This window comes from Frondihabitans sp. GW821-FHT04F02 (assembly GCF_059420045.1).
Genome location: NZ_JBWKSZ010000008.1, coordinates 1 through 110,126, shown reverse-complemented (window position 1 = coordinate 110,126; position 110,126 = coordinate 1). Strand labels below are relative to the sequence as shown.

Sequence of the window (110,126 nt, the reverse complement as noted above, 5' to 3'; positions counted from 1 at the left end):
TTCCGCAGGCGTAGAGTCGGGGCATGACGACGACGGAGCAGTACGCTGCTGCGCATGGCATCAGTGCCCGACGCGTGCGAACGCTCGCCAGCCAGGGTGCGATCCCAGCCCACCGGCGCGGCAAGACCTGGGTCATCGACTCAGAAGACCGACCCGCCCGCCCAGCCGCCCCGCGGTCGATGGGAACGGCGATGCGTGCTCACATGATCCGCGCGCTCAGAGCGCAGAGCCTCGACGGACTCACCGGACCCGATCGCGTTCGCGTGGCGAAGCACCTCGGCCAGCTCCGCCGGGCGGACAACCCCGCCGATCTGCTCCGCGCCTGGTTTCGCGGTCAGGTGCCCGCCGGGTTCACTCCCGGAGAAGTCATCGTCCGCCAGGCTCACGAACGGCGAGATGACCGGGTGGTCGCCCTCGTCCGCAAACCCCGCCGGAAGTTCGTCATCACCGGCGACCGGCTCGCGCGCGTTATCGCTGACGAACGAGCGATCCACCAGTGGACCGTCGGAGACCTGGCCGCGCTCGCCGATGTGGAAGCCCGCGACATCATCGATTTGGAGAAGGGAAAGCCCGGCGTCCGCATCGGCTCGACCCGTGCCGCCCTCCGCGCCCTCGGCGTGCAGCCGCTCGCGCTGCCGCCGGTGACCGTTCGGCCGACACCGTGACCCGCCGCCTGTCTGCGTGGCTGGAGGGCGTCTACGCCGGAGAGTTCATCGAGGACGAGCGGGCCGGGAGCATCACGTTCCTCTACGACGACAATGCACCGCAGACTCCCATATCGCTGTCGCTGCCTCGTGACGGGGCCGCGACCAGGAAGGCGGCAGGAAGGTTCCTCGGCAACCTTCTCCCGGACCGCCAAGCCGCCCGCGAATGGATGAAGAGCGTCACCCACGCCGCGTCCACCGGCACGTTCGATCTGCTCGCCGCAGTCGGAGGCGACCTCGCCGGCGGCCTCGTGCTTCTGCCGGGCGACGAGACGCCGGAGGCCGCGATCGGCGACCTCGACCCGGCCGAAGACGATGCGATCGCCTTTCGCATCCGTACCCTCCACCTCGATACCGACCGCTGGTACGACAGCGCAGAGCCGGCCCGGTTCTCCCTCGCCGGCTCGCAGCCGAAGTTCGCCCTCGCCGACATCGACGGCGACTGGTATTGGTCGAACGCCGCGATCCCGTCAACGCACATCGTCAAGCCCGCTGCGAACGTCAACGTCGGTGCGGAAGAGGCCGAAGTCGCAGCGATCGCTCTCGCAGCCCTCGTCGGCATCGCCGCCCCGAGGGCGTCCATCCTCACCATCGCGGGGGAGCAGGCGTACATCGTCGAGCGCTTCGATCGGGTGACCGGCGCTGACTCCATCGCGCGTCGCGTCCACGTCGAAGACATGGCACAGGCCCTCGGCAAGGACACCTCCGAAAAGTACGACGTGACGGCGAGACAGGTCATCGAACTGCTCGCCGCCCATGACGCCGACCTGCGCTCCGGGTACGACTTCGTCCGCCAGATGGCGTTCAACTCCGCCATCGGCAACGCCGACGCGCACGCCAAGAACTACTCGGTGCTGCTGCGCCCCGAGAGCATCAGCCTCGCCCCGATCTACGACTCCCTGCCGACACGGCTGTGGCCCTCCTACGACCAGACCCTCGCCATGAGGGTCAGCGGCGCCGACTTCCCGCAGGAGGTCGGCATCGACCACTGGGCGAAACTCGCCCGCACGAGCGGCCTCGATCAGGATCGCGTCGTCGAAGAGGTACGGGTCATCTACCAGGCGGTCGCCGACCGGGCCGACACCGCGTGGGCAGACCTGCCCGACGATCAGCCGGCTCGGATGCGCGACCTCATCCGGGAGCAGACCGGCAAGATCGCCCGCTGAGGGCGGGCCGCTCGCCCCCGACCCGCATCCACCGATCGGTTGACGCCGGGTCTGGCCGATCGGCTGGTCCGGCAGGCGACGGCGTCGGCCAGTGTGGTCTCATGAGCGAAACCGAGCACGTCAGCGTGCGAGACCTGCGCAAGACCTACGGCGCTTTCGACGCTGTCGACGGCATCTCCTTCGACATCGGGCGGGGCGAGACGTTCGCCCTGCTCGGGCCCAACGGCGCCGGCAAGAGCACCACCATCGAGATCCTCGAGGGGTATCGCGACCGCACCTCCGGCGACGTGTCCGTGCTCGGACAGGACCCGGGCCGGGCGGGCCGCGACTGGCGGGCGCGCATCGGCATGGTGCTGCAGTCGAGCGGCGAGAGCGGCAACGTCGGCGTGCGCGAGCTGATCGCGCACTTCGCCACCTTCTACCCGAACCCGCGCGACGTCGACGAGACGATCGCCGCGGTCGGCCTCACCGAGAAGGCGGGAACGCGGATCAAGGCCCTCTCGGGCGGCCAGCGCCGCAGGGTCGACGTGGCCCTCGGCGTGATCGGCCGGCCCGAGCTGCTCTTCCTCGACGAGCCGACGACGGGGTTCGACCCCGAGGCGCGGCACGAGTTCTGGAGCCTCATCCGCCTCCTCAAGCGCGAGGGCACGACCATCCTGCTCACGACGCACTACCTCGACGAGGCGGCGCAGCTCGGCGACCGGGCCGGGGTGGTCGTCGGCGGCAGGCTGGTGGCCCTCGGGCCCGTCGACGAGATCGGGGGGCAGGATTCGCGGATCCCCGTCGTCCGATGGGTCGACGCCGCGGGCCCGCGTGAGCAGCGCACGACCGAGCCGACGGCCCTGGTCGCCGAGCTGCACCGGTCGACGGGCGGCGAGGTCCGGTCGCTCGAGGTCATCCGCCCGAGCCTCGAAGACGTCTACCTCGACCTCGTCGCGAAGCACGACAGCACGGCGACGTCGACGGGAGTGCTCGCGTGAACGCCCTCGCTCTCGGCCTCCGCCGCGCCCGCTTCGAGACGGCCGTCTACTTCCGGCAGGGCGACACCGTCTTCTTCACCTTCCTCTTCCCGGTCGTCATGCTCACGATCTTCTCGGTCGCGTTCAGCTCGGCCGGCAACTTCGGCACGAAGCCGGACGGCTCCGGCGGGATCACCGCGGCGGCGTTCTACCTGCCGGGGATGATCGCCGCGGGGATCCTGCTGTCGGGGGTCCAGAACCTCGCAGTCGACATCGCGGTCGAGCGCGGCGACGGGACGCTCAAGCGCCTGGCCGGGACCCCGCTCCCGGTGCTGTCGTACTTCGTGGGGAAGTTCCTGCAGGTGCTTGCGACCTCGGCCCTGCAGATCGTGCTGCTGCTCCTGGTCGCGCGGATCGCCTTCCAGGTGGCTCTGCCTGCGGACGCCTCGAAGTGGCTCACGTTCGTCTGGGTCTACCTGCTCGGCATCACCACGTCGGCGGTGCTCGGCATCGCGCTCTCGCGGGTGCCGCGGACCGGCAAGAGCGCCACCGCGGTGATCGTGCCCATGGTGCTCGTGCTGCAGTTCATCAGCGGCGTCTACCTCTCGTTCAGCCAGCTGCCCTCGTGGCTCCAGAGCTTCGCATCGGTGTTCCCGCTCAAGTGGCTGGCGCAGGGGATGCGGAGCGTGTTCCTCCCCTCCACGTTCGAGACGCTCGAGCCCGGGGGATCCTGGGATGCCGCAGGAACTGCCGCCGTGCTCGGCGTCTGGCTCGTGGTCGGCGTCGTGGCCGCCCGCCTCACGTTCCGGTGGATCCGCAAGGACTCGTGACCGCGTCGCGTGAGAGGCTGAGCACCATGACCGGAGCACGGTGGTGGGACCTCTTCTTCGGGGCGACGATGGCCCTGATCGCCTCCATCTGCGTCATCAACCTCGTCGCGGGGGACGCCGACCGGATCGTCGCCGTGATCGTCATCGCGCTGCTGTCGCTCGCCTGGTGCGCGTTCGGCCGCCGCGGCTTTACCCGGCCGACAGCGGCGGCGGCCTTCCTGGCGATCCTCGTCGTGGCATCCGGCGTCATGGTGTTCGTCGACCCGAGCACGGCGTTCGTCCAGGCCATCGCCTGCCCTCTGATCTGGGTGACGGTCGATCGGGTCCGCGTCGCTGTCGCGGTGAACGCGCTGCTGACCGTCGTCATCGCGGTGGCCATGGCGACGGGCCTCGGGTCCGCGCCCGACGACTGGACCCAGGCCGTGCTCATCGAGGGCATCAGCCTCGTCGGCAGCATCGCGCTCGGGGTCTGGATCACCCGGCTCGCCGAGCTCAGCGAGGAGCGCCAGAAGCTGCTCGACGAGCTGACGCTCGCGCAGGTGCGGCTGGCCACGCTCAGCCGCGAGTCGGGTGCCTCCGGCGAGCGGGAGCGCCTCGCCCGGGAGATCCACGACACGATCGCGCAGAGCCTGACGGGCGTCGTGCTCCTGACGCAGCGGCTCAAGCGGGAGCTGGCCGCCGACACGCTCGACGTGGCCGGCGACACCGCGGCCCTCCTCGAGGAGAACGCGCGGGAGGCCCTCACGGAGGCCCGGTCGCTCGTCGCCTCGACCTCGGCGGTCGACCTCGGGGGAGGCGTCGAGCCGGCGCTGCGGCGTCTGGCCGGCCGCTTCGAGCGGGAGACCGGGATCCACGTCGACCTCGACGTCGATCGGGTCGACGGTCTCGACCGCGACGTCGAGGTGGTGCTGCTCCGCTGTGCTCAGGAGGGGCTCGCCAACGTCAGGAAGCACTCGGGGGCGGTGTCGGCCCGTCTCGGGCTGATCCGGGCGGGCGCCGAAGTGCGCCTGACGGTCGGGGACGACGGGGCGGGGTTCGATCCTGCGCGCCCCTCCGACGGCTACGGCCTGGCCGGGATGCGCGCGCGCCTAGACCTCGCCGACGGCCGGCTCGAGGTGCGGAGCGCGCCGGGGAGCGGATCGACTCTCGTGGCCTCGCTGCCGCTCGGGAGCGCCTCGTGATCCGTGTCATCGTCGCCGACGACCATCCGATCGTGCGAAGCGGCATCGTCGCGCTGCTCGCCGCGACCGACGACGTGGATGTCGTCGGAGTGGCGGGTGACGGGCGGGAGGCGGTGGACCTCGCAGCCGCGCTCCAGCCGGACCTGGTGCTGATGGACCTCCGCATGCCGGTGCTCTCGGGCGACCGGGCGACGGCGGAGATCATCGCCCGCGACCCCGCCGTGCGCGTCGTCGTGCTCACGACCTACGAGACCGACGAGCAGATCCTGACCGCCATCGAGGCAGGCGCCGTCGGCTACCTGCTCAAGGCGTCTCCGGAAGACGAGCTGCTGGCCGGCGTCCGCTCGGCCGCGCGGGGAGAGGTCGCGCTGGCGCCCTCGATCGCTGCCATGCTCGTGCGTCGCGTCGCCGCGCCGGCCGGAGCGCAGGCCGCGACGCCGGCGCTCACCGCGCGCGAGCGGCAGGTGCTCGCGCTGGTCGCCTCGGGCCACAGCAACCGGTCCATCGCCGGCGAGCTGTTCGTCAGCGAGGCCACCGTGGAGACGCACCTGATCCACGTCTTCGAGAAGCTCGGGGTGAGCGACCGGACCCGTGCTGTGACGCTGGCGATGGAGCTCGGGCTGCTCTGACGCTCTCTCGAGCAGGTGCGTGACGCGCCGGATCTTGATAGCGTGTGCGTGGCCGTGAACGTTCACGGTCGCTCACTTCACCGAGGAAGAAGACCGATGACCTCTCCTACGACGGCCCGCTGGGCAGTGCTCGGCGCCGGATCCATCGCGCGCCGCTTCGTCTTGCAGCTTCCCTCGTCGGGCGGCGTGCTGGCCGCGGTCGGCAGCACGGACGAGGGGCGCGCGGCCGGCCTCGCGGCGTTCGCCGTCGAGCAGGGCGCCGGGCCCGGCGGCTCCGGTGGCCCTGACGGCTCCGGCGGCGACGCCGTGCGGACAGGGACCTACGCCGAGATCCTCGCCGACCCGAGCATCGACGCCGTCTACGTGGCCACGGTCCACACCGGTCACGCGCGCCTGGTGCTCGACGCGATCGCGGCCGGCAAGGCGGTGCTCTGCGAGAAGCCCCTCACGCCCAACGCGGGAACGACGATGGTCGTCGCCGACGAGGCCAGGCAGGCCGGGGCGACCCTCGTCGAGGCGTACATGTACCGCTTCCACCCGCAGACCCGCGCCCTCCTCGACCTCGTGCGCGAGGGGGCGATCGGCGAGCTCGTGCACGTCGACGCCGCGTTCTCGTTCGCAGTGGCCGTGCGCGAGGGCCGCCTGTTCGACGTCGAGACCGCCGGCGGCGGGATCCTCGACGTGGGCGGGTATCCCGTCTCCATGGCCCGCGCGGTCGTGGGCGCCGCGCGGGGCCGTGCGTTCGCCGAGCCGCTCGCCGTCACAGCCAAGGGCACGCTCGGGCCGACCGGCGTCGACGAGTGGACGGTCGCTCAGCTCGACTTCGGCGACGGCGTCACGGCGACGGTGCGCTGCGGCGTCCGCGTCGACGACGCCAACGCGGTCACGATCACCGGGTCGCTCGGAAGCATCGTGCTCACCGACCCGTGGACGCTCGGCGAGCAGCCCGAGATGACCGTGCGCACGGTCGACGGCGAGACCCGGTCGCTCTCGTTCTCCGGCGCGCAGCCGTACGGGCTGGAAGCCGCCGCCACCATCGCCGCGCTGCGGGACGGCAGCGGCGAGACCCTCGAGAGCGGCCTCGACGACAGCGTCGGCACGGCCCGCGTCCTCGACCAGTGGCGGGAGGCGATCTCACTCCGCTACCCGTTCGAGCGGGAAGACGTGTCCATCCCTCCCGTCACCGGGGCGCCGCTCGCGGTGTCGCCCCACGCGCCGATGGTATACGGCGAGATCGACGGCGTCGGCAAGAGGGTGTCGCGGCTGATCATGGGCGTCGACAACCAGGAGAACCTGGCGCACGCGTCGGCGATCTTCGACCACTTCGTCAGCCAGGGCGGCAACACCTTCGACACCGGCTGGCTCTACGGCCACGGCGAGATGGAGGAGCGGCTCGGACGGTGGATCGCGAACCGCGGGATCCGCGAGGACCTCGTGGTCATCACCAAGGGCGCCCACACCCCCTACTGCGATCCGGAGTCGCTGAGCCGGCAGCTGCTCGAAAGCCTGGATCGCCAGGGCACCGGGTACGCCGACATCTACATGATGCACAGGGACAACACCGACGTGCCGGTGGGCGAGTTCGTCGACGTGCTCGACGAGCACCGCGCTGCCGGGCGGATCCACGTGTACGGCGGCTCCAACTGGACGCCGGCTCGCGTGGACGAGGCCAACGCCTACGCCCGGGCCAACGGCCGCGCCGAGTTCTCGGTGCTCTCGAACCACTTCGGACTCGCCGAGGCATACGACGTCCCGTGGGCCGGGTGCGAGCACGTCACCGATCCGGAGTCGAAGCGGTGGCTCGAAGAGCGCCAGATTCCGCTGCTGCCCTGGTCGTCGCAGGCCCGCGGCTTCTTCACCGGCCGCGCGCGCCCCGACGACCTCACCGACGCCGAGCTCGTCCGCTGCTACTACAGCGACGACAACTTCGAGCGCCTGCGCCGGGCCGAGCAGCTCGGCGCCGAGCACGGCGTGGCGGCGACCGCGATCGCCCTCGCCTTCGTGCTGCACCAGCCGTTCCCGACCTTCCCGCTCTTCGGGCCGCGCACCATCGCCGAGGCGCGCTCGTCGATGCGCGGTCTCGGCGTCGAGCTGACCCCGGAGCAGGTCGCCTGGCTGGACCTCCGGTGACGGGGAAGTAGCGGCCCGCGCATGAGCTCCGTGCCCCCACGGGCCACGATCATCGACGTGGCCGAGCTCGCCGGGGTGTCCCGGCAGACGGTCACCCGCGCCCTCAACGGTCTCGCCGACATCTCGCCGGCGACCCGCGAGCGCGTCGTCGCGGCGGCGCGCAGCCTCAACTACCGTCCCAATCGGGCGGCCCAGGGGCTGGTCCAGGGGCGCCTGACGACGGTCGGCTTCGTGGTCGACGACCTCAGCAACCCGTACTTCGCCGAGCTGGCCTCGGCCCTGTCGAGGCAGGCTGCCGAGCGCGACTGGAGCCTGCTCCTGTGCGACGTGGGGAGCGACCCGCTCAAGGGACGCGCGCAACTGGCGTCGATGACCCAGAGCGTCGACGCGGTCGTCCTGACCGGATGCCGGAACGACACGATGTCGCTGCTGCCCGACGACGTCCTCAGCGGCACCGGGCTCCGGATGCCGCTGGTCATGCTCGACGGGCCGGCGCACCCGCGCCTGGACGCGCGGGTCGTGCTGGACCTCGCGACGGCCGTGGGTCAGGCCATCGACCACCTCGTGTCGTCGGGGCGCACGCGCATCGCGTTCGTCGACTCGACCGAGGGCTCCGGCGACCGACTCGAGCTGTACCGTCGGCACGTCGCTTCGAGGGGGCTCGAGGGGGAGAGCCGGCCCTCCTACGCCGGCGTCGAGTCGATGGACGGCGGGCTGCGGGCGGCGCGCGAGATCCTGGCCGCCTGGCCCGACGTCGACGCGCTCGTGGCGTACAACGACATCATGGCGATCGGCGCGTTGAAGGCGCTCGCCGAAGCCGGGCGTGCCGTTCCCGGCGACGTCGCCGTCATGGGCATCGACGGCCTCGCCGTGGGCCGAGCGGTCACGCCCGAGCTCACGACGCTGGCGATCGACACGACCCGCCTGGCGCGCGAGGCTCTGGGCCTCCTGCACGACGCGCTCGGCGACCACACCCATCGCGACGACCCGTCGCACGACATCAGCGTGCCGCTGACGCTCACGCTCCGGGAGTCCGCATGACGAACCGCTCAGCCCGTCTCGCCCCGGCGTCGACCACGACGTCGTGGCGCAACGCCGTCATGGTGCTCTTCGCCCTGGGCGGGATCGCGCTGTCGACCTGGGGTCCCCGACTGCCGAGCATCCGCGACTCTCTCGGCATCGGCGACGGCCTGATCGGGATCGCCCTGGCCGGCGTCACCGTCGGCTCCGTCACGGGGCTGTCGCTCGCGGCGCACGCACTCGCCCGCTTCGGTCCGCGCCGCGCCATCGGCGGGGCCGCGGTGCTCATCGGCGTCGGCATCGCCCTCGTGGGGCTGGGCGCAGGGGTCGCCGCGTCCGTGCCGGCCACGGTGGTCGGCTTCGTGGTCGTCGGGCTGGCGGTCGGCTCCTTCGACGTGCTGATCAACGTTCAGGGTGCCGCCGTCGAGAAGGCCGCCGGCCGGACGCTGATGCCCCTGCTCCACGCCGCCTGGTCGGCGGGGGCCGTGATCGGGTCCGGGATCGGCGCCGGGGCAGCCGCGCTCGGCGTCGGGTTCGCGTGGCAGTTCCTGGCCGAAGCCGCCCTGATCGCCGTCGTCGGCCTGGGGGCGACGGCGTACCTGCGGCTGTCGCCCGCCGAGGAGGGCGAGGCAGCCGAGGTCGGGGGAGTGGACGGCGTGCCGTGGCGGGTGCGTCTGGGGCAGTCTGCCCGTCGGCTGCTCGACCCGCGACTCCTGCTGATCGGCGTCGTCATGCTCGGTGCGGAGCTCGGAGAGGGCACGGCGAACAGCTGGCTGTCGCTCTCCGCCCGCGACGGACACGGGCAGACCGAGACCGTCGCCGCACTGTTCTTCACCGTGTTCGCGATCTCCGAGACGGCGGCGCGCGTGGCGGGAGGGCCCGTCGTGGATCGGATCGGCCGCGTCCGCACGATCCGCCTGACGACGGCGATCGGCGTCGTCGGGCTGGCGGTCTTCATCCTCGGCGGGCCGGTCTGGGTCGTGCTCGTCGGGGTGGTGCTGTGGGGCTTCGGCGTGTCGATGGGCTTCCCGCTCGGCATGTCGGCCGCGGCCGAGAGCGGGCCCAACGCCGCCGCGCGGGTCAGCGCCGTCGCCTCGGTCGGCTACCTCGCCAACCTCGCGGGGCCGCCCGTCATCGGCGGGCTGTCCGAGGCCATCGGCCTGCTCGACTCGTTCTGGCTCGTCGCCGTGCTGCTGGCTGTGGCCTTCGCCGCCGCGGGATCGCTCCGCAGCCGCCGCTGAACCGGATGAAACCTTTTGCCCGCCGCGGACATCACTGACTAGGACCACACTCGACGAAGGGGGATTCCATGAACGACACCACTCATCACAGCAGGCGCAGGATCGCGGCGGCCATGGTCGCGGCAGCCGTCGCGGCCGCGCTCCTCACCGCCTGCTCCACCGGCCCCAGCGCCGCCGGGCCGAGCACCGAGACGCCGACCGCCGAGGCGCCGAGCGCCACCGAGGCTCCGGCCCCGACAGCCGCCCCGACCGAGGCGAGCACGCCGACGCCGACGAGCTCGTTCACCGCCGACGACACGTCCACATGGCCCATCACGTTCACCCGCGTCGGACCACTCACGATCGGCGGAAACCAGAAGGCCGAAGCGACGGTCATGACGGGCCTCGGGTACACCGGGTCCGAGAATCAGGAGCTCGGGCAGGGCGGCATGTGTCCCGCCGACTTCTTCTACGGCAAGGGCACCCCCCAGTTCGCCACCACGTTCCTGCCGGCGAATCCCGACGTCACGACCCTGGTGGCGGTCTCGGGCGACAACTCGCAGCCAATCAGCTCGACGGTCATCGCCGCATCGCCGAAGACGGAGGCCGGCATCGGCATCGGGTCGACGGTCGCGGCACTGAAGGCGGCCTATCCGGGCATCCCGAAGACGGGCGCCTACGGCGACATCACCACGTACTACGGGCTCAGCGGAGAGAACGGCCGCTGGATCGACTTCAGCGTCGGCGAGCGCGACGAGGTGGTCGGGATCACCCTCGCCGACAGCGGCATCCCGCCGTCCGAGTACTGCGGCTGATCGAGTACTGCGGCTGATCGAAGGCGGGGTTGATGGGGTGCCACGACCCGAAGCGTGTCACCCCCATCACGATGCGGCACTCCGACCCGAATCGTGTGCCCTGCACCTCATGTCGCAGGTCTTACCCCGACCCAGCCAGGCGGCCCCACCCAGAGGCTGCCTGCCGACATGCGCCAAGTACACGCCTCTTTGAGCGGTTCTCCCCGGAGCCGGGCGAATTGCCAGGTTGATTGAAATCGTGAGACACCGGAAGGCCGGTTTGCGACGTCTTAATTGAATCTGTGAACTAGAAGGCCTGTTTCGACCAATCTTCAGGTATAACTCGGGTACCGGGGATCACGGGGGCGTCGTCGACGCTTACACATGTGCCTCTCCCACTCAGGCAGGGGCCACCATGGCCAGCACGCCCATCTTCCGTCCGCTTCTCGTCGTGGCCACCGGCATCGGTCTCGCTGCGGCCCTCACTCTCGGGGCCGCGTCGACGGCCTCCGCGGCGACCGTCCTCGACGGCCCCGTGAACCTCGGCACCGCGAAGACCTTCGGGGTCCTCGGTGCCAGCACCGTCACCAATACCGGCACGACCCTCGTCGACGGCGACCTGGGCGTCTCGCCCGGCACCGCCATCACCGGATTCGACGGCGGCCCCGGCATCGTCAACGGCACCATCCACACGACCGACGCCGAGGCGACGCAGGCGCAGGCGGACACCACCACGGCCTACAACGTCGCCGCATCCCTGACCCCCACCCGCAAGGGGATCAGCGAGCTGAGCGGCCTGAGCCTCACCCCGGGCGTGTACACGGGCGATGACCTCATCCTCTCCAACAACGGCGCACTCACCCTGGCCGGCAGTGCGAAGTCGGTCTGGGTGTTCCAGGCCGCCTCGACGCTCACGATCGGATCGGCGACCCGCATCACGATCACGGGCGGTGCGACCGCCTGCAACGTGTTCTGGCAGGTCGGGAGCTCGGCGACGATCGGCTCGGCGGCTCAGTTCCAAGGCACGGTCCTGGCCCAGGAGTCGGTGACCGCGACCACGAGAGCCACCATCGTCGGCCGTCTCCTCGCCCGCACCGGTGCGGTGACCCTGGACACGAACACCATCACGGCGCCGACCGGCTGCCCGAACCCGGGTACCACGTCCGAGACCACCGCGCCCACGATCACGTCGGGCGCTCCGACGACCGCGACGGCGGGAACGCCGTACACGTACACGGTGACAGCAACAGGCTCGCCGAAGCCGACGTTCACCTCGACCACGCTGCCCGCCGGCCTCGTCCTCAACGGCACGACGGGCGTCATCTCGGGCACTCCGACGACTCCGGGCAAGACGACCTTTACCATCACCGCGAGCAACGGCACCACCCCGACCGATTCCGCGACCTACACCGTGACCGTCCGGACCCCCGCGGGTACCGGTGCTGGCACTGGCACTGGCACAGGCACAGGCACAGGCACAGGCACAGGCACAGGCACTGGGACGGGCACTGGGACTGGGACAGGCACGGGCACCGGCGCTGGCACAGGCTCCGGTGCCGAGCTCGCGTACACCGGCACCGACACGATCGGCGCGGGTGCGGCCGCCGGCCTGCTCCTCGTCGGCGGGGCGGTCCTGGTCACGGCCAGCCGTCGCCGTCGCCGCGCCGCTGCCGCACACCGGGCCTAGGGGCGTGTCGAACGACACGGCTTCCGCCCGGTGCCTCGCCGCCCGCGCAGGCCGCACGACGGAGGCGGATGCGAGGGCGTCGACGGGAGTGTGCTTCGATGGCCTCCCGCGGATGTTCATCGGACGATGGCGCATGCTTGCGGACCCCCTACGGAAGGTCCATCGTGAGCAGCATCGTGACATCCCTCGACAGCGAGGGTGACGGCGACAGCCGGCGCGAAGAAGAGGTCCCCATGCCCGTGACGCCGATCGCGCTCCTCGAGGCGATGTCCGCCCTCCAGACGGCCGACGCTCACCTCCGCTGGCGCCTCCGTGACCGCCTCCAGCTTCGAGCGAACGAGATCTCGGCGCTCGAGTTCGTGGCTCGGCTCGGGCGTCTCGGCCAACCCGTCCGGGCGCTCGACATCGCCCGGGCTCTCGGCGTCACCAGCGGGGCCAGCACGATCATCGTGTCTCGCATGATGGATCGCGGACTCCTGAGCCGCACCGACAATCCTCGAGACGGGAGAGGGCATCTCCTGTACCTCACACCGGCCGCGAAGGCCGAGTTCTCCGCGGCGCTCGGCGACTCGCGTGACGACGTCCGCGCGCTTCTGGCCGGCCTGTCTCCCCGCGAGTCGAAGCGCATCATCACCCTCCTCTCCGCCATGACGGCCTCGCTCGACCTCGGCGGCATCCTGCCCGCCGCGTGACGACGGTCACCCGACCGAGTGCCCGGTCGTACGCGCGGGTGACGGTGGGGCACAGCACTGAGGAGCCACCCGGTACGGTGAGCGCATGACGACCCCTCCCTCCGCCCCTGCCCGTCAGGCCGCGGTCGTGTACAACCCGATCAAGATCGACGTCGAGGCCGTTCGGCAGGCCGTCGCCGTCGCCGAGAAGGAAGCCGGCTGGCCGAGCACGCTCTGGTTCGAGACCTCCGAGGAGGACGCCGGCCAGGGCCCTGCAGCCGAGGCGCTCGCCGCAGGAGCCACGATGATCATCGCGGCCGGGGGAGACGGGACGGTGCGCGCCGTGGCCGAGGGCATGCACGACTCGTCGGCCTCGCTGGCGCTTCTGCCGTCCGGTACCGGCAACCTCCTGGCCCGCAACCTCAAGCTGACCCTCGAAGATCTCGACAACGCCCTCCACACGGCATTCGCCGGCGACGACCGCGCCATCGACCTGGGCCTGATCGACATCCGGCGCGACGACGACAGCGTCACCAAGCACGTCTACGTGGTGATGGCGGGTCTCGGCGTCGACGCGCGGATGCTCGCCAACACCGACGCCGACCTCAAGAAGAGGGTGGGGTGGCTCGCTTACGCCAAGGCCCTCGTCACCACTCTGCGAGAGAAGAACCACCTCGAGTTCCGCTACAGCTTCGACGGCAAGCCCGCCCGCACCATGCGCGCGAACACGATCATCATCGGCAACTGCGGAGCCCTCCCCGCGAACATCCTCCTGCTGCCGGACGCCGCCATCGACGACGGGGTGTTCGACATCCTGCTCTTGCGGCCGGAGAGCTTCCTCGGGTGGCTGCAGATCCTGTACAAGGTGTTCTGGGAGAACGGCGTAGTCCGGCGACTGCCGTTCGCCGACAAGCTCAAGGGCCGGGAAGACGACGCGCTCCGCTACGTCAAGGCCAAGTCGGTCACGGTGAAGCTCCGCGGGCCCGAAGACATCGAGATCGACGGCGACGAGTTCGGCAAGGCGGTCGGCTTCCGGACGACGGTCAAGCCGGGCGGCCTGACGGTGCGCGTGCCGCGCGACTGAAAGCGGCCTCGCGCGGGCGCCAGCGGTGCTCTGCCGCTACGCTTCACAAGCCACACACACGGACGACGAAAGGACTGACCATGAGTATCGGCGGAGGCATCTTCCTGCTCGTCATCGGCGCCATCCTGGCGTTCGCCCTCAACTTCCAGGTCGCGGGCATCGACATCCACCTGATCGGCTACATCCTCATGGCCGCCGGTGCGTTCGGAGTGATCCTCGGCATCGTCCTGGCGACCCGCCGCCGTCGCGTCGTCTCGACCTCGCGAACGGGCGTCGACTCCGTCTCGGGCGAGCGGGTCACGCGGCGCAGCACGGAGGACGACGGCCCGCTCGTCTGAGCTCCCGCCAGCGTGGCCGGTACGTCTCAGCTCGAAGTCCGGTTGAGCCGCGCCGACTGAACGGACAGCCAGACGGCGAGCCCGTAGACCACGAAGGCCAGAGCGACATGGAAGGGCGTCATCCAGTCCATGCCCAGCCCAGAGATGGCATGACCAGAGAGCCACTGTGCGACGGTGGCGGCGAACAGCACGACGGCGGCGATCCTGAGTCGACCCGCCGACGCGAGGCGCACTGTCGCGACGATGGCTGCGATGAGCGCGGACACCATTATCGGGTAGGCCATGACGCCGTGGACGTCGACCCAGGTCTGCTTGGTCGACTCGGGGAGTCCGTCCTCGATGAAACTGCCTGCGGTCACCGACTGCGCGAAGATGAACAGCACGGCGACGCCCGTGGCAATGGCGTAGGCGCGGCGAGCTGACGGAGTGGCGGGCGGGCGGGCGGGGACTGGGCGGCTCGAAGAGGTCGACATGCCTTGACCGTAGGTGTGGCCGGACCGTGCAGGGGCCGGTAAAGCACGACCGAATGTTCGAATGCTCACATGGTGGGCTCACGTTGCCCGGGTTCACGGGGGTAGGAAAGCCTACCCAGGCTGGAAGTCCGGCGTGGAGAGGGTCACTCTGAGCGCATGACCGGACTGGATGCGACACAGGGCCCGCCACCTCACGACGGCGAGCAGCACACGGGCAACCTCGCGCAACGGCTGAACTGGCTGCGCGCGGGCGTCCTCGGGGCCAACGACGGCATCGTCTCGGTCGCGGCGATCGTCGTGGGCGTCGCAGGCGCCTCGACCTCGACGGGCGCCATCGCCACGGCCGGAGTCGCGGGACTCGTCGGCGGGGCGATCTCGATGGCGGTTGGGGAGTACGTCTCGGTCAGCAGTCAGCGTGACAGCCAGCAGACTCTCATCGCCAAGGAGCGGGAAGAGCTCCACTCCGACCCGGACGCTGAGCTCGAGGAGCTCACAGCGCTCTACGAAGTCCGCGGGCTGTCACGGGAGACCGCCGAGACGGTCGCGAAGGAGCTCACGGCTAAGGACGCCCTCGCGGCCCACCTCGCCATGGAGCTGAACATCGACGAGGACGACGTCGTCAGCGCCTGGCATGCGGCAGCCGCCTCCGCGCTCGCGTTCACGATCGGGGCCATCCTGCCGCTCGCGGCGATCCTGCTGCCTCCGTCGTCGATCCGCGTGCCCGTGACGTTCGGGGCGGTGCTGATCGCACTCGCGCTCACCGGAGCGGTGGGGGCCCACATCGGTGCAAGCTCGAAGGCCCGTGCCACGATCCGAGTCGTCGTGGGCGGCGCCGTCGCCCTCGCGGCCACATTCGTCATCGGTATGCTCCTGCACACCGGTGGGATCGCCTAGCGGCGTCGAGCGGAGGAGCGGCCGTGGCACGGATCCTGGTCGTCGAGGACGACGTCGAGATGCGCGGGCTGGTGAGCGAGAGCCTCGCGGGGGAGGGGCACGAGGTCACGGCCGTCGGCGACGGAGTGGCAGCCCTGATCGCAGCGAGCACCGCCGAGTTCGATGCGGCGGCCATCGACGTGATGCTGCCCGAGATGACCGGGTTCGAGATCTGCCGACGGCTCCGCGAGGCCGGTCGACGGTTTCCCGTCATCCTCGTCACCGCACGGGATGCCGTGGACGACCGCATCTTCGGGCTCGACGCCGGCGCGGACGACTATCTGACGAAGCCGTTCGCGCTGGCGGAGCTGAACGCTCGGCTGCGCGCTCAGCTGCGAGGGCGGGCAGATGCCCAGATGCTCCGGGAGGCGCCGCTACGGGCAGCACCGCTGCTGAGCGCGGGCACCCTGGAGCTCGATCCGATGGCGCTCCGGGCCCGCATCGGCGGCCGCGTCGTGCCCTTCAGCGTCAAGGAGTTCTCGCTCCTGCGGGTCCTGGTGCAGTCGACCCCCGAGGCCTGCTCGCGGGCTGCGATCCTCGACGAGGTCTGGGGGTCGTCGGAGCACTTCGATCCCACCATCGTCGACCAGTACGTGAGCTACGTGCGCAAGAAGCTGGCGGCGGCGGGAGCGGACGTGTCGATCTCGACGGTCCGCGGCGTCGGCTACCGCCTCGACGCACCGGCCGAGCCGTGAGACGACTCGGCTCGCTGCCGATCCGGGTTCGGATCACCCTCGGCAGCTTCCTCGCCGCCGCCGTTGTCCTGGCGGCGGTGGCCGGGCTGATGGCACACGAGGTCCGAGCGACGACCGCATCCAGCGAGGCGACCCTCGCCAGGAGCGACATCGCCCCCTATGTCGCGGATCTCCAGGCCAATCCGGACGAGACGCCCGACACGCCCTCGACGGGAGTCCTCGTCGCGATCCGCGCCGAGTCCGGCGCCTTCCTGGTCGACTCCCTGCCCGCGGGCCTCAAGCGGAACCTCGACGACCGCGACCTCCACGACTCCCGGTTCGCGCGGGCGCCCCACGGGGAGGAGGACGCTGAGGCTCCCGTCCGGCGCGTGACGAGCGGGACGACGACCTATGTCGTCGTCGAGCGCCATCTCACGACGAGCGAGGGCCGGTTCACCTTGTGGGGCGCTCGGAGCACGTCGTCAGGAGACCTGACCATCGCCGCGCTCGATCGCTCCCTCCTCGCGGGCCTGGTCGTCGCGCTCCTGGCGTTCGCAGCGGCATCGTGGCTGCTGAGCAGCCTGTCGCTGCGGCCGATCCGCCGCCTCATCGAATCCGCCGAGCAGCTGAGCCACGCCGACACCGGTGAGGCGCTCCCCGTCTCACCCGCCGGCGACGAGCTGACCCGGCTCGCCGCCACCCTCAACGTCTTCGTCGCGAGGCTCCGCGCCAGCGCCGACCACGAGCGCCAGATGGTCTCCGACGCCAGCCACGAGCTCCGAACCCCGCTCGCGTCGCTCACGGCGCGGCTGGAGCTCGCGCACCGGTCGAGCGGCGACGCCGAGGCCCTCGAGGCCGAGATCACCGCGGCCCAGGCGAGCGTCGATCGACTGACCACCCTCACCACCACCCTGCTCGAGCTCTCCCGACTCGATCAGTCCGCGGAGCCTGGGCGATCCCAGCCGTCGACGGGGGCGCAGGAACTGGTCGCCGAGCTCCTCGCCTCCGTCGACCGCGCCCGGGTGGCCCCGTCGGCTTCGACCATAACGATCGACTACGACGTCGACGGGGTCGCCGCCCTGGCCGCGGACTACGCCCTCTCGCCGGAGGCTTTCGGCCGCGTCGCCGACAACCTCGTCGCCAACGCCGTCACGTTCAGCCCCGACGGCGGCGTCGTCACGATCGTCCTGAGTCAGCGAAATGTGCTCGGGAAGGAGGTCCTGCACCTTGCCGTCTCCGACGACGGGCCGGGGGTGCCGGACGACTTCCTCGACGCCGCATTCGACCGCTTCACTCGTGCCGACGACTCCCGCCGTCGCATCCGCGGGGGTACCGGCCTCGGCCTCGCGCTCGTCCGGGGCCTCGTCGAACGAGCCGGGGGTCGCGCCGAGCTCCTGAATCGACCTCACGGGGGAGCCTCGGCCGTCGTGCAGCTGCCGGCCGTCTGAGCTCGCTGCCGGCACGAGCCCAGATGTGAGATCTCGAAGAAAACCGGCCCGACTTCCGGGGTCTGCGCATAGGTCGCGATCCGACTATGGATTCACCGACGGCATCCAGACCGTCCCAAGGAGATCCCATGACGTCGACCGCCACCCGCCAGGCGCCGCCCTCCGCGTTCGCTCGGCCGCCCGCCCAGTCGTTCGTCGCCGACGCCCGCCGACGTCGCCGTGACCGCCGACGTCGCAGCGTCGTCGTCGACCTGCTCACCATCCTCGTCTGGGCGTCCGCGGCGATCGCCGTCGCCCTGTACCTCGCCTCGCCCGGCGCCCATGACATCGCCGGCCCGGCGGGCGTCGTGACCGCCGCGGGGATCGCCGCGGGCCTCGTCGCGACTGACCTGGTCCTCGTGATGATCCTGCTGGCAGCTCGCGTACCCGTCGTCGACCGCTTCTTCGGTCACGACCGTGCCATCGCGGTCCACGGCTCGCTCGGCAAGCCCGTCCTCTACCTCCTCCTCGCGCACGGCCTGCTCCTGACCGTCGGCTACGGCCTGTCGGATCGCATGAACCCGGTCGGCGAGACCCTCTCGCTGTTCACGACGGTGGAGGACATGCCCCTGGCCTACCTGTCGCTCGGCCTGTTCGTCACGGTGGTCGTGACGTCGCTCGTCGCCGTGCGTCGAAAGCTGCCGTACGAGGTCTGGCACGGCATCCACCTGCTCACCTACGCCGCCGTCGCCGTGGCGCTTCCGCACCAGCTGAGCGTCGGCAGCGTCCTGGTCTCGGGCACCTGGCAGCGCGTCTACTGGATCACCCTCTACGTCGTCGTGCTCGCAGCCGTGGTCGTCTACCGGTTCGCGATGCCCTTGATCGCGACCTTCCGACACCGCATCCGCGTCACCGGGGTCGAGCCGATCGCGCCGGGCGTCTACTCCATCCACCTCGCCGGACGCGACCTCGACCGGCTCGGTGTCGAGGGCGGCCAGTTCGGCATCTGGCGGTTCTGGACCGCCCGCACCTGGTTTCACGCCCACCCCGTCTCGTTCTCGGCGCTGCCCGGTCGCGACACCGCCCGGATCACTGTCCGCGACCTGGGCGCAGGATCGCGGCGACTCGGCCGGATCCGCCCCGGCGCGTTCGTCTCGCTCGAGGGTCCCTACGGCCTCTTCACCTCCCGTGCGCGCACCGCCCCGTATCTGTCCCTGGTGGCGTCGGGCATCGGCATCACGCCGGTGCGGGCCCTGCTCGAAGACTCCGACCTCCGCCCAGGAGAGGCCACGATCCTGCTTCGAGGCTCCGACGCCGATCAGCGCTACCTCTGGGACGAGGTCGCAGACCTGGCCGCACGCACCCGCAGCGAGCTGTTCGCGATGATGGGGGCCCGGCCGGCCGGTGCCGCTGCGTGGCAGTCCGCCGACGACTTCCGTCGCGGGGTCACCCTCGTCTCGACCTTCCCGCACCTGCTGGAGTCGGACGTCTACATCTGCGGCCCACAGGCCTGGGCCGACCTCGTCGCCCGCGACGCACGTCTCGCCGGAGTCCCCGAGCACCAGATCCACCAGGAGAGGTTCGCATCATGAGAGCACGCGCACTCGCCGGCGGCGTCATCGCCTCGGCCGCCATCGTCAGCGTCGGCTGGCAGATCGGTGCCCAGCAGCTCGCGGCCACGTCGGCGTCGTCGGCCGGCTCGGCTGCTCCTGGCGCAGGATCCGGCTCGTCGACGCCGTCGACGCCGTCATCGAGCCCGTCGGCGTCGTCCGGCAGCTCGGCCTCCGGGAGCAGCACGTCCGGCGGCACGAGCTCCTCGAAGACGTCGGTCTCGGGCACGTTCGCCGGCACGACGGTCCAGACGCAGTTCGGGCCGATGCAGGTCGAGATCGTCATCGCGGCGGGAAGGATCACCGACGTCAGGGCGCTGCAGCTGACGGACCAAGGGGGGCGCTCCGTGCAGATCAGCAACTACGCCGCCCCGATCCTGCGGACCGAGGCGCTGAGCGCCCAGTCGGCGAGCATCCAGTCGGTCAGCGGCGCGACGTACACCAGCCAGGGCTACATCACGTCGCTCCAGGCCGCGATCGACAAGGCGGGGCTGTGACCGTCCACGTCTTCGGCACCATGGGCACGGTGGTCAGCCTCCGCGACCCCGACTCTGCGCTCGCGCCGACCGACTACGACGCCGTGGAGGGCGTCTTCCGTCGGTACGACGAGAGATTCAGCCTCTACGACGAGGCGTCCCCCCTGAGCCGGATCGCTCGGGGCGAGCTGGCCCTGGTGGCCGCCGGGCCCGCGGTCCTCGACGCCTACGCCCTCGCGATCGACTGGCGCAACCGGACCGGCGGCGCTTTCACGCCGCATCGTCCAGACGGCGTCATCGACCTGTCGGGCGTCGTCAAGGCGCTGGCGATGGACGAGGCCGGGCTCCTGCTGGACGAGCGCGCCGACGACTGGATGCTCGCCGTGGGCGGCGACGTGCTCGCGCGGGGAGAGCACGAGCAGATGGCCTGGAGCGTGGGAGTGGTCGATCCTGCGGCTCGAGACCGCCTCGCGGGCCTCGTCGACCTGACAGGCACCCGACGGGCGGTCGCGACCTCGGGGACCGCCGAGCGGGGCGAGCACATCTGGCGGCGCGGCGCCGAGGAGTTCACGCAGGTCACCGTCGCCGCGGACGACATCGTGACCGCCGATGTCCTGGCCACGGCGATCGCGGCGGGCTCGGCGGCCGACCTCGACGCGCTGACGGCCGCGCACCCGGTCGACGTCATCGCGTTCGATCGCACCGGGTCGGCACGCGCCACTCCCCGGGCTCGGGCCTGGGTGGTGTGAAGCGCGCCCGCGCGTGCCTGGCCGCTTCTGGCGCGGGGAACTAGGCGAAGTCGCCCGCCGCGATCATCTCGGCGAACTTGCGCACGTCGGGGCCCGGCTCGTAGTCGATGAAGCGTGTCTTGAGACGCTCGTTGAGCGACTGGAATGCGGCCTCCCAGCCGTCTCCGGCATAGTCGCGCGCGACGTCGGCTACGGCATCGCGAAGAACGCCATCGGCATCCGCGAGGATCTTGCCGCGAGCTTCGTCGTTCCAGCGGACGGAGTCCAGGTCGGCCATCGCCTACTCCGCCCCGAGCGCCGGATCGTCGGTGCTCTCGGGGTCGACCTTCGTCTCGTCCATCCGGTCGCGCAGGTGGTCTGCCATGGCCCCGGCGCCCTCGTCGCCGTGGTCGTTGTCGACCTGCTCGATCAGCCCGGCGAGCTTCTCGTCGTTCGTCGCGTCGTCGCTGCCGTCCATGAGGGGCGTGGTCTGGTCGTCGGTGCTCATAGACGAGACGCTACGCGCCGCCCGGCCGTCGCGCCGGAACTCCCAGCCGCTCGGCCGCGAGCTCCGGCGCCCCGCAGACCACCTGCGGTCCCTCTCGCCGGCCCGGTGACTTCGGCCCGTCGATCAGCTCCCGCCGCGGAGGTTCTACGCAGGGGAGGCACCCGTGGCAAGCCCCCGCCCTCAGCCGACCCGGCCGCGTAGGCAGGGCAGAGAGCGGCGGCACCTCGCCTCCGGTCGAGAAGGGGTCGACCATGTACTTCCACGCCCAGACCTGGATCAACGAGATCGCCGACGGCGAGCCGGATCCTGCCGCCGCCAATGCACTTCAAGAGGGGCTCGGCGGCCAGTTCGGCGAGATGCGCACGATGATGCAGTACCTCTTCCAGGCCATGAACTTCCGGGGTGCGGCGGCCAAGCCGTATCGCGACCTGATCCAGGGTGTCGGCACGGAGGAGATCAGCCACGTCGAGCTGATCGGCACCACGATCTCTCACCTGCTCGACGGATCGCCCGAGTACACGGGCAAGATCACCGACCCGCTCGACAAGCCGGGTGCCGGCGGCGCGACGCCGCTGAGCATGGCTCTCGACACCGGCAACATCCACCACTACCTCGTCGGCGCGCAGGGCGCCCTGCCGGTGGACTCGGCGGGCAACCCCTGGTCGGGCAGCTACGTCTACAACTCCGGCAACCTCCCCCTCGACCTCCTCTACAACGTGATGCTCGAGTCGACCGGCCGTCTGCAGAAGTGCCGCATCTACGAGATGACCGACAACCCGACGGCCAGAGGGACGCTCGCCTACCTGATCGTCCGCGACCAGGCGCACGAGAACGCCTACGCCAAGGCCCTCGAGACCCTCGGGGTCGACTGGAAGACCCTGCTGCCGATTCCGAAGACGAACGCGGAGCGGTTCCCGGAGGTCAAGAAGCTCGTCGATCTAGGTCTTCAGAGCAAGCAGTACAGCTTCGATCTCGACGGGAAGTCGGAGGCCGGACGCATCTTCCAGGGCACCTCGCCGTCGAAGGACGGCACGGACCTGACGGCCACGGAGCAGGCCCCGACCGGCGTGCCGTCCGTCATCTCGCCGGAGCGCCTCGAGGAGTTTTCGCCGGGCCTCGACAAGGACCTCCTCGCGCTCATTCAGGAGACCGCCGAGCGCGAGCTCGCCGAGGTCGAGGCGTTCTACGGTCCGGTGAAGTAATCGCCCGTCCTCTCGGGAGGATCGGCGTGCTCGGGGTCGGAGCGATGGGGCTTCCCCTCGCCCGATCCCTGGCGGCCGGCGGTGCCGACGTGCGTGTGCTCGACATCGACGAAGCGCGACGCCACGCGGCCAGGGAGCAGGGACTGGCAGTCGCGACCTCGCGCGAGGGCCTCGTCCATCACAGCGACACGCTCCTGACCGTCCTGCCCGGATCAGCGGAGGCAGTCGCTCTGCTCGACGAGGGCGCGTTCGCAGCGCTCCTCCGTCCCGGCATGCTCTGGATCGAGCTCACGACCGCTGCGCCGGATGTCGTGAGCCGCGAGGCCGAGACATCCCGCAGGCGGGGCGTGGAGTTCGCGGCGGCAGCCCTGCGCGGATCGCCCGCCGACGCGCGCTCGGGCCGTATCGCTTTCTGGGCGGCAGGATCCGCAACCGCCATCGCCCTCGCCACGCCGGTTCTCACGGCGCTCGGCGGATCCTGCGCCGTGACCGTCGTGGGTCACGACCCCGCGCATGCGCTCGTCGTGAAGCTGCTCGCCAACCTGCTGTGGTTCGGGCAGGTCGTGGCCACCACCGAGGTGCTGCTGCTGGGCAGGTCGCTCGGGCTGGAGCCGCAGCGTCTCGTCCCGATCCTCCGCGACGTCCCGGGGGCGAGTGCGTATTTGGCGGAGCACGTCGACGCGCTCCTCGAAGGCGACTACCTCGACTCGTTCCGTGTCGACCGGGCCGTCGAGGAGCTCGAGATCCTCCGCGACAGTGCGTCGGCGGCCGCCACGCCGTTCGAGTTGTCCGCGCTCGTGCTCGCGATCCACGAAGAGGCACGCCGGCGGCTCGGCGCGGGGTTCGGCGAGCTGGCCGCCGCTCGACTCCTCGAAGACGAGTCGGGAGCGACGCTGGCGTCCGGCGGGCGTGCTACTAGCCGATCTCCCGGCGCAGCTCCGTCAGGCGGTCGGCCGCCGTCGACGACGTGATGTCGCCTCGGTCGAGAGCCTCGACGATCCCGAAGACGCGGAGTCGGAACCGCGCGCGCTCCATGAACGAGACCTCGGGGGAGGAGTCGAGCTTCGCGAGGATGTCGAGTCGCGCCGAGATGACATCGGCCTTGAGCGTGGTCTGCACGGGGTAGCCTCCTTGAACGTCAGGACGCTTGCGAGGCTGCCGGGCCGCCTGCAACGGTGCAGTCGGGGCGATCGTTCGTCAGAGAACGAGGCTGACTCGGCAAGGTCAGGGCCGAATACCTGGAGGATACGCCGCCTTCCTGGGGAGGGATCGGGGCAGGGCAGAAGTGCCCCCAGTGCCCGAGCTGGCGGGCTCGGAGGCCGGCCAGGTGACGGACCCAGCAGGATCGGTCATGCGGCGATCAGCAGCAGCACGGCGTCGGCGAGAACGAGAACGGCCGTCGACACGTGAATGCCGAAGGCGGTGGCTCGCGTGCCGCCGTTCCGCAGGACGATCACGGCGTCGGCGACGGGGATCAGCGTGAAGACGAGCATGAAGAGGCCGAGAGCGTGCGTCTGGCCGGTGAGCACGAGCACGAGGCCGAGGATCCCGATGCACGTGTCGCGAACGCCCTTGACGCTGAAGTACGCGGGCGGCCATCCCCTGGTGAGGCGCGGCTACTGTGGGCGCATGACGAACCCCGGCGCGCCCAGCCCCGTGAACACCGCCGCCGTCGCGGTCCGCCTTCTTCTCGCGGCCGCGTCGGTCGCCGGCGTCATCACGCAGCTGGTGATCGCGGTGAGGAGCGACTTCGGCCTCGTCAACTTCTTCAGCTACTTCACCACGCTCGGCAATCTGTTCGCGAGCGTCGTCTTCGTCGTCGGGGCCGTGCGGATCCTGCGCCGGATTCCGAGCACCCCGACGTGGGAGACCGTGCGCGGAGCCTCGGTCGTCTACATGGCCTTCGTCGGAATCGTCTTCAACACGCTGCTCCGCGACGCCGACCTCGGCGACCTGACGCCGTGGGTCAACGTGGTGCACCACATGCTCATGCCGCTGGTCGTCGTGCTCGACTGGCTGCTGCTGCCGCCGCGGCACCGCGTCGCGCTCCGCACGGCCCTGTCGTGGGTCGCCGTGCCGGTCGTCTACACGGCCTACTCGGTCGTGCGCGGCGCCATCGTCGGCTTCTACTGCTACCCGTTCTTCAACCCGGGCGCGGTCGGCGGCTACGGCGGCGTCGCCCTCTACTGCGTCGTGCTGCTGATCGCGTTCGTCGTGCTCGCCCTCGTGGTGCGGGCGATCGGCAATGCCCTCCACAGGCGCGCGTCGGCGGCGACCGCCACGGCCTAGGGCGAACCGGGCGCAGGAACTGCCCCACCCCCGTCGACAGCGCCTCGCCGGGGCAGTATGTTGGCGTCGGCAACATACCCCGCCGACCGATGCCGACTGACGCAGGACCCCATGCACGAACTCGAGCCCACGCTCCCCGACCTCCGCGAAGGCGGCCCGCGTCGCTTCGCCGCGCTCCGCAACCGCGACTCGCGCCCGTACCTCTTCACGTCGGGCCTGTCGATGATGGCCGACAACACCGAGCACGTCATCACGTACTGGGTGCTGTGGCAGACGTTCCACTCGCCGGCGCTGGTGGGGTTCCAGATCATCAGCCACTGGCTGCCGTTCCTGCTGCTGTCGGTGTGGTCGGGCTCGCTCGCCGAGAAGTACGACTGCCGCAGGATCATCCAGGCCGGGCAGGTGCTGTTCATGCTGGTGTCGATCGGCTGGGGCACGCTCTTCGTGACTCACAGCCTGACGGTGTGGGCCGCCTGCATCCTGCTCGTGCTGCACGGCGTCGCCGGAACCCTCTGGGCCCCCGCCGAGCAGCTCCTGCTGCACGACTTCGTCGAGCGGCGTGACCTCCCGAGCGCCGTCCGCATGAACGCGACCTTCCAGAGCGTCGGGCTCCTGCTCGGCCCGGTGGTCGGCTCGGCGCTCCTGCTCTGGCTGGGGCCGATCGGCGGCATCTACGCCAACGTCCTGATCTACCTGCCGATGACGATCCTGATGATCCGGACGAAGTTCACCGGGCATATCCGCGACGCGGCCGACCTCGAGAAGGCCCCGCGGGTCACGCTGCGCGACACTCTGCTCGTGCTGGGGCGGATCCGCTCGAACCACCTGATCATCGCGATGATCGTCATCTCCGGGCTGATGGCCATCACCATCGGCAACGCGCTGCCCTCGTCGATGCCGGTCTTCGCCGAGCGGCTCGGCGCCGGATCGTCGGGCGACCTCACCTACGGCTCGCTGCTGTTCGCGATGGGCATCGGCGGCGTGGTGGGCGGGTTCCTGCTCGAGGCCACCGGCGTCGCCAAGCCGAACCTCCGCACCGCGGTCGTGGCGACGATCGTCTTCGGCGGGGCCATCGCGGCGTTCGCGCTCACCGGCAGCTTCGTGCTGGCTCTGATCGCCCTCGTCGTGGCCGGCGTCGGCGAGATCGCGTCGATGTCGACGGCGCAGAGCGTCGTGCAGCTGGAGGCCCCGGCCGCCGAGCGCGGCCGCACCCTCGGCGTCTACGGGATGTTCGCGTCGGGCCTCCGCACCGGCGGCGGGGTCACTCTCGGCGTGGCCGGAGCCACCGTCGGGGTCGTGCCCGCGATCGGGATCCTCGCCGGCATCCTGGTCGTCGGCGCCGTCGTGGCCGCCGTCTACGCGGCGCGCCAGCGCCAGCGCCCCGTCCTCCCCACCTGACGCGCCGTCCCCGCCCCCTCCTCCCGCCCGCCCCCCTCCCGCGTCCCCCGTAAAGGCCGGTGAGGAGTCGCTGGTTGCTCGGCGCGGGCGTCAGCGCCAGCAACGAGCGACCCCTCAGCGGCTGATTGCGGCTTAAGAGTCAGCGGCCGGCGAGGGCGCGTGCCACCGAGTCCCACCACGCGACGGAGGCGGCGCGGACGGACTCGATCCGCGCGGCCCAGGCGGCGCGAATGGAGTCGCGGGCCTGCCAGACCTCGACGGCCCGAGCGGCGGCGCTGCCGTCGATGACATCGGACGCCCGGACGACGCCGGTCTGGCCGAAGTTGCCGAGGGCCCCGGTGAGCTTGACGGTCGTGTAGTCGTCGACGGCGATGCCGATCGTGGGGACGCCGGCGGCGACCGCGAAGACGGCCGGGTGGTACCGGCTGGAGACGCTGAGGGAGGCTCCGCGGGCGAAGCGGGCGGCGGCTGCGCTGTCGGTGGTCCGCTCGATCCTGCTGGGGCGGGTCATCCGGTCGATGACCCGCCGGTGCGCGAGCGAGTCTCCCCGCTCGTCGCCGCCGCCGAGGGCGCTGAAGTGCGCGAAGAACACGATCTCGAGCCCGGTCTCGTCGGCGATGCGGTCGAGCAGGCGGGCCATCCCGGCGGCGAAGGCGTCCCGGTCGGAGTCGCCGACGTGCGCTGCGAGGGTGACCGAGCAGTACGGAGGTGCCGCGACGGCGTCGTCGCCGTCGGCGGCGTCGGCGGCGACGGCGAGGAAGCTGGCGTCGTCGATGGTCGCCACGACGCCCGGGCCGCTCACGCCCAGGTCGTGGACGAGTGCGAGAGAGGCCCGCTCGCGCAGCCCGACGAGTCGCGCAGAGCCGAGCAGCTCGACGACGAGCCGCCGGTCGTCTCCGACCAGCTCCGGGCCGATCGTCTGCCCGCTGACGACGAAGGGCTTGGCGAAGACGCGGGCCAGAGCGGCCAGCGTGGCCCGCTCGAAGATGTGCATCGGCCAGATCGACGCCATGTTGCCGCCACCCGAGACGGCGACGGCATCGGCGGAGCGCACGGCGTCGATGACCTCCCACGCCGGGTCGCCGTCCGAAAGCGCCGCGGCGTCGCCGGAGGCCGCCTCGATCACCCGCCGCATCCGCTCCTCCTGCAGGGGGCGGACGTCCGCGCCGCTCGCCGCGAACGACGCCGGGTGGAAGCCGATCGACGGCACCGCCGAGACGCCGTAGCGGCTAGCGGTCTCAGTGGGGTTCGACGAGAGGGAGACGATGTCGGTCGCGCCGCGGCGCCGGAGCTGGCTCGCGAACTCCTCGAACATGGCCTCGTCGCCGATGTGGATCATGTCGTCGAGGATTCCGACGTCGCCGAGAAGGACAATGTGCACGAGCGTCTCCGGAAGGGTTGAGCGAAGGGGGCCGTCCGATGCTACTGACTCGACGAGAGGCGGAATGCATCTCGACGGCCTAGAGTTCCGTCGCAGGCTTCGTCATGAGGCGTGTACCCCTGTACCCCGATCCCTTCGAAAGCCGACGCACCATGGGAATCCAGACCTCGCTCGACGCCGTCCGAGAAGCCGACCGCCTGATCGATGCGATGCGGCTCGCCGACGACCTCGCCTTCGAGGCCGGACGCACCGGCGGCGTCCGCACGATCCGCCTCCTGGCCGACGCGATCGGGGGCGACGACCAGCTCACCGCGATCGCCGCGACCCATGCTCTGGCCGAGGTCGTCGACGAGCAGGCCGACGCCCTCCTGTCCGCCCTCCTGTCGAGCGAGCGGGGATTCCTGCGCGAGCACGCCGCGGGTGCCCTGGGCTCGCGTCTCCCGCGGGCGGACACCATCGGGCGCCTCGTCGGGCTCGTGGTCGGCGGCGGATTCGGCGGCATGGTCGCGCAGCGCACCCTCGAGCAGTGGTCGCCGCAGGTGCCCGACCTCGTGGCCGTCGGCCTCGAAGGGGCGCTCCTGGGCGTCCGCGACGTCGCAGCCCGCTACCGGGTGGTCGAGACGCTCGGACTCGTCCGCGGGGCGGTCGCCACCCGGCCTCTCCTCTCCCTTGCCGAAGACGCCCGCGAGGACGAGCGGGTCCGCGTCGCCGCCGTCGCCGCCCTCGGCCAGCGGCGCGGCGACCGTCGCGCGGCGAGGGCCGTCGAGGGACTCTGCGCCGGCGACGGGTTCCTGGCCCAGGTCGCTCGCATGGCGCTGGTCGACCTCGCTGCCGGCGGAGACGACACCGAGCGGAGCGCCGACGGCACGGGTTCTCCGGCATCGGGCCTCACCGTGGCCCAGCTCTTCCTGCACGCCGACATCGACGCCGACCTCACCCAGGCGGGCAGCGGCGACAACGGCGGCATCGCGACCCTGCTCGTCCGCCTGGGCGACGAGCTGGCGCGGACCGAGTCGGTCGACCGCGTGCTCACCCTCTCCCGCGGATCGGTGGCGGGAGCGATCGAGAGCGTCTCCGAGATCGCGGCCTCCGAGTCGGGCCACCACTACGGCCGGATCCCGCTCCTCAGCGAGCCCGTGGCGTCGGCCGACGCGTGGCCCCTGCGCGTCGCGGCCCGACGGGGGATCCGCCGGATCCTGCGCGCCAGCGGCGGGGTCGACGTGCTGCACCTTCGGATGGCCGACGTGGGCAGCCTGGCGGCGGCTGACGTGGCCCGCGAGCTCGACGTGCCCGTCGTCTTCACGGTCGCGCCCGATCCGCACGCGGTCATCCAGTCGCTCGACCTGTCGGGCTCGGTGACGAGAGAGAACTTCGGCGAGGTCGACGAGCGCGAGCACTACTGGTTCCGAAGCCGGCTGGTGCAGGAACTCGCGGCCGACGCCGCCCACACCGTGCTCTTTCCCCGCCCCTCGCTCGAGTGCGACATGCGGGAGCTCGTCGGCATCGACATCACGGCGCACCCCGAGCGTCACACCGTCGTGCCCGAGGGCATCGACCTGGTCGTCGTCGACCGGGCCGTGGCCGAGGCCCGGGCTCACGCCGACGGCGCCGAGGCCAGCGTGCCCCTGGCCGAGCTCCGCGAGCTCGTCGGGGAGCTCCCCGAGGCGCGCCGCTCGCTGCCGCTGATCGTGAGCGTCGGACGTCTGCACCGGGTCAAGGGGATGGCCACCATCGTGTCGGCCTGGGCCGAGAGCGACCTGCGTGATCGCGCCAACCTCCTCGTGATCGGCGGCAACCTCGAGGCGCCGAGCGGCGACGAGCGCGAGCAGCTCGCGCTGATGGACGCCGTCGTGCCCGTCGACCGACGCCGTGACGCCGGCCTGATCCTGCCCGGGCACCGCCCCAACGACACCGTCGCCCGCTGGGTCGCCGCCGCGCGCTTCGGCCTGCCCGGTCTCAGCTCCGGTCGCGGTGTCTACGTGTGCGGAAGCCTGAAGGAGGAGTTCGGCATCGCGCTGCTCGAGGCGATGGGGTCGGGCCTGCTCGTCGTGGCTCCCGACGGCGGCGGCCCCGCGACCTACGTCGAGCGCGGCGTCACCGGCTTCCTCACCCAGACGTGGGACCAGGCGCAGCTCGGCGCGGCCGTCGACGGCGCACTGCGCGCCAGCGGCTCCGAGCCCTCGGAGGATCGTGCCGCCCGGTCGCGCCGCACCGTCGAGAAGGACTTCACCATCCAGGCGATGGCGGCGGCACTCGGCTCGGTCTACGGGGGCGTCCACGACGACGAGGCCGCCCTGCGCGACTGGAGCTTCGCGGCACGATGACACTGCTGATCATCAGTCCCGACTACGCGTCGCACCTGCTCCCGCTGGCCACCCTCGGCACGGCCTGGCTCGAGCGGGGCGAGCGCGTCGTCGTCGCCACCGGCAGCGCCACCGCGTCGATCGTCGAGTCGTTCGGGTTCGAGCGGGTCGACCTCGCCCTGGCGCGCGGGTCGAACCCCGGGATCATCCGCGCCGAGGACCAGCCCGAGGGCGAGGACGACTCGCTCCGCGGCTTCTTCGACGCCACCCGCGAGGGGATGGTCGAGACGCTCGCCTACCAGGCGGCCGAGCGGCTGACCGACCTCATGTGGCAGCCGGTCGAGACCGCGCGCGCGGTGCTGCGCGTCATCGACGAGGTGCAGCCCGACCACATCGTCGTCGATCACCTCGCATACAGCGCCCGACTCGCACTGACCGCGGGCAGGATCCCGTACGCCGACGTCGTTCTCGGCCATCCGAGTGCGCTGCCCGTCGCCGGCGAGGTCTACGGCTACCCGCCGTCGTGGCCGCGGGCTTTCAGCCCGGACGCCGACGCCCTCCGCGAGCTGCGCGACCTGTGCGAGCGGGTCAGCGAGTCGTTCACGGCCGAGTGGAATACGGCGCTCGCCGAGCTCGACCCGCAGGCCCCGCCCAGCGAGTCGGCGTTCTCCGAGCACGGGGAGCTGCTCCTGCTCAACTACCCCGCTGAGCTGCACGACCCGGCGCGCCCGCTTCCGCCCCACGCGTTCCTCGGGTCGTCCGTGCGCGTCGAGCCGCCCGACGCCGAGGTCGAGGAGTGGCTGGCGTCGTCAGACGAGCCGTTCGTCTACGTGAGCTTCGGATCATTCCTGTCGGTGCGGGCCGACGTGGTCGCGCGCGTCGTCACGGCGTTGAGCTCGCTGGGGCTGCGGGCGGCGGTGGCGCTCGGATCGGCTGACCGGGGCGAGCTCGGGGCAGTTCCTGCGACCTGGCTCGTGAGGGAGTTCTTACCGCAGGTGACCCTGCTCGGAAAGGCGGCCGCGGCCGTGACCCACGGTGGCAACAACAGCGTGACCGAAGCGATGACGGCGGGCGTGCCGCTGCTCGTGCTGCCGTTCTCGACCGACCAGTTCGCCGGTGCAGAGGCCATCGAGCGGGCCGGGTTCGGGGTCGCGCTCGCTCCCAACACGGCGACGGCGGGCGAGCTGGAAGACGCGCTGCGCACAGTGTTCGCACTGCCCGCGGACGGGCTGGTGCGGTTGGCGCAGGACCTGCGTCAGAGCCCGGGGCGGACCCGCGCGTTCGACGCGGTCACGTCGAACACGAAGCGGGCCATGGCCTCGGGGTCGCCCGACACGTTGCGGTAGCGCTGCATCAGCGCGGCGTTCGCGTCGTAGTCGGGACCCTCGCGGACCTCGGCGGTGTGATGCAGGGCGAAGACGCGGCCGGCATGGCGCCGTGGGGGCTCGCCGAGGAGCGTCTCGTGCGCGACGTACCAGGCGGCGTCCTCGAAGCCCCAGCCGCGGAATCGCTCGTCCTGGCCGCCGTGGCTCCGCCACGTCTCCGGGGTCGTCACGTAGACGCCCGAGCAGGCCCCGCGGACGAGCTCGAAGTCGCAGTCGGCGAGGGGCGTGCCATCACGGAACGCGGCGGTGCCCTCGCGCCCCAGCCAGCGGTACTCGTCGTAGGGGAGATGGACCACACCCGAGGCCGGGGCGGCCGCGATCGCCTCGCGCAGAGGTGCGAGCTCCGGGATCGTGTCGGCGTCGCCGATCACGACCACGTCGCCGTCTGCAACGCCCGCGACGCCCAGGTTGCGGCAGCGGGCGAGCACGAAGACGTCGTCGTCGCTGTCGACCGTGACGACCTCGGCGTCGGGCAGGTTCGCCGCGTACCAGGCCCGGACATCGTCGAACGCGGGGAGACGGGAGGGCTGAGGGCGCCAGGGGAGCACGACGGTGACCATCCGCCGAGCCTACCTGCGCGCAGGCGCGCGCCTGCGCCTGCGCCTGCGCGCCTGCGCCTGTGCCTGCGCGCGCGCCCACCCGCCGGCCGGTGAGGAGTCGCTGCTTGCTCGGCGCGAGCCTCGCCGCCAGCAACCAGCGACCCCTCACCGGCCGGGAAGGGGGGGAGGAGGGGCGGGGGAGGAGGGGCGAGGGAGGAGGGGCGGGGGAGGGAGGGGCGCGGGTGCGACGCCGCGTGACGCGCGGGTCGCTATTGCGGCGGTGAGGGAGGACGATTGTTTCATGGCCGACCGCATCGACGAGCTGGACCCGACGCACGACATCCGTGCCGCCCGCACCAGCATCAAGTGGACCCGCTTCGCCCCCGACGTGCTCCCGCTGTTCGTCGCCGAGATGGACTACGGAATCGCTCCGGCCATCGAGGAGGCGCTGATCGCGCGCGTCCGGTCGTCCGACCTCGGCTACCTCGACGGCCCCGGCCCTCTCGCGCCCGCCTTCGCCCGCTTCGCCGCCGACCGCTGGGGCTGGGACGTCGCCCCCGAGCGCGTCCACATCGCCACCGACGTCAGCGTCGGCATCGTCGAGACCCTCCGCGTCGCGTTCCCGGACGGCGGCCGCGTCGCGATCGCGCCTCCCGTCTACCCGCCCTTCTTCGAGCTCGTCGAGGAGGCCCGATGTCAGGTCGAGACCATCCCGCTGCTCGAGAAGTGGGGCGTGTGGAGCCTCGACCTCGCCGGGCTCGAGCAGGCCTTCGCGCAGGGGGTGCGCGTCTTCCTGCTCTGCAACCCGCACAACCCGGTCGGCCTCGTGCACGAGCCCGCGACCCTGCGGGCGCTCGCCGACCTCGCTGCGAAGTACGACGTGCTCGTGATCAGCGACGAGATCCACGGCCCCCTGACCCACCCCGGCGTCGTCTTCTCGCCGTTCGCGCCGATCGCGGCCTCGGCCGGCGCCCGCTCGGTCGTCGTGACGTCGGCCAGCAAGGGCTGGAACCTCGCCGGCGTGAAGTGCTCCGTCGTCGTCGCTGGTGACGACCGCTCGGCCGCCCTGCTCGACACGTTCAACGACGAGGTGGCCTGCCGCACGAGCATCCTCGGGCTGCACGCCAACATCGCCGCCTTCTCGACGGCGGTCGACTGGCTCGACGAGGCGATCGCCCGCGTCGTAGCCAACGACCGGCTCCTGAACGCCCTGCTCGCCGAGCAGCTGCCGGGCGTCGTCTACCACCGCCCGCGGGCCGGTTACCTGGCGTGGCTCGACTTCCGCGGCCTCGGCCTGGGCGACGACCCCGCCGTGCCCCTCCGTGAGAACGCCTACGTCGCGCTCAACTCGGGTCTCGGATTCGGCGCCGAGGGCCGGGGCTTCGCCCGCCTCAACCTGGCCTGCTCGCCCGACACCCTGCGCGAGGCCGTGGCGCGCATCGCGTCGGCCTACCCGTCGAGCACGCAGGCGGGGCCGGTCTGGCACGTCGCCTGATCGGGCGGCTGCTGCCGCCTGCCCCGCTGTCGGCACGCACTGCTTCGGCGGGGGTTGGTCGGATTCGGCGTGTCTCCGGAGACCCGCCCGATCCGACCCGGACCCGCCCACACCGCCGCCTTGACCCACGCCTGCGGCCGCTTCTCACGTCTGGCGCCTGCGGCCGGTTCTAACGACGGGCGCCTGCGGCCGCTTCTAACGACGCAGCGCCCGACGCGCCAACGCGTTGCCCCCGAACTGGCCGAGCTGCACCAGCACGATGATCGTCGCGACGGTGATGTAGACGACCGGCCAGTTGTAGCGCTGACTGCCGTAGGTGACCGCGAAGTCGCCGAGGCCGCCGCCGCCGATGAGGCCGGCCTGGGCCGACATGTCGACGATGCCGACGAAGATGAAGGTGTAGCCGAGGATGAGCGGTCCGAGCCCCTCGGGGATCAACACGGTGAAGATGATGCGGATCGGGCCGGCGCCCACGGCCCGGGCCGCCTCGATCACGCCGGGCTCGATGCCGACGAGGCTCTGCTCGACGATGCGCGACACCGCGAAGGCGGCCGCGAGCGACAGCGCGAAGGTGGCCGCGTTCGGGCCGATCGTCGTGCCGACGACCGCCGACGTGAGGGGCGATACGGCGGCGATGAAGATGACGAACGGGATCGGGCGCACGATGTTGACGACGACGTTGAGCACCGTGAAGGTGACCCGGTTGCCGAGCAGGTTGCCCGGCCGCGTCACGTAGAGGCCGATCCCGAGCGCAAGGCCCAGGATCCCGGCGATCAGGATCGAGATGACCACCATGTAGAGCGTCTGCCCGATGGCCGTCACGAACACGTCGATGTTGCTGAGGAAGAAGTCCATCAGCGCTCCTCGTTCCAGTCGATACCGCGGGCGGAAAGCCCGTCGAGGGCGGCGTCGATCGCCGCGTCGTCGCCGGCGAGCTCGTACGTCAGGGCGCCGACGGGCCGCTGCTGCAGCTCGCTGATGCCGCCGAAGATGAGGTCGGCCGTGACGCCGTGCTCCGCGAACGCGGAGGTCACCACCCCGATGAAGCCGGGGATCTCGGCGACCTGCACGGTGGCGATCCGCCCGGGGTGGCTCTGCCGCAGGCGCTCGAGCGTCTCGGGAGAGGGGCGATCCTGCAGGACCGACCGGACGAAGCGCGCCGCGGCCGGCGTGGTCGGCTTCGCGAAGACGTCGTAGACCGGGCCGCTCTCGACGATCCGGCCGCCGTCCATGACCGCCACGCGGTCGGCGATGGCGCGGATGGCGTCCATCTCGTGCGTGATGACGATGATCGTGACGCCGAGGTCGCGGTTGACCCGCTTGAGGAGCGCCAGGACGTCGGCGGTGGTCTCGGGGTCGAGCGCGCTCGTCGCCTCGTCGGCCAGGAGCAGCCGCGGGTTCGTCGCGAGCGCCCGGGCGATGCCGACACGCTGCTTCTGGCCGCCCGAGAGCTGCTCCGGGTAGCTGTGCGCGCGGTCGAGCAGCCCGACGAAGTCGAGAAGCTCGGCGGTGCGGGCGTCGCGCTCCGCCTTGCCGAGGCCGGCGACGCGCAGCGGGTAGGCGACGTTTCCGGCGACGGTGCGCGAGCGGAACAGGTTGAACTGCTGGAAGATCATGCCGATGCCCTGGCGGACCCCGCGGCGGTCGCGCTCGGAGAGGGCGGTGAGTTCCTGCGCCCCGATGAACACCCGGCCGGAGGTCGGGAGCTCGAGCGCGTTCACGAGGCGGACCAGCGTCGACTTGCCGGCTCCGGAGTAGCCGATGACGCCGAGGATCTCGCCGGCCTGGACTTCGAGCGAGACGTCGTCGACCGCGGTGCGCCGCCCGGCGGGGGTGTCGTAGACCTTGCTGACGCCCTCGAGCCGGACGAGCGCTTCGCCAGTCACTACTTCGACGCAGCCTTGGCGTCGGACTCGACGGTGGCGAGCTCCTTCTGCAGGTCGGCGGCGCTCGTCTGGCGGAACACGGCCGTGTCGTTGTTGGCCTCCTGCACGCCCTTCTCGACGCTGGCCGTGTGGTAGAGCTTCGCCAGGTTCAGGTAGAGCTCGTTGTCGGCATCCTTCTTGGCGGCGACGAACACGTTGACGTAGGGCGCGGCGCTCGACGACGAGGGGTCGTCCTTGAAGATCGCCTGCTTCGCGGTGAGGCCGGCCTGGGTGGCGAAGTTCTGGTTGACGATCGCCGCGGCGACCGAGCCGCTCTTGAGGGCGCCCGCCGTCTGGTCGGCCGAGAGGGCGGTGACGTCGACCTTGTGGGTCTCGATGTCCGTGACCGTCGAGAAGGCGGTGCCGCCGTCTTTCAGGGTGAGGAGGCCGGCAGCCTGGAGCACGAGCAGGCCGCGCGCCTCGTTGACGGCGTCGTTCGGAACGGCGACCTTGGCGTCGGCGGGCAGGTCGGACGCGTCGGTGTACTTGGTCGAGTAGAGCGGCAGCGGGTAGACGGCGGTGGCGCCGATCGGCTGGAGGTCGTCGCCGGTCGTCACGTTGTAGTTGGCCAGGTACTGGATGTGCTGGAACTCGTTGAGGTCGAGCTGCCCCTGCGAGAGCGCGGGATTCGGCTGCGTGTAGTTCGAGAAGTTGACGAGCTTGATCGTGACGTTGTACTTCTCTTTCGCGAGCTTCGAGTAGGTCTTCCAGTACGGCTCGGACCCGTCGGCGACGCCGATCGACACGGTCTTCGCCTCGCCGGTCGTCGACGACGACGGGCGGTTGACGACGATGATGACGACGACGATCGCGATGACGACGATCGCGGCGATGATGCCGATGATCAGCGGGCGGCGGTTGCGCTCGCGGGCCGGGAGCTGCGGGGGCGAGCCGTTCGGGGTGGTGGGGACGGACATGGCGGGCCTCTTTCCGGTGCGGTGAAAATTCGCCGAGCGTCTCGTGGTGACTCGGCGACGTCTCAGGGTGCCCGGGTTCGACACGGCCTGGCCAATCGGGCTGCAACCCGGCGTAACCTGCGCGAAACATCCGTGCTGGGGCGCAGGAACTGGCCACCCGCCGCCGGCTAGCTGAACAGACCGGGCGTGTTGCGCTCGTACGCCTCGAGCAGCGAGCCGGCGAGTCGGGTCGACGGGACGAGCGGGTGCAGCGCCAGCGCCGTGAAGGCCAGGCGGCGGTCGCGCTCCAGGGCGGCGCGGATCGTCAGCTGCTCGACGCCCTTCATCTGGAGCATCAGGCCGACCTCGGTGGGGCCGGGCGCCGTCGTGGCGAGCGGGTGCGCTCCGGCCGCGTCGACCAGGCACGGCACCTCGATCACCGCGTCGGGCGGCAGGGCCGGCAGGACGGTGCCGTTGCGCACGTTCACGATCATCGTCGCCCGCTCGTCGAAGGCGATGGCCCGCATGACGTCGAGCGCGACCCGCTCGTAGCCGCCTCCTTCGAGGCTCGGGCGCTGCTCGTCGTCGGCGCGCGCCTCCTGCATGTAGGTCGCCTCGCGGTCGAGCCGGGTGCTGTGCCAGGCGTCCAGCGCGACGAGGGGGTCGGCGGCGACGGTCTCGTAGAACCGGTGCTGCTGCTCGTGCAGGTAGTCGCCGCGGGTCGCGGGCTGCGCGGTGATCGCGGCCACAGCGTCGCGATCGTCGTAGTAGTAGTGCAGGTACTCGTTCGGCAGCGAGCCGAGGGTGCGCAGCCAGTCGATGCCGAAGACGCCGGCCTCCTCGAGGCCGCCCAGGAGCGCCTCGTCGGCGAGGGTCTCGGCGACGAGGTCGCGGCCGTCGACCGTCGCGTGGCGCAGCCAGCCCAGGTGGTTGAGGCCCACGTAGTCGAGGTGGACGCGGGCGGGCTCGACGCCGTGGAGCTCCGCGAGGCGACGGCCGAGGCCGCTCGGGGTGTCGCAGATGCCGATGACGCGGTCGCCGAGAACGGTCTGCATCGCCTCGGTGATCATGCCCGCCGGGTTCGTGAAGTTGATGACGTACGCGGTCGGGCACACCGCCGCCACCCGCTCTGCGACGTGCATGGCGACGGGGATGGTGCGGAGCGCGTAGGCGATTCCGCCGGGGCCGGTGGTCTCCTGGCCGAGCACGCCGAGGTCGAGTGCCGCGTGCTCGTCGGCCGCGCGCCCCGCCGTGCCGCCGACCCGGACGGCCGAGAACACGAAGGACGCCCCCGCGAGCGCCTCGTCGAGCACGGTCGTCGGCTCGATCCGGATCGGGTGACCGGACGGGCGGATCTGCTCGAGCACGTGGACGATGACCGCCAGGCGCTGGGCCGACGTGTCGTACAGCGCGACGACGTCGATGGTCCCGTCGTCGCCGACGAGGGCCGAGAACACGAGCGGCACGCGGAACCCGCCGCCGCCGAGGATCGCGAGCTTCATGGACGCAGGCTACAGGCGGCGGGCGCGATGCTCGTTGAGCTCCTCGACGCTAAGCGCCCGGCGCCGCCGACTCCGACCCGGTGCGGCGCTCCGCCTCGAGGCGCTCGGCCTCCTCGCCCGAGATGGCCTCCCCGCGCGCCACCATGCCCGAGACGTCCGACAGCGGGATCTCCTTCAGGAACAGCGACAGCACGAACGCGATCGCGACGAGGGGGATCAGGTACCAGAACACCGGGGCGAGCGAGTCGGCGTACGCGGCCACGATGAGGTCGTGGATCGCGGTCGGCAGCTTGTTCAGGGCGGCGGGGTCGAGCGTCGAGGTCGACGACGCCGCGTCGGACGCTGAGGCGCCGGCGCCCGTGAACACGTCGGTGAGCTTCTCGGTCAGTCGGCTCGTGAAGATCGCGCCGAAGACGGCGACGCCCAGGGCCGAGCCGACCTCCCGGAAGTAGTTGTTCGTGCTGGTCGCGGTGCCGACGTCTTTCGCGGGGACCGAGTTCTGCACCACGAGCACGACCACCTGCATGATCGAGCCGAGGCCGGCACCGAAGACGAACAGGAACACGCAGATCAGCCAGATCGGGGTGTCGGCGGTCAGGGTCGTCATCAGGAACATGGCGACGCCGACGAGCACGGTGCCGATGATCGGGAACGCCTTGTAGCGGTTGGTCTTGGCGATGACCTGGCCCGACAGGATCGACATGCCGATGAGGCCGACCATCATGGGCAGCAGCAGGAGGCCGGACGCCGCCGCCGAGGCGCCGGACGCCATCTGCAGGAAGGTCGGAACGAAGGCGAGCGCTGCGAACATGGCGATTCCGAGCACGAAGCCGATGGCCGTCGCGATGACGAAGATGCGGTTCGTGAAGAACGACAGCGGGATGATCGGGTCGTCGGCTCGGTTCTCGACGAGCACGAACAGGGTGCCGGCGACGAGCAGGCCCGCGCCGAAGAGCCAGGTCTCGGGAGCATCCCAGCCGTGCTTGGCGTTGCCGCCGAACTCGGTGAAGAAGATGAGGCAGGCGGTCGTGATCGAGAGCAGCGCGACCCCGCCGACGTCGATCCTGCGGGTCGCCTTCTTGTTCGGCAGCGTCAGGGTGAACCAGGCGATCGCGAACGCCGCGATGCCGACGGGGATGTTGATGTAGAACGCCCAGTTCCAGGTGAGGTGGTCGACGAAGAAGCCGCCGAGCAGGGGTCCGCCGACCGCGGCGAGGCCGAAGATGCCGCCGAGCGGACCGAGGTACTTGCCGCGCTCGGACGCCGGCACGATGTCGGCGATGATCGCCTGCGACAGGATCATCAGGCCGCCGCCGCCCAGGCCCTGGATGGCGCGGAAGACGACGAACATCCAGAAGTCGGTCGAGAAGGCGCAGGCTGCAGATGCGATCGTGAAGATGGCGATGGCGATCAGGAAGAGGTTGCGCCGCCCGAGCACGTCGCCGAACTTGCCGTAGATCGGCATGACGATGGTCGTCGCGAGCAGGTAGGCCGTGGTGATCCAGGCCTGGTTCTCGACGCCGCCGAGCTGGCCGACGATCGTCGGCATGGCCGTCGACACGATCGTCTGGTCGAGGCTCGACAGGAGCATGCCCGCGATGAGCGCGGCGAAGATGATCCAGATGCGGCGCTGCGTGAGCAGCAGCGGGCCGTCGCCGGTCGTGGGGGCGGCGGTCTTCTCGGTCGTCATGTCGTGTGCACCAGGCTTCTCGTCGCTGCGGCTGTGGCAGAGGTCGGGGGAGGGGGAGCGAACAGGGCCCGGGCCGACTCGACCCGCGCGTGCAGGAGGTCGGCGAAGGCGACGTCGTCGTCCCCTCGGAGGACGGCTTCGAAGGCGAGGCGCACGAGAGCCTGGAAGGCGACCAGCGCGACCTCGACCTCGACGCGGTCGGGGTGGCCCCGGCGGGCGGTGATGCGGTCGATCAGCAGTTCCTGCTCGGCTCGACCCGACTGGATCATCGCCGTGATCAGCCTCGGCTCGCGCTGCAGGGCGCCGACGAGGTCGTCGAGGTCGGACGCCGTCGGGCCCATCGCGGCGAAGTGCTCGACGGCCAGGTCGGTCAGGTCGTCGACGAGCGGTCGCCGTGAGCTCGCATCACGGTCGCGGGCCTCGAGGAAGGCGCCGAGCAGGTCGTCGTCGAAGCTGTTCTCGACGCCGAGCACCGCGGACTCCTTCGTCGGGAAGTAGTTGAAGAAGGTGCGGCGCGAGATGCCGACGCCGTCGCAGAGCTCCTGGACGGTGAAGCCGCTCAGGCCCGACTCGGCGGTGCGGCGGCGCGCCTGCGAGACCAGGGCGGAGCGGACGCGGAGCTGGCGCGCGTCGGGGTCGGAGGTCACCGATGAATGATTGCACTATTTCGGAGAGAGTGCACGTGCCACTCTCTCGAAGGGGCCTTCGGTGCCGAATGCCCGGTCGGCGAACCGCTCGCCGATGCGGCGGTGGGCCTCGGGGCCGGGGTGGAGGCCGTCGGGCAGAGGGAGCTCTGCTGCGTCGGCGGCTGCGAACAGGTCGAGCCCGTCGAGGAAGTGCAGGTTCGGGTCGTCGGAGCGACTCGCGGCGACGGCCTCGAGCTCGCGCCGGATCACCTCGAGCGTCAGGCGCCCGGCGGCGACCTCGGCCGGGTCGCCGGTGGCGATGAAGCGGATCTGGTCTGTTCCGATCGATGCCGGGTCGAAGGCTCCGGGCCCGGGCGTCGACTCGTGGATGCCGCAGAAGAGGGGCGACACGAGCAGCAGGGGCGTGTCGGGGTGGCCGTCGCGGATCGTGTCCAGGAACCCGTGCACCGCCGGGGCGAACGCCCGCAGGCGCATCGCATCGGCGTTCACGACGTTGATGCCGAGCTTCACGCTGATCACGTCGGCCGGGGTGTCGCGCATGACCCGGGCCATGAACGGGTCGACGAGGGCGCTGCCGCCGAAGCCGAGGCTCTGCAGATCGACGCCGGCGCGCCGGGCGGCGATCGCGGGCCAGATCTCGCTGGGGAAGGCGGCGTTCGAGCCGTGGCTGATCGAGCTGCCGTGGTGGAGCCAGACGGGCGAGCGCGTCTCGTCGGGCCGCACGGGCGCATCGGCGGCCACGGTCACGAGCTCGACGGTCTCGTTGTGCGGCAGCCAGAGCTCGACGAGCTTGTCGTCGGCGGGCAGTCCTTCGAAGCGCGCGACGTGCGGCTCGCCTTGGCGGAACGTGCTCTGGCCGGTCGTCAGATCGACCTCGACGGCGTCTCCGCCGGCGATCGTGTCGCGAGCGACGAGCGCGCCGTCGACGAGGAGGTCGACGACCCCGCGCGGGCGGTCGGCGCCCCGGTAGGCGACGCGGGTCGGGTGGAGGGTGAGCTCGACGGCGGTGGCTGTGGTCCGGAAGGCCACGCGGACGCCCGACGGCTGCGACTCGACCAGGGTGAGCTGGCCGTCGGCGTGGCGGGTGCGCACCCACTCGGGCAGGCGGTGCAGGCGGAACCCGCGGTCGCTCGGCTCGAGGGTGGCGCTGCCGCGGAGATGAGCGGGTGTGATGTCGACGGGGATCATGAGGCGCCCTCCTCGACGCTCGGGGTCCAGCTGGTGAAGACGACGTCGAGGGCGTCGATGGAGCGGCGCCACGACTCGTCGACGCTCTGGTCGCGGTGATCGAAGGCGCCGGTGCGCTCGAGCGCGACGAACCCGGCGACGGTCGCGCCCGACATGCGGGCGGCGTGCACGATGTCGTCGTCGGCGAGGCGGTAGCCGCGCAGCACGGCGACGGTCTGCCCTGACACGCGGGCTGCGGCCTCGGATCGCACGACCCCCGTGTCGGCGCGCCGCTGCAGCGACTCCCACCGGCCGGGGTGGGCGCGGGCGAAGTCGCGCTGCGCGTCGCCCATCGCGACGAGGGCGTCACGGCGGCTGCGGCCGGCGATCGCGGCGCCGACGGCGTCGGCCAGTTCGGCGAGGGCGAGTTCCTGCACCCCCGACAGGATCGCCTCGCGGTCGCGCACGTGCCCGTAGAGGCTGGCCGTCTGCACGCCGAGCTGACGGGCGACGGCCGAGACGACGATGGCGTCGAATCCGTCGCGGTCGGCCAGGTCGGCGGCCGCGGCGACGATCGTCTGCGGGGTGAGCGGGGTGCGGGGCATGCCGTCACCCTAACACCGTTAGGTTCAGACCTAAAACACTTAGGGCAGCCACTGCCGTCCCGGGCGACCAAGGGCTCCCGCCGGATGCGCCGGAGCGGGCTGGGCGCCGTGCGGCGCCGGAGTCGCCGCCGCGCGGACGCTCAGCGCCGGTCGAGGACCGCGGAGGTGGCGACGTCGCCGCCGGGCGTGACCGTCAGGGTCACGACGTCGACGCGCGGGTGGCGGGTGCGGGGGATCCAGTAGGCGAGCCAGAGAAGCCCGGTCACGGCCGTGAGGGCGGCGTTGACGCAGAATCCCAGCAGACGGCGGCGCTCGAGCACGACCTCGCCGGCATCGGAGCGGACGACCGCGTACCCGAGGTCGGTCCAGTGGGTGACCTCAGCGTGAAGCGAGCTGCTGGTCGACGGGCTGAGCATCACCGTCTGGCCCTGGACCTTGGTGAACACGCACGAGCAGCTCGACGCGAGGGGGCAGGCGCTGCGCATCGCGGCGGCCCTCGTGGTGGGCGCGCTGCTGGTCGACGTGGCGCCCGTCGACTCCGACCCTGCTCGAGTCGGGGTCATCGAGAAAAGGGTGCGCGTCATGCAACGATCTTATGCCCGCCCCGTGAGCCACAAGACCGTGCCGAACGTCCGGCACCCGGCTCTCGGCCTGCACTCGGCCCGGCACGGTGGAATGGCCGCATGAGAACCCGAGCCCGAGCCGCTCTGTCCGCCGCCCTCGTCGCAGGAGTCGTCGCCGTCGCCGGCTGCGCGGCTGACGACACGACGTCCGACGACACGACGTCCGAGCGCACGGCGTCCACCGCCCCGACCGACCTGGCCACGGGCGAGGTCGCCCCGGTCGGCGCGCCCGCCGATGTCGCGACCGACCTCGACGCGCCGTGGTCGGTCGTCCTGCTCGGCGACACGCCGCTCATCAGCGAGCGCGACTCCGGGCGGATCCTCGAGCTCGCCGACGACGGGACCACCCGCTCGATCGGCACCGTGCCGGGCGTGGCCTCGGGCGGCGAGGCCGGCCTGCTGGGCCTGGCCGTCGACGACGGCGAGCGCCTGTACGTCTACTCGACCGCCGACGACGGCAACCGGATCCAGCGCTTCGCCGTGAGCGGGTCGGCCGGCAGCTACGCGCTGGGCTCCGCGACCACGATCCTCGACGGGCTGCCGTCGAACTCGTTCCACGACGGCGGCCGCATCGCGTTCGGGCCCGACGGGATGCTCTACGCGAGTGTCGGAGACGCGGGCGCCAGCGCCGATGCGCAGGACAGGTCGAAGCTCGCCGGCAAGATCCTGCGCATGACCGGCGAGGGCGAGGTTCCGGGCGACAACCCGTTCGCGGGGTCGCTCGTGTACAGCCTCGGACACCGCAACGTGCAGGGTCTCGGCTGGGCGGCCGACGGCACGATGTTCGCGGCGGAGTTCGGCGAGAACACCTGGGACGAGCTGAACGTCATCGAAGCGGGATCGAACTACGGCTGGCCCGAGGTGGAGGGCGCCGGCGGCGAGGCGCAGGGCTTCGTCGACCCCGTGCAGCAGTGGGCGACCGACGACGCGAGCCCGAGCGGCCTGGCGGTCGTCGGCGAGACCGTCTTCGTCGCCAACCTGCGCGGCGAGGTGCTGCGGGGCATCCCGGTCTCCGACCCGGCGACCTCGCACGACTACCTGTCGGGGGAGCTCGGCCGGCTGCGCACGGTGCTGAAGTCGCCCGACGGCGACCTCTGGGTGCTGACGAACAACACCGACGGCCGGGGCTCGCCGCGAGACGACGACGACCGGCTGGTGCGGTTGCGGCTGGCCGCGTGAACCACGGCATCGAGCACTAGCGCGAGGGCTGCTCCGGCGGCGACGAGCAGGGGGCGGGAGCGGCGGCGCGACGTCATGCCTCCAGCCTGCCGGGCCGGGTCGGGGCTGGAGTCGCCCGGGCGGGGGATCCGCCTCCGTCGGGGGTCTCGTGCTGAGGGCCCCCGCCGGATCGGTTCAGCCCCTCCGTTGTGGTCTGGGCCCCCGCCGGATCGGCTCAGCCCCTCCGAAGGTGCGGCGCGTTGGCGCCGATCCGGCGGGTTCGACACCCACCTCTCGCGGGTACGACGGGTGGGAGCGCGCTCACCCGCGGGTGCGACCCGGCTTGGGGGTCGCGGCCAGGCCTGGTGGAGGACGATCCTGAGAGACACGTTGCGGGCCGTGCGGGACCGGCTCCGAGTCGAGAACACCGAACACCGGGGGTAGTCGTGCCGTTGAAAGCAGCCGAGGCCATGAGGGATTCCTACGCGAACGAGATCGCCCGGGCGGTCCACGCAGGCATTCGTCCCGACCCGTTCGCCGTCGAGGCCTGGGAGCGCTACGACTCGGAGGCGAAGGCCCGCGAGGAGGCCGCTGCGCGCGCCAGCTGACGCCCCGCGGCTAGAGAGGAGCTGGGCCGCTCGTCCGCCTCGCAACCACTGACGACGGGACCCGGTGCAGCCGCCCTGTTCCGTCGAACCCGCCGATCCGCTCCAGAGCGAATGTTGCCGCCATGGCGCCGATGTCGAATGTGCCGTTCCGGACCGACGACAGAGACAGCCGCCCGATGCCGGCGATGTACGTGTCGTCATAGCCCACCACCGACACGTCATCCGGGCATGAGAGTCCGAGGTCCTGCGCGGCCGAGAGAGCGCCGATCGCCGTGAGGTCGTTGTACGCGACGATACCGGTCGGCCGGACGATGGCCTCGAGCACTCGTCTGGCGCTCGCATAGCCGGACTCCTCCATCGCGCCTGCCTCGTCGGCGACGATCATGTCGACGAGACCGGCGTCCGTGATCGCCTCGCGGTACCCCTGCTCGCGCAGTTCGCCGACCAGCTCCGGGCCGCGCAGGTAGGCGATGCGGCGGTGGCCGAGAGCGATCAGATGCTCCGTCGCGAGCCGGGCCCCTGCGACATCGTCGCCCACGACGACGTCCGCGTCGATGCTCGCAGGGTCGTACGTGCCCGCGAGGACGACCGGAGTGCGCGCGGAGAGCGTCGTCAGGCCGGCCTCCTCGCCCGAGGTACCGAGGGCGATGATCGCGTCGACGCGCTGTCGCATGAGAATCTGGATCGACGAGCGACCGACCCGCTGGTTGGTCGCCGAGTCGACGATGAGGGGTGCGACACCGGCAGGCTCGAAGGCTGTGCTGATCCCGTCGAGGAGCTCGACGTACCAGGGGTTGCGCAGGTCGTTGATCAGGATCCCGACCGCCCCGGTGCCGTTTCCTGCCAGCGCGCGAGCGAGGCGGTTCGGCTCGTAGCCGAGCTGTGAAACGGCCTGCAGGACAGCCGTCCTGCGTTCGGGGCTGACACCAGGTTCGGAACGGAGGACCATCGAGACGAGCGACTTCGAGACGCCCGCCCGCTGGGCCACATCGCGGATCGTCGGCGCTCGCCGAGACCCCGGTGAGGATCTGTCGACGGTCATTCGTCCAGCGTAGGGGTTGCGATCTGTCGACCGGGCTGTATTCTGGACCGGTCCAGACATGTCAGGACAAAATGACAACAGCCTGGCATAATCGGACTGAGCCTCACGACGAAGTGGACAGCATGCCCCCCAAGATCTCGATGAACGTGACGACGACCTTCCACGGAAACGTCGCGACCGACATCCAGCACGCGAAGGCCGCCGGGTACGCGGGGATCGAGCTGCAGAGTCCGAAGCTCTACCGGTATCTCGATGCCGGCTACGCGGTCGAGACCCTGCCGGAGATGCTGGAGGGCATCGAGGTGACCGGCCTCGGCGCTGTGCTCGACATCGAGCGCCAGGGCTCGGCCCGCGACGAGTACCTCGCCGAGGTCCGTCGCATGTGCGAGATCGCCGTCGTCGTGGGTGCCCCCATCGTCCAGCTGTGCACCGGGCCCGTCGACTGGAACGTCGTGAAGGACTTCCGGGCGGGGCATCTCGCTGCCGAAGACGGCCGCTACCGGGCCACTCTCGGTCTCGGCGAGGTCGACGCCATCCGCCTGGCGGGCTCCAACGTGCGCGACGCCGCCGATATCGCCGCGGACCTCGGCCTCGAGCTCTACCTCGAGCCGCTCGCCTGGGCGCACCTCAACCGGTGCCGACACGCTCTGCAGCTCATCGACGAGGCCGGCCGCGACAACGTCGGCATCGCCCTGGACACCTGGCACTTCTGGACCACCGGCGACACTCTCGACGAGGTGCGCGCGCTGCCGAAAGAGCTCATCAAGGCGGTCCACCTGTCAGACGGCCTCGACCTCGATCGCGAGAACGACGTCCCCGACCAGAGCCACCACCGCGACGTCGTCATCGGCGGCGGCGCGATCCCGCTGCAGCAGTGGGTCGATGCGGTCAAGTCGACCGGCTACGACGGCTGGTGGGTGTCGGAGATGTTCTCGACGCGCGCCGACGAGCAGGATCCCCAGGCCATCGCATCGGCGATGCGCACCCTCATCGCGACGATGGTCGGCTGATGCAACGCTTCGCCCTGGTCGGGGCAGGCTTCATCGGCGCGGTCCACGCTCGCAGCCTCACGGCAAATCCCGACGTCGACTTCGTGCTCGTGTACGACATCGACGGCGAGCGCTCGGCGGCCCTCGCCGGCAAGCACGGCGCCCGCGCCACCGACGACCTCGCCGAGGTCTTCGACCCGTCCCTCGTCGACGCCGTGTTCATCGCCTCATCGACCGACACCCACGCGCAGCACCTGCGGAGTGCGGCCGACGCCGGACTCGCCGTGATGTGCGAGAAGCCGGTCGGGTCGACCCTGGCCGAGGCGGTCGCGGTGGTGGAGCACGTGGAGGCATCCGGAGTTCCTGCGATGGTCGATTTCAACCGCCGATACGACCGTGACCACGCGGCTCTGAAGCGCGTGGTCGACGAGGGCGGCGTCGGCTCGGTCGAACTCGTCCAGATGAGCTCCCGCGGACCCTCACTGCCGCCGATCGAGTACCTGCGTAGCTCAGGAGGGCAGATGCGCGACCAGACCGTGCACTTCTTCGACCTCTGCCGATGGATTACCGGAGAAGACCCCGTCTCGGTCTCCGTGGCCGGATCTGCGCTCGTCGATCCGGCGATAGCCGAGTTCGGCGACGTCGACACCTCAGTCGCGACCCTGACACTCCCGTCGGGCGCACTCGTGCAGATCGACAGCGTCCGGCGCACCGGCTACGGCTACGACGAGCGCATCGAGGTGATGGGCTCGACGGGGCTCGTCGAGTCGAGGCGCCAGTCGAGCGGCAATGTCGCGGTCCACGGTGGCTCGGGTATCGTGCTCGATGCACTCCACGACGGTTGGTTCGCGCGAGTCGAGCCGACCTATTCAGCCGCGCTCGGCGCATTCGTCGGCGCCCTAGAAGCAGGGCTGCCGGCTCCGGCACCGCTCCGCGACGGGCTCAAGGCCCAGGCGATCGCCGAGGCCGCGACGGCGGCCCTCATGAGTGGAAGGACCGAGACCGTCTCGTACTGACCCTCTGCTCCGTCTCCGCTCACAGAACCGACCTTCACAGAACCGCCCTTCACAGAACCGCCTTTCACCAGAACAAAGGAGTTCCCATGACCTCGACCACCCGCCCCACCGACTCAGCGTCGGGCAGCGCCGCCTCGGCTCTGCCCCCGCTCACGACCGGACCGCACTCGAGGCGCCTCGGCCAGGTCGCCCTGATCGCCACCTTCGGCGGCCTCCTCTTCGGTTACGACACCTCGGTCATCAACGGCGCACTCAGCCCGATGGTCAAGGAGCTCGGCCTCACCAACCTCACCGAGGGCGCTGTGACGTCGGGCCTTCTCTTCGGCGCCGCGATCGGCGCCATCACGGGTGGCCGTCTCTCGGACGCCTGGGGCCGTCGCAAGTCGATCATCCTCATGAGCGTGCTGTTCTTCATCGGCGCCATGGTCTGCGTGGTCGCACCGACGTTCGGCGTGATGCTCGTCGGCCGTGTGATCCTCGGCCTCGCGGTCGGTGCGGCCTCGACGGTCGTCCCCGTCTTCCTCGCCGAGCTGGCGCCGTTCGAGATCCGCGGCTCGCTCGCCGGCCGCAACGAGCTCATGATCGTCTCGGGCCAGCTCGCCGCCTTCATCATCAACGCGATCATCGGCAACATCTGGGGCGAGGGCAACGGCGTCTGGCGCATCATGCTGTCGATCGAGGCGCTGCCCGCCATCGCGCTGTTCATCGGAATGCTGCGCATGCCCGAGTCGCCGCGCTGGCTCGTCAGCAAGGGCCGCGACCAAGAGGCTCTCACGGTCCTGTCGACGCTTCGCACCAAGGAGCGCGCCGTCGCCGAGCTGAAGGAGATCGACGAGGTCACCTCCGAGGAGTCGAAGCGCCAGACCCTGTCGATCGGCGAGATCCTGCGCAACAAGTGGTTCGTCCGCATCATCCTGGTCGGCATCGGCCTGGGTGTCGCCCAGCAGCTCACCGGCATCAACGCGGTCATGTACTACGGCCAGAGCGTGCTCCGCGAGGCCGGCTTCGGCGCTCAGACGGCGCTGATCGTGAACATCGGCCCCGGCATCGTCGCGGTCATCGGCGCCGTCATCGCCCTGCGCATGATGGACCACTTCCCGCGTCGCCTCACGTTCATCATCGGCTTCACCCTGACCACGATCTGCCACCTGCTCATCGGCATCGGCTCGGTCGCCCTGCCCGTCGGCAACGCTGCTCGCCCGTGGGTGCTGCTCGTGCTGATCATCCTGTTCGTCGGATCGATGCAGACCTTCCTGAACGTCGCCGTCTGGGTCACCCTGTCCGAGATCTTCCCGCTCAAGATGCGCGGCTTCGGAATCGGCGTCTCGGTGTTCTGCCTCTGGATCGCCAACGCGTTCCTGGGCCTGTACTTCCCGACGATCATCGCGGCGTTCGGCATCACCGGCACGTTCTTCGGGTTCGCGGTGGTCAACGCCCTCGCGCTGCTCTTCGTGTGGCGGGCCGTCCCCGAGACGCGCGGCCGCACCCTCGAGAAGCTCGAAGAGGACGTCTCCACCGGCGCGATCTACATCAAGCCGCTGGTGCGCAACAAGTAACAACCAGGAGACCCCGCGTTCCGGCGCAGGTGCACTGCCGCGGCAGTGCGTCCACGCCGGAACGCGGGGTCTCTCGCGCCTAACGGACGCGGGGTCTCTCGCGTGCCACGACCGCGGGGTCGAGGCGGGCGGCGACGGCGCCGAAGCGCGGCGCGCCGCCTCAGTCGATGAGCGCCGCGCGCCGGCTCAGTCGACGAACGACACCCGGTCGGCGCGGAAGTGATCGAACACGACCTCGATCGGCACGTCGTCGAGGTCGAACACGAGCTGCTCGCGCACCAGCACCGCGGCGCCCTCCTCGGCGCCGAGCAGCTTGCTGGTGCGGGAGTCGGCGACCGTCGCCCCGATCTCGGTCTCGATCTCGATCTCGCCGAGCTCGGTGCCGAAGTACTCCTCCGTGACGCGCCGCATGTCGCCGCCGTCCATGGGCTCGAAGGTCGAGCGGCCGACCTGGTAGTAGGTGGTGCGCACCCCGATGGGCTCGCCCCGGTACAGGAACAGCAGCTCGTCCATCATGACCGTCGGCTCCAGGACGCGGAGGCGGCGCTGCAGCATCGGCACGTTCGTCACCTCGGCCCGGTCGATGATGCGGAATCCGTAGTCGGCGGCGCGCTCCGGGTCGTCCCCGACGATGTCGTTCATGCGCAGGAGCACCTTGCTGCTCGCGACCGTGGTGCCGCTCCGGGTGTGCCGCTCGAGGATGCCGTCGCGGGCCAGGCTCTGCAGTGCCTCGCGGACGGCGTTGCGCGAAGCGCCGAGCGACTCGACCAGCACCTCTTCGATGAGCTTCTCGTTGAGCGGGTAGACCTCGTCTTTGACGGCGGCGGCCACCATGTCGCGCACGCGCCGCGAAAGCGTGTGGCGGCCCTTCGCGGAGCCGCCGAACGATCGCGGATGCCTGTCGTCGTCGTGCACGCGTCCATTCTGCCCGGCCCCGGGAGGCGGAGGGGACCCCAGTGGGCGGGGTGGGCCGCCGGGCTCCCGCCGGCCTCGACGTGGAGCGGCCCGGCCCCGAGCCGCCGAACCGGCACGAACCCGCCGCCGCGGCGGCGGGTTTCTGCCGGTGCGGCGGGTGCGGCGGGCTGCGGCGGTCGCAGCGGGCGCGGCGGCCCGGCGCCGGGTGCGACGGGGCGAGGGTGGGCGGGAGCCCGGCGCTGGGCGGGCCGTCCTCCGACCCTCAGCCCGCGAAGAAGCCGGCGGCGGCGAGCCCCACCCGTCGCCGGGCCGTCGGCTCGTCGTCGCCGAAGCGGTCGACGCCCCACGCCAGCGCCGTCGCGAGCTCGACGACCTCCTCGGCGGTGACCTCGGCTCGCACAGAGCCGTCGGCCTGCGCCGCCGCGACCAGCGCTGCCGTGCGGTCGTGCAACGGCTGCCAGACGGCGGCGAGCGGAGAGGTCGGCTCGTCGCGCGCGGTCGCCACGCACGACGGGAGCCCCTGCCAGACGCGGAGCTGCCAGGTCATGCGCTTCATCCACTCGGCTAGGGCGTCGCGCGGCGGCATCGACCGGGTGAAATCGTCGGCCTCGGCGAGGGCGGTGTCGACGCTGGTGCCGATCGCGGCGGCGAGCAGGTCGTCGCGCGTGGGGAAGTTGCGGTAGAGGGTGGCGTTGCCGACTCCGGCGCGGAGGGCGATGCCGTCGAGCGAGGCATAGGCGCCGTCGGACTCGAACGTCACGAGCGCAGCGGCGAGGATTGCGTCGCGGTTGCGCCGCGCGTCGGCGCGGAGAGGGCGCGGGTCGGTCTCGGGCATGGCGTTCCGGTCGTCGAGTGCTGAACTTGATTAACTGGGGATAGTCCCCGCATACTGAGTCGGGGACGTTCCCCACTTATCGAAGGAGTCTAGATGAACCAGCCACTCGACGGTCGGGTCGTACTCGTGACGGGCGCCAACGGCGGCCTCGGCCGACACTTCGTCCAGCAGGCGCTCGACCTCGGAGCGGCCCGCGTCTACGCCGCCGCGCGGTCGCCGAAGGAGTGGGGCGACCCCCGCATCGTGCCGCTCGCCCTCGACCTGACGGACGCCGCGAGCGTCGGCGCTGCAGCAGCCACAGCCGCCGACGTCGACCTGCTCGTCAACAACGCCGCAATCGCACCCGTCGGAGACTCCCTCTTGTCGGGCACCGAGGAGCAGCTCCGCGGCATCTTCGACACGAACTTCTTCGGCACCGTCCGCGTCGCGCAGGTGTTCGCGCCAGTGCTCGCCGCGAACGGCGGCGGCGCGCTGCTCAACGTGCTGTCGTCGGCGGCGTGGATCCCGGTGCCGACCGGCTATGCGGCGTCGAAGGCGGCCACGTGGTCGGCGACGAACGCTCTGCGCGTGGAGCTCCGCGGGCAGGGGACCCTCGTCACCGGGCTGCTGGTCGGCATGATCGACACCGAGATGTCACAGCGGTGGGACATCCCGAAGGTCAGCCCCGAGAGCGTCGTGGCCCAGGCCTACGCGGGAGTCGTCGACGGTGCCCTCGAGGTCATCGCCGATGAGCCCACGCGCGAGCTCAAGTCGCAGCTCAACGTGCCGGCCGAGCAGCTCTATCCCGCGTTCGACGAGCTCCTCGCGGGGTTCACGGCCTGACGGCCGCCGCGGCTGGACGGCGCTGAACCGCCTTCCCGCGCGAACCCGCCCAACCGGCACGAACCCGCCGCCGCGGCGGCGGGTTTCTGCCGGTACGGCGGGTGCGGCGGGTGCGACGCCCGGCGCCGGACGCCGGACCTGTACCCCGAGCGCGTCCCCCTCGGCGCCATCGCAGGCCCCGGCGCATACCGTCGCCCTCGAGGCGCCTCCCGACCTCGGGCGCCGCGAACCGAGCAGAGGAGACACGCCGCGATGAGCAGCGACCACAGCAGCAGCGACCACAGCAGCCCCGACCAGTACAGCTTCGAAGATCCCCGCACCCGCTACCCGAACATCTCGCCCGAGGTGCAGCAGCAGCCGGAGCCGGGCCTCCAGTCGCAGATGACGCCCGTTCCCGACCTCGGCGAGGAGTCCTACCGCGGCACCGGCCGACTGACGGGACGCCGCGCGCTCATTACCGGAGCCGACTCCGGCATCGGCGCCGCGGTCGCCATCGCGTTCGCGCGCGAAGGCGCCGACGTCGCCCTCTCGTACCTGCCGGAGGAGCAGGAGGACGCCCAGCACGTCATCGACCTGATCGAGGCGGCAGGCCGCGTGGCCGTGCCGATCCCGGGCGACATCACCGACGCCGCGTTCTGCAGCGAGCTCGTGCAGCGCGCCGTCGACGGCCTCGGCGGTCTCGATGCCGTGGTGAACGTGGCGGGCAAGCAGATCTGGAAGGAGACGATCGAGGAGATCACCGACGAGCAGTTCGACGCCACCTTCAAGACGAACGTGTACGCGCCGTTCCGGATCGTCAAGGCGGCGCTCCCGCACCTCCAGCCCGGGTCGACGATCGTGAACACGGCTTCGCTCGAGGCCTACGTGCCCGCGCCCGACCGCCTCGACTACGCCACCACCAAGGGGGCGATCAACAACTTCTCGAAGGGGCTGGCGCAGCAGCTCGTGAAGCGCGGCATCCGAGTCAACGTCGTGGCGCCCGGCCCGACCTGGAGCGTGCTGCAGGTGACCGGGGGAGTCGACCCCGAGACGCTGCCCGAGTTCGGGTCGAGCGAGTCGCCGATGGGGCGGGCCGGGCAGCCCGCCGAGATCGCACCCGCGTACGTCTTCCTGACATCGGGCGAGTCGAGCTTCGTCGCGGGAGAGACCCTGAACGTGAACGGCGGGATGGTGACTCCGTAGTTCCGGCACTCCCGACAGAAGGCCCCCGGTCAGACGACCGGGGGCCTTCGGCGTGTGCTGTGCGCTGAAGCGCTGCGCCCTAGGGCTTGAGGACGACCTTGATGCAACCGTCCTCCTTCTTCTTGAACACCTCGTACATCTCGGCGGCGCGGTCGAGCGGCACCGGGTGGGTCACGAGATCCTCGGTGCCGAGCGGGTCGGATGCGTCTTCGACGAGAGGCATCAGCGTGTCGATCCAGTGGTGCACGTTGCACTGGCCCATGCGGATCGCGATCTGCTTGTCGAAGAGCGACAGGAACGGCGTGGGGTCGGCGGTGCCCCCGTAGACGCCGCTCAGAGACACCGTGCCGCCGCGGCGCACGATCTCGAAGGCCAGGTGCATCGCCGACAGCGAGTCGATGCCGGCCTTCTGGATGAGCGGCTGAGAGATGGCGTCCGGCAGGGCGGCTGCGAACTTCTGAACGAGGCTGACTCCGCCGTGGTCGTGCGCCTCCATGCCGACGGCGTCCACGACGGAGTCCGGCCCGCGGCCGTCCGTCATCCGCTTGATCTCGTCGGCGACGCCCTTCGTGAGGTCGAGGGTCTCGACCCCGTGCCGCTTCGCCATGTCGCGTCGCTCGGGCACCGGGTCGACCGCGATGACGCGGTAGCCCTTGTGCACGCCGATGCGCGAGGCGAACTGGCCGACCGGGCCGAGGCCGAGCACGACGAGGGTGCCGCCATCGGGCACGTTCGCGTACTCGACGCCCTGCCACGCGGTAGGCAGGATGTCGCTGAGGAAGAGGTAGCGCTCGTCGGGAAGCTCGTCGCCGACGACGATCAGGTTCGCGTCGGCGCGCTTGATGCCCAGGTACTCGGCCTGGCCGCCGGGCACCTGGCCGTAGAGCTTCGTGTAGCCGTAGAGCGTCGCACCGGAGTCGTACTCGGTGACCTGCGTGGTCTCGCACTGCGAGAACAGGCCGCGGTCGCACATGAAGCAGTCTCCGCACGCGATGACGAACGGCACGACGACGCGGTCGCCGACCTTGATGCGCTCGACGCCGGGTCCGACCTCGGTGACGACGCCCATGGTCTCGTGACCGAGCACGTCGCCCTTGTCGAGGTAGGGGTCGAAGACGTCGTAGAGGTGGAGGTCGCTGCCGCAGATCGCCGCTGAGGTGACCTTGATGATCGCATCACCGGGCTCGCGGATCTCGGGGTTGGGGACGTCTTCGACGCTGACGTTCGTGATCGACTGGTAGGTGAGTGCCTTCATATGTCCCTCGTACCCCGATCGGTCTCCGGCGTCGATCAGTCGGGGTACAGGGAGTCGTCGTCAGCGGCCAGCCGACGGCTTGGGGTGGCCGGGGATCGAGTCGCCCGAGAGGTTCAGCTCCGATTCGTCGACCTCGATGTCGCCGCCGTCGTCCGGTCCGCCGGTTCCGGGCAGAGCCACGATGTCGTCCGTGTCGATGTCGTCGTCGACGGCTGCGGACTCCTCGACGTCGCTGTCCTGCAGGTCGCGCGTGACCGCCTCGGACCGCGGGCTGTCGACGGTGGGGTCGTCGCTGTCTCGGCGATCGGGCGCGGTCTCGATTCCTGGCTTCGGATCGGTCGCGTCGGTCGGGAGGTCGGAATCGGTTGCTGCTGAGTCGCTCATGTCGTGAGTCCTTGTCGATGCGGGTCGGCCTTGGGGCTGCGGATCCGGGGGAAAGCCGCTGCTTCGCCAGGTCCGTGGTGACAGTCGATCGTCACCCGCGCGACAGTACGCCGCGCAGTCTGGACGCCGCGCCGTCTCGAAGCCGAGCTGTTTCGAGGCCGAGCTGTCTCGAGGCAGAACTGTCTCGAAGCCGCGGTCGCGACGGCGTCAGAGGCCGGGGAACGCCTCGGTGAGGTCGCCGAGAACGGCGTCCGCGCCGGCGGCTGCGAGTTCCTGCGCCGTGAAGTGCCCGGTGGCGACGCCGATGCCCAGGGCGCCTGCGGCATGTGCCGACGCGATATCGCGCGGGGTGTCGCCGACGACGAAGACCTCGTCGGGCTCCAGGTCGTGGCCGACGATGAGCGACGCCTTGCGGATCGCGGCGCGGGTCGCCTCGTCGCGATCCGGGGAGTCGGAGCCGTAGCCGCCGAACACGAAGTAGCGGCCGAGGTCGCCGGGCTCCATCTTGGCGCGGGCGGCCCCCTCCATCGCGCCGGAGATGACGCCCAGCACGACGCCCTCGGCCGCCAGGCGGTGGAGCAGCTCGTCAGCTCCGGCCTCGACCCGGTAGCCGGGCGACGTGCGGATGTCGGCGGCGAGGTGCCAGAGGTAGCGCGCGTAGAGGCGGGCGAGCTCGTCCGGGGTCGGCTCGCGATGGAGGACGCCCTGGAAGGTCTCGCGACCGACTGCGGGGTCGGTCTCGCCCGACGAGGTGTGCTCGCCGATGTCGGCGGGGACGCCGTGCAGTTCGAGGAACGCGGCCTTCCAGCTGCGACCGCCCGCTCCGCCGGTGTGGACGAGGGTCTCGTCGATGTCGAACAGGACGGCGACAGGCTTCTTCACGAGCGGCCGCCATATTCGTGGAAGGTGAGTTGAGAAGTGATGGTCACTCGCCCGAGTGTGCCCCCGGTCGCCACGCTTTGTCCCCCGTCAGGCAGCCCGGCCTACGGTGTCGTCCATGAGCGACTCCATTGAGAAGGGCGACCGCGTGTCGTGGAACACCCCGCAGGGCCGGACGACCGGCGTCGTCAAGGAACGACGCGTCAAGGACTTCGAGTTCGACGGGCAGAAGTTCACGGCGTCGGACGACGAGCCGACCTACATCGTCGAGTCCGAGAAGTCGTCCGCGGAGGCCGCCCACAAGGGCTCGGCGCTCCGGAAGCTGAAGAGCGACTGACCCGGAAAAACGACCGGCCCCGAAGAGCGACCGGCCCCCAGGGCTCAGGACGCGATCAGGCCGGCGGCGTCGACGAAGAAGTCGGCGTAGCAGACGTCGGGAGCCGTCGGCTCGTCGCGCCTGGTCGGGGTCGCCGCGAAGACGTCCACCACGAGGGTGCGACGACGCTTCGGGTAGACCTCGATGCGGGCGGGCATCGCCGAGGCGTGCCGCACGTACAAGCTCACTGACCGAGGCCGAGCATGAGGGCGATCGCGGCGGCCGACGTGCCGGCGAGGGCCATGACGCTGCCGGCTGTGCCGATGGTGCTCGTCGTCTTCGCGTGGCGGTGCCCCGGAATGGCCTTGAGCGTCTCCCGGCCCTTGGGGCGGTAGGAGGAGCGTCCGCGCGGCACGAGCCGCGATGAGGCCGTGGTCGCCGAGCGGCCCTGCTTGAGGTCGGTGGTGATGTCCATGCTGGTTGCTCCTCCTCGGGGTGTGTGCCCCGGTCCTTCTTCGGTCGGCCGTGCGGCTCGATGGCATGAATCTAGATCGCCGTGACGGCCTGGAGACCGGCTGAGTCGTTCATCCCCACGGAGCGTGCGCAAATCGGATAGCCGCACTCGGTCCGCGTGCGGAAACGGGACAGCCGGGGTGCAGCCGTGCCCGGGCAGACCTATCGTGAGTGTCACCCGATCAGAAACGGTTCATGGCCTCCTCTCTCTCCCTGACGTCCGTCGTCATCGACACCGACGCCGAGCGCGCGATCCTCCGAGCCGCGGACTCCCTGTTCACCGAGCACAGCATCGACTGGGTGACCCTCGATGCCATCGCCGACAGGGCGGAGTCGTCGGTCGGCGAGATCACGCGCCGCTACGCGACCAAGCGCGAGATCCTCGTCGCCGTCCTCGCCTACAAGCACCAGGGCTGGGTGGCTCGGCTCGAGAAGAACGGCACGCGTGTCGACGACCCCCGCGACGAGATCCTCGAGGTCTTCTCGTACATGGAGGAGTGCTTCGCCGACACCACGTGGCGCGGCTGCTGCTTCGTCAACGCGTACGCCGAGGTCGGCCGCGAAGACGAGGGGATCGCCGCACTGGCTGTGCAGCACTTCGAGGAGGTCGAGCGCCACATGTCGGTGCTCTGCGCTCGCGCGGGGCTGCCCGACTACGTGTCGGATGCCCTCACGATCCTGATCCAGGGCGCTCGCGCCGAGGCCGGGATCCACCACACGGCCAAGCCCGCTCGCTCCGCCCGTCTCGCTGCCGCGATGCTGATGTCGGTCTACCAGAACGGCGAGACGGTCGACGACCGGTTCTGACTCCGACGTATTCCGGATAGGCCAGCCTCGTCGAGGTACCGCCGTGCGACTGTTCTCACGGTGAACAGTTGAGAGAGAACCCGGACCGTCTCGAGGTCGACACGAGCGGCACCGACATCGTCGAAGCCCGCGAGATGCTTGCGAGCGCCTACAACGGCATCGAGTGGCGCGCCGGAGAGTGCGACGCGCCCTTCTCCTTCCGGTACGCGGCGGCGGGCGATTCGTCGATGACCGTCCGGGCGCTGCGCTTCGAGGGGCACATGGAGGGCGAGATGCCCGCCGGCGACGATTTCGTCGTCACCTCGCTCAGTCGCGGAACGGGTCGATTCGACGACGGGCGTCGCGAGGTCGTGGCCGAGCCCGGGGTCCCGCAGCTGTGGCCGACCGACCCGTTCACCTTCGGCTTCGAGCAGTGGGATCAGCGCCTCGTCCAGGTCAACCGGACCACCGTCGAGACGATCCTCGGCGAGCGGGGCGTGTACACCGGCCACCTCGCCTTCGACCACACCGCGCGGCCCACCGACCAGGCGCTCCAGCGCTGGCGGCAGACGGTCTCGCTCATCTCGGCGACCGTGCTCGACCGGCACGCCAGCCCACTGCTCCAGGCCGAGATGGGGCGGATCGCCGCGGTGTCGCTCATCGAGCTGTATCCGCTGACCGCGGCCGAGCTGCCCGCCGAGCTGCTGCTTCCGCGGTACGCCCACGTGCGCCGTGCCGTCGAGTACGCCCACGAGCACGCGCACCTGCCGATCACGACGGCCGACCTGGCCCGCATCGCCAACGTCAGCCTCCGCACTCTGCAGCAGGCCTTCGTCCGCCACTTCGACATGAGCCCCAACAGCTACCTCAGGCAGATCCGCCTCGACAGCATCCACGAGGAGCTCCTCCTGTCGGATCCCTCCACGGCGACCGTCGCCGGCATCGCCCAGAAATGGGGCATGGCCCACGCCGGGCGCTTCGCTGCGGCCTACGCCCAGCGCCACGGCCAGTACCCGAGCGAGACGCTGGCGAGCCGCCGCCGCTAGAAGCGGGTGGGGCCGACGGGCTGCAGGTGCAGCAGGATCCTGCGAAGGTGCATCGCGCAGAGCACTCCGGGCCCCAACGACGAGCCGTCGGCCAGCGTGCGGGCGTCCACGATCGTCACCAGCTGACGCACCGAGCGCGCCGCTCGGCCCACCGCCCGATCCCGCTCGGCCTCGGTCGCGTCGCCCCGGTCGACGGCGTCGGCGACCCCGTGGCACGCCTCGGCGAGGGGCGCGGCGAGCACGGGGTCGAACGTGAGCGCCCCGTGACGGCCCCAGATGGTGTCGGTGAGAGCGCCGGTGATGTCGCGCACGTGGAACAGCACCGTGTCGAGCACCTCGAGCCGCTCTGCCCCGTCGCTCGGGTCGTGCTTCCGCCAGAGCGCCCGCGGGTTGCCCTTGCGGCTCTCGGCCCCGTCGGCCAGGGCCCGACGCACCGACGCCGAGGTGGCCGCCAGGCGGTCCGAGCCGCGCGACCACGCTTTGTGCTCCGGCGGCCAGGGCTCCGACAGCGCCTGCCCGACGTCGTGCAGGTGCTCGGCGATCTCGCGCTCGAGCTCGCCGACGCGCGCCTCGGCGGCCCGGCTCGTCACGGCCGGCGCGACCACGAAGTTGACGGCCAGGCCGATGGCGACCCCCACGCCCATCTGCGCGAGGTAGCCGAGCGAGAAGCTCTCGGCCCGGCTCCCGCCGATGATCAGCACGAACAGGGCGGCCATCGGCACGTACTCGCGTCCGGCGCCGAACCACCCCGTGCCCGAGAGGAGCACGCCGATCCCGACGACGAGCGGAATGCTCCACCAGGTCGGGCCCACCGTCAGCATCGCGACGGCGGCGAGGCCGATCCCGGCGATGAGCCCGAGGAGCGTCTGCAGGCCCGTGCGCGCCGAGCCCATCAGCGTCGGATACATGCTGATCAGGGCGCCGAGGGGCGCGTAGTACGGATAGTCGTCGGTGGTGCCGGGCATGTGCGGGCCGACGGCCCAGGCGATCCCGACGGCGACCGCGGTCTTGGCGGCGAGCAGAAGGCGCGGCCGGGCGGTGGCCGTGCGCCAGGCCGGCGCGAGGGCGGAACGGGACATCCGGACGAGCGTACGGGGTTCCTGCTGGGCGTCGGGCGAGCCGGTCACACCACGAACGTCTCGAACGTGCGGTCGAAGTTCTCGAGGAATCGCTCGTGCAGCTGCGGCGGCTCATCGCCCCGCGGTGTCGTCTGCGATCCGTAGGCGTCGAGCGCGTCCCGTTTGACCGCCTGCGCCGCCGGCTGGAGCGGCAGCCGCCCCAGACGGTCCCACGGCACATCGGGGTGGGTGGGCGACCCCCAGTGCCACAGCCAGATCGGGTACTCCCAGAGCACATCGCCCCGGGCATCGGCCAGCTCCGCTGCGATCTCGCCGAGCACGCGGTGGTCGCGGTGGCCGTCGCCGCGCCACGGGGCGACGAGCTGAGCCCGGGGCAGGGGGCGCAGGATCGCAGCGACGTCGGCGAGCACCGCGTCGCGGGCCTCGCGGACCGTGCCGTCGGGGTACCCGAGCGAGTGCGAGCCGACCACTCCCAGCGCGGCCAGGGCGGCGTCGAACTCGGCCGCCCGGACGGCGGCGATCGAGTCGGACGCGTGCGACGCGCGGCCGTCGGTGACCAGCACCACCGTCACCGGCCGACCCGCGGCGGCCGCACCGTGGAGGAGCCCGCCGGCGCCGAGCGTCTCGTCGTCGGGATGCGCGGCGAGCACGACGAGGGGGAGGTCGGCGGGCGGGGTCAGGGGAGGGGCGGCGGTGAGGCGGAGTTCCTGCGCCCAGTCGCTGTTCGCGGTGCCCGGGTCGCTCGAGTCGAAGCTCACCACGACGTCGTCGTCACCATTGCGCCGTCTTCACCATCGCGCCTCGGAGTCGCGGACGGCCCGACCCTCCGAGACGGCGTCGCGCTCGCCGTGGTGCTGGCGCAGGTAGAGCTCGAGGTCGGCGACCCGCTTGGCGTGGGCCGGATCGTTGACCAGGGGTGCGGGTCCGAGCGCGTGGCCGACCGATCGCAGCACGGCTTCGGCGGCGTCGGCGATCGTGGTGCGCACGCGCTTGGCCAGCAGGGATGCCGCGGTTCCGGTCGAGCCGGGCCCACCCGTGTCGATCTGCACTGCGGCGGTGACGAGGGCGGCACGGCCTTCGGCGAGGCGGGCGTCGACCTGGCCGAGGTGCATCAGCAGGATGGCGTCGTCGGCCCGGGCGGGTTCGCGGGCGGCGGCGAGCAGGGTCCGCGCGACGCCGGTGGCCCCGCCGAGCCAGCAGGCGGCGACGCTGATGCCGCCCCACGCGAATCCGGGGCGGTGCAGGTACCAGCCGGGGTCGCCGATGGGCAGAGCGGGCGAGGCGGCGAACGAGACCGGGCCGCTCGGGATCTCCTGGAGGCCGCGCGCCGCCCACGCGGGCTCGACGGTCGTGCGCGGGTCGGCCAGCTCGACTGCGAAGAGCCCGCGGCGGGCGTCGTCGACCCAGGCGGTGACGAGGGCGTGCGAGACGGTCCCGGCGAGAGAGCACCAGGGCTTGGTGCCCGTGAGCGTCCATCCGGTCGGGGTCGATTCGGCTTCCAGCCTCACGCCCGGACCCTCGGCGGCGAACACGCCCCAGGTCGAGCCGTCGCGCACGGCCCGCTCGGCCTGGTGCAGGATCGTGACCGCGTCGAGATGGGGCTCGACGGCACGCGCGAGGGCGACGTCGGCGGCTCCCAGGGTGGCGAGCGCCTCCCACACGTCGAGGGTCGTGCTGCCGGCGGCCGTCGGGGAGACGTCGGGGGTCGTGCCCTCGCCGACGTAGGGTGCGAGTTCGCCGAGGGCGACAGCGGTTCGGAGGGCCTCGTCGACCGTCGCGGGGGAGTCGTCCAGAACCCGTGCGGTGACGGGGCCGACGACGTCCCCGAGGGCCACGCGCCTCACAGGGTCTCCGCCAGGTAGCCGGCGTACCCGCCCGGCGTGCGGCCGACTCGGCGACCCGAGGTCACGACCTGGCAGACGTCGGAGGCCGCGATGACCCACGGGCCGCGCCGCAGCCGGTCGACGAGCCGGTTGTCCTCGTGCTCGTCGACCGGGTCGAAGCCGCCGGCCGCGAGGTAGGCGGAGGCGCGCAGCCCGAGGTTCGCACCGTGCACGTGTCCGTTGGGCCGCCCCAGCACGTGGGTCTCGAGCCACGCGGCGTTCTGCTCGTCGGTCAGGTCGTCGGGGTCGGGCCGGACGGTGCCGACCATCACGTCGACGCCGCGATCCGCCATCGACACCTGGTCGGCGAGCCATCGCTCGGGGACCACCGAGTCGGCGTCGGTGTTGGCGATCCAGATCGACTCGGGCGCAGGAACGGGCCCCACGCCGCCCAGCAGCACCCGGATTCCGTGCGCGCGCGCCGCTCCCACGCGCCCGGCCGTCGACTCGAGCACGCGGACCCCCTCGAATCCCGCCGCCGTCGCCGCGGTCGCGTCCGTCGAGGCATCCGCCACGACGACCACGTCGACCGCGACGTCGGGGCAGGCGCCCCGGAGAGCCGCGCGGGCGCGGCCGACGGCCTCGAGCGCCCGGCCGATCAGCGCCTCCTCGTCGCGGGCGGGGATCACGACGAGCACCCGTCCGATATAGCCTGTGCCTTCGACCTGGATCCCGTTCGCCGTCGGGTCCGCGGTCACCGGAGCCCCGTCCGGGCCGCGATCGACCGGCCGTCGGGCGAGAGCACGTCGAGCACGAAGTCGTCTTCGGCGTGGTGCGCCAGCAGGTACCAGCCGGGCCGCCGTCGGAACACCGCGTTCACGGTGTCGCCGGGCTGCGCGAAGTCGCCCTCGGGGTGTCGCCAGTGGCAGGCGACGACGGTGCCCTGCGGCGTGAGCGATCCGGCGATCAGGTCGAGCAGGCGGCCCAGGCGGTCCGGTTCGAGGTAGTAGCCGACCTCCGACACGACGACCAGGTCGTGATGGCCTGTCGGGAAGCCGTCGACGGCGTCGCCCTCGAGCACGGCGACGTTGCCGTGGCCGGCCGTGCGGCGGCGTGCGAGGCGCACCGCCTCGGCGGAGAAGTCGACGGCGGTGACCCGATCGCAGCGCTCGGCGAGCTCGGCTGTCAGGACGCCGTTGGAGCAGCCCACCTCGAGTGCGCTGCCGAACCGCTCGCGGGGGAGCGCGGCGAACAGGATGGCGCGCTTGCGCACCTCGTACCAGCGCGTCGCGACGCCCCACGGGTCGTCGTCACGGGCGTGCGCTTCGTCGAAGTGGCGCTGGACGTTCTCGGCCCTCACGCCGAGACGCTCTGCGAGGCCGAAGCCGGCGCGGGTGCCGAGGCGGTCACGACGGTCCGGACCGCGACGCTGCTCAGCGGCATCGAGTCGAGCGCGCGACGGATGGCGATCGACCGGTCGTGGCTCGTCGCCGACACCGGGACGATCGCGCCGTTGGCCAGCCGGGCCTGCACTTCGACCAGATACATGCATCAATCCTGGCGGGTGGCGCGGCTGAGTGCCAGGGGGTAGCGGGCGCCGGCGGAGTGTGCTCAGTCGAATCGCGGCGTCCAGCACGTGCTCTCGAAATGATTATTGTGCAATGTGCACAGTTAGTTGTATGGTCGGGGTATGGCAATCACATTCGCTACCCGGATCGGACCGGGCTTCGTCACCACGCCGACATTCGAGAGCATGCGCTTCCCGGCCGGCGAAGGCCACGTCAAGGTCGCGCACGACAACACCGGCAAGGGCGACCTCACCGAGGTCGCGACCCTCACCGGCGCCGACGCCAACGACCTCGTGCTCCTGGGCATGTGGGCCGACGCCGCCAAGCAGCGCGCCGCCCGCACCGTCGCCCTCATCCCGTACCTGCCCGGTGCCCGCCAAGACCGCGGACTCCCGTTCGGGGCCAACGTCTACGCGACGATCATCAACGGCTTCGGCATCGACCAGATCGTGTGCCTCGACCCGCACTCGCCGGTCATGCCGTCGCTGATCGAGCGGCTCACCATCGTCGACCCGGCGCACCTCGTCCGCCAGCACGTGGTCGGCCGAGCCGACCGTGACACGGCCCCGCAGCGCTACGCCGGCATCATCGCCCCCGACAAGGGCGCGATCGCCCGGGCCACCGAGGTCGCGACGATCTGCCACCTCCCCGTCTTCCGGGCCGAGAAGCACCGCAACCCCGACACCGGCAAGCTCGACGGCTTCACCTGCGAAGAGCTCCCCGAGACCGGGAGGTTCCTCGTGGTCGACGACATCTGCGACGGCGGCGGCACCTTCATGGGCCTCGCCGAGTCGACCGGCCTCCCCAGGGAGCGCCTCGGCCTCTTCGTCAGCCACGGCGTCTTCTCGGGGCGTGCGCCCGCCCTCGCCGACCACTTCGGCGAGATCGTCACCACCGACAGCTACCCCGCCCAGACCGAGATCCCCGGCCTGCGCGTCATCGACCTCCACCCCGCCCTGACAGGAGCAATCCAGTGACTTCCGCACATCCAGCGACCTCTGCGCACACAGCGACCGCCGCACACCCCGTGACCACCATCGCCCCGCGCTTCACCTCGGCCAGCCCGATCCAGGCGCTCCTCACGACCGACGGCTACAAGCAGTCGCACCGCCAGCTCTACCCCGCCGGCACCACGCGGATCCTGATCAACTGGACCAACCGCAGCAACCGCCTCCTGCCGGGCTCGAGCCACGCCGTCGTGTTCGGCCTCCAGGCATTCGCGCAGGAGTACCTCACCGAGGCGTGGGCTCCCTTCTTCGCCGCTTCCGAAGACGAGGTCGCAGAGCTGTTCGAGCAGGAACTGCGCGACTACTTCGGGCCGAACGCGATCGGCAGCGAGCACGTCCGCGCGCTCCACCGCCTCGGCTACCTGCCGCTCGACATCAAGGCCCTGCCCGAGGGCACCCTCGCCCCCATCGGCGTCGCGACCCTCACGATCGAGAACACCGTCGACGAGTTCTACTGGCTGCCGAACTACATCGAGACCGCCCTGTCGGCCAGCATCTGGCACCCCGGCACAGTCGCGACCATCGCCCTCGAGTACCGCGACCTCATCGAGAAGTGGGCCGCGGCCACCGGGGGCGCCCTGGCCGGAATCGACTTCCAGGCGCACGACTTCTCGATGCGCGGTCAGTCGTCGCTCGGATCGGCCACCGCGTCGGGCGCCGGGCACCTGCTGTCGTTCCTCGGCACCGACTCGATGCCGACGTTCGACTGGATCCGCCGCTACTACCCCGGCGAGAACGGACTGCTCGGGGCGTCGGTCCCGGCGACGGAGCACTCGGTCATGTGCATCCGCGGCGAGCAGGGCGAGCTCGAGACGTTCAACGCGATCCTGGACGAGTTCCCGACCGGCATCGTGTCGGCGGTCAGCGACGGCTACGACCTGTTCAAGGTGCTCACCGACGTGCTGACCGAGCCGGCGCTCAGAGCACGGATCCTGGGACGCGACGGCAAGCTCGTCATCCGCCCCGACTCGGGCGACCCCGTCGACATCGTCACCGGCAGCCTCTTCGGCGACGAGCTCGCGGCCGCGGGCGACCGCGACCGCAGCCCGGAGGAGAAGGGCGTCGTCGAGCTGCTCGACGAGGAGTTCGGCCACACCGTCAACGAGGCCGGCTTCAAGGTCCTCGACAGCCACGTCGGAGTCATCTACGGCGACAGCATCACGATCGACCGCGCGACCCGCATCTTCGAGCGCCTTGCGGCGAAGGGCTACTCGAGCGACAACATCGTGCTCGGCGTCGGGTCGTTCACCTACCAGTACCTCACCCGCGACAACCTCGGCTCGGCCGTCAAGGCCACCTGGGCGCTCGTCGACGGAGAGCCGGTCGACATCCAGAAGGACCCGAAGACCGGCGGCGGCAAGAAGAGCGCCAAGGGCCGCATCGCCCTCCACCGCGACGCGAGCGGCGAGATCGTCCAGACCGACCAGGCGACGCCGGAGCAGGAGGCCGACAGCCTGCTGCAGACGGTGTGGATCGACGGGGCGTTCACGACGCTCCAGTCGTTCGCCGACGTCCGGGCCACGCTGGCCGCCGAGCGCACGGCTCGGGCGGCCCGCGCCGGGGCATGACGATGGGTGCAGCCGCAGGAGGGGCCGGGGTCGGTGCGCCCGGCCCCGGCGGCCGGCCGCGACAGCCGCTGATCGCGGTCGACGTGGTGCCGGCGTTCTTCGACGCGGCGACGGGGCTCCACTTCGGCACGGCCGTGCGCGCGGGGGACCCCGCGAAGGGCCAGCTCGCGCTGCCGGGCGTCCTGCTCGGCGAGGGCGAGCGCCTGCGCGAGGCGGCCCACCGAGCACTGGAGGTCAAAGCGGGGATCGCCGCCGACGCCGTGCGCACGCTCGCGCAGCTCCACACGTTCGACGAGCCCGGCCGGGAGTCGCGCGAGCACTCGGTGAGCGTCGCCTACCTGGCGGTCGTCGCACCCGGGCCGGCCCTGGCGTCGCCCGCCGACTGGAAGCTCGCGAGTGTCCGGAACCTCAACCTGCCGTTCGACCACGAGGCGATCATCGACTTCGCGCGCGAGTGGATGGCCGCCCGGCTCTGGCACGATCACGGCGTGACGCGGGCGCTGACCGGCAACACCTTCACGCTCGCCGGGGCCAGCGACCTCTCGGCGGCGCTCACCGGCTCGGCCCCGCACACGGCCAGCCTGCGGCGGCAGCTGCTCGCGCCGGCGAGCGGCGTGGTCCAGACCGACGAGACGGTGCCGGCGCGGGGCACCCCGTCGCGCGTCTGGGCCTGGCGCTGAGCCGTCGCGGGTGCGGCGATTCGGGCTCGGCTCGGCCCCGCCGGCTCGGCTCGGCCCCGCCGGATCGGCTCGGCCCCGCCGGCTCGGCTCCGCCGGCTCGGCTCCGCCGGCTCGGCCCCGCCGCAGTTCGGGCGGGATCCTGCCGAATCAGCGGGTCGGGCGAACGTCGGCGGCGAGCGGCTCCTGCGCCGCCCCCAGCTCGGCCCCGCGCCCGCACAGCGACTGGTCGATCGCGTGGAGGTGGCGCGCGATGCCGATGAGCGAGCGGTGGCGGCGCGACCCGGTGAGGTCGGGGTGGTTCTCGAGCTGGTCGATCACGTCGCCGGCCGGGTGGAACACGATGTCGGCGATCCCTCCGTCGAGGGCACCGCGGAAGGTGTCGATGTCAGCCTGCACCGCCCGCATGGCCCGGTGGAGCGCTTCGCGGAGCCCCGCGGTGTCGGCGGCGCCGAGGGCTCCGTCGGCGCGTCTCATGAGGGCGCGGCCGTGGTACTCGCAGGCGCCGAGGATCACGAGCGTCCGCCGCGACCCCGACCGGTTCGAGACGCCGGCCCAGCCCTGCGTGATCGGCTTGCTCGTCGTCGTCAGCGCCACGTAGGCGTCGCGGAGGGCGCGGGCGTCGTCGGGTGCGGCGGCTGCGGCCCCCGCACGGGGAGTGGGGATCGCGAGCCGCTGCTCGGCGGTCCGGAGCGTCGCAGCCAGCTCGCCGAGGAACACCCGCGTCGCCGACCGCATGGCGTCGCGAGTGCTGTTGGGGAACACCACGTACGAGACCAGGATGCCGATCGCGGCCCCGGCCGCCGTCTCTTCGAGGCGGACCAGCAGGAGGTCGACGCTGAACTCGCCGAGCAGCCCGTACAGGAGCGCGAGCATCGTCGTGATGCCGAAGATCATCCACGCCGACGACACCTGCATGAAGTAGAAGCCGAGGAACAGCGACAGCAGGATCAGGATCAGGGAGACGACGAGGTTGCCGCCGACAAGCCCGGCGATCAGGACGCCGAGGACCACGCCGCCGAGCGTGCCCACCACGCGCTGCCAGCCCTTCGTGAGGATCTCGCCGCGCGTCGAGGTGCCGACGTAGACGACGAACGCCGCGATGACGGCCCAGAACCAGCGCGTCGACGAGAGCGCCGTGCCCGCCGCGATCGACAGTGCCGCCGCCAAGCCCACCTGCACGGCGGTCCGCGCCAGCTGGGGGAGCGCGGAGCGTCCTGTGGGCGGCCCAGCCGGAACCGCCGCGTCGTCGGGCCCGGGCGGAAGATCGCCGGGGGGATCGACGTCGGCCGGGTCGGCGTGGCTCGGCGCGGCGTCGCCGCCGCGCGCGACGATGCCCTGCCACGACGTGAAGCCGAAGCGCACGACGCGCGCGAGGGCCTCGAGCCGGTCGTCGCTGTCGGAGACCCCGCCGGGCGACACGTGCGCGCCGTGACCGCTGACGATCGGCGTCGCCGTCGTGTCGAGCGCGACAGCCGCGTCGGCGTCGGCCGCGGCTTCAGCGGGATGCGGCGGCGCGCTCTCGCGGCTGAGCTCCACGGGCGCGTGGACCGCCCGGCGCAGCTCGCGGAGCCGCCCCGAGAGCTGCTCGCGCTGCTCGTCGGTCATGCTCCCGTCGAGCAGCACGCGCCGCACGATGCTGTGCAGGCGCTCGAGCGTCAGCTGGAAGTCGAAGATGCGCACGCTGAGCTCGTCGTTCGCGAGCCCCTCGACGAGCGGGTGGTCGGCACTCGCCAGGGCCTGCTCGGCTCCGACGGCGGTCGAGCTCGAGGCCGCCAGGCGCGACGTCGCCGTGCGGTGCAGGCGCTCGTCGATGACGCCTTCGCGCACCCCGTCGTCGACGACGTCGAGCACTCGCCCCGCCCGGACTCCCAGCGCGCGGATCAGCCGTCGCAGGTCGCGGTCCGGGTGCTTCGGCCGCAGCAGCCAGCGGAGCGCGATCACGACGATGGCGGCGATGCTCACGGCGACCGCGACGACCGGGATCTCGGCCGGGGTCACGCGCGTGAAGATCGCGATGAAGTACGACATGAACGCGACCATGCCGATCGGCACGCCCCGCTGGCCGATGACGCGGGCGAACACCGCCGCCATGGCCACGGCGACGAACACGATGTCGGCCACCAGCGTGACGTCGTGCGTGAACGCCGCCAGGGTCACGGCGACCAGCGACGACGGGATCATCAGCAGGATCGACACCGCGCGCGGCTTCGGCCGGGTGTCGCGCACTGCGTTGCAGGCGAGCATCGTCAGGATCAGCCCGGGGATCGCCCCCGCGGCCGACAGCCCGGTCAGCGCCGCGAGCCCGAACAGGATGATCGCGACCACGATGAGGCAGGTGATCGTCGTGCCGGCGTGCCGCAGCCTCGACAGGTCGGGGTCGGACGTCGCGACTAACCGCACCGCCCGGCGCAGCGGACGCGTCACCGCGCGGCGCACCCTCGCCGACGACGACTCGCCGACCGGGATCGCCGTCGTCGCCGTGTCGACTGCCATGCGGACCTCCTGCCCCCAGGCTATTGCTCGACGGCGTCGCGCGCCGTGCCGGACGGCCTCCGGGGCAGGCGGGAGCCCGGCGCCGGGTGCGCCGGCGGCTTGCCCCCCTGTCGCGAGATGGCCCGCGTCGTCGCCCCCGCCCTCGTACGCCGACCGGCACGGCCATCTCGCGGTCTCGGCCGGTGCCGATCACGGCCGGCGACGGGGCGGGCTCAGCCGTTGCGCCCGACCGGATGAGTCCGGGGCGCGGTCGACGACGAGCGGGCCACGAGCGCCGGGATCGTCCGCTCGCGCTCCGAGGCCGGACCTCCCGCCAGGATCCCGACGAGGTCGTCCATCAGCTGACGCCCGAGCGCGTCGAAGTCCTGCCGCATCGTCGTGAGGGGAGGCGTGTAGTGGGCGGCCTCGGGGATGTCGTCGAAGCCGACCAGGGAGATGTCCTCGGGCACGCTGATGCCGGCGTCCTCGAACGCGTGGAGGAGGCCGAGCGCCATCTGATCGTTGGCGACGAACACCGCGGTGACGTCGCGGATGAGGGGGACGACGATCTTCCCCGCCTCGAACCCGCTCTGCGGAGTCCAGGCTCCGCAGACCACGTCGCGTGCGGTGAGGCCGTGGGCGGCGAGCTCGTCCCGCCAGCCGCGCGCGCGTTCGGTCGCGTCGAGGGAGTCCGGCGGTCCGCTGACGTGCAGGATCTCGCGATGGCCGAGCGCCACCAGATGGCCGACGGCGCGTCGAGCACCGTGGTACTGGTCGAGGGAGAGGCTGTGGAAGCCGGAGTGCCCGACCGGGTCGATCGAGACGAGGGGAACCGCGAGGTCGACTCCGGCGATGGCCTCGTAGGCGCTGGTGCGGACGGCGATCAGCACGATCGCCTCGACGTTCTGCCGCATCAGGAGGGCGAAGGCGGCCCGGACGGCCTCGGCGCTGGCGTCCGCGACGGAGGCGAGGGTCACGGCGTAGTTCGCGGCGTCGGCCGCGACGCTGAAGCCGTTGGCGATGCTCGCCGGCCCGAAGTCCGTCGCCCCGGTATTGATGACGCCGATGGTGCGCGAACGGCGGGTCACGAGGGCCCGGGCGGCGACCGAGGGGGTGTACTGGAGCTCCTCGATGGCCTTCTCGACCTTCTCCCGCGTCTTGTCCGCGACGTTGGGCATGTCGTTCAGGACCCGCGAGACGGTCTGGTACGAGACGCCCGCGAGTCGCGCGACATCGAGGATCGTCGCTGCTCGGGTGCTGCTGCCCGTGACCATGGCGTGCCCGTTCGATGAGGTGGATGGCGGCGGGGTGGGGGAGGCGCCGTGGCTCATTATCGCGCCAGCCGCTGGGGCGCCGAGCCAAGTCGGGGAGCCGTCGGGTACTGACGACGGAGGCCCGCGGGAATGATCCCGCGGGCCCCGCCGTCTGCTCGACGCTGCGTGTCGAGAGCTACTTGATCGAGCTGGCCGCGCGACGCTTGTTGAAGACGTCGAAGGCCACAGCCGCGAGCAGGACCAGGCCCTTGATGAGCGACTGGTACTCCGTGCCCACACCCAGGATCGACATTCCGTTGTTCAGGATGCCGATGATGAGACCGCCGACGATCGCCCCGGGGACGGTTCCGATGCCGCCGGTGACGGCGGCGCCACCGATGAAGACGGCCGCGATGGCGTCGAGCTCGAACCCGGTGCCAGCGCTGGGGCTGGCGAGGTTGAGCTGGCCGGTGAAGACCAGGCCGGCCAGAGCCGAGATGACGCCCATGTTGACGAACAGCAGGAAGGTCACGCGCTTGGTCTTGACGCCCGACAGGGACGCCGCCTGCAGGTTGCCGCCGATGGCGTAGGTGTGGCGGCCGAAGACCGAGTTGCGCATGACGGACGCGTAGATCACGACGAGCGCACCGAGGACCACCAGGACGATGGGCGTGCCGCTGTAGCTCGCGAGAAGAAAGGCCACGTAGACGACGAGCGCCACGGTGAAGGCCATCTTGACGATGAACCACGCGAAGGGCTCGTCCTCGAGCTCGTACTTGCGGCGGACCGCGCGCCCGCGGAACCCGCTGAGCACGATGGCGATAGCGGCCACGGCTCCGATGATCAGGGTCAGCGGCTCGTAGCCCGACGTGCCGAACGCCGGCAGGAATCCGGAGCCGAGGGCGCGGAACTGTGACGGGAACGGCGAGATCTGCTGGTTCTGGAGCGCGATCTGAGCCGCTCCACGGAATGCCAGCATGCCGGCCAGCGTCACGATGAACGCCGGTATCCCGAAGTAGGCCACCCAGAAGCCCTGCCAGGCTCCGACCAGAGCACCCAGGATCAGGCACAGGATGATCGCCACCCACCAGGGGAGGCCCCACTGCGTGATCATCACACCGGACATCGCGCCGATGAAGGCGACCACCGATCCGACCGACAGGTCGATGTGGCCGGCGATGATGATCATGACCATGCCGATGGCCAGGATGAGGATGTAGCTGTTCTGGATGACCAGGTTCGACACGTTGATCGGACGCAGCGTGATGCCGTTCGTCGCGATCTGGAAGAAGATCACGATCACCAGGAGGGCTATGAACAGGCCGATCTGGCGGAGCTGGCCCGCGAGATAGGTCGCTGCGGACCCGAGGGGTCCGGGCTGCTTGCCGGGCACGAGGTCCTGGCGGGGGTTCTTGAGGTCAGATGTCGCGCTCATTGACGGGGGCCTCTCGTTCTTGAGTCATGTATTTGAGCAGGTACTCGGGGGTCGCCTGGTCACGGGGGACGTCCGCCGTGATGCGCCCTTCCGAGAGCGTGTAGATGCGGTCGCAGATGCCGAGGAGCTCGGGCAGCTCGGAGGAGATGACGATGACGCCCTTCCCCTGGTCGGCGAGCGCGTTGATGATCGTGTAGATCTCGTACTTCGCACCGACGTCGATGCCGCGGGTCGGCTCGTCGAGGATGAGGACCTCCGGGTCGGAGTACATCCACTTCGACAGGACGACCTTCTGCTGGTTGCCGCCGGAGAGCTTTCCCGTGAGCACCGAGACGTTCGGAGCCTTGATGTTCATGCTCTTGCGGTAGCCCTCGGCGACGGTCGTCTCTTTCGACGCGTCGACGAATCCGAGGTGCTCGAGCTTGCCGAGCGCGGCGCCGGAGACGTTGCGTTTGATGTCGTCGATGAGGTTGAGGCCGTAGCGCTTGCGGTCCTCGGTCGCGTAGGCGAGACCGTTCTTGATCGCGTTCGAGACGGTGTTGGTCTGAATCGGCACGCCGCGCTTGTAGATGGTTCCGGAGATGCGCGTCCCGTAGCTGTGACCGAAGACGCTCATCGCCAGCTCGGTGCGGCCGGCGCCCATGAGCCCGGCGATGCCCACGATCTCGCCGGCTTTCACGCTGAGATTGGCCTGGTGGACGATCTCGCGGGAGGCGTCGAGGGGGTGGTGGACGGTCCAGTCCTCGATCCGGAGGAGCTCCTCGCCGATCGTGGACTCGTGCTCGGGGTAGCGGCTCTCGAGGTCGCGCCCCACCATCGCCTTGATGATCCGGTCTTCCGACACCTCGTCGGCGTGCATGTCGAGCGTCTCGATGGTCTTGCCGTCGCGGATGATCGTGACCTTGTCGGCGATCGCCTTGATCTCGTTCAGCTTGTGGCTGATGATGATCGACGTGATGCCCTGGCTCTGCAGGCTCTTGATGAGGTCGAGCAGGTGCGCCGAGTCGTCGTCGTTCAGAGCCGCGGTCGGCTCATCCAGGATCAGGATCTTGACCTTCTTGGAGAGGGCCTTGGCGATCTCGACGAGCTGCTGCTTGCCGACCCCGATGTCCACGATCTTGGTGACCGGGTTGTCGCGGAGACCGACCCGGGCGAGCAGCTTGGCGGCCTCGAGGTTGGTGTCGTTCCAGTTGATGAAGCCGCGCTTCGAGCGCTCGTTGCCCAGGAAGATGTTCTCGGCGATCGACAGGAACGGGCTGAGCGCCAGCTCCTGGTGGATGATCACGACGCCGGCCGCCTCGGAGTCGTTGATGTTCTTGAATTCGACCGGCTGGCCGTCGAGAAGGATCTGCCCGTCGAACGTGCTCGCGGGGTAGACGCCGGAGAGCACCTTCATGAGCGTCGACTTGCCGGCGCCGTTCTCGCCGCAGATCGCGTGGACCTGCCCGCGCTCGACTTCCAGCGTGACGTCTTGCAGGGCCTTCACCCCGGGGAACGTCTTGGTGATGTCACGCATCTCGAGGATGGTGTTGGACACAGTGGGTCCTTACTTCCGTGGATGGTCGGGAAAAGGGGGCGGCGGCCCGCTGGGGCCGCCGCCGCGATGGTGCCGGTGCTACTTGAGGTCGGCTGCCGTGTAGTAGCCGCTGTCGATCAGGACCTTCTTGTAGTTGTCCTTGGTGACGACGGTCGGCTGGAACAGGTAGGTCGGGACGACCTTGACCTTGTTGTTGTAGCTCTTCGTGTCGTTGACCTCGGGCTTCTTGCCGTTGAGCAGGTCGTCGGCCATCGTGACGGACTCGGTCGCCAGCTGGCGGGTGTCCTTGTAGATGGTGGAGTACTGCTCGCCCGCGATGATCGACTTGACCGACGCCGCTTCGGCGTCCTGTCCGGTGATGGTCGGGAGCGGCTTCGACGAGGTGCCGTAGCCGGCACCCTGGAGAGCGGAGATGATGCCGATCGACATGCCGTCGTAGGGCGAGAGGACGCCGTCGACGTTCTTGCCGGCCGAGTACGACTTGGCGATCAGGTTCTGCATGCGGGCCTTGGCCGTAGCCGGGTCCCACTGCAGCGTCGCGGCCTGCGTGAAGCCGGTCTGTCCCGAGCCCACGACGAGCGTGCCGTCGGCGATGTAGGGCTTGAGGGTCGCCATGGCGCCGTTGAAGAAGAAGGTGGCGTTGTTGTCGTCGGGGCTTCCGGCGAAGAGCTCGATGTTGAGGCCCTTCTTCGATCCCGTCTTCTTGCCGTCGGCGTCGAGGACGCCGAGGCCCGTGAGCAGGCTGGTGGCCTGGTCGACGCCGACCTTGTAGTTGTCGAACGACACGTAGTAGTCGACGTTCTTCGAGCCGGTGAGGAGGCGGTCGTACGAGATGACCTTGATGCCGGCCTTGGCGGCGGCGTCGAGCTGGTCGCTGAGCGACCCGCCGTCGATCGAGGCGACGATGAGGACCTTCGCGCCCTTGGTGATCATGTTGCTGACCTGCTGGGCCTGCGTCGGGATCTTGTTGTCGGCGTACTCGAGGTCGACCTTGTAGCCCTTCTTCTCGAGGTCGCTCTTGACGGCGTTGCCGTCCTTGATCCAGCGCTCCGACACCTTGGTCGGCATCGCGACGCCGACGAGGGCGCCCTTGTTGCTGCCGGCGTCGTCGCTCGAGCCGCCAGCGCGGCCTCCCGAGCAGGCCGCGAGGCTGAAGGCGAGGCCGATGGCTGCTGCGCCGACGAAGAACTTCTTTGTCTTCATGGTGTTCCTTTTTCGTGTGGTGATCGTGAGGTGCAAAGGCTCGGAGCGTCGATGTGGACTCCGATGTCTTCTGGCGTTTCGAGAGTGTGAACGTTCACAATCCGGGGTCAATACTAGGCATCGCTCAGCGAATCGCAAGCTAGGACTGTCTCGTTTCGGTAACGGGCCTTCTCGGCGAGGCGCTGAGGCGGGCTACGCGGGATGGCGGGCGGCCCGGATGGCTGATCCCAGGGCGTCGAGGAAGACCTGCCAGTCTGCGGTGCTGGTCTTGGAGCTCCGCCGCAGGCTCGTCTCCGAGAAGAAGCTCGGCCGTGACCTCGGGCGCGCTCCGGCCAGGGTCACGTCGAACGCGTCGCCGTTCCGCGAGACCACTAGGCCGTCGACCTCGCGCAGATCGATCTCCTGAAGGGCCGGCCGATCCGGCCTCTGCCGGTAGCGCAGGATCCACCCGTCGAGCTCGGCCACGCCCGTCGTCCCGCGCACGGCGAGGGGCCCCGTCGGTGCTGGCGGCTCGTCGCCGGTGCGCGTCCGCTCGGTCCAGGCGTCGCCGTCCCACCAGCGGAGCCGTCCGGGATCCTCGTCGGGGTACCAGCCCGCGGGCGTCTTCGGAGCGGGACGATCGAGTCCGGACGAATTCGCGCTCATGCCCGGAGAGTCCTCATGCCCGGAGAGTCTAGGGCGGGAGTGCCGGTGGTGCACCCGCTGCGGGCCGGTCGCGGCCCGCCGCGAGGTGGCCCGCGTCGTCGCTGCCGCCCCGGCGCGCCGACCGGCACGGCCATCTCGCGGCGGGGGCGCCCCGCTCGGGCGGGGCCGAGCGGGCTCAGCCCTCGCCGGCGATCTCCCGGAGCGCGTCGAGGTGCCCCCGCCAGGCCGCGCGGCCGGCACGCGTCAGCGAGAGCGTCGTGCGCGGCGTCTTGCCGACGAACCCCTTGCCGACGGCGAGGAACCCCGCCGCCTCGAGCAGCGACACCTGCTTGCTCAGTGCGGAGTCGGTGATCTCGACGGCGTCGCGCACCTCGCCGAAGCTGAGCTTCTCGGCCCGGTCGAGGGCCGCGACGATCGAGAAGCGCACGGGATTCAGGAGGGGGTCGGCCAGGCGGTGGCGGGGATGCTCGGTCATGGTCATAGCCGGGCCTCGACGGCGGCGCACACGAGCGTCACGAGAAGGACAAGCCCCGATGTCGTGCCGGCCCACGCGACCGATCCGTGCGCGAGGGCGACGGCGGCGATCGCGCCCGCGTAGGCGGTCGACCAGCACGCCATGTAGACGGTCCAGCGCCGGCTCCACGCGAAGGCGCGGCGGCCCTGCGTCGTCACGAGGAAGAACAGCAGCAGCGCGAAGGTCACGGCGAGCGTCCCGACGTAGACGAGGCCGAACGCGCGACCCTCGGTGAGGGTCATGGCGGCTGTGCCGAACGACGTGGTCGAGCCGAGCCCGAGCAGGAAGGCGATGTAGGGCCAGCGCACGGCGTCGTGCGCGCGCCGGCTCAGCGAGTCGGCGTGGCTGAGCAGGCGGCGAGCCGCGGCGGGGGTGATGTCGGTTCGGTCGGTCATGGTGTCCCCTTTCGTCGACTCGAGCCTCTCACGGACTTGCCAATCCGGCAAGTACTTTCCCTCAGTCGAAGCGGGGTGTGTGCCGAGCGCCGGGCCGCGCGGGAGCGCCCGGCCTGCCACGCCGCAGCCGCGCCCCCGGGATCACGGCCGGGACGCACCGCCCGTCAGCCTCGCCAGGAGCTCGAGCAGCACGGCGCGCTCCGTCTCGACGAGGGGCGCGAACAGCTCGGGCAGGACGCGGGCGGTGACGGCGCGCCCGTCGGCGAGCATGCGGCGGCCGGCGTCGGTGAGACGGTGCTCGAGGCGACGCCCGACGCCGGGGGAGCGCTCGACCCAGCCCGCCGCGACGAGCCGGGTGCCGAGGGTGCCGAACGCCTGGTCGCTCTGGAACGTCGTCACCGCCAGGTCGTGCGCGGATGCCGCCGGGGCGGCGTCGATGGCACGGAGGGCGTCCCACTGCACGAGGGTGACACCGATGGCGCGGAGGGCGGAGTCCATGGCGCGGTGGTCGCGGTCCTGGGCGCGCTTGATGGCGAGTCCGAGGAGATCGAGCTTGACAGGCATGACGTCAGCGTATCAGGATGTTGATATCAACATGTTTACAATTGGCATCCGGCGTCAGGAGACCCCATGAGCAGCACCCGCACCGCCCTCGTCCTTCACGGCGGCGGAGGCCCCGCCACGATGACCCCGATCGTCGCCTCCCTCGGCGAGGGGTTCTCCGTCGACGCGCCGGTGCACCCGGGGTGGGAGGGCACGCCGAGCGTCCCGGGCGACACGATCGCCGCACTCGCCGGCCGCTACCTCGCCGAGCTGCGGGATCGCGGCGTGCGCGACGCCGTCGTGGTCGGCTCGTCGATCGGCGGCTGGATCGCGGCCGAGGTCGCCGTGCAGGACGGAGCCGTGCCCGAGGCCGAGCGGGTCGTCGGCCGGCTCGTGCTGATCGACTCGGTGGGCGTCGACGTCGCGGGGGAGCCCGCGCGCGACGTCTCGGGCCTCGACGCCCGCGGGCTCGCCGAGCTCGCCTGGGCCGACCCCGACCGCGGCTACGTCGATCCGGCGACGCGAACGCCCGAGCAGCTCGCCGCGACCCGCGGCAACATGGTCTCGCTGCAGGCGTACTCCGGCGGCCCGGCGATGCGCGACTCGACCCTGCTCGTGCGGCTCGGCGGCGTCGCGGCCGACACCCTCGTCCTCTGGGGCGAGGCCGACCGCATCGTCACGCCGGCCTACGGGCGAGCGCTGGCGAGTGCGATCCCCGGCGCCCGGTTCGAGGTCGTCGCAGACGCGGGGCACCTGCCGCACCTGGAGCAGCCGGCCGCGACGCTCGGCCTGGTGCGCGGCTTCGTCGGCTGAGGCCGGGCTCTGCCGGTCCGCGAGATGGCCGTGCCCGTCGGGTAGCCCTCGCGAGATGGCCGTGCCCGTCGGCACGACGCGGCGCGGTCGACGACGAGGGCCATCTCGCGGAGTCGGAGTCGGAGTCGGAGGCCGAGGCGGACGCGGAGTCGGAGTCGGAGGCCGAGGCGGACGCGGAGTCGGAGTCGGAGGCCGAGGCGGAGCCGCGTGCGGGCCGCTCGCGGCCGCCGTCGCTACGGTGAACCCATGACGTCCCAGCCCTCCTCCGTGATCATCGTCGGAGGCGGCGCCTCGGCCGTCTTCGCCACCGTCGCCCTGCGCGAGCGGGCCGTCGCGGACGGCGTGGAGCCGCCCCGCATCACGGTCGTCGGCCGCGAGGAGGTCGTGGGGCGCGGCCTCGCCTACGGGCGCGCCGACGCGCACCACCGGCTGAACAGCCCGGCCGGCAAGATGAGCCTCACGGCGTCCGACGCCGACGGCTTCCTCCGCCACCTCGACGAGACCGGATGGCGCGACGTCGACGGGTCGTCCGCGACTCCGGGCGCGTTCGTCCCCCGGCAGGTCTTCGGCGACTACGTCGAGGCGGCCTTCCGCGCGCTGGTCGACGACCCGGCCTCGGGCGTGGCCTTCGAGCAGGGTGAGGTCGCCGACGTCGACGACTCGGGCACGGGCCCCGTCGTGACGCTCGCCGACGGCACGGCGCTCGCCGCGGACGCCGTCGTGCTCGCACTCGGCAATCCCGCGCCCGGGCGCGTCCCGACCGGTGCAGCCCGTGCGATCGACGACCCGTGGGCCGTCGGGGCGCTCGACGGCATCGACGCCTCCGACCATGTGCTGCTGATCGGCACAGGCCTCACCATGATCGACGTCGCGACCTCGCTGGCTCGGCGCCTGCCGGGCATCCGGATGACCGCGACGAGCCGGCACCTGCTCCTCCCGGCGGTGCACCCGAGCGTCCCGGCCGCTCCCGGCCCGGGCCTCGGCGACGGCCTCTCGACCCTCGGCGGCATGATGTCGGCCTTCTCGGCGCGGCTGCACCGGGCCGAGGCGGAGGGGACCCCGTGGCAGGCCGTCGTCGACGGCATGCGCCCGCAGACCCAGGCGCTGTGGCTGGCGCTCGACCAGGCCGACCGCGAGCGGTTCCTCGCCCACGGGGCGCGGCGCTGGGACGTCCACCGCCACCGCATGGCGCAGGCCGTGTGGGCCGAGCTGTCGGGCCTGCTCGACGCCCAGACCCTGACCATCGCCGCCGATGTCAACACGTCGGGATTCGACGTGGCCGTCAACTGCACCGGCCCCGCCTCCGTCGCATCACGCGGCTGGAGCCCCCTCGTCGACCGGCTGCTCGACCGCGGCCTGGTGGCCGGCGACCCCACGGGCCTCGGCTTCGACGCCGACCCCGACGGTGCCCTGCTCGGTGCCGACGGCCTGGCCTCAGGGCGGCTGTTCGGCATCGGCGCCTCGCTCAAGGGCGCGCTGTGGGAGACCGTGGCGATCGGCGAGGTGCGGCTGATGGCGTCGAAGATCGCCGCGCGGCTGGGAGTTCCTGCGACCGCCGTCGCCTAACGGAACTGCAGGGCAGGAACCAGCGGGAACACGTCGCGCGCGATCCGCTCGAGCTCCTCGTGAAGCGGCGACGACTGGATCAGCAGGAGCGTGAGCCCGGCGTCCTGGTACTCGCGGATGCGCCCGGCGACCTGCTCGGGCGTGCCCACCAGATTCGGACGGAGCCCTCGGGTGCCGACGGAGTACTCGCGCTTCGAGAGCTCGACGTCGAGGTTCGAGTGGGCGCGGAACTCCTCGAACGACGCGTACCCGGGGGAGTCGGGGTCGACCGTCGTGATCCTCTCCAGCTCGAGCTGCGCCTCGGCCTCGGTGTCGCGGACGATGACGTAGGCGGCCATGCCGAACTCGCGGAACGGCTCGCCGTGCAGGCGGAGGCGGCGCTCGTTCATGTCGGCGACCTTGGCGCGCACCTCGTCGACGGTGCCGCCGTGGAGAACGTACGAGTCGGCGAACCCGGCGATGGCCTCGCGGCCGGCGTCGCTCTCGCCGCCGGCGAAGATCGCGGGGAGCACCTCGGGCTTGGGCGACAGGATGGCGTCGGCCACGCTGTAGAAGTCGCCTGCCCGCGTGAAGCGCTCCTCGGTCCACATCCCGCGCAGGATCTCGACGAACTCCGTCGCCTGGTCGTAGCGGCGGTCATGCGTGGTGAAGACCCCGCCGTACTGCTTCGCCTCCTCCGCCCACCAGGCGGCGACGACGTTGAGGGCGAACCGGGAGGCGGCGTCCGGGCCGAGCCCGGCGATGTCGGTGATCGTCGCGGTCGCCTTCGCGATGACGCCCGGGTAGTGGAAACCGGGCCTCACGGCGGTCATCACCCGGAGCCGCTCGGTGACGGCTAGGATCGCCGTGGACAGCGACCAGGCTTCGAGCGACGGGGCGTCGATGCCCTTGCGGTCGTTGAGGTACAGCTCGGGCACGAGCGTCGTGTGGAAGCCGAGGCGGTCGGCCTGGGTAGAGATCCGCTTGATGTAGTCCCAGGCGGCGGGCATGCCCTCGTCGCCGACGTTGCGGAGGAAGCCGCCGTAGACCGGTGTCCAGTAGCCGAAGTGCACGGTCAGATCGCCTCCGTCGCGAGCGCGTCCGCGGGGATGACGGCGGTGAGCGAGCTGTCGAGATCGGCGATCAGGTCGCGGACGTCCTCGAGGCCGATCGAGAGGCGGATCGTGGCCCGCGAGAATCCGGCCTCCTCGAGCTGCTGCGGCTTCAGGTGGCTGTGCGTCGTGGTCGCCGGCTGGATGACGAGGCTCCGGACGTCGCCGATGTTGGCGACGAGCGAGAAGACCTCGAGCGAGTCGATCACCCGGGCGACCGCGCTCTCGCCCGCAGCGAGGTCGAACGAGAAGACGGCGCCGGCGCCGTCGGGAAGGTACCGCCGGGCGAGCTCGTGGTATGGGCTCGAGGCGAGGCCCGGGTGGTTGACCCTCGACACGGCGGGATGCGCGCTCAGGAACTCCGCGACCGCCAGCGCGCTCTGCGTCTGCCGGGCGACCCGCAGCTCGAGGGTCTCGACCCCCTGCAAGATCTGGAAGCTGTTGAACGGCGACAGCGACGGCCCCAGGTCGTGCACCCACTTCGTCTTCGCGTAGACCAGGAAGGCGCTGCCCTCACGGCCGAACCGCTCCCACAGCACGACGCCGCCGACCCGCTTGTACGGCCGGGTGAACTGCGGCCACTTCTCGGGCTCGGCGCCGAAGTCGAAGGTGCCGAGGTCGACGATGACGCCCGCGAGAGACGAGCCGTGACCGCCCAGGAACTTCGTGGCCGAGTGCACCACGAAGTCCGCCCCGAACTCCTTCGGCCGCTGCAGCACCGGGGTCGCCAGCGTCGAGTCGATGACGAGAGGCACCCCGGCCTCGTGCGCGATCGCCGCCACCTCGGCCATCGGGAGCACCGTGGCGGTCGGGTTGCCGATCCCCTCGGCGAAGAACGCGCGCGTCGTCGGGCGCACGGCGGCGCGCCAGGCGTCGAGGTCGTCTTGATCGACGAGGGTGACCTCGATGCCGAAGTCGGCGAAGGCGTCGGTGAGGAGGTCGATCGTGCCGCCGTAGAGCTGGGCGGGCGCGACGACGTGCTGCCCGGTGCGGACCAGCGACAGCAGCGTGATGGCGACCGCCGCCTGCCCGGACGCGGTCCCGAGCGCCGCGACGCCGCCCTCGAGGGCGGCGAGCCGACGCTCGAAGACCGACTGCGTCGGGTTGCCGTTGCGGCTGTACAGGTTGCCCGTCTTCTCGAGGGCGAAGATCGCCTGAGCGCTCGCCAGGTCGTCGAACTCGTAGGCCGCCGTCTGGTAGATCGGCGTCGCGACGGTGTTCTGCGCCACCGGCGGCAGAACGCCTCCGTGGATCTGCGTCGTGGCGGTGCGGGGCTTGGGGGACTCGGCTGATGAACTCACCTTTCGAGTCTGCCGAAGAGGCCTGACTCGCGACGTAACACACTGTCGAACGACGTCACGAACTGGTTCGTTCGGCTGATCCGCACGAGCATCGGACCATGCCCACATCAACCACCACCGCCCGAATCGAAGCCCTGCCAGTGGCAGCGGCCCGAGGAACCGCGGTCGTCTTCGGCGGCCGCGGCGAGACCCCCGAGGTCTATCGCCGGCTCGCCGACCGGCTCGCCGCCGACGGCTACCGGGTGGTCGCGTTCGGCGCTGTCGAGCCCGGGACCGTCGAGGCCGCAGGAGCCGAGCTCGACCGCACCGAGGCCGGGCCGCGCATCGTCGTCGCCTCCGACTCGGGCGTGGCCGCCGCCTGGCGTGCCGTGGCCGACGGCGACCTGGTCGTGGACGGTCTCGTCGTCGCCGGAGCGCTGACCGCCTCGGGCTCGCACGACGTCGGGGGCGATGCCGAGATCGCGGAGCGGACCGCATGCCCGGTGCACCGCGGCCGCCTCGGCACCGACGGCGTCCTCGAGAGGGGTGCCCTGGCGAGCCACGGCGCCGCCGACGAGGTGGATGCGGCGCTGGCCGGGCGAGTTCCTGCGCCCGTGCTCGCCTTCCACGGCGAGGTCGACGGCGTGAGCGACATCGATGCGGCTGTGGCGGTCTACCGGGCCCTGCCCGACGTGCGCGCGTTCGGCCTCGAGGGCGGACTGCACGACGTCTTGAACGACCTCTCTCACCGGTCGGTGGCTGCGCAGATCGTGCAGTTCGCCGAGCGGCTGCGCACCCCCGACCACGGACTCAGGAGCATCTGATGACCGATTCGACGAAGCTTCACCTCGGCGTCATCCTCACCGGCGCCGGCGGCCCCGGTCACCCCAAGACGTGGCTCGACGACGATCTGCCGCTCGACTCCAGCGTCGACGTCGACTGGTACATCGAGTACGCGCGTCTGGCCGAGCGGGCGAAGTTCGACCTGGTCTTCATCGTCGACAGCCAGTTCATCACGCCCGACTCCCCGCCCCACTACCTCAACCGACTGGAGCCGCTGACACTGCTCTCGGCGCTCGCCGTCACGACGTCGCACATCGGACTCGTCGGCACCGCGACGACCTCCTACAACGACCCGTACAACCTCGCCCGTCGCTTCGCGTCGCTCGACCTCATCAGCCGAGGTCGTGCCGGATGGAACGTCGTCACCTCGGGCGACGCGGGCACCGCCGGCAACTACGGTCGCGACGAGCACTACGACTACGACACGCGCTACGGGCGGGCGCGGGAGTCCGTCGAGGTGATCCGCGGGCTCTGGGACTCGTACGAAGACGACGCCTTCCCGCGCGACCGAGCCTCGGGCGTCTTCCTCGACCCCTCGAAGCAGCACAGGCTCGACCACCGCGGCGAGCACTTCTCCGTCGTCGGGCCGTTGAACATCGAGCGCAGCCCGCAGGGTCAGCCCGTCGTCTTCCAGGCCGGCGACTCGGAGCAGGGCCGCGATCTGGGCGCGACGATCGGCGAGGGCATCTTCACCCACGCCTCCTCGCTCGAGCAGGCCAGGGCCTTCCGCGACGACATCCGGAGCCGGGCCGTCGAGAAGGGCCGCGACCCCGATTCGGTGAAGATCCTGCCCGGCATCAGCGTCTACCTCGGCGACACCGACGCGGACGCCCGGCGCATCGAGCGCGAGTACCAGGCCACCGAGTACGACTTCGACCGGGCGGTGAAAGAACTGGGTCGGCCGTTCGGCTGGCACGACTTCTCGCAGTACGACGCCGACGCGGCGTTCCCGGACGTCCGCGCCGTCGCCGCGCTCAGCTTCAAGACGCAGGCGGACCGAATCACCGAGACGGCCCTCTCGGAGGGCCTCACGCTGCGTCAGGTCGTCGAGCGCGTCTCGGCGCCCAGGCCCGGGGTGTTCGTCGGATCCTCCGAGACCGTCGCCGATCTGCTCGTCGAGTGGTTCGAGGGCGGCGGCACCGACGGCTACAACCTCCACGTCGACCACCCCTCGCAGTTCCGGCGCTTCGTCGCCGAGGTGGTGCCGCTGCTGCAGGAGCGAGGCGTGTTCCGCCGCGACTACGAGTCGACCACGCTCCGCGGCAACCTCGGCATCCCGGTGCCCCGGAACCGCTACTCCGGAGCTCTCGTCGACGCCTGACCCGCCGCTTCCCGACCTCACCTCGCTTCTCGCTCCTTCACGACCGAACCCCCAGGAGAACACCCGTGACACCACCGATTCTCGACCACGTCGTCGGCCGCAGGACCCTGCTGACGACGGGAGCCGCCTCACTCGCCCTGGTGCTGGCCGGCTGCTCGACGACGTCGACCGGAACCGGCGCGTCGACTGCCGCCGGAGCGGCGACCGGCACGCTCAGCTGGGCCTCGTCGTACGCCCCGTCGAGCTGGGACCCGGTGGTCAACGGCAGCGGGGCGGCGTTCCGCATCACCGCGCTCGCCTACGCGTCGCTCACCAACACCGACGAGGACGGCAAGGCGGCGCCCGGGCTCGCCGAGAGCTGGACCTACAACGACGCGGGCACGAAGGTCACCTTCCACCTGCGTCCGGGACTCACGTTCGCCGACGGGACCGCCCTCGACTCGACCGCAGTGAAGAAGTACATCGAGCGTGCCCAGACGCAGGAGAACTCGTCGCTGGTCGGCGAGGGCATCTCGGTGATCGAGTCGGTGGAGACGCCGAGCGCCACCGACGTCAGGCTGAACCTGAGCCAGCCCGACTTCCAGCTGCCGCTCGTGCTCGCCCAGCGGGTGGGGCAGATCACCAACCCGAGCAGGTCGGCGGCCGAGCTCAACGAGAAGCCCGACGGGGCGGGGCCGTTCACCCCTGTCACGATCGTCGCAGGATCGAAGGCGACGTTCGTCAAGAACCCGGACTACTGGGACGCCGACAACATCCATATCGCGAACGTCACGGTGTCGTTCGGCGCCGACGCGTCCAGCATCGTCTCCGGCCTGCAGAGCGGGGTCTACAACTTCTCCGACCTGACGCCGAGCCAGGTCAAGGCGGCGAAGGCCGCCGATCTCGACGTGGTGCTGCAGCCGGGCTTCAACGCCAACAACCTCAGCGTCAACACGACGATCGCCCCGTTCGACAAGCCGGAGGTGCTCCAGGCGCTCAACTACGCCATCGACCGCGAGGCGATCGTCAAGCAGATCGACTTCGGCTACGGGACGGCTGCCACGGAGCCCTTCCCGAAGGGGTACATCGCCTACGACCCGTCGTCGGCGGCGCGCTACGCGTACGACCCGACGAAGGCCAGGCAGCTGCTCGCCGACGCGGGCTACGCCGACGGCCTCGAGGTCGAGTTCGTCGTCTCGGCCGACACCCCGACGAACGAGCTCATCCAGGCGCAGCTGAAGAAGGTGGGCATCACGGCCGCCCTCAAGGTCGACACGAACTGGGCCGCCTCGTTCTTCGCCAAGAAGCTCGCCCTGACCACCTACGGGACGACCGGCCGCGACTCGCCGATCCAGACCCTGCAGGCCCACTTCGGACCAGCAGGCGCGCTCAACTCCGCCGGCACCGAGCCCGGCAGCGCCTTCGACGAGGCCGTCGCCACCGCCCTCGCCACGCCGCTCGACTCGGACGACTACGAGAAGAACATCCAGGCCGCGACCGCGGCCGGTCTCGCCACGACCGGGCTGATCTTCACGGACAGTCTGCCGAACATCCTCGTCAAGACGAAGGCGGTCTCGGACCTCCCGAGGATACCGGCGTACATCACCTGGACCGGCGTCACCATCACCGGACGCTGACGGCATGGCCACCGCAACCGAGATCGAGGTCGGACGCACCCGCGTGGCGCGTCCGACCGAGGCGCGGACGGCCGGGTCGCTCCGCTGGAAGCGGATCGGACTCGCGATCCTGCGCCCCTTCGCCGTATTCGTTCCGGTGTTCCTCTTCGGCACGTTCATCACCTTCCTGCTCGGGACGCTGACGGGGCTCAACCCCGCGTACGTGCAGCTCGGCGAGGCCGCGACACCGGATGCCGTGGCCCGTCTGAACCACCAGTACGGGCTCGACCAGCCCTTCCTGGTTCAGTACTGGACCTGGTTCAGCGCGCTCCTCCACGGCTCGCTCGGATCGAGCTGGATCGACGGGATCTCGATCTCGACCCTCATCGGCCAGCGGATCGTCATCAGCCTGTCGGTCGCCGCGCTCGCCCTCGTGATCGGCATCGTCGTCGGCGCCGCTCTCGGCGGCGTGGCCGCGATCCTGCAGACCACCTGGGTCGACCGCGCCATCACGGGATTCACCTCGCTGATGTCGGTCATGCCGCCGTTCACGGTCGGGATCATCCTCGTGGCGATCTTCGCGGTGCAGCTCAAGGTGCTGCCGTCGGCCGGGTACATCTCGCTCAGCCAGGGGCTCTGGCCATGGTTCAGTCACGTGATCCTCCCCGCCATCGCCCTCAGCTTCGACATGGTCGCGGGCGTCGCGCGCCAGCTGCGGGCCGGCCTCGTCTCGGCCTACGGCCAGAACTACGTGCTCGGAGCCACCGTGCACGGCCTGAGCCCGAGGCGCATCTTCTTCGTCCACGTGCTGCGCAACGGCGGCGGTCCGGCGCTGGCCCTCGTGGGCCTGAGCCTGCCGAACCTGCTCGGCGGCGCCGTCGTCACGGAGACCGTGTTCGGCCTCGCGGGCTACGGCGTGTTCGCCAGCTCGTCGGCCCTCCACGGCGACGTCCCCGCGGTCCAGGGCGTGCTGGTCGTGTCGATCGTCCTCGTCGTCGCCTTCAACCTGATCGTCAACATCGCGCTCAACCGCATCGAGCCGAGCGCGAAGAGAGGCGTCTGACATGTACTCGCGACTGCGCCGGCTGCCGTCCTTCTGGATCGCGTCCGTGCTCCTGGTGCTCGTCCTCCTGCTCGGGATCCTCGGCTCGGCCCTCGCGCCGGACGACCCGCTCGCGGGCGGCTCCGCGCTCCTCCAGGCACCCTCGGCGACGCACCTGCTGGGAACCGACTACCTCGGTCGAGACGTCCTCAGTCGACTCCTCGCCGGCTCCCGCGTCTCGATCCTCGGAGCCTTCGAGGTCGCCGCCATCGCGCTGGTCGTCGGGACCATCCCCGGCCTGCTGTCCGTCTACCTCGGCCGGGTCTTCGAGTGGCTCACCCTCCGCATCATGGACACGCTGATCGCTCTGCCCTTTCTCGTCTTCGCGGTGGCGCTGACCGCTCTTCTCGGCAACGGCCTCACCCAGGCCATGCTGAGCGTCGGCATCCTGCTGTCGCCCATGTTCTACCGGGTGTCGCGCGCCGCCGCACTCACGGTGTCGAGCTCGCAGTACGTCGAAGCGGCGGTCCTCAGCGGCGGCTCGACGGGGTGGGTCCTGCGCCGCCACATCGGGCCCAAGGTGCTTGCCCCGATCGGCATCGCCTTCGCCAACGCCGCGGGAGTGGGCCTCGTCATCGTCGCCAGCCTGACGTTCCTCGGCATCGGCGTGCAGCCCCCGGCTCCCACCTGGGGAGGCATGCTCGCCTCCGACCTCGGCTACCTGGCCTATCAGCCGTACGCGCCGGCCTACCCGATCGTCCTCATCATGCTCACCGTGTGGGCGCTCAACCTGCTCGCCGACGTGCTCCGCGACACCTCCGGAGAGGCGGGTCGGATCCTGCTGAAGAAGCGCGCGCTCGCCAAGGCCCGGCGCCGTGGGCGCCGACTTCAGCCGCAGCTCGCCGGGAGGGTCGAATGACCGCGGATCGTACCGTCATCGCCGTCAACGGCCTCAGCATCTACAACCACCTGCACGACGACGTCGCCGTCGAGAGCGTCTCGTTCTCGCTGCGACCCGGGCAGGCGCTCGGCATCGTCGGCGAGTCGGGAAGCGGCAAGACCATCACGTGCCGCGCCCTCCTGGGGGTCCTGCCCGAGCTGTTCGAGGTCACGGCCGGACGCATCGAGATCGACGGCCGCGACACGGCGGCGCTCAGCCGCAGGCAGTGGACGGCCCTCCGGGGCACCACCATCTCGGCGGTCTTCCAGGACCCCGCGACCTACCTCAACCCGTCCATCCCGGTCGGGCGGCAGATCGAGGAGATCCTGCGCGTCAAGAAGGGGCTGCCGCGCCGCGAGGCGAGAGCGGCCGCCGTCTCGCTTCTCGAGACGGTGCGGATCCGCGATGCCGAGTACGTCTTCTTCCAGTACCCGTTCGAACTCTCCGGCGGCATGCTGCAGCGTGTCCTGATCGCGGCCGCCGTCGCGTGCGAGCCGGCGGTGCTCATCGCCGACGAGGCGACCACGGCGCTCGACGTGACGGTCCAGGCCGAGATCCTCGACCTGCTCACCGACCTGAAGGACCGCCTCGGCCTGGCCCTCATCGTCGTCTCGCACGACCTGGCCGTCGTCGCGCAGATCTGCGACGACGTTCTCGTGATGCGCTCCGGCGCCGTGGTCGAGCAGGGGCCGACCGAGCGCGTGCTCCACGACCCCGAGCACGAGTACACGCGCCTGCTCCTCGACGAGCACCACCGCTTCGGACTGGAGCGGTTCCTCCGACCGGCAGGAGCCGCCGAATGACCGCCGAGACGATCCTCACCGTCGAGAAGCTGCAGGTCGCGTACGGCCGCGGCGCACGGCAGAAGCAGGTGCTCTTCGACGCGGATCTCAGGATCCGAGCCGGCGAGGTCGTCGGGCTCATCGGCGAGACCGGATCGGGCAAGTCCACCCTCGCTCGCGCGATCCTCGGACTCGTGGAGCCCTCCGACGGCAGCGTCCGGTTCGGCGGTACCGAGCTGACGACCCTGAAGCCGGCTCAGCTGCGGGCGTTTCGGCGGACGGGCCAGGTGCAGTACGTCTTCCAGGACCCGATGCGGAGCCTCGATCCGGAGTTCACGATCGAGCAGTCGATCGCCGAGCCGCTCGTCACCGGGGGAGGGCTGGCCGCCGACGAGATCGCCCGCCGAGTGCGCACGTACCTCGCCAGGGTGCACCTCGACGAGGGGCTCCTGTCACGGCTTCCGGGCCAGGTCTCGGGAGGCCAGCGTCAGCGGGCCGCCATCGCGCGTGCGCTGATCACGGAGCCCCGGCTGCTGATCCTCGACGAGCCCGTGAGCGCGCTCGACTCCGCGAACCGCGTGCAGATCCTCGAGCTGATGCAGGAACTCGCGGGCCCGGCCGTCTCGCTCCTGTTCATCTCGCACGACCTGGGCTCCGTGGCCGGCATCACAGACCGCGTCGTCGTGCTCTACCGCGGGCGCATCGTCGAGGAGGGCTCCACCGACTCGATCATCAACACGCCGCAGCACGCCTACACCCGCCTGCTCGTCGGCTCGGCGCCGACGCTGACCGGCGGAGCGACGTCGAGGGCCGAGCGCGACGAGCTCCGGGCGCGGGTCGAGCCGTAGCCCCGGAGGTCGGCGGCGTGCTCGCGGAGTCCGGGGCGCGCGGGAGCGCCCGGCGGGCTCGTCGCAGCTGCGCCCCAGTGCCCTGCCGGGGTTCGGTCGCGTGCGCGCCGGGCCTTCTGGCGCGGGTCTACGACTCGACGTTCACGAGCGTGATGACCTGCGAGTCGGTCCACCCGTCGATGCCCTCGAAGGCCTCGGCGCGCTCGGGCGAGCCCACGTACGCGGCCTCGATCTGCGCGAACGCGGCGGCGTCGCCGGGAGCGCTGACGGCCCAGACGAACTCGTTGCTCTCGGGGATCGCGTAGGCGAACTCGATGGCGAACCCGGCCTTCTCTCGGACGGGCACGAGCTTGGAGTGCCACCACGGCAGGAACTCCGCCATCACTCCGGCGCGCAGTGCGTAGCGGCGGAGCTGGACGGTGCGGATCTCGACGTCGGTCATGGGGCCAGCGTACCGGCGGGGCTCGCGCGGCGCGGGCGGTGGGGTGTATGGGCGGGGCTGGTCGGTTCGGGCGGGTCTCCGGGGCGCGCCCGACCCGGCGAACCCCCGCCCACGCGGGGTGTGTGGGCGAGGTCGCGGCAGTGCGGGCTCGGGCGGCCCTCCGTTTCGGCTCGGCCCCGCCGACTCGGGCCCGGCCCCCGCCGTTTCGGCTCGGACTCGGCGACGCGACGGCGGGGCCGAGCCGATTCGGCGGGCCCAGCCGCAGACCTCGCCGGCGCCGAAGAGGGGAACCCTTGGGTTCGGCGCAGTCCCTCCGGTTCGGGCCAGCCTCCGGTCGCCCGGGGCGGGCGTCCGCGGCGCCGGGATAAGCGGGCCGGCGCGCTAGGGGACGTAGCGGTAACCCATGCCCTGCTCGGTGACGAGGTAGCGCGGGGCGCCGGGCACGGGCTCGAGCTTCTTGCGGAGCTGCGCCAGGTAGAGGCGGAGGTAGCCGGTGTCGCGGGCGTGCGCGGGGCCCCACACCTGGGTCAGCATCGCCTCGCGCGTGATGAGCCGGCCGGGGTTGGCGAGGAGGAGCTCGAGGAGGCGCCACTCCGTCGGGGTCAGCCGCACAGGACCGCCGGGGCCGGTGACGACGCGCGCGGCCAGGTCGACGGTCACGTCGCCGAGGCGGACGGCGGGCGACTCGGCCGCCGGGGCGGTGCGACGGGTGAGGGCGCGGATGCGGGCGAGCAGCTCGTCCATCGCGAAGGGCTTGGTGACGTAGTCGTCGGCGCCGGCGTCGAGGGCGTCGACCTTGTCGGCGGCTCCGGTGCGGCCCGACACGACGAGGATCGGCACCTGCGACCAGCCGCGCAGGGCCTGCACCACCTGGACTCCGTCGAGGTGGGGCATGCCGAGGTCGAGCATCACGACGTCGGGGTGCTGCGAGATGGCCTGGGCGAGGGCGGCGGCTCCGTCCGCGGCCGTCACGACCTCATAGCCTGCCGCACCCAGGGTGATGCGCAGGGCGCGGACGATCTGCGGGTCGTCGTCGGCCACCAGGATCTTCACGAGGCGGCCCCCTCGGGCGGCGCAGGATCAGGCGAAGCCGCCACTGGCGCCCCCGCCACCGAAACCCCCGCCACCGGCAGCGACACCACCATGGTCAGCCCGCCGCCCGGGGTGTCCTCGGCGTCGAGCGTGCCGCCCATTCCCTCGGTGAAGCCGCGCGACAGAGCGAGGCCGAGGCCGAGACCCGTCGTGTTGTCGGTGTCGCCGAGCCGCTGGAACGGCACGAACACCTCGTCGCGGCGGTCGGCCGCGATCCCGGGACCGTGGTCGGCGACGCGGAGCTCGACACGCCCGTCGAAGTGGCTGGCCGCGACGCGGACCCGCACGTCGGCGGGGGAGTGCCGCACCGCGTTGTCGAGCAGGTTCACGACGACGCGCTGCAGCAGCACGCCGTCGGCGAGGGCGGCGGGCAGCGCGTCGGCGAGGCCGAGCTCGACCTCGTCGGGCCCGAGGCCGAGCTCGTCGAGCGAGCCGAGGATGACGTCGTCGACGTCGACGGCGGCGAGCGAGACGGCGAGCACGCCGGCCTGCACGCGCGACACGTCGAGGAGGTTCGTGACGAGGGTCGCGAGCGACTCGAGGCTCTCGCTGGCGGTGGCCAGCAGCTCGTCTCGGTCGGCGGGGGTCCACTCGACGCCGGGGGAGCGCAGGCCGGTCACGGCGGCGGTGGCCGCGGCGAGCGGGCGGCGGAGGTCGTGGCCGACGGCCGCGAGCAGCGCAGTGCGCATCTGGTCGGCCTGCGCGAGCGGCTCGACCTCGTCGGCGGCCTGCCGCAGGGCGGAGCGCTCGAGCGCCGCGTCGACCTGGGCGGCGATGACGGCGAGCAGCCGCTGCTCGGCGGCCGCGAGGTCGGGGCCGCGCAGCTCGAGCGTTCCGTGCGTGCCCGTCGGCAGGGTGGTCACCCGGTCGTCGCGGTCGGCCTGGCCCGCCTCGGTGACGACTCGCCCCTCGGCGAGCACGCGCACGCTCGTCAGGCCGAAGACCTCGCGGGTGCGCGACACGAGCGCCGCCAGGGCGTCCTGCCCGCGGAGCACGCTGCCGGCGACGGTCGCCAGCAGCTCCGACTCGGCCAGGGCGCGGGCCGCCGACCGCGACCGGCGTGCGGCCTGGTCGACGACGTACGACACCAGCAGGCCGTTGACCACGTACAGGGCCAGGGCGAGCAGGTGCAGCGGCCGGTCGATCGTGACGCTGTGGATCGGCTGCACGAAGAAGAAGTCGAGGGTGAGCCCCGAGAGGACGGCCGCGATGAGCGCCGGCCAGATTCCGCCGACGAGGGCGACGATCACGACTAGCAGCTGGTAGACGAGCACGTCGCTGGTGAGGGTGTTGTCCGAGCGGACGGCCGTCAGCAGCAGCGTGACGAGCGGGCCGAGCACGAGCGCGAGCACCAGGCCGACGATTCGCCGGCGGAGCGTCAGGGCTCCGCCGGGGCGAGGCAGGGTGAAGCGGCCGCCGGCGCGCGAGTGCGACACGATGTGCACGTCGATGGAGCCCGACTCGCGGATCACCGTCGCCCCGATGCCCGGCCCGGTCAGCAGGGCGGCGAGCCGCGAGCGGCGGCTGACGCCGATGACGAGCTGCGTGGCGTTCATCGACTTGGCGAACGCGACGAGCGAGCGCGGCACGTCGTCGCCGACGACCTGGTGGTAGCTGCCGCCGAGCTTCTCGACGAGCGCGCGCTGGGCGGCGAGGGTGCCGGGATGGGAGTCGGCGAGGCCGTCCTGTCGGCTGACGTGCACGGCGATCAGGTCGCCGCCGGCCGAGCGGGCCGCGATCCGGGCACCGCGCTTGATGAGCGTCTCGCCCTCGGGGCCGCCGGTCAGGGCGACGACGACGCGCTCGCGGGCCTCCCACGTCGAGTCGATGCCCTTCTCGGCCCGATAGGCCTTGAGCGCCGACTCGACCTCGTCAGCCAGCCACAGCAGCGCCAGCTCGCGGAGCGCGGTCAGGTTGCCCAGGCGGAAGTAGTTCGAGAGCGCGGCGTCGACGCGGGCGGCGGGGTAGACGTTGCCCTCGGCCAGCCGGTCGCGGAGGGCCTGCGGGGCGAGGTCGACGACCTCGATCTGGTCGGCCGACCGGAGGATCGCGTCGGGGATCGTCTCGCGCTGGGGAGCGCCGGTGATCTGCTCGACGACATCGCTCAGCGACTCGATGTGCTGCACGTTGACCGTCGATATCACGTCGACCCCGGCCTCGAGCAGGTCGAGCACGTCTTGCCAGCGCTTCTCGTTGCGGCTGCCGGGCGCGTTGGTGTGGGCGAGCTCGTCGACGAGGGCGATGTCGGGTCGGCGGGCGACGACCCCGTCGGCGTCCATCTCGGCGAGCTCGACGCCCCGGTGCTGCGAGGCCAGCCGCGGCAGCACCTCGAGGCCGCCCACGAGGGCCGCCGTGGCCGCGCGCCCGTGGGTCTCGACGACGGCCACGACGACGTCGCGCCCCTCGGCCTTCAGCCGCGCGCCCTCTTCGAGCATCGTGTACGTCTTGCCCACCCCGGGCGCGGCGCCGAGCAGCACGCGGAGCCGCCCTCGAACCATTGCGTCAGTCTTTCGTCAGTGCGGCCAGAGCGACGTTGAGCTCCAGCACGTTTACCGTGGGCTCCCCAAGGTATCCGGCCTCGCGGCCGCTGATCCTCGATTCGACCAGCCTGTGGACAACTGCGTCGGAGAGTCCGGTGGCGGCGGCGACCCGCTTCACCTGGAGCAGCGCGTACGCCGGGCTGATCGCCGGGTCGAGTCCGGAACCCGACGCGGTGAGCGCGTCGTCGGGGACAGAGGCCGGCGCGACTCCCTCGAAGGCGGCGATCGCCGCGCGACGATCCTTGATCGACGACGCGAGGTCGGCGTTCGACGGCCCCAGGTTGCTGGCGCTCGACGCCGACGCGTCGTACCCGTCGCCGGCGGCGGAGGGCCGCGACTGGAACCACCGGGCCAGCGGCTTGCCGTCCTCGTCGGCGAACGACTGCCCGATGAGCGACGACCCGACGACCGGGCCGCCCGAGCTCACGGTCGACCCGTTCGCCTGGTGCGGCAGCACGAGCTGCCCTACTCCGGTGAGGAGGGCCGTGTAGGCGACGCCGAGCACGACGGTGAAGACGAGCATGGCGCGGAGTGCGACCCACCAGGGGCGCGCGGAGGTGCGAACAGACATGAGACGGGTCCTTAGAAACCGGGGAGGAGGGAGACGACGAGGTCGATGAGCTTGATCCCGACGAACGGGGCGACGATGCCGCCGAGCCCGTAGATCAGGAGGTTGCGCGACAGGATCGACGATGCCGACGCCGCGCGGTACTTCACGCCGCGCAGCGCCAGCGGGATCAGCGCGACGATGACGAGCGCGTTGAACACGATCGCCGAGAGGATCGCCGACGCGGGCGAGTGCAGCTGCATGATGTTGAGCAGCCCGAGCCCGGGGAAGATGCCGGCGAACATGGCCGGGATGATGGCGAAGTACTTGGCCACGTCGTTCGCGATCGAGAACGTGGTCAGGGCGCCGCGCGTGATGAGCAGCTGCTTGCCGATCCGGACGATGTCGATGAGCTTGGTCGGGTCGGAGTCGAGGTCGACCATGTTGCCGGCCTCCTTCGCCGCCGACGTGCCGGTGTTCATGGCGACGCCGACGTCGGCCTGGGCGAGAGCGGGAGCGTCGTTGGTGCCGTCGCCGGTCATCGCCACGAGGTTGCCGCCCTCCTGCTCCTTCCTGATCAGAGCGAGCTTGTCCTCGGGCGTGGCCTCGGCGAGGAAGTCGTCGACCCCGGCCTCGGCCGCGATGGCTCGGGCCGTCAGCGGGTTGTCGCCGGTGATCATCACCGTGCGGATGCCCATGAGGCGCAGCTCGGCGAAGCGCTCGGCGAGGCCGTCCTTCACGACGTCCTTCAGGTGCACGACGCCGAGGATGCGGGTGGCCCCGTCGACGGAGCGCGTGGCCACGACGAGCGGGGTCCCGCCCGCGTTCGAGACGCCGGTGACCAGCCGGTCCAGGGCGTCGCGCTCCGCGGCGGTCCCCGCGAGGGAGGCGGCGGACTGCTCGCGGGCGGCGGCGACCCAGGCGGCGAGGGCGGTTCCTGCGCCCTTCCTCACGGCGGAGCCATCGGCGAAGTCGACGCCGCTCATGCGCGTCTGGGCGGTGAACGGCACGACGGCGCCTGCCGGGGCCGACGGCACGGCGAACCCGTTCTCGACGGCGAGGTCGACGATCGAGCGTCCCTCGGGCGTCGGGTCGGCCAGCGACGACGTGGCTGCGGCCTCCGTCAGCTCGTCCTCGGTCGCCGAGCCCAGGGGCAGGAACTCGCTGGCGCGGCGGTTGCCGTAGGTGATGGTGCCCGTCTTGTCGAGCAGCAGCGTCGTCACGTCGCCCGCGGCCTCCACGGCACGCCCCGACATGGCGAGCACGTTCCGCTGCACGAGGCGGTCCATCCCGGCGATGCCGATGGCCGAGAGCAGGGCGCCGATCGTCGTCGGGATCAGGCAGACGAGCAGGGCGATCAGCACCGGGATCGACGCTGCGGCATCGCTGAGCGAGGCGATCGGGTTGAGCGTGAGCACCACGACGACGAACACGATCGAGAGAGACGCGAGCAGGATGTTCAGCGCGATCTCGTTCGGGGTCTTCTGCCGGGCGGCCCCCTCGACCAGCGAGATCATCCGGTCGACGAAGGTCTCGCCGGGCTTCGACGTGATGCGGACGACGATCCTGTCGGACAGCACCCGCGTGCCGCCGGTGACGGCCGAGCGGTCGCCTCCCGACTCGCGGATGACCGGGGCCGACTCGCCCGTGATGGCCGACTCGTCGACGCTGGCGATGCCCCAGACGATGTCGCCGTCGCCGGGGACCAGCTCGCCGGCCACCACGACGACCGTGTCGCCGAGGGTGAGGTCGGCCGACGAGATCTCGTCGGTGGCCGACGTCGACGCGTCCGGGTCGCCCGACGCGTCGTAGTCGAGCACCCGGACGGCGCTCGTCGAGGTCCTGGTCTTGCGCAGCGTCTCAGCCTGCGCCTTGCCGCGGCCCTCCGCCACCGACTCGGCGAGGTTGGCGAAGACGACGGTCAGCCACAGCCACGCCGCGATCGCCCAGGTGAACGAGCCGGGGACGACCGAGCCGCCGGACTCGCCGGGCCCGCCGGTGAACGGCTCGGCGACGGCGAGGACGGTCGTGTACGCGGCGCCGACCTCGACGAGGAACATGACCGGGTTGCGCCACATCAGGCGGGGATCGAGCTTGCGGAGGGCGCCGGGGAGGGCCTCGACGAGCTGGGCGGCGGAGAAGGCGGTCTTCTTCGACGGGGTGGGCGCGAGTTCCTGCGCCCGATCGGGGGTCTCGAGGGTGGTCATGTCAGTTGAGTCCTTCGGCGAGGGGTCCCAGTGCGAGCACGGGGAAGTAGGTGAGGGCGGTCACGACGATCGACACGCCGAGGAGGAGGCCGACGAACTGCGGCCGGTGGGTGGGGAGCGTGCCGGCCGTGGCGGGCACCTTGTCTTGAGCCGCGAACGACGACGCGAGCGCCAGGACGAACGCGATGGGCACGAAGCGGCCGAGCAGCATGACCACGGCGAGCGAGATGTTCATCCAGTCGGTGTTCGCAGTCAGGCCGGCGAACGCCGAGCCGTTGTTGTTGGCGGCGGAGGTGTAGGCGTAGAGCACCTCGGTGACCCCGTGGAGGCCCGGGTTGAAGATCGATGTCGAGATGACGCTGTCGCGGACTCCCGGCAGCGCGAAGCTCAGGGCCGTGCCGGCCAGGGCGAGCGTCGGCGTGACCAGGATGTAGAGGGAGGCGAGCGTGATCTGGCGCGGGCCGATCTTCTTGCCGAGGTACTCGGGCGTGCGGCCGACGAGCAGGCCCGCGATGAACACGGTGATGATCGCGAGCACGAGCATGCCGTAGAGGCCCGAGCCGACGCCGCCCGGCGAGATCTCGCCGAACATCATGTCGAGCAGCGCCATCATGCCGCCGAGCGCGGAGTACGAGTCGTGCGCCGAGTTCACCGCGCCGGTCGAGGTGGAGGTCGTCGCGGTCGCGAACAGGGTCGACGACCAGACGCCGAAGCGGGTCTCCTTGCCCTCCATCGCGCCCGTCGCGCCGTGCGTCTCGAAGATGGTCATCGCGGTGAGGGAGGCGGCGAAGATCGTCGCCATGACGGCCGCGATCGCGGTGCCCTGGCGGGTGTCGCCGACCAGGCGGCCGAACAGGCGCGGCATCGAGAACGGGATGATCAGCATCAGGACGATCTCGAACAGGTCGGTGAAGGCGTTCGGGTTCTCGAACGGGTGGGCGGAGTTCGCGTTGAAGAAGCCGCCGCCGTTCGTACCGAGCATCTTGATGGCCTCCTGGGACGCCACCGGTCCGCCCGGGATCACGGCGCTGCCGCCGGTGAGGGTCGTGACGTGCTCGAAGCCGCCGAAGTTCTGGATCACGCCACCCGCGAGGAGCACCACCGCCGCGACGACGGCCATCGGCACCAGCACGCGGGCGAGGCCGCGGGTCAGGTCGACCCAGAAGTTGCCGAGCGTGCCCGAGCGGACCCGCGCGAGGCCCCGGATCAACGCGACCGCGACGGCCATGCCGACGGCGGCCGACACGAAGTTCTGCACGACCAGCCCGCCGAGCTGCACGGCGTAGCCCATGGTGACGTCGGGGGAGTACGACTGCCAGTTCGTGTTCGTCACGAACGACACCGCCGTGTTGAAGCTGAGCGCGTTCGGGATCGAGCCGAAGCCGAGCGAGTAGGGGAGGAGCGCCTGCAGCTTCTGCAACGCGAACACGAAGGCGATGCCGACGGTCGAGAAGACGAGGATGCCGCGCAGGTAGGCGCCGCTCGACTGCTCGCGCGACGGGTCGACTCCGATCACGCGGTAGAAGCCGCGCTCGAGGCGCCAGTCGCGACGGGCGCTGTAGACCCAGGCGAGGTAGGCGCCCATCGGACGGTGGAGGGCGACCAGAACGACCAGGACGGTCATGATCTGGAGCAGGCCGGCGACGGAGTCGGGCATCGTCATCAGAACCGCTCGGGTTTCACGAGCGCGACGACGAGATAGACGAGGGCGGCGACCCCGAGGGCGGCCGCGATGAGGCTGAAGACGATCACGGATCCGATCAGACACCCGCGGCGGGGCTGCGACGGCGGTCCTAACAGGACCCGTGCGGGCGCTCGCAGGATCCTGACGGTTTCCTAACGCGGGGCCGAGCGTGGCGGGAGCCCCCGGTGGGGCCCGGCGGCGGGTGGCCGCCGATCAGCCCAGCTGGGCCACCGCGGCGCGGAGCCGACCGAGAGCCGTCTGCAGCAGGTCGGCGAGGGGCGGGGCGTCGGCGTCGGCGATCCACTCCGAGAACGCGTCGTGGAAGGCGAGCACGCCGAGCTCGGCCGCGGTGGCCGCGACGGGGTCGACGACTCCGCGGGCGCGGAGGGCGTCGGCCATCGCGGCGGCCATGCCCACCTGCTTGAGGAGGGCCCGGTCGCGCAGCTCGGCGCTGGTCGCGATGACGGCCTCGAGTCGCGGGCCGAGCTCGCGGTTGAACGGGGTCATCGACGCGGCGGCGGTGGCGAGCCCTGAGGCGACGGCCTCGAGGGGCGTCGCCTCGGCGGGGGCTGACGCGATGCCCTCCGCGAAGAGGCGCGACAGGGTGGCCTGGCCTGCGGCGAGCACCTCGCGCTTGTCGGAGAAGTGGCGGAAGAACGTGCTGCGCGTCAACCCTGCCCGGTCGGCGATCTGGGCGACCGTGGTCTCGTCATAGCCCTGGTCGGTGAAGAGCTCGAGGGCTGCCGTCACAAAGCGCTCGCGTGCGTCTGGTTCCCATCGAGGCATGGGTTCATCCTAGCGATGCGACACGAGTCCCATCACGGTGCTACGGTGATGGGACATCAGTCGCATCATCATCGACCCAGGGAGCATGCAGTGCGCGTATTCATCACCGGAGCATCCGGCCACATCGGTTCCGTCGTCACGGAGGAGCTCGTCGCCCACGGCCACGAGGTGCTCGGCCTCGCCCGTTCGGAGTCGTCGGCGCAGAAGGTCGTCGCCGCCGGGGGCACGCCCGTGCTCGGCGGTCTCGGCGACCTCGACGTGCTGACGAACGCGGCCACGGAGGCCGACGGCGCGATCCACCTCGCGTTCAGCAACGACTTCGGCGACCTCGAGGCCAGCATCGCCGAGGAGGGCCTCGCCATGGACGCCATCGGCGCCGCCCTCGTGGGCACGGGCAAGCCGTTCACCATCGTCTCGGGCACGACCTGGGTCGACGGCCGGCTCGCGACGGAGCACGACCCTCTGCCGCATGACGGCCCCGTCGGCGGCCGCGGCATCAACGTCGACCGCATCCTGGCGCTCTCCGATCGGGGAGTCCGCACGTCGGCCGTCCGCCTGCCGCGCTCCGTCCACGAGCGGTACGCGGCCTACGGGTTCGCGGGCATCCTGATCGGTGCGGCACGCCAGTCGGGGTTCTCGGCGTACGTCGGCGACGGCAGCCAGCGCTGGCCCGCGGTGCACCGCCGCGACGCCGCCTCGCTGTACCGCCTCGCGCTCGAGACCGCGGAGGCCGGGACCGCGGTGAACGCCGTCAGCTCCGAGGGCGACACCATGCTCGAGATCGCCACGGTCATCGGCGAGCAGCTCGGTGTTCCCGTGCAGCAGGTCCCGGCCGAGAGCTTCGGTCCTCTCGGCATCATCTTCGGCATCGACCAGCCCGCGTCGAGCGCCTGGACGCGCGACACCTTCGGCTGGGCGCCGTCGCACCCCGTGCTGCTCGACGACCTGCGGGCGGGCGACTACCCGGCGTAGCCCGCGGCGAGTCGTCCGTCCCCGAGGCCGACTTCCGCGTCATCGCCTCCGCCCTGGGCGCAGCGTCTCCCGACGAGTGAGCGCTCCCTATGACGCGACCTCGTAGATGCGCTGCTGCACCTTCGACGCCAGCGTGCGGAGGGCCGCTGCGTCGTCGGGGGTGAAGCGCCGCGGCTTCGAGTCCATGACGCAGAGGGCGCCGATTCGCTGGCCCGTCGGCGACTCGAGCGGGTAGCCGGCGTAGAAGCGGATGCCCGGCTCCCCGGCGATCATCGAGTACCAGGCGTAGCGGGAGTCCCGGCTGGCGTCCTCGACGGCGAAGTGGCTGCTTCGCCGCACGGTCAGGTCGCACAGCGACTGCCCACGCGGCACGGTCGCCAGATCGATGCCGCTGCTGGCCATCGTGCTCTGCGTGTCGCGCCCGACGAGGGTGACGGCGGCGAACTCGGTGCCCAGCGCGCGCCGGGTGTCGGCGGCGAGGCCGTCGAGGACGGGATCGGGGTCGGCGGCCTGCAGCGCGGCCTCGACCTCCTCGAACGCGTGCTGGCGTTCCTGCTCATCGGCCTCCGAGGTGTCGGCAGCGGCGGGGCGGCTCGGATCGAGGTTCTCGTGGATGCGCTCGGCGATCGAGTCGGCCCAGCGCTCGTAGACGCGGGCCTCGGCCGTCTCGTAGACGTGCCCCTTCGACTCGGGCACGAAGACGATGCCCGACCGCGGGGTGGCCAGGTCTTCGGTGATGGTGTTCATCAGTCCGACGTGGAAGTCGACGATGTCGGCCAGTCGTCTCGGGAAGTGCGGGTTCACGCCGAACTGGGGCACCGCCAGCACGAAGACGAGCGAGGCGCTCGGTGTCCGCTGCCGCACGAAGCCGACGAGGGCCGCGACCGACGCCTCCCACTCGGCGGGCGCCAGAAGTGTGAGCGCCTCGTGGGCGCCGATCGAGAGCAGCACGATGTCGTACCGGGAGAGGTCGACTTCGGCCAATGCGTCGACACAGGCGACGGTGTCCATCTCGTCGTCGACGAGGACGTCGACGTCGGTGGCGCGGCCGGTCCGCTCCGTCAGGCTGCGGGCCAGGAAGCCGGGAAGACCGAGATCGTGAGTCAGGACGCCGCGCCCCGCGGCGGCGCCGTCGCCCACGATCAGGACTCGATCGGGGTTCGTGCCCGGTGCGCGCACGTGCGGCGAGTCATGGGGGAGGACGCGGCGTCGCCAGGAGTGGCGGCTGAAGGCGAGCCAGAGCGCGACGAGGGGGCGCGCGAGGAGTCGGCGGAGGGAGTCGAGCATGCGTGGTCCTGATCCGGTCGGCGCCGCCCTCGGGCGGCGATGCTGCGCACGGCCTGGTGAGGCGCCGGGCGGAGTATCGATGACTTCCGCGACAGTAGCGGCAAATCGTCGGATTCGCACGGAAGAGCCGGTGCACGGCGTAGCCTCGCGCGCATGAGCCCCCTCGTCGTGCAGACCTTCCTCACCCTCGATGGCGTCGCGCAGGGGCCGGGCGGCTCGGACGAGGACACCGAGGGCGGCTTCAGCCATGGCGGCTGGCAGGACGACGCCGACCTGGGAGACGTCGTCACCGACTGGGAGGCCAAGACAGCGGCCCTGCTGCTCGGGCGCAAGACGTACGACATCTGGGCGGGCGCGTGGGGAGTCTGGCCCGAGGACGCCCCCGGGTTCATGGGCGAGTTCACGCGCCGCTACAACCGCGTGCCGAAGTACGTCGCTTCGACGACCCTCACCGAGCTGGGCTGGACCAACTCTCACCTTCTCGGCGCCGACCTGCCCGCCGAGGTGCGCCGGGTCCGCGACGAGACCGACGGGGAGCTGCGTGTGTGGGGCAGCACCCGCCTCATCCGCACCCTGGCCGAGCACGACCTGGTCGACGAGTACCGCCTCGTGACCTACCCCGTCGTGCTGGGCACCGGCAAGCGGCTCTTCTCCGACGGCTTCCCCGTCACCAGGCTGGCCCAGGGCGAGGTGCGCGTGCTGCCCTCGGGCGTGACCGTGACGAGCTACACCCGGCGGCCCTAGCCGACGAGTCCGAGCTCGACCAGGCTCTCGACGGTCTCGACCAGAGTCGCCTCGACGGGCCGCGGGTGGAAGCCCAGCTCGGCCTTGGCCCGCTCGTTGTGGATCACGAGCGGCGGGAGGTCGTCGCCCGGGGCCTCCTCGGTCGGCGCCTTCTCGGCGAGCACCGGGAAGTGCTCGCGGAGCACGGTCGCAACCTCGAGGAACGTCGTCGTCGGGCCGTCGGCCAGGGCGAGGTAGCGGCGGCCCGCAGCGGCCGCGGTCGTCATCGCGGCGATGTGCAACTGCGACACGTCGCGCACGTCGGCGATCCCGAACAGCTGACGGGGCGTCACGGGCATGTGTCCGCCGATCATCGCCGTGAACACCTGGAGCGACGAGCGGGCGGTGCGGGTGAGGGTGGGTCCGGCGATCCAGGTGGGGTTGACGGTGACCAGCTCAGTTCCTGCACCTTCTGCCTCGATGAAGTCCCAGGCCGCACGCTCGGCCACCGCCTTCGACAGCGGGTACGCCGGGAGCCCGGGGGTCGAGGGGTCGGTCCAGTCGTCTTCGGTGTAGTCGCGGACGCGCTTGGGCGAGTAGCCGACAGCGGCGAACGACGACGTCAGGACGACCCGGGGCACGCCGGCGTCGCGGGCGGCGCGGAGCACCCGCAGGCTGCCGTCGCGCGCTGGGATCACGACCTCGTCGGGCTCGGTCGCGAGGATCATCGGCGAGGCGACGTGGTAGACGCCGTCCATGCCGGTGGCGGCCGCGGCCCAGCCGTCGTCTTCGGTGAGCGTCGCGGTCACGACCTCCAGCCCCGAGTCGTCGGCCCCACCGCAGCGCACGGCCTCGCGCAGCTCGGGTTCGCTGTCGAGCGAGCGGACCGTGGTGCGGACCTCGACCCCCGCGAGCAGCAGGTCGGCGACGAGCCGGCTGCCGAGGTAGCCCGAGCCGCCGGTCACCAGCACCCGCGTCATCGGAGCGCCCCCTCGAGCTGCGGCAGGATCGCGTCGACGCGGGTCTTGGCCTCGGCCTCGAGCGCGACGTCGCCCTTGTCGCGGGCATCCCACAGGGCCGCCTTCGCGCTCAGGTACTCGAGGTGGATGTGCAGGGTCGCGATCTCGGCCTCGATCCGCGTGGCGTGCTTCGTCAGGATGTCGCGCTGCTCGCCGGCCGCAGCATTTCCGAGGGCTCGGTTGGCCTGGTACGTGCGCATCTCGTCGATGCCCATGCCCATGGCGCGCAGGCAGGCGAGAATCTGCAGGTCGTCGACGTCGGTCTCTCGGTAGCGGCGGTGCCCGCTGCGGTCGTCGCGGAGGATCGGGCCGACGAGCCCGACCTCCTCGTAGTAGCGCAGGGTCGGCTCGCTGAGCCTGGTCCGGCGCGATGCGTCCTGAATGGTCATCGTGGTCATGTCGTCACAGAACCACACCTCAAGCGCTTGAGGTCAACTGCTCCGGCCGGGATGGTGAGAAGTCGCTCGTTGTCCCGGCCAGCGAGCTGGGCGACAACGAGCGACTCCTCACCGGACCGACCGCGAACGTGACTGCCGCCGACGCACTACGACCCCGACTCGTTCACGCCGGAGCGGGCCGGACGCGCCCTGCGGGCCGGGGTGGCGGCTCTCGTGAACGAGCTCAACGGCACGGTCGTCTGGGTCGACTGAGGCGGCCGCCAGGAGTTCCTGCGCACCGACCGATACGATCGGCCTCGTGGAGTCCAAGCCCGCGTCCGTCCTCCGAGCCCTTCGTGCCGAGATCATCGCCGGCACGCTGCCCCGGGGCACGCGCCTGAAGGAAGACCAGCTCGCGGAGCGCTTCGGCGTCTCGCGGGTGCCGGTGCGCGAGGCCCTGCGCCAGCTGGAAACAGAGGGCTTCGTCGTCGCCGAGAAGTTCAAGGGCGTCAGCGTCGCCGACTCGTCGCCGGAGGCCGTCGTGGAGCTGATGCAGATCCGCCGCGGTCTCGAGGTGCTCGCGGCTCAGCTCGCCGCCGGGCGTCGCGGCGGCGAGAGCGCCGACCTGCTGCGCGCAGTGGTGAACGAGGAGCGCTCCGACCAGGAGGTCGAGGTGCAGTCGCCGCGGTTCACCTTCCACCGGCTCGTGGCGACTGCGTCCGGCAACGCCCGGCTCGATCAGATGATCGAGCGCCTCGTGCACCAGACATCGTGGGCATTCGAGCGGGTGACGCAGGACGAGGTGGCGTCCAGCGGCGGCGACCATGCGGCCGTCGCCAACGCGATCCTGCGCGGCTCAGTGGTTCAGGCCGGGCTCCTGATGGAGGAGCACCTGCGGCGCGACGAGGCGATCTTCGCTGCCCTCGAGCCTGCATTTCGCGACTGAACGTATACGAAAGGTAGATTTTTTGGGCGTGTCGGGCGCTTAGATCGTTGAATTGTCGGGCCAGCCAGGCGCCCGTAATCAAGCGTTTCTTCCCCGAAACCAGCCGGAAACACGTTTTCGTATACAAAAGAGTGTCCGCACGGTGCAGAATGAATCTGGCGCCGCCACCTCTTTTCCCGCTGGAGTCTCGAATGACTGCTGTAACCCGCTCCACAGCTTCCACCGGCACCACGACCCCTCCCACGAAGTCCGCCACCGGCAACGGCGTCGCCTCCGCCCTCGACTCGATCGGCTTCACCCGCGCCCAGTTCTGGGTGCTCATGCTGATCCTCGCTGGCGAGTTCTTCGACACGCTCGAGCAGAACTCGGTCGGCGCCATGGCCACCAACATCAAGGCGTCGCTCCAGATCGGCGACGTGCAGCTGACCACGATCAACACCGCCACCGTGCTGGGCGGCCTCGTCGGCCGCCTCCTCGCCGGCTTCCTCGCCGACCGGTACGGCCGCCGCTTCTCGCTCGGCCTCAACCTCCTCATCTACACGCTCGGCGGCCTGCTGTCGGCGATCTCGTTCAACTACGACATGCTCCTCGTCAGCCGCTTCATCGTCGGCATCGGCGTCGGCGGCGAGTTCATGATCGGCATCGCGATGCTCTCCGAGATGGTCGCGACCCGCTTCCGGGGCGGGCTCATCGCCACGATCAACGTGGGCGCCGGAGGCATCGGCAACTTCATCTCGTACGGCCTCTTCCTGCTGCTCCTCGGCCCCCTGGCCATCCCGCTGGGCGGCGACGACCACGTGTGGCGCTGGACCTTCGTGATCCTCGCCCTCCCGGCCCTGCTGGTCGTGCTCTACCGCCGCCGTCTGCCCGAGACCCCGCGCTGGCTGCTCTCCAAGGGCCGCATCGACGAGGCGAACCGCTCGCTGGCCATCCTCGCCTCGAACTCGCTCCGCCCCTCGGCCGACGTCAAGCCGCCCCTCACGCTGACCGCCGCCGACCTGCCCCCGGTCGCGCTGCACTCGTCGCCGGCCGCGGTCTTCCACCCGCTCGTGCTCCGACGCACCATCTCGATCGGCATCGCCTCGTGGATGGCCTTCGGCTCGCAGGTCACGCTGAACTTCCTCATGCCGACCCTGCTCGTCGAGCGCGGCTACACCGTCTCGCAGAGCCTCCTGTACACGATGATCATGAACGTGGGCTCGCTCCTCGGCTGCACCGCGGCCGCGCTGCTCGCCAACCGCGTCGGCCGCCGACCCCTGGTCACGACGGCCGGGATCCTCGGCTGCCTCACCGCCCTCGCCTTCGCCGGCTTCGGCAACGCGACCGGCGCGATCCTGGTGCTCGGCGCCCTGTTCCAGTTCTTCACCATGGTGACCAACACCACGCTCGCCGCCTGGACCGCCGAGGTCTACCCGACCGCGATCCGCGCCTCCGGCGCCTCGATCGTCAACGGCATCGGCAACATCGCCGGAGCGGTCATGCCGTTCCTCGCGATCGCCCTCTACGGCCACTTCGCCTTCGCCGGCGTCTTCGGCCTCGCCGCAGTCATGTACGCCATCCTCGTCATCGCCTCGCGCTTCGCCCCGGAGTCCCGCGGCCGCTCGCTCGAAGACGTCAACGAGAACGTGCTCGCTTCCTGACCACCCGGCGGGGCCGGTGACCACCGGCCCCGCCTCCGCCCCACCGCAACCGATTCCCTGGAGGAACACATGGACACCCTGAAGATCACCGCGACCGCCAACGGCCTCAACTACCTGCCCGAGTACGTCGCGGCGCAGGGCGGCATCTTCGCCGCGAACGACCTCCAGGTCACCGCCGTGGCCCGCGACCCGTGGACGGGCGTCCTCGACGACATCGAGTCGGGCGCGGCCGACGTGGCCCTCGGAGGACTCTGGGTCCCGGCCATGTACGCCGGCATGGACCGCAGTTTGTCGGTCGTGGGCCAGCTCAACCACAAGTTCCCGATGACGATCGTGTCGCGCACCGAGACCGCTCCGATCAGCCTCGGCCAGCTCGCCGGCAAGGTCGTCCTGGCACCCGGGGCCGGCGGCAGCGCCCCCTACGAGTTCACCGCGGGCCTGATCCGCGAGGCCGGCTTCGACGTCTCGGCCACCCGCTTCGTCCGCGACCTCTCGACCGCCATGCTGATCGAGCTCTACAAGGGCGGCCTCGGCGACGCGATCATCCTCGACCTGGTCTCGGCCAAGGAGGTCGTCGCCGACGGCTTCGGCACCATCGTCTTCCAGCACCTCGAGGCCGGCGGCATCATGCCGAACAGCGTCTACTACTGCCTCTCCGAGCGCGTCGACGAGCTCGGCGACCGCCTCGGCCGCTTCATGGACGGCATCGCGACCGCCATGGAGAAGATCACCTCGAAGCAAGCCGACGCCGAGATCGACGCGGTCCTGGCCGCCCGCTGGCCCGACAAGGACCACACGCTGCTCCGCTCCGCCGCGACCGAGATGGCCGAGGGCGGCGTCTGGGACTCCGCCGTCATCGACCGCGACGCGTCGGACCGCTGGATGCGCATCCTCGACGAGGGCGGCCTGCTCGCGCACGTGCCCACCCTCGAGGAGCTCCAGGGCGCCGCGGCTCCGGTCGGCGCCGCCTCGTGACGGTCGTCCTCGGTGCGAGCGAGATCGGCTCGCTGATCACCTCGGTCGACGCCGTCGACGCCGTCGAGGCCATCCACCGCGACCTCGGCTCGGGTGCCATGACGCAGCTCGCGCCGGGCGCCCTGACCGGGGCCGACGAGGCCGTCTTCCTTCCGATGACCTCGCGCTCCGACCGCCTCGGCCTCGTCGCCGTGAAGCTGATGGCCGACATCCCCGCCAACGCCGAGCGCGGCCTGCCGACGCAGCGCTCGACCATCGTCGTGTCGTCGGCGGTCACGGGGGAGTGCGTCGCGATCCTCGACGGCGCCTCCATCACCCGCGTCCGCACGGCCGCGACCTCGGTCGTCGCCACGAGGCACCTGGCCGCACCCGGGGGCCGCACCCTGGGCCTCATCGGCGCGGGCAACCTCGCGATCGAGCACGCCAGGGCGTTTGCCGAGACCATGCCCTTCGAGCGCATCGTCGTCTGGTCGCGGTCGCGGTCCACGGTCGACGCCTTCCTGGAGGGCGTCCGCTTCGACCTCCCCGGCGGCTGCGTCATCGCGTCGAGCCCCCGCGAGGTCGTCGAGCAGGCCGACGTGCTCTGCACGCTGACCCCGTCGATCGACCCCGTCGTCCTGGGCGCCTGGCTGCACGAGGGCCAGCACGTCAACGCGGTCGGCGCCCGGCCCCGTCCGACGCACCGCGAGCTCGACGGCGAGGCCATGGCCCGCGGCACGGTGATCGTCGACAGCCGTGCCACCGCCTTCTCGAAGTCCGGCGACCTGCTCGAGGCGATCGCCGAGGGGGCGCTGTCGGCCGACACGCGATTCAGCGAGCTGGGCGAGGTCATCGCAGGAACTGCGGCCGGCCGCACCGCACCCGACGACATCACGGTCTTCGACTCCGTCGGGCTCGCCGCCCAGGACCTCGCCGTCGCCGCCCGAGTGATCGACCTCGCCGCCGAGCGCGGAGTCGGCCAGGCCGTCGCCCTCGCCCGCGTCCCGGGGGCGGTGCCCGCATGATCCGCATCGCCGTCGTCAACTGCAACACCACCGAGTCGATGACCGAGACGGCCGCCGCGCGCGCCCGCCTGGCGGTCGGGCCCGGCGTCGAGATCGTCGCGGTCACCCCGAGCTGGGGAGTCGCGTCGGCCGAGGGCTGGTACGACAGCTTCATCAGCGCGGCCGCCGTGCTGCAGGCGCTCGAGACGCTGCCCGCCGACATCGACGGCGTGGTCATGGCCGGCTTCGGCGAGCACGGCCGGGAGGGTGCGCGCGAGCTGCTGTCCATACCCGTGGTCGACATCACCGAGGCCGCCGCGCATCTGGCCATGCCGCTCGGCCGCCGTTTCGGCGTCGTCACGACCGTGCGGCGTGCCGTCGGGCAGATCGAGGACAGCCTGACGAACGCCGGCCTCATCGCCAAGTGCGCAGCCATCGAAGACACGGGGCTCGGCGTGCTCGAGCTCGAGGAGGACGCCTTCGCCACAGCCGAGGCGTTCGTCGAGGCCGGTCAGCGCGCTATCGCCAAGGGCGCCGAGGTCATCTGCCTCGGCTGCGCGGGCATGGCCGGTCTCGAGGAGCACGTCCGCGACCGTCTGCCGGTCCCGGTCATCGACGGGGTCGCCGCCGCGGCCGCCATGGTCGAGACCCTCGTTCGGCAGGGACTGACGACGAGCAAGATCGAGTCGTTCGCCGCGCCGCTCGCCAAGGCGAGGAGCTGGCCCGGGGTCTGAGGCCGATCGAGGTTCCAGCGCCGCTCGAGGTTCTAGGCTGAGCGAGTTGGCTCGTGCACAGCAGCCGTGACTAGGCTGATCGAGAAACCTACCACCGTTCGGCAACTCAAAGGACCCTCAATGACGACCCCTTCCGTCCAGCTGTACACCCTGCGCGACGCCGTCGCTGCCGACCTCGACTCGGCACTGGCGCGGGTCCGCGAGATCGGCTTCGAGCTCGTCGAGCCGTACTCCTTCCCCGAGCGCGTCGCCGACTACGAGCGCGCGTTCGCCGCGACCGGCCTCGCCGCGCCGTCCGGCCACGCTCCGGTCATCGACGTCGACGACCCTTCCGTGGTCTTCGACGCCGCGGCCCGCCTCGGCATCGAGACGGTGATCGACCCGTTCATCCCGACCGACCGCTGGCAGACCGCCGACGACGTGGCCCGCCTCTCGGCGCGCGTCAACGAGCTCGCCGAGGCCGCCAAGTCGTTCGGCCTGCGCTTCGGCTACCACAACCACCAGTGGGAGTTCACGAACAAGGTCGACGGCCAGACCGTCTACGAGCTCTTCGTCTCGCAGCTCTCCGACGCGGTCGTCCTCGAGCTCGACACGTTCTGGGCGACCGTCGGCGGCGCCGACACCCCGGCCGTGCTGAAGGCCCTCGGCGACCGAGTCGTCGCCATCCACGTGAAAGACGGCAAGATCTCGGGCGACATCCGCGACGCGCTGCCCAGCAGCGAGTCGGCTCTCGTCGTTCCCGAGGCGCTGAAGGCCGCCTTCGAGAACCAGACGCCCGCCGGCCAGGGCGACGTCGACGTCGCAGGCATCCTCGCGGCGGCCCCGCAGGCCCTCCGCGTCGTCGAGTTCGACGGCTACAGCGGAGACGTCTTCGAGGGAATCGCCTCGTCGCTCGCCTGGCTGAAGCAGAACGACTCCGCCGTCTAGGCGCCCTCAGCCTCTTCATCGGCAACGTGACGCCGCGACTGCCCCGGAACGCCGGGGGAGTCGCGGCGTCGTCGTAGGCGCAATGAACTCGTAACACTGCGTACGAATAGGCGCAATACGCCGCGCGTTGACTAGCGTCAGGAGAACGACGCCGGGGTCGTTCGAACAGACAGCTATTCGACTGACAGGACGCGTAATGGGAGCACTGCCCGCGAACACCGCAACCGCCTTCCTCGGCGAGCCCCTCGTCGACTCCCCGGAGGCGGCGCGGCTCGCTCTGTACCCGACGGTCACCGGTCGGGTCGTGCACGGCGAGATGCGCGGCCGCGAGCTCGGGTTCCCGACCGCGAACCTCGACCCGAAGGCCGAGGGCGTGACGCCCGCCGACGGCGTCTACGCCGCCTGGGTCGTCATCGACGGCCGCGTCTTCGGAGGCGCCGTCTCGGTCGGCAACAACCCGACGTTCGAAGGCGTCCCCGAGCGGCAGATCGAGGCGCACATCCTCGACGCCTCGCTCGACCTGTACGACCGTGAGATCTCGGTGCACTTCGTGAGGCGCGTCCGCGGCAACGTCCGCTTCGAGGGGCTCGACGCGCTCGTCGCGCAGATCGCCGCCGACGTCGCCAACATCCGGGGCATCCTCGCCGAGCGCCACCTCCAGGCCCTCTAGCCCCCGCCCCCTAGCCCCTGCCCCCTAGCCCCTGCCCCCTGGCCCCCCCCAGAGCCCGGTGAGGAGTCGCTGGTTGTCGGTGACCCCGCCCGCCCCGAGCAACGAGCGACTCCTCACCGGGCTCGCCGGGCGACTACCCGTTCAGGAACCAGTCGCGCGGGTGCTGATCGGCCGTCAGGTCGCGGCGCGGCGCGGTCGGCGCGGCCCATTCGGCAGCGTTGGCCAGCACCCGGCGGATGTCGGGGTGGTGGTAGACGGGGTACTCCTGATCGCCGGGCGAGAAGTAGAACACCTTCCCGAGACCGCGGCGATACGCGACGCCCGAGCGGAAGACCTCGCCGCCGTCGAACGTCGACAGGAACACCTCCTCGTCGGGCCGGGGGATGTCGAACTGCTCGCCGTACATCTCCTGGCGGTCGATGACGATCGGGTGCGGCACGCCCTGGGCGATGGGGTGGTCGGGCGCGATCGTCCAGACGAGCTCGCGCTCGCCGTCGTTGCGCCACTTGAGCGAGCAGGTCGTGCCCATCAGCCGGGTGAACGGCTTCGAGTAGTGCCCGGAGTGCAGCACCACGAGCCCCATGCCGGCGTGCACGTGGCGCACCACGCGGTCGACGACCTCGTCCGAGACCTGGTCGTGCGCGATGTGCCCCCACCAGAACAGCACGTCGGTGGCGGCGAGGCGCTCCTCGGTGAGGCCGTGCTCGGGCTCCTGCAGGGTCGCCGTCGTGACGTCGGCGTCGGCGCCGAGCAGCTCGCGGAGCCCGTCGGCGACGACCGCGTGGATGCCGTCGGGGTAGTTGCCGAGCACCACCTCGTCGCCGCGTGTCTCGTGGACGTACTCGTTCCACACCACGATCCGGGTCATCGGGCCACCACCTCGGTGCTCTCGACCGGCACTTCGCGACCGGCGGCCGCCGACTCGTACACGGCGTCGACCACCCGCGAGCGGTGCAGCGCGTACTCGCCGTGGTGGCCGGCGTACCGGGGAGCCGCGCCGTCCGCACCCTCGCGGATGGTCGCCAGGAACTCCTCGATCACGCTCTGGTGGTGGCCCGCAGGAACGTGCACGTCGGGCCGCGACACCGTCGGAGCGCCCGCGACGTCCCAGTACAGCGTCACCGTCCCGTCGGTGCTGTAGTCGTCGACGTGCAGCCGCACGCCTCCCTCCGCGCCGAGCAGCTCGACCTCGATGTCTTCGTGGGCCTTCGAGTACGACGCCCACGACGCCTGCAGCTGCAGGCTCGATCCGTCGGCGAAGCGGAGCAGCGCGTTCGCGAAGTCCTCGACGTCGAACGCGTGTCCTCCGCGCGCCGAGACGGGCCCGCCGCGCGTGCTGCCGCCCCGGCCGGCGCGGCCGAGCTCGTTGTAGGCCACGGCCGAGACCGCGGTGACCGTCGGCTCGCCCATCAGGTAGAGCGCGATGTCGAGCACGTGCGACCCGAGGTCGATCAGGGGCCCGCCGCCTGCCGCGGCCTTGCTGGTGAACCACGAGTCGATGCCGGGCACCCCCGACCGCCGCAGCCAGCTGGCCCGCGCGTGGTAGACGCGTCCGATGGGGTTCTCGTCGAGCTCGCGGCGCAGGAACTGCACGTCGGCGCGCCTCCGGTGGTTGTACGCCACCTCCAGCACGCGGTCGGCCGCCCGGGCCGCCGCCACCATCTCGGCGGCGAGGTCGCCCGTCGTGGCCAGCGGCTTCTCGCAGAAGACGTGCTTGCCCGATTCGAGCGCGGCCATGGCGATCGGGTGGTGGAGGTCGTTGGGCACGCCGATCGACACGATGTCGAGGTCGTCGCGCGCCACGAGGTCCTGCCAGTCGGCGTACGTCGCCTCCACGCCGCGGGTCTCGGCGAGCTCGGCCAGGCGGCCGGCCTCCTGCCCGGCGAGGGCGACTACGCGCGCTCCCGGCAGGGCCGTATAGGCGTCGAGGTGGGTGGTGCCCGCGAAGCCGAGCCCCACCACCCCCACTCGGAGCTCCGTCGTGTCGGTCGGGGTGGGCAGCGTCGTCATATCGTCCTCGATTCGGTGTGGCTGTCCGTCAACCCTGCCACGTCGAGGGCCGATGGTCACGAACGGGTAACGGAGGGCACCCGGACCAAACCCTCCCGGGGAGGGTCGCGAATACATGACATCGGGCAAAC

111 protein-coding genes and 1 pseudogene are annotated in these 110,126 nt (G+C 71.2%); 58 read left to right on the top strand and 54 right to left on the bottom strand.

Annotated features, from left to right (window positions below):
• The first annotated feature begins 23 nt into the window (after positions 1 to 23).
• The 14 genes from AC07TY_RS17845 (at position 24) to AC07TY_RS17780 (ending at position 14,413) form a co-directional block, all read left to right on the top strand.
• On the top strand, positions 24 to 665 hold the full coding sequence (locus tag AC07TY_RS17845) for a hypothetical protein (protein WP_494786200.1): 642 nt from the start codon (positions 24 to 26) through the stop codon (positions 663 to 665).
• The gene (locus tag AC07TY_RS17840) at positions 662 to 1,870 is read left to right on the top strand and encodes a HipA domain-containing protein (protein WP_494786199.1); all 1,209 of its coding nucleotides are present in this window, start codon (positions 662 to 664) and stop codon (positions 1,868 to 1,870) included. The genes AC07TY_RS17845 and AC07TY_RS17840 overlap by 4 nt, the downstream gene beginning before the upstream one ends.
• 101 nt (positions 1,871 to 1,971) lie before the next feature.
• Positions 1,972 to 2,850 carry an ABC transporter ATP-binding protein gene (locus AC07TY_RS17835; RefSeq protein ID WP_494786198.1) on the top strand — a complete coding sequence of 293 codons (879 nt, stop codon included), beginning with the start codon at positions 1,972 to 1,974 and terminating at the stop codon, positions 2,848 to 2,850.
• The gene (locus AC07TY_RS17830) at positions 2,847 to 3,659 is read left to right on the top strand and encodes an ABC transporter permease (protein WP_123507221.1); all 813 of its coding nucleotides are present in this window, start codon (positions 2,847 to 2,849) and stop codon (positions 3,657 to 3,659) included. The genes AC07TY_RS17835 and AC07TY_RS17830 overlap by 4 nt, the downstream gene beginning before the upstream one ends.
• A gap of 26 nt (positions 3,660 to 3,685) precedes the next feature.
• Entirely contained in the window at positions 3,686 to 4,840 is a 1,155-nt protein-coding gene (locus AC07TY_RS17825; RefSeq protein ID WP_494786197.1) for a sensor histidine kinase, read from the top strand.
• Positions 4,837 to 5,469, top strand: a complete 633-nt coding sequence (locus AC07TY_RS17820) for a response regulator transcription factor (protein ID WP_494786196.1) — start codon at positions 4,837 to 4,839, stop codon at positions 5,467 to 5,469. The genes AC07TY_RS17825 and AC07TY_RS17820 overlap by 4 nt, the downstream gene beginning before the upstream one ends.
• A gap of 96 nt (positions 5,470 to 5,565) precedes the next feature.
• The gene (locus tag AC07TY_RS17815) at positions 5,566 to 7,599 is read left to right on the top strand and encodes an aldo/keto reductase (protein WP_494786195.1); all 2,034 of its coding nucleotides are present in this window, start codon (positions 5,566 to 5,568) and stop codon (positions 7,597 to 7,599) included.
• Positions 7,600 to 7,620: 21 nt separating this feature from the next.
• Positions 7,621 to 8,640: a LacI family DNA-binding transcriptional regulator gene (locus AC07TY_RS17810; protein WP_494786194.1), complete on the top strand. Its 1,020-nt coding sequence runs from the start codon at positions 7,621 to 7,623 to the stop codon at positions 8,638 to 8,640.
• Positions 8,637 to 9,860 (top strand): MFS transporter, encoded by a 1,224-nt coding sequence (locus AC07TY_RS17805; RefSeq protein WP_488624317.1) that lies wholly within the window; start codon positions 8,637 to 8,639, stop codon positions 9,858 to 9,860. Before AC07TY_RS17810 ends, AC07TY_RS17805 begins: the two co-directional genes overlap by 4 nt.
• 68 nt (positions 9,861 to 9,928) lie before the next feature.
• Positions 9,929 to 10,654 (top strand): hypothetical protein, encoded by a 726-nt coding sequence (locus AC07TY_RS17800; RefSeq protein WP_494786193.1) that lies wholly within the window; start codon positions 9,929 to 9,931, stop codon positions 10,652 to 10,654.
• A gap of 394 nt (positions 10,655 to 11,048) precedes the next feature.
• Positions 11,049 to 12,320 (top strand): ice-binding family protein, encoded by a 1,272-nt coding sequence (locus tag AC07TY_RS17795; protein WP_494786192.1) that lies wholly within the window; start codon positions 11,049 to 11,051, stop codon positions 12,318 to 12,320.
• A 164-nt stretch (positions 12,321 to 12,484) separates the two neighbouring features.
• The gene (locus tag AC07TY_RS17790; protein ID WP_494786191.1) at positions 12,485 to 13,012 is read left to right on the top strand and encodes a MarR family winged helix-turn-helix transcriptional regulator; all 528 of its coding nucleotides are present in this window, start codon (positions 12,485 to 12,487) and stop codon (positions 13,010 to 13,012) included.
• Positions 13,013 to 13,097: 85 nt separating this feature from the next.
• Positions 13,098 to 14,075: a diacylglycerol/lipid kinase family protein gene (locus AC07TY_RS17785; RefSeq protein WP_488624313.1), complete on the top strand. Its 978-nt coding sequence runs from the start codon at positions 13,098 to 13,100 to the stop codon at positions 14,073 to 14,075.
• An 80-nt stretch (positions 14,076 to 14,155) separates the two neighbouring features.
• A complete protein-coding gene (locus AC07TY_RS17780; RefSeq protein ID WP_494786190.1) occupies positions 14,156 to 14,413 on the top strand; it encodes a DUF6458 family protein in 258 nt (85 codons plus the stop codon).
• A 26-nt stretch (positions 14,414 to 14,439) separates the two neighbouring features.
• On the opposite strand, the gene AC07TY_RS17775 is transcribed toward AC07TY_RS17780, so the two are convergent.
• Positions 14,440 to 14,886 carry a hypothetical protein gene (locus AC07TY_RS17775; protein WP_494786189.1) on the bottom strand — a complete coding sequence of 149 codons (447 nt, stop codon included), beginning with the start codon at positions 14,884 to 14,886 and terminating at the stop codon, positions 14,440 to 14,442.
• A 156-nt stretch (positions 14,887 to 15,042) separates the two neighbouring features.
• Here AC07TY_RS17775 and AC07TY_RS17770 point away from each other — a divergent pair, with 156 nt between their 5' ends.
• The 6 genes from AC07TY_RS17770 (at position 15,043) to AC07TY_RS17745 (ending at position 20,755) form a co-directional block, all read left to right on the top strand.
• On the top strand, positions 15,043 to 15,780 hold the full coding sequence (locus tag AC07TY_RS17770) for a VIT1/CCC1 transporter family protein (protein WP_494786188.1): 738 nt from the start codon (positions 15,043 to 15,045) through the stop codon (positions 15,778 to 15,780).
• Between the two features lie 23 nt (positions 15,781 to 15,803).
• Positions 15,804 to 16,514: a response regulator transcription factor gene (locus tag AC07TY_RS17765; protein ID WP_494786187.1), complete on the top strand. Its 711-nt coding sequence runs from the start codon at positions 15,804 to 15,806 to the stop codon at positions 16,512 to 16,514.
• A complete protein-coding gene (locus AC07TY_RS17760; RefSeq protein ID WP_494786186.1) occupies positions 16,511 to 17,941 on the top strand; it encodes a HAMP domain-containing sensor histidine kinase in 1,431 nt (476 codons plus the stop codon). The genes AC07TY_RS17765 and AC07TY_RS17760 overlap by 4 nt, the downstream gene beginning before the upstream one ends.
• Positions 17,942 to 18,069: 128 nt before the next feature.
• Positions 18,070 to 19,512, top strand: a complete 1,443-nt coding sequence (locus AC07TY_RS17755; RefSeq protein ID WP_488624307.1) for a ferredoxin reductase family protein — start codon at positions 18,070 to 18,072, stop codon at positions 19,510 to 19,512.
• Complete coding sequence (locus AC07TY_RS17750) at positions 19,509 to 20,027, top strand: FMN-binding protein (RefSeq protein WP_494786185.1); 519 nt, start codon at positions 19,509 to 19,511, stop codon at positions 20,025 to 20,027. Before AC07TY_RS17755 ends, AC07TY_RS17750 begins: the two co-directional genes overlap by 4 nt.
• A complete protein-coding gene (locus tag AC07TY_RS17745; RefSeq protein ID WP_494786184.1) occupies positions 20,024 to 20,755 on the top strand; it encodes an FAD:protein FMN transferase in 732 nt (243 codons plus the stop codon). The genes AC07TY_RS17750 and AC07TY_RS17745 overlap by 4 nt, the downstream gene beginning before the upstream one ends.
• 40 nt (positions 20,756 to 20,795) lie before the next feature.
• On the opposite strand, the gene AC07TY_RS17740 is transcribed toward AC07TY_RS17745, so the two are convergent.
• Both AC07TY_RS17740 and AC07TY_RS17735 read right to left on the bottom strand, forming a co-directional pair.
• Complete coding sequence (locus tag AC07TY_RS17740; protein WP_494786183.1) at positions 20,796 to 21,032, bottom strand: hypothetical protein; 237 nt, start codon at positions 21,030 to 21,032, stop codon at positions 20,796 to 20,798.
• 3 nt (positions 21,033 to 21,035) lie between these two features.
• Positions 21,036 to 21,242, bottom strand: a complete 207-nt coding sequence (locus AC07TY_RS17735; protein WP_488624303.1) for a hypothetical protein — start codon at positions 21,240 to 21,242, stop codon at positions 21,036 to 21,038.
• 251 nt (positions 21,243 to 21,493) lie between these two features.
• On the opposite strand from AC07TY_RS17735, the gene AC07TY_RS17730 reads away from it, so the two are divergent.
• Positions 21,494 to 22,444: a manganese catalase family protein gene (locus tag AC07TY_RS17730; RefSeq protein WP_123507208.1), complete on the top strand. Its 951-nt coding sequence runs from the start codon at positions 21,494 to 21,496 to the stop codon at positions 22,442 to 22,444.
• A gap of 26 nt (positions 22,445 to 22,470) precedes the next feature.
• On the top strand, positions 22,471 to 23,415 hold the full coding sequence (locus tag AC07TY_RS17725; protein WP_494786182.1) for an NAD(P)-dependent oxidoreductase: 945 nt from the start codon (positions 22,471 to 22,473) through the stop codon (positions 23,413 to 23,415).
• Here the strand turns inward: AC07TY_RS17725 and AC07TY_RS17720 are convergent.
• On the bottom strand, positions 23,360 to 23,563 hold the full coding sequence (locus AC07TY_RS17720) for a hypothetical protein (RefSeq protein WP_494786181.1): 204 nt from the start codon (positions 23,561 to 23,563) through the stop codon (positions 23,360 to 23,362). The two genes, AC07TY_RS17725 and AC07TY_RS17720, sit on opposite strands and share 56 nt — an antisense overlap.
• A gap of 230 nt (positions 23,564 to 23,793) precedes the next feature.
• A pseudogene (locus tag AC07TY_RS17715) lies at positions 23,794 to 24,021 on the bottom strand (DUF4267 domain-containing protein); the annotation flags it as partial.
• A 52-nt stretch (positions 24,022 to 24,073) separates the two neighbouring features.
• Here AC07TY_RS17715 and AC07TY_RS17710 point away from each other — a divergent pair.
• Both AC07TY_RS17710 and AC07TY_RS17705 read left to right on the top strand, forming a co-directional pair.
• The gene (locus tag AC07TY_RS17710) at positions 24,074 to 24,733 is read left to right on the top strand and encodes a Pr6Pr family membrane protein (protein WP_494786180.1); all 660 of its coding nucleotides are present in this window, start codon (positions 24,074 to 24,076) and stop codon (positions 24,731 to 24,733) included.
• Between the two features lie 111 nt (positions 24,734 to 24,844).
• On the top strand, positions 24,845 to 26,131 hold the full coding sequence (locus tag AC07TY_RS17705; RefSeq protein WP_494786179.1) for an MFS transporter: 1,287 nt from the start codon (positions 24,845 to 24,847) through the stop codon (positions 26,129 to 26,131).
• Between the two features lie 139 nt (positions 26,132 to 26,270).
• On the opposite strand, the gene AC07TY_RS17700 is transcribed toward AC07TY_RS17705, so the two are convergent.
• Positions 26,271 to 27,512 carry a polysaccharide pyruvyl transferase family protein gene (locus AC07TY_RS17700; RefSeq protein ID WP_494786178.1) on the bottom strand — a complete coding sequence of 414 codons (1,242 nt, stop codon included), beginning with the start codon at positions 27,510 to 27,512 and terminating at the stop codon, positions 26,271 to 26,273.
• A 152-nt stretch (positions 27,513 to 27,664) separates the two neighbouring features.
• Between AC07TY_RS17700 and AC07TY_RS17695 the strand changes: the two genes are divergently transcribed.
• The gene (locus tag AC07TY_RS17695; protein ID WP_494786177.1) at positions 27,665 to 29,836 is read left to right on the top strand and encodes a glycosyltransferase; all 2,172 of its coding nucleotides are present in this window, start codon (positions 27,665 to 27,667) and stop codon (positions 29,834 to 29,836) included.
• Complete coding sequence (locus AC07TY_RS17690; RefSeq protein ID WP_494786176.1) at positions 29,833 to 31,161, top strand: nucleotide disphospho-sugar-binding domain-containing protein; 1,329 nt, start codon at positions 29,833 to 29,835, stop codon at positions 31,159 to 31,161. The genes AC07TY_RS17695 and AC07TY_RS17690 overlap by 4 nt, the downstream gene beginning before the upstream one ends.
• On the opposite strand, the gene AC07TY_RS17685 is transcribed toward AC07TY_RS17690, so the two are convergent.
• Complete coding sequence (locus tag AC07TY_RS17685; RefSeq protein WP_494786175.1) at positions 31,071 to 31,760, bottom strand: hypothetical protein; 690 nt, start codon at positions 31,758 to 31,760, stop codon at positions 31,071 to 31,073. The genes AC07TY_RS17690 and AC07TY_RS17685 overlap by 91 nt on opposite strands.
• Positions 31,761 to 32,040: 280 nt before the next feature.
• Between AC07TY_RS17685 and AC07TY_RS17680 the strand changes: the two genes are divergently transcribed.
• Positions 32,041 to 33,234 carry a MalY/PatB family protein gene (locus tag AC07TY_RS17680; RefSeq protein ID WP_494786174.1) on the top strand — a complete coding sequence of 398 codons (1,194 nt, stop codon included), beginning with the start codon at positions 32,041 to 32,043 and terminating at the stop codon, positions 33,232 to 33,234.
• Positions 33,235 to 33,429: 195 nt separating this feature from the next.
• Here the strand turns inward: AC07TY_RS17680 and AC07TY_RS17675 are convergent, their stop codons facing one another.
• The 9 genes from AC07TY_RS17675 to AC07TY_RS17635 all read right to left on the bottom strand — a co-directional run bounded on the left by AC07TY_RS17675 (position 33,430) and on the right by AC07TY_RS17635 (position 42,250).
• The gene (locus tag AC07TY_RS17675) at positions 33,430 to 34,089 is read right to left on the bottom strand and encodes a methionine ABC transporter permease (RefSeq protein WP_123507198.1); all 660 of its coding nucleotides are present in this window, start codon (positions 34,087 to 34,089) and stop codon (positions 33,430 to 33,432) included.
• Positions 34,089 to 35,120 (bottom strand): methionine ABC transporter ATP-binding protein, encoded by a 1,032-nt coding sequence (locus AC07TY_RS17670; RefSeq protein WP_123507197.1) that lies wholly within the window; start codon positions 35,118 to 35,120, stop codon positions 34,089 to 34,091. Before AC07TY_RS17670 ends, AC07TY_RS17675 begins: the two co-directional genes overlap by 1 nt.
• A complete protein-coding gene (locus AC07TY_RS17665) occupies positions 35,120 to 36,076 on the bottom strand; it encodes a MetQ/NlpA family ABC transporter substrate-binding protein (RefSeq protein ID WP_494786173.1) in 957 nt (318 codons plus the stop codon). Before AC07TY_RS17665 ends, AC07TY_RS17670 begins: the two co-directional genes overlap by 1 nt.
• A 167-nt stretch (positions 36,077 to 36,243) precedes the next feature.
• On the bottom strand, positions 36,244 to 37,557 hold the full coding sequence (locus tag AC07TY_RS17660) for a 6-phospho-beta-glucosidase (RefSeq protein WP_494786172.1): 1,314 nt from the start codon (positions 37,555 to 37,557) through the stop codon (positions 36,244 to 36,246).
• 49 nt (positions 37,558 to 37,606) lie between these two features.
• Positions 37,607 to 39,247, bottom strand: a complete 1,641-nt coding sequence (locus tag AC07TY_RS17655; protein WP_494786171.1) for an MDR family MFS transporter — start codon at positions 39,245 to 39,247, stop codon at positions 37,607 to 37,609.
• The gene (locus AC07TY_RS17650) at positions 39,244 to 39,894 is read right to left on the bottom strand and encodes a TetR/AcrR family transcriptional regulator (protein ID WP_494786170.1); all 651 of its coding nucleotides are present in this window, start codon (positions 39,892 to 39,894) and stop codon (positions 39,244 to 39,246) included. The genes AC07TY_RS17655 and AC07TY_RS17650 overlap by 4 nt, the downstream gene beginning before the upstream one ends.
• A 15-nt stretch (positions 39,895 to 39,909) precedes the next feature.
• Complete coding sequence (locus AC07TY_RS17645; RefSeq protein ID WP_494786169.1) at positions 39,910 to 41,082, bottom strand: GDSL-type esterase/lipase family protein; 1,173 nt, start codon at positions 41,080 to 41,082, stop codon at positions 39,910 to 39,912.
• The gene (locus tag AC07TY_RS17640) at positions 41,079 to 41,666 is read right to left on the bottom strand and encodes a TetR/AcrR family transcriptional regulator (RefSeq protein WP_488624284.1); all 588 of its coding nucleotides are present in this window, start codon (positions 41,664 to 41,666) and stop codon (positions 41,079 to 41,081) included. Before AC07TY_RS17640 ends, AC07TY_RS17645 begins: the two co-directional genes overlap by 4 nt.
• Positions 41,667 to 41,806: 140 nt before the next feature.
• A complete protein-coding gene (locus AC07TY_RS17635) occupies positions 41,807 to 42,250 on the bottom strand; it encodes a hypothetical protein (RefSeq protein WP_488624283.1) in 444 nt (147 codons plus the stop codon).
• 99 nt (positions 42,251 to 42,349) lie between these two features.
• Here AC07TY_RS17635 and AC07TY_RS17630 point away from each other — a divergent pair, with 99 nt between their 5' ends.
• Together AC07TY_RS17630 and AC07TY_RS17625 are read left to right on the top strand one after the other, a co-directional pair.
• Positions 42,350 to 43,468 (top strand): PQQ-dependent sugar dehydrogenase, encoded by a 1,119-nt coding sequence (locus AC07TY_RS17630; RefSeq protein ID WP_494786168.1) that lies wholly within the window; start codon positions 42,350 to 42,352, stop codon positions 43,466 to 43,468.
• Positions 43,469 to 43,917: 449 nt separating this feature from the next.
• Positions 43,918 to 44,055, top strand: coding sequence for a hypothetical protein (locus tag AC07TY_RS17625; protein WP_488624281.1), 138 nt, complete (start codon positions 43,918 to 43,920; stop codon positions 44,053 to 44,055).
• Between the two features lie 10 nt (positions 44,056 to 44,065).
• Here AC07TY_RS17625 and AC07TY_RS17620 read toward each other — a convergent pair whose 3' ends face one another.
• On the bottom strand, positions 44,066 to 45,097 hold the full coding sequence (locus tag AC07TY_RS17620; protein WP_123507186.1) for a LacI family DNA-binding transcriptional regulator: 1,032 nt from the start codon (positions 45,095 to 45,097) through the stop codon (positions 44,066 to 44,068).
• Positions 45,098 to 45,219: 122 nt separating this feature from the next.
• Here AC07TY_RS17620 and AC07TY_RS17615 point away from each other — a divergent pair, with 122 nt between their 5' ends.
• The 3 genes from AC07TY_RS17615 (at position 45,220) to AC07TY_RS17605 (ending at position 48,658) form a co-directional block, all read left to right on the top strand.
• Positions 45,220 to 46,107 carry a sugar phosphate isomerase/epimerase family protein gene (locus AC07TY_RS17615; protein ID WP_494786167.1) on the top strand — a complete coding sequence of 296 codons (888 nt, stop codon included), beginning with the start codon at positions 45,220 to 45,222 and terminating at the stop codon, positions 46,105 to 46,107.
• Positions 46,107 to 47,102, top strand: a complete 996-nt coding sequence (locus AC07TY_RS17610) for a Gfo/Idh/MocA family oxidoreductase (protein WP_494786166.1) — start codon at positions 46,107 to 46,109, stop codon at positions 47,100 to 47,102. The genes AC07TY_RS17615 and AC07TY_RS17610 overlap by 1 nt, the downstream gene beginning before the upstream one ends.
• Before the next feature lie 86 nt (positions 47,103 to 47,188).
• On the top strand, positions 47,189 to 48,658 hold the full coding sequence (locus AC07TY_RS17605; RefSeq protein ID WP_494786165.1) for a sugar porter family MFS transporter: 1,470 nt from the start codon (positions 47,189 to 47,191) through the stop codon (positions 48,656 to 48,658).
• 186 nt (positions 48,659 to 48,844) lie between these two features.
• Here AC07TY_RS17605 and AC07TY_RS17600 read toward each other — a convergent pair whose 3' ends face one another.
• The gene (locus AC07TY_RS17600; protein WP_494786164.1) at positions 48,845 to 49,573 is read right to left on the bottom strand and encodes a GntR family transcriptional regulator; all 729 of its coding nucleotides are present in this window, start codon (positions 49,571 to 49,573) and stop codon (positions 48,845 to 48,847) included.
• A 262-nt stretch (positions 49,574 to 49,835) separates the two neighbouring features.
• On the bottom strand, positions 49,836 to 50,408 hold the full coding sequence (locus AC07TY_RS17595; protein WP_494786163.1) for a TetR/AcrR family transcriptional regulator: 573 nt from the start codon (positions 50,406 to 50,408) through the stop codon (positions 49,836 to 49,838).
• A gap of 93 nt (positions 50,409 to 50,501) precedes the next feature.
• Here AC07TY_RS17595 and AC07TY_RS17590 point away from each other — a divergent pair, with 93 nt between their 5' ends.
• Positions 50,502 to 51,230, top strand: coding sequence for an SDR family oxidoreductase (locus tag AC07TY_RS17590; RefSeq protein WP_494786162.1), 729 nt, complete (start codon positions 50,502 to 50,504; stop codon positions 51,228 to 51,230).
• Between the two features lie 252 nt (positions 51,231 to 51,482).
• On the top strand, positions 51,483 to 52,412 hold the full coding sequence (locus AC07TY_RS17585; RefSeq protein WP_494786161.1) for an SDR family oxidoreductase: 930 nt from the start codon (positions 51,483 to 51,485) through the stop codon (positions 52,410 to 52,412).
• Between the two features lie 79 nt (positions 52,413 to 52,491).
• Here the strand turns inward: AC07TY_RS17585 and AC07TY_RS17580 are convergent, their stop codons facing one another.
• From AC07TY_RS17580 to AC07TY_RS17570, 3 genes are all read right to left on the bottom strand, one after another.
• Positions 52,492 to 53,667: an alcohol dehydrogenase catalytic domain-containing protein gene (locus AC07TY_RS17580; protein ID WP_488624274.1), complete on the bottom strand. Its 1,176-nt coding sequence runs from the start codon at positions 53,665 to 53,667 to the stop codon at positions 52,492 to 52,494.
• A 60-nt stretch (positions 53,668 to 53,727) separates the two neighbouring features.
• Positions 53,728 to 54,051, bottom strand: coding sequence for a hypothetical protein (locus AC07TY_RS17575; RefSeq protein ID WP_123507180.1), 324 nt, complete (start codon positions 54,049 to 54,051; stop codon positions 53,728 to 53,730).
• 207 nt (positions 54,052 to 54,258) lie between these two features.
• Positions 54,259 to 54,933: an HAD family hydrolase gene (locus AC07TY_RS17570; RefSeq protein ID WP_494786160.1), complete on the bottom strand. Its 675-nt coding sequence runs from the start codon at positions 54,931 to 54,933 to the stop codon at positions 54,259 to 54,261.
• A gap of 115 nt (positions 54,934 to 55,048) precedes the next feature.
• Between AC07TY_RS17570 and AC07TY_RS17565 the strand changes: the two genes are divergently transcribed.
• Complete coding sequence (locus tag AC07TY_RS17565; RefSeq protein ID WP_123507178.1) at positions 55,049 to 55,267, top strand: hypervirulence associated TUDOR domain-containing protein; 219 nt, start codon at positions 55,049 to 55,051, stop codon at positions 55,265 to 55,267.
• Positions 55,268 to 55,311: 44 nt separating this feature from the next.
• On the opposite strand, the gene AC07TY_RS17560 is transcribed toward AC07TY_RS17565, so the two are convergent.
• Positions 55,312 to 55,464: a hypothetical protein gene (locus AC07TY_RS17560; protein WP_494786159.1), complete on the bottom strand. Its 153-nt coding sequence runs from the start codon at positions 55,462 to 55,464 to the stop codon at positions 55,312 to 55,314.
• A 26-nt stretch (positions 55,465 to 55,490) separates the two neighbouring features.
• On the bottom strand, positions 55,491 to 55,721 hold the full coding sequence (locus AC07TY_RS17555; RefSeq protein WP_123507176.1) for a hypothetical protein: 231 nt from the start codon (positions 55,719 to 55,721) through the stop codon (positions 55,491 to 55,493).
• A gap of 233 nt (positions 55,722 to 55,954) precedes the next feature.
• On the opposite strand from AC07TY_RS17555, the gene AC07TY_RS17550 reads away from it, so the two are divergent.
• A complete protein-coding gene (locus AC07TY_RS17550) occupies positions 55,955 to 56,566 on the top strand; it encodes a TetR/AcrR family transcriptional regulator (protein ID WP_123507175.1) in 612 nt (203 codons plus the stop codon).
• Between the two features lie 68 nt (positions 56,567 to 56,634).
• Entirely contained in the window at positions 56,635 to 57,591 is a 957-nt protein-coding gene (locus AC07TY_RS17545; protein ID WP_494786158.1) for an AraC family transcriptional regulator, read from the top strand.
• On the opposite strand, the gene AC07TY_RS17540 is transcribed toward AC07TY_RS17545, so the two are convergent.
• The 6 genes from AC07TY_RS17540 to AC07TY_RS17515 are packed head-to-tail and all read right to left on the bottom strand — an operon-like array spanning position 57,588 to position 62,041.
• The gene (locus AC07TY_RS17540) at positions 57,588 to 58,670 is read right to left on the bottom strand and encodes an FUSC family protein (RefSeq protein WP_494786157.1); all 1,083 of its coding nucleotides are present in this window, start codon (positions 58,668 to 58,670) and stop codon (positions 57,588 to 57,590) included. The two genes, AC07TY_RS17545 and AC07TY_RS17540, sit on opposite strands and share 4 nt — an antisense overlap.
• A 44-nt stretch (positions 58,671 to 58,714) precedes the next feature.
• On the bottom strand, positions 58,715 to 59,431 hold the full coding sequence (locus AC07TY_RS17535) for a PIG-L deacetylase family protein (protein WP_494786156.1): 717 nt from the start codon (positions 59,429 to 59,431) through the stop codon (positions 58,715 to 58,717).
• A gap of 27 nt (positions 59,432 to 59,458) precedes the next feature.
• The gene (locus AC07TY_RS17530) at positions 59,459 to 60,514 is read right to left on the bottom strand and encodes an acyl-CoA dehydrogenase family protein (RefSeq protein ID WP_494786155.1); all 1,056 of its coding nucleotides are present in this window, start codon (positions 60,512 to 60,514) and stop codon (positions 59,459 to 59,461) included.
• Positions 60,511 to 61,251, bottom strand: coding sequence for a glycosyltransferase family 2 protein (locus AC07TY_RS17525; RefSeq protein WP_494786154.1), 741 nt, complete (start codon positions 61,249 to 61,251; stop codon positions 60,511 to 60,513). Before AC07TY_RS17525 ends, AC07TY_RS17530 begins: the two co-directional genes overlap by 4 nt.
• Positions 61,248 to 61,853 (bottom strand): class I SAM-dependent DNA methyltransferase, encoded by a 606-nt coding sequence (locus AC07TY_RS17520; RefSeq protein ID WP_494786153.1) that lies wholly within the window; start codon positions 61,851 to 61,853, stop codon positions 61,248 to 61,250. Before AC07TY_RS17520 ends, AC07TY_RS17525 begins: the two co-directional genes overlap by 4 nt.
• Complete coding sequence (locus AC07TY_RS17515) at positions 61,850 to 62,041, bottom strand: hypothetical protein (RefSeq protein WP_158614270.1); 192 nt, start codon at positions 62,039 to 62,041, stop codon at positions 61,850 to 61,852. The genes AC07TY_RS17520 and AC07TY_RS17515 overlap by 4 nt, the downstream gene beginning before the upstream one ends.
• A 142-nt stretch (positions 62,042 to 62,183) precedes the next feature.
• Between AC07TY_RS17515 and AC07TY_RS17510 the strand changes: the two genes are divergently transcribed.
• The 3 genes from AC07TY_RS17510 to AC07TY_RS17500 are packed head-to-tail and all read left to right on the top strand — an operon-like array spanning position 62,184 to position 65,316.
• Positions 62,184 to 63,038: a ribose-phosphate pyrophosphokinase gene (locus AC07TY_RS17510; protein ID WP_488624263.1), complete on the top strand. Its 855-nt coding sequence runs from the start codon at positions 62,184 to 62,186 to the stop codon at positions 63,036 to 63,038.
• A complete protein-coding gene (locus AC07TY_RS17505; RefSeq protein WP_494786152.1) occupies positions 63,035 to 64,636 on the top strand; it encodes a nicotinate phosphoribosyltransferase in 1,602 nt (533 codons plus the stop codon). Before AC07TY_RS17510 ends, AC07TY_RS17505 begins: the two co-directional genes overlap by 4 nt.
• A complete protein-coding gene (locus AC07TY_RS17500; protein ID WP_494786151.1) occupies positions 64,633 to 65,316 on the top strand; it encodes an NUDIX domain-containing protein in 684 nt (227 codons plus the stop codon). The genes AC07TY_RS17505 and AC07TY_RS17500 overlap by 4 nt, the downstream gene beginning before the upstream one ends.
• 147 nt (positions 65,317 to 65,463) lie before the next feature.
• Here the strand turns inward: AC07TY_RS17500 and AC07TY_RS17495 are convergent, their stop codons facing one another.
• The 9 genes from AC07TY_RS17495 to AC07TY_RS17455 form a co-directional block, all read right to left on the bottom strand.
• Positions 65,464 to 67,809, bottom strand: a complete 2,346-nt coding sequence (locus tag AC07TY_RS17495) for an FUSC family protein (RefSeq protein ID WP_494786150.1) — start codon at positions 67,807 to 67,809, stop codon at positions 65,464 to 65,466.
• Positions 67,810 to 68,021: 212 nt separating this feature from the next.
• On the bottom strand, positions 68,022 to 69,062 hold the full coding sequence (locus AC07TY_RS17490) for a LacI family DNA-binding transcriptional regulator (protein ID WP_494786149.1): 1,041 nt from the start codon (positions 69,060 to 69,062) through the stop codon (positions 68,022 to 68,024).
• 175 nt (positions 69,063 to 69,237) lie between these two features.
• Entirely contained in the window at positions 69,238 to 70,476 is a 1,239-nt protein-coding gene (gene mmsB, locus AC07TY_RS17485) for a multiple monosaccharide ABC transporter permease (protein WP_123507166.1), read from the bottom strand.
• The gene (mmsA, locus tag AC07TY_RS17480; RefSeq protein ID WP_494786148.1) at positions 70,460 to 72,013 is read right to left on the bottom strand and encodes a multiple monosaccharide ABC transporter ATP-binding protein; all 1,554 of its coding nucleotides are present in this window, start codon (positions 72,011 to 72,013) and stop codon (positions 70,460 to 70,462) included. The genes mmsB and mmsA overlap by 17 nt, the downstream gene beginning before the upstream one ends.
• Before the next feature lie 78 nt (positions 72,014 to 72,091).
• Positions 72,092 to 73,216 carry a multiple monosaccharide ABC transporter substrate-binding protein gene (gene chvE, locus AC07TY_RS17475; RefSeq protein ID WP_123507164.1) on the bottom strand — a complete coding sequence of 375 codons (1,125 nt, stop codon included), beginning with the start codon at positions 73,214 to 73,216 and terminating at the stop codon, positions 72,092 to 72,094.
• 192 nt (positions 73,217 to 73,408) lie between these two features.
• Positions 73,409 to 73,861, bottom strand: coding sequence for a DUF2510 domain-containing protein (locus tag AC07TY_RS17470; protein WP_494786147.1), 453 nt, complete (start codon positions 73,859 to 73,861; stop codon positions 73,409 to 73,411).
• 175 nt (positions 73,862 to 74,036) lie between these two features.
• A complete protein-coding gene (locus tag AC07TY_RS17465) occupies positions 74,037 to 74,342 on the bottom strand; it encodes a winged helix-turn-helix domain-containing protein (RefSeq protein WP_488624257.1) in 306 nt (101 codons plus the stop codon).
• Positions 74,339 to 74,770: a chemotaxis protein CheY gene (locus AC07TY_RS17460; protein ID WP_494786146.1), complete on the bottom strand. Its 432-nt coding sequence runs from the start codon at positions 74,768 to 74,770 to the stop codon at positions 74,339 to 74,341. Before AC07TY_RS17460 ends, AC07TY_RS17465 begins: the two co-directional genes overlap by 4 nt.
• A gap of 141 nt (positions 74,771 to 74,911) precedes the next feature.
• Positions 74,912 to 75,334, bottom strand: a complete 423-nt coding sequence (locus AC07TY_RS17455) for a MarR family winged helix-turn-helix transcriptional regulator (RefSeq protein WP_494786145.1) — start codon at positions 75,332 to 75,334, stop codon at positions 74,912 to 74,914.
• A gap of 66 nt (positions 75,335 to 75,400) precedes the next feature.
• Here AC07TY_RS17455 and AC07TY_RS17450 point away from each other — a divergent pair, with 66 nt between their 5' ends.
• Positions 75,401 to 76,126: an alpha/beta fold hydrolase gene (locus tag AC07TY_RS17450; RefSeq protein WP_494786144.1), complete on the top strand. Its 726-nt coding sequence runs from the start codon at positions 75,401 to 75,403 to the stop codon at positions 76,124 to 76,126.
• Between the two features lie 246 nt (positions 76,127 to 76,372).
• The gene (locus AC07TY_RS17445; protein ID WP_494786143.1) at positions 76,373 to 77,692 is read left to right on the top strand and encodes an FAD/NAD(P)-binding protein; all 1,320 of its coding nucleotides are present in this window, start codon (positions 76,373 to 76,375) and stop codon (positions 77,690 to 77,692) included.
• On the opposite strand, the gene AC07TY_RS17440 is transcribed toward AC07TY_RS17445, so the two are convergent.
• Entirely contained in the window at positions 77,689 to 78,744 is a 1,056-nt protein-coding gene (locus AC07TY_RS17440) for an LLM class flavin-dependent oxidoreductase (protein ID WP_494786142.1), read from the bottom strand. The two genes, AC07TY_RS17445 and AC07TY_RS17440, sit on opposite strands and share 4 nt — an antisense overlap.
• Positions 78,745 to 78,746: 2 nt before the next feature.
• A complete protein-coding gene (locus AC07TY_RS17435; RefSeq protein WP_494786141.1) occupies positions 78,747 to 80,084 on the bottom strand; it encodes an O-acetylhomoserine aminocarboxypropyltransferase/cysteine synthase family protein in 1,338 nt (445 codons plus the stop codon).
• Between the two features lie 98 nt (positions 80,085 to 80,182).
• Between AC07TY_RS17435 and AC07TY_RS17430 the strand changes: the two genes are divergently transcribed.
• The 7 genes from AC07TY_RS17430 to AC07TY_RS17400 all read left to right on the top strand — a co-directional run bounded on the left by AC07TY_RS17430 (position 80,183) and on the right by AC07TY_RS17400 (position 87,434).
• A complete protein-coding gene (locus AC07TY_RS17430; protein ID WP_488624251.1) occupies positions 80,183 to 80,887 on the top strand; it encodes an alpha/beta hydrolase in 705 nt (234 codons plus the stop codon).
• The gene (locus AC07TY_RS17425) at positions 80,887 to 82,227 is read left to right on the top strand and encodes an LLM class flavin-dependent oxidoreductase (protein WP_494786140.1); all 1,341 of its coding nucleotides are present in this window, start codon (positions 80,887 to 80,889) and stop codon (positions 82,225 to 82,227) included. Before AC07TY_RS17430 ends, AC07TY_RS17425 begins: the two co-directional genes overlap by 1 nt.
• 65 nt (positions 82,228 to 82,292) lie before the next feature.
• Positions 82,293 to 83,843: an ABC transporter substrate-binding protein gene (locus AC07TY_RS17420; RefSeq protein ID WP_494786139.1), complete on the top strand. Its 1,551-nt coding sequence runs from the start codon at positions 82,293 to 82,295 to the stop codon at positions 83,841 to 83,843.
• 4 nt (positions 83,844 to 83,847) lie between these two features.
• Positions 83,848 to 84,885: an ABC transporter permease gene (locus AC07TY_RS17415; protein WP_123507153.1), complete on the top strand. Its 1,038-nt coding sequence runs from the start codon at positions 83,848 to 83,850 to the stop codon at positions 84,883 to 84,885.
• A gap of 1 nt (position 84,886) precedes the next feature.
• The gene (locus AC07TY_RS17410) at positions 84,887 to 85,783 is read left to right on the top strand and encodes an ABC transporter permease (RefSeq protein ID WP_494786138.1); all 897 of its coding nucleotides are present in this window, start codon (positions 84,887 to 84,889) and stop codon (positions 85,781 to 85,783) included.
• On the top strand, positions 85,780 to 86,607 hold the full coding sequence (locus tag AC07TY_RS17405; RefSeq protein ID WP_488626694.1) for an ABC transporter ATP-binding protein: 828 nt from the start codon (positions 85,780 to 85,782) through the stop codon (positions 86,605 to 86,607). Before AC07TY_RS17410 ends, AC07TY_RS17405 begins: the two co-directional genes overlap by 4 nt.
• On the top strand, positions 86,604 to 87,434 hold the full coding sequence (locus AC07TY_RS17400; RefSeq protein WP_488626693.1) for an ABC transporter ATP-binding protein: 831 nt from the start codon (positions 86,604 to 86,606) through the stop codon (positions 87,432 to 87,434). The genes AC07TY_RS17405 and AC07TY_RS17400 overlap by 4 nt, the downstream gene beginning before the upstream one ends.
• A 127-nt stretch (positions 87,435 to 87,561) precedes the next feature.
• Here the strand turns inward: AC07TY_RS17400 and AC07TY_RS17395 are convergent, their stop codons facing one another.
• The 8 genes from AC07TY_RS17395 to AC07TY_RS17360 form a co-directional block, all read right to left on the bottom strand.
• Positions 87,562 to 87,876: a hypothetical protein gene (locus tag AC07TY_RS17395; RefSeq protein ID WP_494786137.1), complete on the bottom strand. Its 315-nt coding sequence runs from the start codon at positions 87,874 to 87,876 to the stop codon at positions 87,562 to 87,564.
• 381 nt (positions 87,877 to 88,257) lie between these two features.
• On the bottom strand, positions 88,258 to 88,929 hold the full coding sequence (locus tag AC07TY_RS17390; RefSeq protein WP_123507149.1) for a response regulator: 672 nt from the start codon (positions 88,927 to 88,929) through the stop codon (positions 88,258 to 88,260).
• On the bottom strand, positions 88,926 to 91,466 hold the full coding sequence (locus AC07TY_RS17385; protein WP_494786136.1) for a DUF4118 domain-containing protein: 2,541 nt from the start codon (positions 91,464 to 91,466) through the stop codon (positions 88,926 to 88,928). Before AC07TY_RS17385 ends, AC07TY_RS17390 begins: the two co-directional genes overlap by 4 nt.
• A 4-nt stretch (positions 91,467 to 91,470) precedes the next feature.
• A complete protein-coding gene (gene kdpC / locus AC07TY_RS17380; protein WP_494786135.1) occupies positions 91,471 to 92,079 on the bottom strand; it encodes a potassium-transporting ATPase subunit KdpC in 609 nt (202 codons plus the stop codon).
• A gap of 11 nt (positions 92,080 to 92,090) precedes the next feature.
• Entirely contained in the window at positions 92,091 to 94,262 is a 2,172-nt protein-coding gene (gene kdpB, locus AC07TY_RS17375; protein ID WP_494786134.1) for a potassium-transporting ATPase subunit KdpB, read from the bottom strand.
• A gap of 1 nt (position 94,263) precedes the next feature.
• Positions 94,264 to 95,919, bottom strand: a complete 1,656-nt coding sequence (kdpA, locus tag AC07TY_RS17370) for a potassium-transporting ATPase subunit KdpA (protein ID WP_494786212.1) — start codon at positions 95,917 to 95,919, stop codon at positions 94,264 to 94,266.
• Between the two features lie 5 nt (positions 95,920 to 95,924).
• On the bottom strand, positions 95,925 to 96,014 hold the full coding sequence (gene kdpF / locus AC07TY_RS17365) for a K(+)-transporting ATPase subunit F (RefSeq protein WP_123507145.1): 90 nt from the start codon (positions 96,012 to 96,014) through the stop codon (positions 95,925 to 95,927).
• Positions 96,015 to 96,159: 145 nt separating this feature from the next.
• Complete coding sequence (locus AC07TY_RS17360) at positions 96,160 to 96,732, bottom strand: TetR/AcrR family transcriptional regulator (protein WP_123507144.1); 573 nt, start codon at positions 96,730 to 96,732, stop codon at positions 96,160 to 96,162.
• A gap of 90 nt (positions 96,733 to 96,822) precedes the next feature.
• Here AC07TY_RS17360 and AC07TY_RS17355 point away from each other — a divergent pair, with 90 nt between their 5' ends.
• A complete protein-coding gene (locus AC07TY_RS17355) occupies positions 96,823 to 97,704 on the top strand; it encodes an SDR family oxidoreductase (protein ID WP_494786133.1) in 882 nt (293 codons plus the stop codon).
• An 87-nt stretch (positions 97,705 to 97,791) separates the two neighbouring features.
• Here the strand turns inward: AC07TY_RS17355 and AC07TY_RS17350 are convergent, their stop codons facing one another.
• Entirely contained in the window at positions 97,792 to 98,991 is a 1,200-nt protein-coding gene (locus AC07TY_RS17350; RefSeq protein ID WP_488626688.1) for a GAF domain-containing protein, read from the bottom strand.
• Positions 98,992 to 99,144: 153 nt separating this feature from the next.
• Here AC07TY_RS17350 and AC07TY_RS17345 point away from each other — a divergent pair, with 153 nt between their 5' ends.
• On the top strand, positions 99,145 to 99,735 hold the full coding sequence (locus AC07TY_RS17345) for a dihydrofolate reductase family protein (RefSeq protein ID WP_123507141.1): 591 nt from the start codon (positions 99,145 to 99,147) through the stop codon (positions 99,733 to 99,735).
• On the opposite strand, the gene AC07TY_RS17340 is transcribed toward AC07TY_RS17345, so the two are convergent.
• Together AC07TY_RS17340 and AC07TY_RS17335 are read right to left on the bottom strand one after the other, a co-directional pair.
• The gene (locus AC07TY_RS17340) at positions 99,732 to 100,694 is read right to left on the bottom strand and encodes an NAD-dependent epimerase/dehydratase family protein (protein ID WP_494786132.1); all 963 of its coding nucleotides are present in this window, start codon (positions 100,692 to 100,694) and stop codon (positions 99,732 to 99,734) included. The two genes, AC07TY_RS17345 and AC07TY_RS17340, sit on opposite strands and share 4 nt — an antisense overlap.
• The gene (locus AC07TY_RS17335; RefSeq protein WP_494786131.1) at positions 100,691 to 101,131 is read right to left on the bottom strand and encodes a MerR family transcriptional regulator; all 441 of its coding nucleotides are present in this window, start codon (positions 101,129 to 101,131) and stop codon (positions 100,691 to 100,693) included. Before AC07TY_RS17335 ends, AC07TY_RS17340 begins: the two co-directional genes overlap by 4 nt.
• A gap of 298 nt (positions 101,132 to 101,429) precedes the next feature.
• On the opposite strand from AC07TY_RS17335, the gene AC07TY_RS17330 reads away from it, so the two are divergent.
• The 7 genes from AC07TY_RS17330 to AC07TY_RS17300 all read left to right on the top strand — a co-directional run bounded on the left by AC07TY_RS17330 (position 101,430) and on the right by AC07TY_RS17300 (position 107,985).
• Entirely contained in the window at positions 101,430 to 102,056 is a 627-nt protein-coding gene (locus AC07TY_RS17330) for a GntR family transcriptional regulator (protein WP_488626684.1), read from the top strand.
• A gap of 191 nt (positions 102,057 to 102,247) precedes the next feature.
• Positions 102,248 to 103,696: an MFS transporter gene (locus AC07TY_RS17325; protein WP_233580063.1), complete on the top strand. Its 1,449-nt coding sequence runs from the start codon at positions 102,248 to 102,250 to the stop codon at positions 103,694 to 103,696.
• Positions 103,697 to 103,765: 69 nt separating this feature from the next.
• Complete coding sequence (locus AC07TY_RS17320; protein ID WP_488626683.1) at positions 103,766 to 104,671, top strand: ABC transporter substrate-binding protein; 906 nt, start codon at positions 103,766 to 103,768, stop codon at positions 104,669 to 104,671.
• Entirely contained in the window at positions 104,668 to 105,675 is a 1,008-nt protein-coding gene (locus AC07TY_RS17315; protein ID WP_494786130.1) for an ornithine cyclodeaminase family protein, read from the top strand. Before AC07TY_RS17320 ends, AC07TY_RS17315 begins: the two co-directional genes overlap by 4 nt.
• Positions 105,672 to 106,388: an aspartate/glutamate racemase family protein gene (locus tag AC07TY_RS17310; RefSeq protein WP_488626681.1), complete on the top strand. Its 717-nt coding sequence runs from the start codon at positions 105,672 to 105,674 to the stop codon at positions 106,386 to 106,388. The genes AC07TY_RS17315 and AC07TY_RS17310 overlap by 4 nt, the downstream gene beginning before the upstream one ends.
• A gap of 120 nt (positions 106,389 to 106,508) precedes the next feature.
• Positions 106,509 to 107,315 carry a sugar phosphate isomerase/epimerase family protein gene (locus AC07TY_RS17305; protein ID WP_488626680.1) on the top strand — a complete coding sequence of 269 codons (807 nt, stop codon included), beginning with the start codon at positions 106,509 to 106,511 and terminating at the stop codon, positions 107,313 to 107,315.
• A 196-nt stretch (positions 107,316 to 107,511) separates the two neighbouring features.
• The gene (locus tag AC07TY_RS17300; RefSeq protein WP_123507134.1) at positions 107,512 to 107,985 is read left to right on the top strand and encodes a riboflavin kinase; all 474 of its coding nucleotides are present in this window, start codon (positions 107,512 to 107,514) and stop codon (positions 107,983 to 107,985) included.
• Between the two features lie 133 nt (positions 107,986 to 108,118).
• On the opposite strand, the gene AC07TY_RS17295 is transcribed toward AC07TY_RS17300, so the two are convergent.
• Both AC07TY_RS17295 and AC07TY_RS17290 read right to left on the bottom strand, forming a co-directional pair.
• On the bottom strand, positions 108,119 to 108,853 hold the full coding sequence (locus AC07TY_RS17295) for a ThuA domain-containing protein (protein ID WP_488626679.1): 735 nt from the start codon (positions 108,851 to 108,853) through the stop codon (positions 108,119 to 108,121).
• Positions 108,850 to 109,995 (bottom strand): Gfo/Idh/MocA family protein, encoded by a 1,146-nt coding sequence (locus AC07TY_RS17290; protein WP_488626678.1) that lies wholly within the window; start codon positions 109,993 to 109,995, stop codon positions 108,850 to 108,852. Before AC07TY_RS17290 ends, AC07TY_RS17295 begins: the two co-directional genes overlap by 4 nt.
• Between the last annotated feature and the right edge of the window lie 131 nt (positions 109,996 to 110,126).

Excerpts from the sequence above, each read along its gene's own strand:
- AC07TY_RS17290 (WP_488626678.1), bottom strand. The coding sequence starts at position 109,995 with ATGACGACGCTGCCCACCCCGACCGACACGACGGAGCTCCGAGTGGGG.
- AC07TY_RS17615 (WP_494786167.1), top strand. The coding sequence starts at position 45,220 with ATGCCCCCCAAGATCTCGATGAACGTGACGACGACCTTCCACGGAAAC.
- AC07TY_RS17445 (WP_494786143.1), top strand. The coding sequence starts at position 76,373 with ATGACGTCCCAGCCCTCCTCCGTGATCATCGTCGGAGGCGGCGCCTCG.
- mmsB (WP_123507166.1), bottom strand. The coding sequence starts at position 70,476 with ATGAGCGCGACATCTGACCTCAAGAACCCCCGCCAGGACCTCGTGCCC.
- AC07TY_RS17620 (WP_123507186.1), bottom strand. The coding sequence starts at position 45,097 with ATGACCGTCGACAGATCCTCACCGGGGTCTCGGCGAGCGCCGACGATC.
- AC07TY_RS17845 (WP_494786200.1), top strand. The coding sequence starts at position 24 with ATGACGACGACGGAGCAGTACGCTGCTGCGCATGGCATCAGTGCCCGA.
- AC07TY_RS17660 (WP_494786172.1), bottom strand. The coding sequence starts at position 37,557 with ATGAAGCTCGCGATCCTCGGCGGCGGCGGGTTCCGCGTGCCGCTCGTG.
- AC07TY_RS17585 (WP_494786161.1), top strand. The coding sequence starts at position 51,483 with ATGAGCAGCGACCACAGCAGCAGCGACCACAGCAGCCCCGACCAGTAC.
- AC07TY_RS17710 (WP_494786180.1), top strand. The coding sequence starts at position 24,074 with ATGACGAACCCCGGCGCGCCCAGCCCCGTGAACACCGCCGCCGTCGCG.
- AC07TY_RS17340 (WP_494786132.1), bottom strand. The coding sequence starts at position 100,694 with ATGACGCGGGTGCTGGTGACCGGCGGCTCGGGCTACCTCGGCAGCCGG.
- AC07TY_RS17825 (WP_494786197.1), top strand. The coding sequence starts at position 3,686 with ATGACCGGAGCACGGTGGTGGGACCTCTTCTTCGGGGCGACGATGGCC.
- AC07TY_RS17690 (WP_494786176.1), top strand. The coding sequence starts at position 29,833 with ATGACACTGCTGATCATCAGTCCCGACTACGCGTCGCACCTGCTCCCG.
- AC07TY_RS17495 (WP_494786150.1), bottom strand. The coding sequence starts at position 67,809 with ATGGCAGTCGACACGGCGACGACGGCGATCCCGGTCGGCGAGTCGTCG.
- AC07TY_RS17740 (WP_494786183.1), bottom strand. The coding sequence starts at position 21,032 with ATGGCCGACCTGGACTCCGTCCGCTGGAACGACGAAGCTCGCGGCAAG.
- AC07TY_RS17385 (WP_494786136.1), bottom strand. The coding sequence starts at position 91,466 with ATGGTTCGAGGGCGGCTCCGCGTGCTGCTCGGCGCCGCGCCCGGGGTG.
- AC07TY_RS17580 (WP_488624274.1), bottom strand. The coding sequence starts at position 53,667 with ATGAAGGCACTCACCTACCAGTCGATCACGAACGTCAGCGTCGAAGAC.
- AC07TY_RS17785 (WP_488624313.1), top strand. The coding sequence starts at position 13,098 with ATGACGACCCCTCCCTCCGCCCCTGCCCGTCAGGCCGCGGTCGTGTAC.
- AC07TY_RS17460 (WP_494786146.1), bottom strand. The coding sequence starts at position 74,770 with ATGACCGACCGAACCGACATCACCCCCGCCGCGGCTCGCCGCCTGCTC.
- AC07TY_RS17360 (WP_123507144.1), bottom strand. The coding sequence starts at position 96,732 with ATGCCTCGATGGGAACCAGACGCACGCGAGCGCTTTGTGACGGCAGCC.
- AC07TY_RS17415 (WP_123507153.1), top strand. The coding sequence starts at position 83,848 with ATGGCCACCGCAACCGAGATCGAGGTCGGACGCACCCGCGTGGCGCGT.
- AC07TY_RS17550 (WP_123507175.1), top strand. The coding sequence starts at position 55,955 with ATGGCCTCCTCTCTCTCCCTGACGTCCGTCGTCATCGACACCGACGCC.
- AC07TY_RS17450 (WP_494786144.1), top strand. The coding sequence starts at position 75,401 with ATGAGCAGCACCCGCACCGCCCTCGTCCTTCACGGCGGCGGAGGCCCC.
- AC07TY_RS17310 (WP_488626681.1), top strand. The coding sequence starts at position 105,672 with ATGATCCGCATCGCCGTCGTCAACTGCAACACCACCGAGTCGATGACC.
- AC07TY_RS17610 (WP_494786166.1), top strand. The coding sequence starts at position 46,107 with ATGCAACGCTTCGCCCTGGTCGGGGCAGGCTTCATCGGCGCGGTCCAC.
- AC07TY_RS17645 (WP_494786169.1), bottom strand. The coding sequence starts at position 41,082 with ATGATCCCCGTCGACATCACACCCGCTCATCTCCGCGGCAGCGCCACC.
- AC07TY_RS17750 (WP_494786185.1), top strand. The coding sequence starts at position 19,509 with ATGAGAGCACGCGCACTCGCCGGCGGCGTCATCGCCTCGGCCGCCATC.
- AC07TY_RS17675 (WP_123507198.1), bottom strand. The coding sequence starts at position 34,089 with ATGGACTTCTTCCTCAGCAACATCGACGTGTTCGTGACGGCCATCGGG.
- AC07TY_RS17325 (WP_233580063.1), top strand. The coding sequence starts at position 102,248 with ATGACTGCTGTAACCCGCTCCACAGCTTCCACCGGCACCACGACCCCT.
- AC07TY_RS17810 (WP_494786194.1), top strand. The coding sequence starts at position 7,621 with ATGAGCTCCGTGCCCCCACGGGCCACGATCATCGACGTGGCCGAGCTC.
- AC07TY_RS17295 (WP_488626679.1), bottom strand. The coding sequence starts at position 108,853 with ATGACCCGGATCGTGGTGTGGAACGAGTACGTCCACGAGACACGCGGC.
- AC07TY_RS17595 (WP_494786163.1), bottom strand. The coding sequence starts at position 50,408 with ATGCCCGAGACCGACCCGCGCCCTCTCCGCGCCGACGCGCGGCGCAAC.
- AC07TY_RS17735 (WP_488624303.1), bottom strand. The coding sequence starts at position 21,242 with ATGAGCACCGACGACCAGACCACGCCCCTCATGGACGGCAGCGACGAC.
- AC07TY_RS17680 (WP_494786174.1), top strand. The coding sequence starts at position 32,041 with ATGGCCGACCGCATCGACGAGCTGGACCCGACGCACGACATCCGTGCC.
- AC07TY_RS17805 (WP_488624317.1), top strand. The coding sequence starts at position 8,637 with ATGACGAACCGCTCAGCCCGTCTCGCCCCGGCGTCGACCACGACGTCG.
- kdpB (WP_494786134.1), bottom strand. The coding sequence starts at position 94,262 with ATGACCACCCTCGAGACCCCCGATCGGGCGCAGGAACTCGCGCCCACC.
- AC07TY_RS17455 (WP_494786145.1), bottom strand. The coding sequence starts at position 75,334 with ATGCCTGTCAAGCTCGATCTCCTCGGACTCGCCATCAAGCGCGCCCAG.
- AC07TY_RS17755 (WP_488624307.1), top strand. The coding sequence starts at position 18,070 with ATGACGTCGACCGCCACCCGCCAGGCGCCGCCCTCCGCGTTCGCTCGG.
- AC07TY_RS17815 (WP_494786195.1), top strand. The coding sequence starts at position 5,566 with ATGACCTCTCCTACGACGGCCCGCTGGGCAGTGCTCGGCGCCGGATCC.
- AC07TY_RS17400 (WP_488626693.1), top strand. The coding sequence starts at position 86,604 with ATGACCGCCGAGACGATCCTCACCGTCGAGAAGCTGCAGGTCGCGTAC.
- AC07TY_RS17655 (WP_494786171.1), bottom strand. The coding sequence starts at position 39,247 with ATGACGACCGAGAAGACCGCCGCCCCCACGACCGGCGACGGCCCGCTG.
- AC07TY_RS17350 (WP_488626688.1), bottom strand. The coding sequence starts at position 98,991 with ATGCTCGACTCCCTCCGCCGACTCCTCGCGCGCCCCCTCGTCGCGCTC.
- AC07TY_RS17555 (WP_123507176.1), bottom strand. The coding sequence starts at position 55,721 with ATGGACATCACCACCGACCTCAAGCAGGGCCGCTCGGCGACCACGGCC.
- AC07TY_RS17410 (WP_494786138.1), top strand. The coding sequence starts at position 84,887 with ATGTACTCGCGACTGCGCCGGCTGCCGTCCTTCTGGATCGCGTCCGTG.
- AC07TY_RS17780 (WP_494786190.1), top strand. The coding sequence starts at position 14,156 with ATGAGTATCGGCGGAGGCATCTTCCTGCTCGTCATCGGCGCCATCCTG.
- AC07TY_RS17465 (WP_488624257.1), bottom strand. The coding sequence starts at position 74,342 with ATGACCATGACCGAGCATCCCCGCCACCGCCTGGCCGACCCCCTCCTG.
- kdpA (WP_494786212.1), bottom strand. The coding sequence starts at position 95,919 with ATGCCCGACTCCGTCGCCGGCCTGCTCCAGATCATGACCGTCCTGGTC.
- AC07TY_RS17630 (WP_494786168.1), top strand. The coding sequence starts at position 42,350 with ATGAGAACCCGAGCCCGAGCCGCTCTGTCCGCCGCCCTCGTCGCAGGA.
- AC07TY_RS17835 (WP_494786198.1), top strand. The coding sequence starts at position 1,972 with ATGAGCGAAACCGAGCACGTCAGCGTGCGAGACCTGCGCAAGACCTAC.
- AC07TY_RS17395 (WP_494786137.1), bottom strand. The coding sequence starts at position 87,876 with ATGACCGACGTCGAGATCCGCACCGTCCAGCTCCGCCGCTACGCACTG.
- AC07TY_RS17665 (WP_494786173.1), bottom strand. The coding sequence starts at position 36,076 with ATGTCCGTCCCCACCACCCCGAACGGCTCGCCCCCGCAGCTCCCGGCC.
- AC07TY_RS17775 (WP_494786189.1), bottom strand. The coding sequence starts at position 14,886 with ATGTCGACCTCTTCGAGCCGCCCAGTCCCCGCCCGCCCGCCCGCCACT.
- AC07TY_RS17625 (WP_488624281.1), top strand. The coding sequence starts at position 43,918 with ATGAGGGATTCCTACGCGAACGAGATCGCCCGGGCGGTCCACGCAGGC.
- AC07TY_RS17470 (WP_494786147.1), bottom strand. The coding sequence starts at position 73,861 with ATGAGCGCGAATTCGTCCGGACTCGATCGTCCCGCTCCGAAGACGCCC.
- AC07TY_RS17565 (WP_123507178.1), top strand. The coding sequence starts at position 55,049 with ATGAGCGACTCCATTGAGAAGGGCGACCGCGTGTCGTGGAACACCCCG.
- kdpC (WP_494786135.1), bottom strand. The coding sequence starts at position 92,079 with ATGTCTGTTCGCACCTCCGCGCGCCCCTGGTGGGTCGCACTCCGCGCC.
- AC07TY_RS17425 (WP_494786140.1), top strand. The coding sequence starts at position 80,887 with ATGACCGATTCGACGAAGCTTCACCTCGGCGTCATCCTCACCGGCGCC.
- AC07TY_RS17515 (WP_158614270.1), bottom strand. The coding sequence starts at position 62,041 with ATGTATCTGGTCGAAGTGCAGGCCCGGCTGGCCAACGGCGCGATCGTC.
- AC07TY_RS17730 (WP_123507208.1), top strand. The coding sequence starts at position 21,494 with ATGTACTTCCACGCCCAGACCTGGATCAACGAGATCGCCGACGGCGAG.
- AC07TY_RS17490 (WP_494786149.1), bottom strand. The coding sequence starts at position 69,062 with ATGGTCACGGGCAGCAGCACCCGAGCAGCGACGATCCTCGATGTCGCG.
- AC07TY_RS17300 (WP_123507134.1), top strand. The coding sequence starts at position 107,512 with ATGGGAGCACTGCCCGCGAACACCGCAACCGCCTTCCTCGGCGAGCCC.
- AC07TY_RS17540 (WP_494786157.1), bottom strand. The coding sequence starts at position 58,670 with ATGTCCCGTTCCGCCCTCGCGCCGGCCTGGCGCACGGCCACCGCCCGG.
- AC07TY_RS17500 (WP_494786151.1), top strand. The coding sequence starts at position 64,633 with ATGACGATGGGTGCAGCCGCAGGAGGGGCCGGGGTCGGTGCGCCCGGC.
- AC07TY_RS17575 (WP_123507180.1), bottom strand. The coding sequence starts at position 54,051 with ATGAGCGACTCAGCAGCAACCGATTCCGACCTCCCGACCGACGCGACC.
- AC07TY_RS17405 (WP_488626694.1), top strand. The coding sequence starts at position 85,780 with ATGACCGCGGATCGTACCGTCATCGCCGTCAACGGCCTCAGCATCTAC.
- AC07TY_RS17320 (WP_488626683.1), top strand. The coding sequence starts at position 103,766 with ATGGACACCCTGAAGATCACCGCGACCGCCAACGGCCTCAACTACCTG.
- AC07TY_RS17335 (WP_494786131.1), bottom strand. The coding sequence starts at position 101,131 with ATGACCACGATGACCATTCAGGACGCATCGCGCCGGACCAGGCTCAGC.
- AC07TY_RS17305 (WP_488626680.1), top strand. The coding sequence starts at position 106,509 with ATGACGACCCCTTCCGTCCAGCTGTACACCCTGCGCGACGCCGTCGCT.
- AC07TY_RS17560 (WP_494786159.1), bottom strand. The coding sequence starts at position 55,464 with ATGCCCGCCCGCATCGAGGTCTACCCGAAGCGTCGTCGCACCCTCGTG.
- AC07TY_RS17705 (WP_494786179.1), top strand. The coding sequence starts at position 24,845 with ATGCACGAACTCGAGCCCACGCTCCCCGACCTCCGCGAAGGCGGCCCG.
- AC07TY_RS17795 (WP_494786192.1), top strand. The coding sequence starts at position 11,049 with ATGGCCAGCACGCCCATCTTCCGTCCGCTTCTCGTCGTGGCCACCGGC.
- AC07TY_RS17605 (WP_494786165.1), top strand. The coding sequence starts at position 47,189 with ATGACCTCGACCACCCGCCCCACCGACTCAGCGTCGGGCAGCGCCGCC.
- AC07TY_RS17430 (WP_488624251.1), top strand. The coding sequence starts at position 80,183 with ATGCCCACATCAACCACCACCGCCCGAATCGAAGCCCTGCCAGTGGCA.
- AC07TY_RS17800 (WP_494786193.1), top strand. The coding sequence starts at position 9,929 with ATGAACGACACCACTCATCACAGCAGGCGCAGGATCGCGGCGGCCATG.
- AC07TY_RS17590 (WP_494786162.1), top strand. The coding sequence starts at position 50,502 with ATGAACCAGCCACTCGACGGTCGGGTCGTACTCGTGACGGGCGCCAAC.
- AC07TY_RS17640 (WP_488624284.1), bottom strand. The coding sequence starts at position 41,666 with ATGCCCCGCACCCCGCTCACCCCGCAGACGATCGTCGCCGCGGCCGCC.
- AC07TY_RS17695 (WP_494786177.1), top strand. The coding sequence starts at position 27,665 with ATGGGAATCCAGACCTCGCTCGACGCCGTCCGAGAAGCCGACCGCCTG.
- chvE (WP_123507164.1), bottom strand. The coding sequence starts at position 73,216 with ATGAAGACAAAGAAGTTCTTCGTCGGCGCAGCAGCCATCGGCCTCGCC.
- AC07TY_RS17685 (WP_494786175.1), bottom strand. The coding sequence starts at position 31,760 with ATGGTCACCGTCGTGCTCCCCTGGCGCCCTCAGCCCTCCCGTCTCCCC.
- AC07TY_RS17635 (WP_488624283.1), bottom strand. The coding sequence starts at position 42,250 with ATGACGCGCACCCTTTTCTCGATGACCCCGACTCGAGCAGGGTCGGAG.
- AC07TY_RS17770 (WP_494786188.1), top strand. The coding sequence starts at position 15,043 with ATGACCGGACTGGATGCGACACAGGGCCCGCCACCTCACGACGGCGAG.
- AC07TY_RS17510 (WP_488624263.1), top strand. The coding sequence starts at position 62,184 with ATGGCAATCACATTCGCTACCCGGATCGGACCGGGCTTCGTCACCACG.
- AC07TY_RS17345 (WP_123507141.1), top strand. The coding sequence starts at position 99,145 with ATGAGCCCCCTCGTCGTGCAGACCTTCCTCACCCTCGATGGCGTCGCG.